Here is a 115343-nt window from a genome sequence, read left to right on the forward strand (position 1 = left end):
ACATTTCAACCAATTCATAAAAACAAATCGGTATCAACAAACTTGGCACACTATTGAGTTCTCAAACAACAGACACACCCGGCACCACCACAACCACAGTCGCGGCTCGCTCCGGAGCAACTTTTCAAACTTACCCGATCCCCCACCCCGACGCAAATCCATATTCCAGGACCCGCACCGGCAGGAAAACCAGCCCCACCCAAAACCGGCACGCTCAAAAGCGAACCATTTTCAGGCCGTTCATCAAGGGGGGTTGGCCGCTATCTTTCCGCATCAGCGGCGGCGACTCAGAAAACAATACACGCCCCACAACCCCACCGCAAATCGCCGCCCCGGGAGCTTAAAACCCGCGGAATGACGTGGCGGAAAGGCTCGCAGGCCCGCCCTGGCGGCCACCCGCCGTCGTTACTAACTTCTGTGTGCTGCAGCACAGCCCACTGACCCGCTGCGCCTACTCCCCCATGCCGGGATGGACGGGCACGAAATCGATCGTGTTGCCCGAGGCTTTCCGGGCAGCCGGCGTCCGGTCATAGCCCTTTGCGTCGAGGTTGTTCCCCGCACGGAATTCCGCGAGCGCGGCGTCGTAGGCCTCGTTGAGGGTCCGGCCGGAGAACTCACCGCTGCTGCCATCGGTGAACTCAATCCTGATGCGGACGCTGGCGGGATAGTGCCGGCTCATCCGGACAAAGCCGTCCGCGTCCTGCTTGAGGGTGATCAATGGGTCCTGCTTTCGTTGGGGCTTCCAGTGTCGCGTACATCGCATTCCCTAAGAACCGGTTGCCGTCCTGCCGCACCGGGAGCATAATCGTTAGCAGAACTAATTAGCAGTGCTAAGCATTATCGCCAGGAGGCGCACCCGCACCCATGACCCCCACCACAACGAAGAACCCTCCAGCAGACCCCGTCACGCCAGACACCCTGGCCATCGACCTCCGCACCGCCGTGATGCGCACATCCCGCAGGCTCCGCGTTGAGGCAACAGGTGAAGTCATCACCCCCGGCCAGTACACCGTGCTGGCCGTCCTGAACAGCGACGGACCCCGAACCCTGCGCGCACTGGCCGAAAGCGAGCACGTGCAGGCCCCGTCCATGACCCGCATCGTCAACGCCCTTGCCGACCAGGGCTTTGTCACCCGGTCCGCGCACCCGGACGACGGCCGCCAGGTCCAGGTGGACATCACTGCCGCCGGCAAGGACGTCCTGGCCGAAGCCCGAAGCCAGCGGACCGCCTGGCTGGCCCAGCGCGTGGCACGCCTCAGCGAGGAAGACCGGGCCATCCTCAGCCGCGCCGCGCACATCATGCAGGAGATGAGCGGCCGATGAGCGCCATGTTCCGCGCCCTCGAAAACCGCAACTACCGGATCTGGGCCGGCGGCGCACTGGTGTCCAACATCGGCACCTGGATGCAGCGGATCGCCCAGGACTGGCTGGTCCTGACCGTCCTCACCAACCATGACGGTGCCGCCGTCGGCATCACCACAGGCCTGCAGTTCCTGCCCATGCTGCTGCTGGGCCCCTACGGCGGCGTGCTGGCCGACCGTTACCGCAAACGCATCATCCTGCTCTGGACCCAGCTGGCCATGGGCGTGACCGGGCTGGCCATCGGACTCCTGGTGGTCACAGGCACCGCCGAGCTGTGGCACGCCTACCTGGCCGCCCTGTGCCTGGGCATCGCCAGCGCCATCGATGCCCCGGCGCGGCAGGCCTTCGTCTCCGAACTGGTGGGACAGGACAACATCTCCAACGCCGTCGCTCTTAACTCCGCGTCCTTCAACACGGCCCGGCTCACCGGCCCCGCCATCGCCGGCGTCCTCATCGCCTGGGTGGGCACCGGCCCGGTCTTCCTGCTCAACGCGGCCAGCTACGCCGCCGTCATCATCTCGCTGTTCCTTATCCGGACCTCCGAACTGGCTCCCGCCGCACAGGCCGGGCGCGGCAAACACCAGGTGGCCGAGGGCATCAACTACGTGCGGGGCCGCCCCGACCTGATGCTGATCATGGTCCTGGTGGGCATCCTGGGCGCCTTCGGCATGAACTTCCCCATCACCAACGCGCTGATGGCCACCACGGAATTTGGCGTCGGGGCGGGCGAATTCGGCCTCCTCGGCTCCATCATGGCCGTCGGCACCCTTGCCGGCGCCCTCCTCGCGGCGCGGCGGGCCGGCCCGCGGCTGCGGTTCCTCCTGGGCGGCGCGCTGGGCCTCGGCGCCTTCACGCTCCTGGGCAGTGTCTCGCCGTCGTTCTGGCTCTACGCCGCCGTGCTGATCCCGGTGGGCCTGGCGTCCATCACGTTCCTCAATAGCTGCAACACCAGCATCCAGCTCTCGGTGGAACCGCAGTTCCGCGGCCGCGTGCTGGCCCTGTACCTGGCCATCCTGCAGGGCGGAACCGCCGTGGGTGCGCCCCTGATGGGCTGGATCGGCAGTGAGTTCGGGGCGCGCTGGGCCGTAGCGTTCGGCGGCGTTGTGGTCCTGCTCACCGGGCTGGCCGCCGTCATCGTGGTCAGCCGGAGGAGCCGGCTGACCATCCGCGGCGCGCTCCGGGTCGCGTTCAAGGGGAAGCGCGAGCCGGCTGTTTAAGGCCCCCCATCCGAGGAACGTACGACGACGACGGCCGGACGTCTGCCTTCCCCGCACCTTAGGCGGGGCTGCTCCGAGTGGCGTGTGCCGCCGTCGAACGTTAACTACTTCCTGATCTCCGCCATCCGCAGCCGGACAATCTCCTCTACGACGTCGTCCGGCAAGGGGTGCTCGGCGGTGAAGCGGATGGTTCCCTTGGACAGGGAGAAGCTTTCGAGCCGGTGTGCAACCGCCTCCACGACGGCGGGCGAGAACGGGAAGATCGAGAGGTGCTTGGCGGCGGCAACCACTCCCACCAGAGGCTTTCCGTCCAGCTTCAGGGCGGGCATGCCGTAACTCATCCCCTCCGTAGTGTCCGGAGCCACCGCCCGGGCGATGCCCACCACGTGCTGCAGGCAGCCGCGGTCCGGCTCGGGCAGGTCTGCCAGCGAATCGTCAACGACGCCCACGGCCAGGCTCAGCTCTTTTTGGCGGCCACTGCGGAGGCCAAGGATTTGAGCCCGCGTTCGAAGTCCGAGCCCACCAGCTTGTCCATGTTCATGAAGAGGGCGAACAGCTTGGCCGCGCCCTTGTTCTCGCCGGTCATCCGCCACGTGACTTCCGTGCCGCCCGGCGCCGGAGTAAAGGTGAACGACGTAGGGTTCAGCGCTTTGAAGGGTTTGGTGAACTGCAGCCGGACCTTGACCTCTCGTGCCGGCACGGACTCCACGATCTCCATGGTTCCGCTTCCGGCCTTGCGGTTGCCGCTCCACTCATAGCCCGCCCCCACGCCCGCGTCGGCGCCGAAGTAGCGCCGGCTCATGCCGGGGTCCACGTTCTCCCAGGGGGACCAGGCCGTCCACTCGTGGAAGCTGTTGACCAGCGGAAAGATCTCTTCGGCAGAGGCAGGAATGACCGCGCTGCGGCGGACTTCATAAGTGGACATGGCCCCAGCTTAGGAGCCGGGGCCACCCCTGAACAGGCAACGCGGGGCCAGTTTTAGCCCAAAAATGCTCAATTATTGGGCAAGGAACGACCCTCCCCGCCCGCACCCTAGCCTCGCCAGCTCGGCCAGGGAACCCTGCGGGCGTGGGCCCAGGGTTCCAGTAAGCCGCAGAAGCTAGGCCCGGGACGAATCCCCGAGCACCACGTTCACCGGCTCCTTGCCCTCAAGCAGCAGCCCGATCTGTTTCCGGATAAGCCGGACCATCCGCGGGAACATGGCGGAGCTGGCGCCGCCCACGTGCGGGGTGATCAGCACGCCGGGGGTGGTCCACAACGGGTGGCCCGCCGGCAGCGGCTCCGGATCCGTGACGTCCAGGGCTGCACGGAGCCGGCCGGTGGAGGTCTCGGCCAGCAGTGCCTCGGTGTCAGCCACCGGCCCGCGGGCCACGTTTACCAGCAGGGCGCCGTCCGGCATTGCGGCCAGGAACTTCGCGTCCACCAGCTGCTGGGTCGCTTCGCTCAAGGGAACGCTGACCACCACAATCTCGTGCAGCGGCAGCTGTTCGTACAGCGCATCGATCCCGTGAATCGTCCCATTGGAGTCTTCGCGCTCCCGGCTGGCCATCCGCGTCACCTCGGCTTCGAAGGGCAGCAGCCGTGCCTCGACGGCCTTGCCCACTCCCCCGTATCCCACGAGCAGCACGCGCCGGTCGGCCAGGCTGGGCCGCTGGGTGTTGTCCCACGTTCCGCTGGCCTGGTTCCGGACGAAGTCCGGGATTCCCCGCTGGCTGGCGATCATCATGCCCAACGCAAGCTCCGCCGTCGATGTCTCGTGGACCCCCGCCGCGTTGGCGAAAACGCAACCGTCCGGCAGGACGTCCGCGACGCCGTCGTACCCGATCGACTGGCTTTGGACCAGCCCGACGTCCACGCCCTCAAGCGCGGCCAGCGTCGCCGTCTTCCCCATATAGCCCGGAACCAGCAGGTCGAGCCGGCCCTCGGGTGCCGGGCCGGTGAGGTCCCAGAGGACAAAGTCGACGCCGTCCATGGGCTCCAGCGCGTCCAGCAGCTTCTGGTCGGGCAGGCACACCCGCAGCTGGCCGGTCACGCCGCCACCATAATCATGTCCAGTGCGGGTCCAAAAACGTCCATGTCGCCTTCCCTTGGCTGCGAAGCCGGGCCTTTTCGCCACCGGCAGTTACTTCCGCTACCAAACCTACTTTGTGCCCTGCGGTGGACGGTTGCTTTGCCCACTCTGCGGACGCGGGGAAGCGCTTGTCATGTGTGTGACAGGCCCTCCGATCCTGTAAATTTAAGGGAGGAATTGTCCGGCCAGCGAGCGGCGTTCCAACCCTCCCCCTTGAATGGATTCCTTCCCCATGTCTTCCGCGATTTCCGCGCCGGCGCCTGCCCGTTTCCCGTACGCCGCGATGGTTGTTTTGGCCACCATCGCGTTCACCGCCATCACCACCGAACTCCTCCCGTCCGGGCTGCTGCCGCAGATCAGCGCGGGCCTGAACGTGTCCGAGCCGGTAGCCGGTTACCTGGCTGCCGCCTACGCAGCCGTCATTGTGGTCACGGTGGTTCCGGCTGCCCGGCTGCTGGCCCGGATCCCCCGGCATGCACTGCTGGTGAGCCTTGTCCTGACGTTCGCGGTCAGCAACGCCTGGGTGGGGCTTGCACCGGACTTTACGACGGCGATGATCGCCCGGCTGGTGGGCGGTCTGGCGCACGGGCTGCTGTGGACCACCATGGCCCCGTTCGTCACCAGGGTGGTCCCGCCGAACAAGGTGGGCAAGGCCCTGGCGATCGTGTTCAGCGGCAACAGCCTGGGCCTGGCCATCGGCGCGCCCGTGGGTACGGCACTGGGCGGGTTGCTCGGCTGGCGCGCGGCGTTCCTGGTGCTGGCCGGTTTCGGGCTGCTCCTGACGGTCCTGGCGTTTTTCCTCCTGCCGCGGGTGCAGCGCATTTCCGACGCCGTCCGCCCGTCGCTTCGCCGGGCGATCGCCGAGCCGGGCGTCAAGTCGGTGGCCATCGCCTGGCCGCTGCTGGTCCTGGCCCACTTCGCACTGTTCACCTACATCGCGCCGTTCATCCGCGAAGCGTCGCTGCCCGACTACGCCATCAGCCTCTCCCTCACCGTGCTGGGCGCCTCTGGCCTGCTGGGCATCTGGGTGGCGGGCCTCACGGTGGATTCGCATCCACGCCGTTCGTTGCTGATCACGACGGCGGCCATCGCCCTGTCGATGTTCCTGTTGCCTCTCGCCGTGGGCAACCTTCCGGTGGCGCTGGCGCTGATGACGGTCTGGGGCGCTGGCCTGGGCGCGATCGGCATCTACAACCAGTCCGCCATCCTGCGCGCGGGCGGGGAATACCGGGAGGCAGCCAACGGCCTCACCGTGCTCACCATCCAGCTGGGCATCACCATCGGTGCACTGTACGGCTCGGCTGCGCTGGTGACCGGCGGCGCGCTGCTGGTTCCCGTTGCTGCTGCCCTGCCGGTTGTGGCCGCGCTGGTGATCACCCTGGCGGGCAAGAAGTACGCGTACCCGCCGGGTCCGCGGGAGCGGGTCTGGCTGGAGCCGCGGCCCGTGAAGGAGCCGGTGAACTAACCCAAGGCACAGCTCCGGGCGGACCGTCTTCATCTCGATCGTCGCGGGCCTGGCCACGCAGACATCCCTGGTGAACGTGTTCGCCGGGATGCAGCTCGCCTTCACGGACGCCATCCGCGTGGACGACGTGGTGGTGGTGCAGAAGGAATGGGGCCGGATCCTGCCCTCGACGTACTTCACCACCACCCCGTTCGAGAACTGGACCCGCCGGATGTCCGAGGTGACGGGCACGGTGGAGTTCGACTGGCGTGCCCCCGTGGAGGACATGCGCGCCGAGTTGCGCCGCGTCCTGGCCGGCACGGAACTGTGGGACCAGCGCGTGGGCGTCCTGCAGATCACCGACGCCACCGGCGGCTTCGTCCGGGTCCGGATCCTGGTCAGCGCCGCGGACAGCGCCGCACTCTTCGACCTGCGGTGCCTCATCCGCGAAGCTATGGTCACTTTCCTGCAGCAGGGCCATCCGCACGCCCTGCCCCACCAGCGCTGGGAACACGCGGCGTCCGACGGCGGCACCCCCACCCAGCGCAAGGGGCCCCTACGCGGGCTGGGTTCGCCCGCCGCCAGCGGTGCCCGGCCGCCCGCCGACCCGCACGAATCCCAGCTCTTCACCGGATCCATCGAGGCCGTGGAGCGTTCACGCGCCTTCACAGGCCCCGGCGACGAGGTGTTTGAAGATCGGGACAAAAACCTGGCATCCAGAAACTAGAACCCTTGATAGGTGACCATATGGTCACCTATCATTGGAAGCATGGACGACGTGTTCAAGGCACTTTCCGACCCCACCCGCCGGGACCTGCTCGATGAGCTGTTCCGTGAGGACGGCCAGACCCTGAGTGCGCTTGAGGCACGCTTCGACATGACCCGGTTCGGTATCGCCAAGCACCTCCGCCTTCTGGAGGATGCAGGCCTGGTGGTGACCCGCCGTCGGGGACGGGAAAAGCTGCACTTCCTGAACCCGGTACCCATTCGGCTGGTCCACGACCGCTGGGTCAGCAAATACGCAGAACCATGGGCCGCTGGCCTCAGCGACCTCAAATCCAGATTGGAAAGTCCCATGGAAAAGATCTTCGAAATCTACATCAAGACCACTCCGGAACGGCTCTGGGAAGCCATTACGGACAGCAACATCCGCAGCAAGTACCAGTTCGGGAACACCATCGAAACGGACTGGACCCCGGGCAGCAGCTTCACCATCAACAACGTCAACGCCGGCGCACCCCTGGGCGAAGGCGAAAACCTGGAAGTGGACCCGCCGCGCCGGCTCGTCCAGACCATGCGCGCCCTGTGGGGCGAGGACGTCAAGGCCGAAGGCACCTCCAAGGTCACCTGGGACATCGAACCCGTGGGTGATTCCTGCCGCCTCACCGTCACGCACAGCGACCTCCGTGAGGGCGCCAACGAGCAGCTCTACGGTGGCTGGCCCATGATCCTCTCCGGCCTCAAGACCTGGCTCGAAACCGGCGAGAAGCTGACCACGCCCGGCTCGCTGATGTACACCTGACTCCCCACGACGGCTGGCTGCAGCCGGACAACGCCGTGTGGCTCCGGCTTTCCTAGCAGCTGGGACGGGGCGGTTGGCTATCCGGCTGATGGCCGGTTCCGGCCGTCCCAACCCCGGTGCCGCAGGTTGCGGGTGGCCACCAGCGAGCCGCCGATGAAGAGCACGCCCAGCACCACCGTGGCGACGCCCACGTAGAACCAGCCGCCCTGGCCAAAGATCATCAGCGCCACGCCCAGCAGGCACAGGCCTTTCGCGGTGATATCCAGGTACAGCTGCACCTTCGGGTTGCCCATACCTCCACGATAAACCCGCCGGCGGCCCTCTGTGCGAGGCTGCCGGGCGATGAAGCTACTGTTCGTGCTGCCGCCACAGCAGGCTCACGCCAAGCGTCACAACGCACAGGACCAGCATGGCCAGGACCATCCGCGCCCAGCTTCCCTGGTCCACGCCGCCGCTGGCAAAGACGCCGATCATCACGGTGGCCGTGATGGCACCGACGTACCGGCAGGTCTGGTAGATACCCGCCGCCACGCCGCGCTCCTGCGGCCGGGTGGAGACGAACATGCCCTGGTTGGAGGCGATGCCCACCGTTCCGTACGGGATCCCCATCAGCGCGGTCAGCACCACCACCAGCGGGATGGCCAGCGACCCGGTCAACAGCCACATCAGGGCGGCGACCAGTGTCAGGAGGACGACGCCGGCGAGCAGCACCCGCCGCACGCCGAACCGTCCCATCGCCCGCACGGCCCACGGCGTCGCCACCACGGACATGGCGGCGAGCGGAAGCATCAGCAGGCCCACCACGCCGGCGTTGTAGCCACCGGCTTCCTGCAGCAGCTGGGGCAGGCCGAAGAACACAAAGTAGTAGACGCTGCTGAATACCGCGAAGCCCAGGTACACCAGCATCAGCGGCCTGTTCCGCCCCAGCAGCCGCAGGTCCAGGAACGGCCGGTTGAACCGCAGCTCCCGCCAGGCGAACAGCGCGGCAATTCCGGTACCTGCGGCCAGCATCCACCAGCGGTAGTCCGGGGCGACGTTGAGCGCGGCCATCATCACCAACAGGAGCGCGGTGACGAAGGCCAGGATCCCGGGAATGTCCGAGTCCCGCAGCAGGTCCGCAACGCTCCCCCGTTCGCGGGCTTCGTCCGGCGGGGCCGCCTGCCGCACGATGAGCAGTGCGGCCAGCGCCAGCGGGACGTTGATGAGGAAGAGCGCCTCCCAGCCCACCAAGCTGACGAGCAGGCCGCCGACGACGGGCCCGACGGCGGCCGCCGACGTGTTGGCCATCTGGAGCCGTCCCAGCGGGCGGGCCGCCTCCACCCCGGCACGGTGGGCAATGGCACCGACCATCACCACGGCACTGGGATAGGCGGTGGCCGTTCCCAGCGCCATCACCGCCCGCGCCACGCAGAGCAGGGCAAAGTTCGGGGCCAGCGGGGCGAGCGCGCAAATGAGGGCCACCAGCGCCATGCCGAGCATAAACATCCGCCGGGGCCCGAACCGGTCGGCCAGCCTGCCCATCACCGGTTGGCCCGCGGCGGAGGCGAGGTAGAAGGAGGTGACCACCCAGGTGACCGCGGCAACGTCGAGCCCGAAATCCGCACGGAGCACCACCAGTGCCACGGCAATCATCGAGGAGTTGAGGGGGTTCAGTGCCGTGCCCAGGCTGAGTCCGGCGACGGCCAGGCCAGTCCGGGGTTTGTTGCTCACGGAAACAGTCTGGTGCACGGCGCTGCCCACCGGCGACTTTGATGACCCGGCGCGGCTACTTTCCGGCCGGCGTCAGGGGGAACAGGGCGTCCTCCACTGCCCGGGTAAGATCGCGGATGGCGTCGGCCTGTTCGGGCTCTTCGGTGCCTTCGGGGTTCTCGGTGTAAATCACCAGCGCAAAGGTGGAGCCGCGGTACGTCAGGAGCGCGGCGTCGTGGAGTTCCCCGCCGATCTCGCCGTACTTGTGGTGCACGTCGATCCCCGCCCGGGACCCGGCGGGGATGAGGTCGTCGTTGTTGGTGTCCTTCATGTAACTGAGCAGCTCGGCGGTGTTGTCCGCGTTGAGCAGGTCCCCGGCGTACAGCTGCTTGAGGACCAGTGCCATGTCGGCCGGGGTCAGGAGATTCTGTTCCGGGTCGTAGGTGACACCGATGGACGCGGCGTAGTCGATGAGGCGCGGGTAGCCCACGGCGTCCATCAGGAGCAGCCATGAGTCGTTGTTGCTCTGGTTCACCATGGCTTCCATCTGGAAGGCGGCGTCGTAGTCGCCCAGGGGTTCGTCGAGGCTTGCTTCCCCCGTTTCCACCAGGTGGTAGTAGGCCGCAGCGGTGATGATCTTCGCGGTGCTGGCAGCCGCGAAAACGTCGCTGTCACCAAACGCCAGGGCGGCATCACCGGAGACGTCGGCCAGTGCCAGCCCGATCCGGTAGTCCCCGGCCTCCTCGAGGATGGACTCGACGTTGTCCCGGAGGGAGTCCGGTGCCTGGGCCACGGGCGACGCCGCGACCGTGGGAACCGGTGCGGAAGTACTCGCAGAGGGTTGCGAGCGGACCACGGCAAGGACCACGGTGGCAACAATAACCAGCGCAACCGCACACAACAGCAGCACAAGCTTCCTGCGCCCGCGGCGGGCGGTACGTATTTCCGGCACAGCCTGGGGCTCCACTGGGTGCACGGGCATGGGTGCTCCTGTCACAACTCAAAATCGGTCAGCTTTCCGCGCGCCCCAGTGCACACAGGTGCTGATTAGATCATCCGAGATTGGGAGGCTCCTGAGAGGCCGCCGTCAGCGGGTGCGCGCCGAGAGCGCCGCGTCCAGGAACTCCAGGTGTGCCGGGGCTACCCGGACGGTGCTGCCGGCATACTCCGGGTGCTTGGTGAGGAACTTCTTGATGAACGGGCAGACGGGGACGATGCCCTCGCCGGCCGCCACGGTGTCATCCAGGGCGACCGTGGCCAGCTGGCCCGCCAGGCCCTGGCCGCCGTACTCCTCGTTGACCACCGTGTGGTAGAAAATCCGCTGGGGTGAAGCGCCGCCGTCGTACTCCTTGTACGCCGCCTTGCCAATCACGTTTCCGGCGTCGAGGATCTCGAAACGCTGGCGCCCGGCGTTGTGGCGGACGGTAATTTCACTCAATGGCTTCTCCTTCGTAGCGGCCCCTGCACAGGATAACCCGGAACAGTTCCGAACTATTTCTGCTGACGTGGGCTCCCAGGCCTTGTAGGGTCGTGGGCACTGGATATCGAATCCCGGTGGGCAAAATGACCCATATGCCGCCGGGCCCGTGACGAAGGAGAGAACATGGCAGTCAACGACGACGAAGCACAGGTCCTGGACCAGTGGAGCAACCGGCTGGCCCAGGCACTGCAGATCCTGGACATGGACGTGGACCACGAACTGCTCCTGGACCTGGCACGGAAGTCCGCGGACTCGGTGATCCACGCCGCGGCTCCCGTCACCACGTTCCTGGTGGGCTACGCCGCCGGGCTAGATGCCGGGACTGGCAGCGCGGGTACCAGGGAAGCCTCATCCGCTGCCGTGGAGAAGGCCGCCCGGGTGGCCTTCCAGCTGTGCGACGACGGCCCCAACGGCGGTCCTGCCAGCCGGGGCTGGGCGGACACGGCGCAGTAGCAGGAATCCCCGCCTTATGGACAAATCCCCGCTGGACGCCACGGGGAAAAGTCCATCAGGCGGGGAGTTATGGCTCCTGCACCAAGGGACGGCAGAGCTTCCGGCTCAGCCCGCCGCCGTCGGCTCCTCTTCCAGGGCAAGCACGCGCTCGAGCCGGACGATGACGGCCTTCGACGCCGGCGTCTGGCTTCCCTCCGCCACGCTTTCCAGCGGCACCAGGACGTTGGCCTCGGGATAGTACGCCGCGGCGCATCCCCTGGCGGACGGGTAGGAGACCACCCGGTAGTTCCGCAGCACCCGGTCCACGCCATCCGAATACACACCATGGATGTCCACGTGCTGCCCGTCCTCGAGGCCCAGCTCGGTGAGGTCTTCGGGGTTCACGAAAACCACCTCACGGCCCTTCTTGATGCCGCGGTACCTGTCGTTGTGCCCGTAAATAGTGGTGTTGAACTGGTCGTGCGAGCGCATGGTCTGCAGGATCAGGGTCCCCGCGGGGCGTTCCACGTGCTCCAGCTCATTAACCGTGAGGATGGCCTTGCCGGTGGGCGTGTTGAACGTGCGGGAATCGCGGGGCCCGTTGGGCAGGATAAACCCGCCCTCCTGCCGGATCTTCCGGTTGTAGTCCTCGCACCCGTTCACCACGTGGGAGATGTGGTCCCGGATCACGTCGTAGTCCTTTTCGAATCCGGCCCAGTCCGCGGAGGTCCGGTCGCCCAGCACGGCGGCGGCGAGCCTGCAGACGATGGCCACCTCGGACAGCAGCCCCGGCGCCACGGGTTCCACGGTGCCGTGCGAGGCGTGCACGGCACAGACGGTATCCTCCACCGAGACGAACTGCGGTCCGGATTCCTGCCGGTCGATTTCCGTCCGGCCCAGCGTGGGCAGGATCAGCGCCTCGGCCCCTGTCACGCCATGTGAGTGGTTGAGCTTCGTGGAGATCTGGACCGACAGCTCGGTCTTTTCCATCGCTGCTTCGGCCGCGTGCGTGTCCGAAATGGCTCCCACAAAATTGCCGCCGAGGGCGATAAAGGCCTTGATGCCGCCGTCGCGCATTGCCCGGACCGTCTGGACGGCGTCCAGCCCGTGGTCCCGCGGCGGCTCAAAATCGAACTCCCGCCCCAGGGCGTCCAGGAAGGCCGGTGGCATCTGTTCCCAGATGCCCATCGTCCTGTCGCCCTGGACGTTGCTGTGACCGCGGATGGGCGAGGCGCCTGCGCCCGGCTTTCCGATGTTGCCGCGGAGCAGCAGGAGGTTGATGATCTCCTTGATGGTGGCCACGCCTTTCTTCTGCTGCGTGATGCCCATGGCCCAGGTGATGATCACCTTGTCAGCAGCGAGGTAACGGGCTGCAAGCTCGTCGATTTCCTCCGTGCGCAGCCCGGTGGCCTCGAGGACAGCGGCTTCGTCCAGCCGGGAGAGGTGGGCCTTGAGCTCCTCCAGCCCGTCACAGTGCTCCGCAAGGAACTGATGGTCCAGCACCGTGCCGGGGTTCGCTGCCTCGGCCTCGAGGACGCGCTTGGAGATGGCTTGCAGCAGCGCCATGTCGCCGCCGATCCGCACCTGCAGGAACTGGTCCGCCAGGTCCGTGCCGCGCCCGATGATGCCCTTCACCTTCTGCGGGTTCTTGTACCGCATCAGGCCGGCCTCCGGCAGCGGATTCACGGCGACGATGTTCGCCCCGGCCTCCTTGGCCTCCTCCAGCGCGGTGAGCATCCGCGGATGGTTGGTGCCCGGGTTCTGCCCCATGATGATGATCAGGTCCGCCTTGGCGAAGTCGTCATAGGAGACCGTGGCCTTGCCCACGCCGATGGTTTGCCCCATGCCCCACCCGGAGGACTCGTGGCACATGTTGGAGCAGTCCGGCAGGTTGTTGGTGCCGTAGGCCCGGATGAACAGCTGATAGAGGAAGGCGGCCTCGTTGGACGTCCTGCCGCTCGTGTAGAACGCGGCCTGGTTGGGGTCAGGAAGGGACTTGAGCTTGTCCGCGATGATGCTGAACGCCTGCTCCCAGCTGACCGGCCGGTAGTGGTCCTCCCCCGCCTTCTTGTACACGGGCTCGGTCAGGCGGCCCTGCATGCCCAGCCAGTACTCGGACCGGTGCCGCAACTCGCTGACGGGGTGCTCGTCCCAGAACTCCCTGCCGATGACCACGGGAGTGGCCTCCCAGGTCACCGCCTTCGCCCCGTTTTCACAGAACTCGAACGTCTTGCGGTGGCCGGGATCAGGCCACGCGCAGCTCATGCAATCAAATCCGTCCTTCTGGTTCAGCGCCAGCAGGGTCTTCCGCGAGCGCTCCACGCCCATGTGCTTGAGCGCCGGCTGCATCGAGTGGTAGACCCCGGGCACACCGGCGGCCCAGGTTTTGGGATGGCCGGTCACTTCCAGTTCGGACTCGTCCGCTTCCTGGACTTTCGGGTTCTTGCGCGTCACGCTGCACACTCCTCGGCTGTTCCTGGTCCCCGCAAGCCACGGCACACGCCGGCGGGCCAACTTCTTCCACAGTTGTTCAGCAGGTCATGGAAGTCAAGGGAATGACGACGGCGGCACCCGCCCGCGTTAGGCTGGTTCCCAAGGCTGAAGCAAGCGGCCGCAGGAACTTCTGTGCGGAGCCCCTCATGCCCGACGATCGTGCCCTCGCCGCCCTCGCGGCGTCTTCCTTCTCCCTGCCGGACCTGCGGGACGGCCAGCTGGCCGGCATCAGCGCCTTGGCCGGCGGCCGCGACGTCCTGGCAGTGATGCCCACCGGCTACGGCAAATCCGCCATCTACCAGGTCGCGGCGCAGCACCTGCACACCGAAACAGGACGTCCCGCCGTCGTGGTTTCACCGCTTATTGCCCTGCAGGAGGACCAGCAGGACGGTCTGGCCGGCGACCTTGGCGACCAGGCGGCCGTCACCATCAATTCCTCGCACAGCGATTCCGAGGTGGACGCCGCGTGGCAGGCCGTCGAATCCGGAGAGGCCACCTTCGTGTTCCTTGCCCCGGAGCAGCTGGCCAAACAGGACACCGTGGACCGCATCGCCGCCCTGGATATCACGCTGTTCGTGGTGGACGAGGCGCACTGCGTCTCCTCCTGGGGCCACGACTTCCGGCCCGACTATCTCAGCCTGGGCAACGTCCGCGAGCGGCTGGGCAGCCCGCCCGTGGCCGCCCTCACCGCCACCGCCTCCCCGCCCGTCCGGGACGAGATCGTGGAGCGGCTGGGCATGAAGGACCCGCTGGTGCTGGTCCGCGGCTTCGACCGGCCCAACATCAGCCTGGACGTGGTCCGCCACCAGGAGGACAGGGGCAAGCGGAAGGCCGTGCTGGCGCAGGTGGCCGGGCTGGCCCGCGACGGGCACGGACTCCTCTATGCAGCCACGCGGAAGGACACCGAAAAGTACGCCGAAAAGCTCGCCGCGGAAGGGCTGCGGACGGAGGCATACCACGCGGGCCGGTCCGCCGGGGACAGGGAGCGGATCCACGAGCAGTTCCTCGACGACGCCCTGGACATTGTTGTGGCCACCACCGCTTTTGGCATGGGGATCGACAAACCCAACGTCCGTTTTGTGGCCCACGCGGACATTCCCGAGTCGCTTGACGCCTACTACCAGGAGATCGGCCGCGCCGGGCGTGACGGCCAGCCGGCGGCCGCGGTGCTGCACTACCGCGCCGAGGACCTGGGGCTGCGGAAGTTCTTCAGCACGAGTTCCCCGGATCCGGAACGGCTGCTGGCTGTGCTGAAGGTCCTCAAGGCCGCAGGTGGTTTCACGCCGAAGTCCTCGCTGGCCGAGCTGGCCGGGTTCCCGGTCCGCCGCGTCACCGGACTGGTCAACCAGCTGGAGGAGGCGGGCGCGGTCACCACAGGCAAGCGCGGCATCCGCCTCGCCTCGAAAGCCAAGCTGCCCGCCCTGGTGGAGCGCGCCGTCGAACTCGCCGAGGCCCGGCAGCGCGTTGAGCAGTCCCGCCTCACCATGATGCGCGCCTACGCGGAGACGGACGGCTGCCGGCGGCAGTTCCTGCTGGGCTACTTCGGCGAGGACCTTCCGGAACCGTGCGGCAACTGCGATGGCTGTGCCGACGCCGCGGCGCGGAATGTGCAGCCGAGTGACAAGGCGCACGACGGCGGCGGTGCAGCTTCCGCCGCTGCGGACGAGCCGTTTCCCCTCCAATCAGCCGTGGTCCACAAGGAGTGGGGACCGGGGCTGGTGATGCGGCATGAGGACGACGTGATCACTGTCCTGTTCGAGCAGGAGGGGTATAAGACGCTGTCCCGGACCGCCGTCGTGGAGCATGAACTCCTCAAGCCGGCTTAGGTAGGCTGGGAGGAGACTCCAACGAAAGGCCCGCCTCGTGGAAGTACCCTCAATTGTCTGGACCCTGACCGTCGCCGGAATTGTTGGCCTGCTGGCTTTCGACTTCTTTTTCCACGTGCGGAAGGCACACACGCCCGCACTCAAGGAATCGGCCATCTGGTCCGCCATCTATGTGGGAATCGCGGTGCTCTTCGGGCTCGGCGTGTTCCTGTTCGGCGGGGCCACCATGGGCACGGAGTACTTTGCCGGGTACATCACGGAGAAGGCGCTGTCCGTGGACAACCTCTTCGTGTTCCTGATCATCATGGCCAGCTTCAAGGTGCCCCGCGCGGACCAGCAGAAGGTGCTGCTGTTCGGCATCGTGTTCTCGCTGATCGCCCGCACTGCCTTCATCTTCCTGGGCGCCGCACTGATCAACAGCTTCGCGTGGGTGTTCTACATCTTCGGGCTGATCCTGCTCATTACCGCCGGCAACCTGCTCCGGCCCAACAGCCACGACGATGAGTCCGAGGGCCTGGTGGTGCGGCTGGCCAAAAAGTACCTCCCGGCGTCGGCCCATTACGACGGCGACAAGCTCTTCACGATGGAGAACGGCAAACGCGTCCTCACCCCGATGCTCCTGGTGATGGTGGCCATCGGCGGCACGGACATCCTGTTCGCCCTGGACTCCATTCCGGCCATCTTCGGCCTGACCCAGAACGTGTTTATCGTGTTCACCGCCACGGCATTCTCCCTGATGGGCCTGCGTCAGCTGTTCTTCTTGATCGACGGGCTGCTGGACCGGCTGATCTTCCTCTCGTACGGGCTCGCGGCGATCCTGGGCTTCATCGGCGTGAAGCTGATCCTGCATGCCCTGCACGAAAACACCCTCCCGTTCATCAACGACGGCCAGCACGTCAACGTGGTGGAAGTGAGCACCCAGGTTTCGCTCAGCGTCATCCTGGGCGTCCTGCTGGTCACGGTCCTGGCGTCCATCTTCAGCCCCAAGGGCAAGGCCAAGAACGCCGTGTCCGGAGCGCGGCGCCACGCCATCGAATACCTGGACCTCAACTACGAGACGGACATGGTGGAGCGGGACAAGATCTTCGCCAAGATGTGCCGCGAAGAGGACCAGATCCGCAAGCTGCCCGAGAAGTACAAGCGCCTCATCCGGAACGAAACCCAGTTCCTGGAGCTGCTGCGGAACGCTCACACGGAGCACGACAAAGCCCAGGTGCGCGCGGACGCCAAGGGCTAGGACGGCCTTTGTCAGACCCTCTTGCTAGGTTTAAATCACGGCCAGGGGAACCGTCCCCAGGCCGCTGATGACGGTCCGGATGTCAATGGGGAGGCCCAGTGTTTCTGCTCGAAGCTGCCGGCGCTGATGCCGGTGCGCCGCCGGACCTGGTGTTTTCTGCCAGTGACCTGGTGGCCGCCAGCGAGTGCGAGTACCGCACGCTCCGGATCCTGGACGAAAAGCTGGGCCGGGCGCCTAAGGCAGAATTTCCGGCGGACGAGATGCAGGCCCGCGCCGGCGTCCTGGGCGACAAGCATGAGGCAACCGTACTGGCCAGCCTGATCGCCAAGTATGGCGAGTGGGATGCCAGCCGTGGTGCGGGCGTCTACTCGCTGGAACGTGGCCCGAACCTCCGTGGCGAACTCCAGGCCAAGCACGCGGAAACCGAGCTGGCGCTGCGGTCCGGGGTGGACGTCGTGTTCCAGGCCACCTTCTTCGATGGCGAATTCCTGGGCTACGCCGACTTCCTGGTAAACGAGGCCGCAGGCACCAAAAATCTGGGCCGTTACGAGGTGTGGGACACCAAGCTCGCCCGGCACGCCAAGGTGGGCGCCCTGCTGCAGCTCGCCGCCTACGGCGACCAACTCCTGGGAATGGGTCTGGAGCCCTCCCCCGTCGCCACCCTGGTGCTGGGCACCAGGGTCGGTGAAGACTGGCTCCGCAGCAGCCATTCCCTTCCGGACCTGCTGCCCGTTTTCTACGAACGACGCCGGCGCTTCCGCCACCTCACTGCGCAACACCGCCAGGCCGATGCACCCGTGGAGTGGCAGCAGCCAGGCATTGTCCACTGCGGCCGCTGCGACTACTGCGGGGAGCAGGTTCAGGTCCACCGCGACCTGCTGATGGTTGCCGGCATGTCCGTGGTGCAGCGCAGGAAGCTGCGCGCCGCCGGCATTACCACCATCGAGCAGCTCGCCGGGATGCCTGCCGGGGAGGCGCACAACTCGGTGGTCCGGCTCCGCGCCCAGGCCCGGATGCAGCTGGGCCTGGATGCGGCCGCAGGGTCCCGGACGTTCAGCAAGGACGGCGAGCCGCACACTGTTTCCTACACGGTTCTGCCGGACAACACCATCGGCTCCCTTCCTCCGCCCAGCCAGGGCGACATCTTTTTCGACTTCGAGGGCGATCCGCTGTGGCAGGACCCCGCCACGGGCGTGTGGGGCATCGAGTACCTGTTCGGTGTGATCGAGGCGCCGGTGCCCGGCGCCGGCGGTGATCCTGTCTTCCGCCCGTTCTGGGCGCACTCACGGCAGGGGGAACGCCGCGCCTTTCTGGACTTCCTGGAGTACGTGGAGGAGCGCCGCGCCCGGTACCCGGACATGCACGTCTACCACTACGCGCCGTACGAGAAAACGGCGCTGCGGAACCTTTCGCTGGCCCATCAGGCAGGTGAGGACACCGTGGACGAGTGGCTGCGGCAGGGCCTGCTGGTGGACCTGTACGCCACGGTGCGGCATTCGCTGCGGATCTCCGAGGCCTCCTACTCCATCAAGAAGCTGGAACCGTTGTACATGGGTGACAACCTGCGTTCCGGGGACGTCAAGGACGCCGGCGCATCGGTGGTGGCCTACGCGGCGTACTGCGCGGCCAGGGACGCCGGCAACCAGGCCGAGGCTGACCGGATCCTCACCTCCATCTCGGACTACAACCGCTACGACTGCCTGTCCACCCTCCGGCTCCGGGGCTGGCTCCTGGACATCGGGGGCGGGCCGGCCATGAACGCTGCCGCTCCGGCTGGGAGCGTCGTGGCAGCCGATACGGCTGGCACGCTGGGCGGGCGGGAACGTTCTGCCGGGCGGGATCGTACCGCGGCACCTGATGAGACACCGGAGGAGGCCAGGCTCCGCAAGTACCTGGCCGGACTGCCGGACACCCGGCCCTGGACGGACGACGAACGGGCCATCGCCATGGTGGCAGCAGCCACCGGCTACCACCGCCGCGAACGGAAGCAGTTCTGGTGGCAGCACTTTGACCGCGTTGAAGCTCCCCTCGAAAGCTGGTCCGACCAGCGGAACGTCTTCGTTGTGCAGTCCGCCGAGGTCGCCTCGGACTGGGCGCTGGCCAAGCCCCGGGAACGGATGCGCACCCGGGTCCTGCGGCTGCGCGGCACCATGACGGAGGGCTCGGATTTCCGGGCTGACTCAAGCTGGTGCCGGCTGTACGACGCACCGGCGCCGGACGGCATGGCTGCCCCCGACGCCGCACCCGGCGCAAGGGCCTACACCTTCGGCACCAAAATCAGCGAGCTCTCACCGGCGCCGGACAATCCCGAGCACACCGAGATCATCATTGCGGAACGTGAGTCGGGCAAGGTGGCTGCCTACCCGCACCTCCCCGTGGCCCTGACGGAGGACCAGCCTTTGGCCACCGCCAGCATCGAAGCCGCCATCGCGGAGGTCGCCGGCGCCGTGGGCGCGTCGGTGCCTGCGCTGCCCGCACATCCCGGCCTGGACATCCTGCGCAAGCAGCCGCCGCGGTTCCGTGCCCTGCCGGGCCCGGTGGCGGTCCGTCACCGTGACGACGGCTCTGCTGATTACGCCGCCGCAATCGCCGGATCCCTGCGGGACCTTGACCGCTCCTACCTCGCCGTCCAGGGACCTCCGGGAACCGGCAAGACGTTCGTCGGCGCCCACGTCATCGGCCAGCTCGTGGCCGAGGGCTGGAAGATCGGCGTCGTAGCCCAGTCCCACAACGTGGTGGAGAACCTGCTGTGCCGGGCGATCGATACTGGCGGCGTGGATCCTGCCATCGTGTGCAAGAAGCTGGCTGCACCCCACGACGTGCCGTGGAGTTTGACGGCCGACGGCGACGTGGCCCGCCTGCTGTCATCCCCCGGCGGGTGCCTGGTGGGCGGGACCGCGTGGACCATGACCGGGAAGGAGGTCCCGGCCGGCTCACTGGATCTGCTGGTGATCGACGAGGCGGGACAGTTTTCGCTGGCCAACACGCTGGCCGTGTCCCGTGCCGCCAAGAGGCTGCTCCTGCTCGGGGACCCCCAGCAACTCCCGCAGGTGACGCAGGGCGCGCACCCCGAGCCGGTGGACGAGTCTGCGCTGGGGTGGCTGGCGGCCGGGCACGCTACCCTCCCCGCACTGCTGGGCTACTTCCTGGCCGACAGCTGGCGGATGCACCCGGAGCTGTGCTCTGCCGTGTCCCGGCTCAGTTACGAAGGGAAGCTCCAGTCGGCACCGGCAGCGTCACTACGCGAGCTGGAGGGGCTGCCGCCCGGGGTCGAAAGCGTATTCGTGGACCACACCGGCAACACCACGGGTTCCAAGGAGGAAGCGGCCGAGGTGGTCCGGCAGGCCAGGCGGCATCTTGGCCTGAAGTGGGTTCCGGGTGCTGGCAGCGACGCGCGGCCGCTGGAGCAGCAGGACCTGCTGGTGGTGGCCGCGTACAACGCCCAGGTGCACCTGATCCGGAAAGCGCTGGAAGAAGCGGGCCTTCCCGATATCCGCGTGGGGACGGTGGACAAGTTCCAGGGCCAGGAGGCGCCGGTGGTGCTGGTCTCCATGGCGTGTTCGGCCGTGGCTGAGGCTCCCCGCGGGGCCGAGTTCCTGTTGAACCGGAACCGGATCAATGTGGCGGTATCGCGGGGGCAGTGGCGGGCGGTCATCATCCGCTCCCCCGAGCTCACCAGCTACATGCCGCACAAACCTGCGGCTTTGGAGGAGCTGGGTGCGTTCATCGGCCTGAGCCCGCGCGAGTAGGGCATCAGCGGGCGTTGAATCCGCGGAAGCGTCCCTCCGCTGCGGACAGCTCGTTGTCCACCCGCTCCACCCTGCCGGGGGTGCGGCCGGAGTTCAACCAGTCCAGGAGGTCCCGGATCTGCGGCTCGGGACCTTCGGCAACCACGGCCACCGAACCGTCGTCGAGGTTTTTCACTTCACCGGTCAGGCCCAGTTCCTCGGCTTTGCCCATGGTCCAGAAGCGGAAGCCGACTCCCTGCACCACGCCGAACACTCGCGCGTCCAGCCGGACCGAATCCGTTGCCGACCCGTCGTGCCCGGCCATAATGCCCTCCTCGATGAACTGCCGTCCAACCCAACCAAGTAGCGGTAACTGTCGTTTTGAGGCATCAGAACGACAGTTGACGCTACCTGGTTGGGCGGGGACGGGCTCTAGTTGATGGTGATGTCGCGGGTGGCGTGGTTGTAGCGGATGGTGACCGTGCCGCCGTTGTGGTGCAGCTCGTGGTTGGGGCCATCGAACGCGCCGTAGGCACCGTAGTTCTCGTCCCAGGAGCGGTTCAGCGCAATCTTGAAAGTGTAGAAGCCGGCGGGCAGTTCGGCGCTCTTCTTCCAAAGCTGGTCCAGGAAGTCGAACTCCATCTGGGCTTCGTCGTACTGCGGGGCCCAGTTCTCCGGCGCACCCAGGATGGTGTTGAAGTCGCCGGCCACAGCCACGGCTTCGGGCTGCGGGTGGGTCTCGACGTCCGGGCCCTCGAACGGCTCGGCGGCGGCATCGGCGGCCGTATCCTTGGCGGGAGCCTTGGTCTTGCGGACGGCCTTGACCACCGGCTCGACGGCGTCCTCGAGTACCTTCGCTGCCTTGCCCACGGCGGCGGCTGCCTTCTTGGCGGGAGTCTTGCGGGCCGTCTTCTTGGCGGTTTCTTCCTTGGCCGGAACCTCCAGCGTGGCCGCGGCAGCGGAGACCGGCCGGACGAACCCTGCGGGAGCGGTGGGGACCGGGGTGTCGGCAGGAACGGGAGTGCCGGCGTCGAGCGCGGTGGCGAAGGACACCGGGTCGGGGTAGGCAACGGTGGCGCGCATGCCGTCCTCGGTGATGGTCCAGCCGGAGCGGCCCTTCACCAGCCAGCCGGCCTTGACCAGTTTCGCGGTTGCGGAGGTGAGCGTCTTGTGTCCGCGGGGAATGCCGCCGCTGAGCAGTTCCGCCTCATGCTCGTTGAACGGCACGCGGGCCGTCGCTTCCGCGAGGACCTGGCCCGCGTTCAGTGCATCGCCTGACCACACGCCTTCGGTCAGGACATCCAAAACGGTCTTGAGACGAAGGAAGGTGTTTTCTGCGGTGGACTTGGCCATGATTCCCCTTTTATGAAAGCGATCGGTCTTAGGCATCTTGCCAACTGCCGATTAAATCGCGCGACTTTAATTGGTTAACTCTGCGTGTCGTGACCGACTATGAAGCGGATATCGCCACAAGTGAGGCGGAGGTCTCGGGTAAGGGCTGACTGCACAACCCTCTCAGCGCTGGTACGGGTGCCGCCCTGCACTCCCCAGACACGCCTGCGGCACCCAGTTTAGCGGGACAATGGCGCACTTGTTGCCTCGGACACAGGACGGTCAGGGCGTGACGTCCTGGCCGTTCAATTCCGCCAGCAGCTCGGCCTTCCGCTCTTCCGACGCAAAGGACGAGTGGATGGAGTTCGCGGCCAGGCGCGCCTTGTCGAATTCTGACAGCTCGAACACCGCCTCGAGCTGGGCAAAGTTGTCGTCCACGTAACCTCCGAAGTAGGCGGGATCGTCGGAGTTGACGGACACATTGAGACCGGCGGCGAGCATTGCCGGCAGCGGGTGGTCCGCCAAAGTATCGACGGCGCGGAGCCTCACGTTGGACAGCGGGCACACGGTGAGCGGGATCCGCGCATCCACCAGGCGCTCCACCAGTTCCGGATCCTCCATGCAGCGGATGCCGTGGTCGATGCGCTCCACGCCAAGGACGTCCAGCGCCTCGGTGATGTACGACGCCGGCCCCTCCTCGCCCGCATGGGCCGTCAGCCGCAGGCCTGCTTCGCGAGCCTTTGCATAGAGGCGTTCAAACTTCGCCGGCGGGTTGCCGACCTCGGCCGAATCAAGGCCGATGGCTCCAATGGGCGCATCCATGGCCAGCAGGCCGTCCAGGACCTCCAGCGCCGAGTCCTCGGGAAGGTCACGCAGGAAGGCGGCGATCAGCATGGTGGACATGCCAAAGTCCTCCTGCGATGTGGCCAGCACCGATGCCACACCGTTGACGCAGGTTTCCAATGGGATTCCGCGCGAAAGGTGCGCCTGCGGGTCCATCATGATTTCTGCGTGGCGCACACCGGCAGCAGCGGCCCGCTCCAGATAGGAGTGCGTCATCGCCGCGAAGTCCTCTTCGGTCTGCAGCACCGCCATATTGGCGTAGTACAGGTCCAGGAAGGACTGCAGGTCGGTGAATTCGTACCTTTCCCGGAGTTCGTCCAGCCCGGAATACGGCAGCTGGATGCCGTTGCGCTCCGCCAGCGCGAAGATCAGCTCCGGCTGCAGGGTCCCTTCAATGTGCAGGTGCAGTTCGGCCACGGGAAGGATCCGGGCCGGGACGGCAGGCCCGGTTTCATCCGCTTCAATGTCAGGCACGGCGCTGCCGGCCGCAAAGTTTTCCATCGGGTCAGGATAATGCCCTGCGGCGGATTCACCACTAGAGTCGAGCGAATGCAGAACGCCACGCACGCTGATGACCTGCAGTACCCGGCTCCCACCTCCGCGGCCGACGGCTTTGTCCGGGTCCGCGGCGCCCGCGAAAACAACCTTCGCAACGTGGACGTGGACGTCCCGCGCGATGCGATCGTGGCGTTCACGGGAGTTTCCGGGTCCGGCAAGTCATCCTTGGCCTTCGGCACGATCTATGCCGAAGCGCAGCGCCGCTACTTCGAGTCCGTGGCCCCGTATGCCCGGCGCCTGATCCAGCAGGGGCACAACCCCAAGGTGGAGCTGATCACGGGGCTGCCTCCCGCCGTCGCACTTCAACAGCGCCGCGGCGCCCCCAGCAGCAGGTCCACCGTCGGCACCGTCACCACGCTCTCAAACTCCCTGCGCATGCTCTTCTCCCGCGCCGGGACCTACCCGTCCGGCAGCACCCAGCTGGACTCGGACGCCTTCTCGCCCAACACCGCAGCAGGTGCATGCCGGGAATGCCACGGCCTGGGCGTCGCACACACCGTCACGGAATCGTCGCTGGTTCCCGACCCGTCGCTGAGCATCCGTGACGGCGCCATCGCGGCCTGGCCCGGCGCGTGGCAGGGCAAAAACCTGCGGGACATCCTCACCCACCTGGGCTACGACGTCGACGTCCCGTGGCACAAGCTGCCCAAGAAGCAACGCGACTGGATCCTCTTTACCGAGGAGCAGCCCGTGGTGGAGGTGACTCCGCAGCGCGACAGGGTGGCCAAACCCTACAAGGGGCGGTTTTGGAGTGCCCGCAGCTATGTCCTGCATACCTTGGCGGATTCCCAGAGCGCGTCCATGCGTGAACGGGTCCTGGCCTACATGGAATCCGGCCCATGCCCGCTCTGCTCAGGCACGGGGCTGACCCCGGAGGCGCTTGCCGTCACATTCGCGGGCAGGACCATTGCGGAGCTCAACCGGCTCCCGATGGCGGAGCTTGCGGACATCGTGCGGCCCACCGCTGAACTGAACGACGCCGGCACGGCCTCCCGCACGCAGCTTTCCGGGGAGTCCAACGAGGTAGCCGTAGCCATCACCCGGGACCTCCTGCGGCGCCTCACGGTCCTCGTGGACCTAGGCCTCGGATACCTCGCGCTGGGCCGTGCCACGCCCACCCTCTCACCGGGCGAGATGCAGCGGCTCCGGATTGCGACGCAGCTTCGCTCCGGTCTGTTCGGGGTGATCTACGTATTGGACGAGCCGTCCGCAGGGCTTCATCCGGCCGACGCCGAACCCCTGTTGGACGTGTTGGAGCAGTTGAAAAAATCGGGCAACTCCGTCTTCGTGGTGGAGCACAACATGGACGTGGTCCGCCGGGCCGACTGGCTGGTGGACGTGGGGCCGCGTGCCGGAGAAGGCGGCGGCGAAGTGCTCTACAGCGGACCCGTGGATGGACTGGCTGGCATCGAGGCGTCGGTCACCCGGCCGTTCCTGTTCGACGACGGCGGATTCGTCTCGGCGGGTAGCGGAAGGCCAACCGGAAGTGCCGATGGCGGTTCCGGCCGTGTTTCCGGCAGCAGTTCCGGAATGGTGCGGGAGCCTAAAGAATGGCTGGAGTTGAAGGACGTCAGCCGGCACAACCTGCGGGGACTGGACGCACGTTTTCCCCTGGGGGTCCTCACGGCGGTCACCGGTGTTTCCGGGTCCGGGAAGTCGACTCTTGTTGGACGGGCGCTTGCCGGGCTGGTGGGCTCCGGCCTCAAGACCCCGCTTGAGCAGGACGCAGCAGCGGAGCCCGCCGCCACGGGAAGCGTTACCGGGGGTGAACGCATTGACCGCCTGGTCACGGTGGACCAGAAGCCGATCGGGCGGACCCCGCGCTCCAACCTGGCAACGTACACCGGGCTTTTTGATGCTGTGCGCAAGGAATTTGCCGCGACCGGCCAGGCCAGGGAACGTGGCTTCGGCGCCGGCAGGTTCTCCTTCAACGTGGCAGGCGGGCGCTGCGAAACCTGCCAGGGCGAAGGGTTTGTCGCCGTCGAACTGCTCTTCCTGCCCGGCAGCTACGGCCCGTGCCCGGAGTGCGGCGGATCCCGCTACAACCCGGAGACGCTGGAGGTGCGGTACCGCGGCAGGAACGTTGCCGACGTGCTGGCCATGACCGTGGACGCCGCTGCGGAGTTCCTGGCTGATGTGCCGGCTGCGGCGCGGAGCCTGAAAAGCCTCCAGGACGTGGGGCTTGGGTACCTGCGGCTGGGGCAGCCTGCCACGGAACTCTCAGGTGGTGAAGCCCAGCGCATCAAACTCGCCACCGAACTGCAGCGGGCCCAGCGCGGGCACACCCTGTACCTGCTGGATGAGCCCACCACCGGCCTGCATCCCGCCGATGTACAGCTGCTGATGGCACAGCTGCACGGCCTGGTGGATGCGGGCAACTCCGTGGTGGTTGTTGAGCACGACATGTCAGTGGTGGCAGGGGCGGATTGGGTCATCGATCTGGGCCCTTCCGGTGGCGACAAGGGCGGGCGCATCGTGGCAACCGGGACCCCCGAACAGGTAGCGCGTTCGGGCGGCAGTCGGACTGCGCCCTACCTCGCGGCAGCCCTCAATCAGGGTTCCACCAGCGAATACTCAGGAAAATCTCGATTTGATAACGCCGCTGTGATGTCCTAGCGTGAAATGTATGCCCGCCAAAGTGGGCGCATGAATGCCCGGTGCTGCCTCCACCAGAACTGCCCAGCGGCAGCCACCGAAGTTGACCTCTATTTGTCAGGGGCGGGCAGTGGCGCGACGATCTCCGGGGACGGAACCAGCGCCGGTGGCCTTCAGGAGCATCACCATAATGAAAAACACAACCTTCCGTACTGCCGCACGCCGTGGAGCTACCGTGGCCGTGATCTCAGCAGCAGGCCTTGCACTCTCCGGCACCGCCGCCAACGCGACCACCAGCACCTCCACATGGGACGCCCTGGCACAGTGTGAAAGCGGCGGCAACTGGGCAACCAACACCGGAAACGGCTACTCCGGCGGCCTGCAGTTCAGTGCCAGCACCTGGTCCGCATACGGCGGCACCGGTTCACCGGCGGACGCGAGCCGTGAGCAGCAGATCGCCGTAGCCGAGCAGGTCCAGGCTTCGCAGGGCTGGGGAGCATGGCCCTCCTGCTCTGCTCAGCTGGGCCTGAGCGGGGGCGCCACCGGGACTGCACCGGTTCAGCAGGCGCCCGTCCAGCAGGCGCCCGTCCAGCAGGCGCCCGTCCAGCAGGTCCAGAGCGCGCCGGTCCTTACAGCTCCTGTTACCCAGGCACCCGCCGCCAAGCATGCCAGGGCAGTTGCCCTGAGCGGGGAAACCTACACGCTGGAGGCCGGCGACACCCTGAGCATGGTGGCCGAAAAGCTGGGCATCCAGGGCGGTTGGCAGCATCTCGCTGATGCCAACCTGGACACCATCTCCGATCCCAACCTCGTCTTCGAGGGACAGGTCATCCAGCTTCCGCTATAAAAGCTGTGCCGCAGCTGCCCGCCAGCTGCAAAAGCCCTCACGGGCCCTATGAACAGGTCGGCGATAGACAAATTCCGTTGACCAAAAACGACGCCGGCACTCCCCCATAAGGGGAGTGCCGGCGTCGTTCTCTAATCCAGCCTGCCGTACGTCAACGCGTGGCGGGCAAGCCAGCTGTCAGCTGGCGGGAATCTCGCGGACGATCCGCACCTTCCAAGCGTGTTCGTCGCTGGTGTCCAGCAGTGCGACGGTGCCGTGGGCCAGGTTCAAGGCGACGCGCTTGGCTGCAAGCAGCTCGAGGTAGAGGTGCTCGTTCATCCTGGCGGGGGTGTCGATCATGTACTTCACGGCGTCACGGACCTTGCGGTAGTTGGCGCTGCGTTCGCGGTGCATGTGCAGTTCAAGGGCGGACTGCTGGCGGAGCCGGGGTTCGTGCCGGTTCAACAGGGTGACGGCGGTGTGCACGCCAACCACGAGGACAAGCGAAACCACGTAGATCCACCATCCGCTGGACAGCAGGAACAGCGGCAGGTTGCCGATGGCCACGAGCGCGATCACCACCCGGAGGGCAGCGATGCGGCGCACAGTCTTGGCGACGGCGGCCACGCCGTCACGGAAGCGGTGCTGCTCCTTGCGCGCGGCGGCAGGATCGATGGTGAACTCATCAAGGACCAGGATGCCCTTTGCTTCCGGACTCAGCATCTGCCCGTAACGGGGAACGCTGGGGGAGGTGATTCCGGTGGTTACTTCGGGTGTTAATGTCATGAGAGGGCTTCCAGAACGCGGGGTGGGTTGCGGACACCTTAGTGGTTTTAACTCCCCTATGTATGCATAGGTCCACTATCTGGACATCCGGAGCGCCCGGGCTGTGGTCCCCGGCACTGCAATTGGAACATCCGCCGGGTGCCGTCAGACTGAATGGATGCAAACCTTCCTCCCGTACCCTGATTTCCGGCAGAGCGCCGAAGCATTGGACACCGCCCGGCTTGGCAAGCAGCGGGTCGAGGCACTCCAGACGCTCCGCGCCCTGGTCATTCCCGGATACGGCTGGCAGACCCACCCGGCAATCCGCATGTGGATGGGCTACGTGCCGGCGCTGACCATGTATGGGCTGGCCATGGTTGACGAATGGACCAAGCGGGGCCACCCGGACAACACCCGAGCTAACATCATGGAGTTCGCCCCGCAGGCGGCCCACCCGGATTACGCCTCAAAGATTCCCATGCCGCCGTGGCTCGGCGACACGGACTTCCACCTCAGCCACCGCTCCAAGCTGGTGCGCAAGGAGCCGAAGTTCTACACCTCCCTCTTTGCGGACGCGATTCCCGAGATGGACTACGTCTGGCCCGAGCCGAAGCACGAGTTCCTGCCGCAGGAGCCGGAGGGTGACATCCTGTGGATCCTGCGCGATCCCCATGACGACGTCGATCCCCAGACGTTGACCACGGTCGCCCTTCCGCCCGTGAGCGGCAGCATCTCCGCCGCGGCGGGCATGGGCGACGACTACTCCCCGGTGTATATCGACGACGGGTCCCGCCGCCCCTCGCGCCAGCCCCGGAAGGCGCCGCCCAAGCAGCAGGTGAAGAAGCCCACCCGCAAGCGCCTGGCGCAGGAGGAGGCCTTCTCCACTCTTCCAGGAAAGACGCCGGTGGCGGTCCCGTTCGAGCATGGAGCGAAGTTTGCCGTAGGCCAGGTGGTGGGCCGTCCCATCACCCTGGAGGACGGCAGGTTCGGCCGCAACTTCACCGTTACGGAGATCATCGACCGGTCCGCTTTTGCCTACCCGGCTCTTCTGCAGGATCCCCGCGTGTTCTTCCCGGTGGAAGCCCCGTAGCCGCATGACCATCCTCCTGGCAGGCTGCGGCGACCTCGGAACAGAAGCAGGTCTGCGGTTCGCCGCCTTGGGCCATGATGTGGTGGGCTGGCGCCGCTCTCCTGCCAAGCTGCCGCCCGCCATCAAAGGTGTGGCGGCTGACTTGAGCGCTCCGGAGCTGCCACCTGTCCCGGCGGACACCTCCGCCGTCGTCATCGCCGTGGCAGCGGACTCGCCGTCCGAGGACGACTACCGTGCGGCGTACCTTGGCGGGGTAATGCACGTCCTGGACGCTTTGGAGCGCGACGGCGTCAAGCCCCAGCGGGTGCTTTTTGTCTCCTCGACGGCCGTATACGGGAACGCCGACGGTGGCTGGGTGGATGAAAATACTGCACCTGCGCCGGCCGGGTTCTCAGGCCGTGTCCTTGTCGAGGCGGAGGAGCTTCTCCGGTCCCGGCTGGCGGGAACTGCCACCGCGGCCGTGTCCCTCCGGCTGGGCGGCATCTATGGTCCCGGCCGGACTCGCCTGATCGACCAGGTGCGCAGCGGGTCGGCCGTTGTTCCCGACGACCTCCGCTACACCAACCGCATCCACCGTGACGACGCTGCGGCCACTATTGTCCATCTGACCACCATGGCCGCTTCTCCGGAGTCTGTTTATGTGGGAGTGGACAATGATCCGGCCGACCTTGGCACCGTGCTGCGCTTCCTGGCCGCTGAGATGGGCCTCGCCGCGCCCACCGTGGGTGATGCGGGACCCGCGCGCGGCGGCAACAAGCGCTGCCGAAACGACCTCCTGCGAAGCACCGGTTTCAGCCTTACGTTCCCGTCTTTCAGGGAAGGCTACCGGGACATCCTTGCGGGAAACGGCGTCCGCCACCCGTAGCCGACATCGCTAACTCGGTTCCAGCGTTTAGGCTGGCTGCTCAGGGGTTCGGTCAGGGTTCGGGTCACACTTCAGAGCAATGTGAGGCAGGAAAACCATGGATTTTCGGCACATCATCGAGACGGTCGGGGAGTTTGTTGATTTCGCCGGAGTCGCTGTCATGGTGATCGGTGCCCTGGTGTCCATTCCGCTCGCATTCCGGGGGTATCAGCCGCGGAAGGTGCGCGCCGGCGGGGAGAAGCTGACCTTCTACCGGCTGTACCGGCAGCTGTTGGGCAGGTCCATCCTGTTGGGGCTCGAACTGCTGGTGGCCGCCGACATCATCCGCACCGTCGCTGTCACGCCCACCTTCGAAAGCGTAGGAGTTCTGGCGATTATTGTGCTGATCCGGACATTCCTGAGCTTTTCGCTCGAGCTTGAGATTACCGGAAAATGGCCGTGGCAGAAGGAGTCCCACGACTCCCACGACTCCCGCGACTCTGCCGAAGCGACGGCGGGATAACAGGGGTAAGCAGGGTCTTTTCTGCTTCAAACTTTCCACTCCTCCCCGTTTTCCACATAGCGGCTTTGGGCTGGATGTTTTGTCCGTGGTAGCTGGCAGAGTTGACCCATGGAGGCCATTGGGGAGCAGCTTGCGGAGTGCGGCGGTCCCGCCGTCGCGCTCCCGCGGGTTCTCCGGCCTGCCGGTGGTTCCCTGCATGACGGGTACGACGGCGACGCCCCGCTGAGGATGCCCGGGCGCCTTCACGCCGTCCCGGCCAAGCCGGCCGCTGACATTCCTGTTCCTGACGCACACCCCTGCCCCTGCGCCGGCCCGACTGCATCCGAACCTGACCCCGGCAACGCTGCAACGGAATCCAAAACCGCCCCTTTTTCGGCATCCGCTGGCACCGGGACATACGGGTCACCGATTGCAGCCGATCCCACCCCTGCGCCCATCGTCGAGGATCCGCTTGTCCTGGGTGGGATCGGAAGGCTGCTGGCCGCGGCTGCTGTTGCCGCCCGCGATGAGCTGGCCAGGGCGGACTATGTTTCAGCGGCCAATTTCGCCGGGCAGGTCGAGGACCTGTCCCGGACCGTAGAGTATCTGCAACTGCTCGCCGCCTCCACCGTGGACCGGACGCGGACACAGGCCATCACCGCCGCGGATGCAGCCCGCACCAGCCAGGCCAGGGCGGGCCGACTTGGGCGGGGTTGGGTGACCGGCTGGGACGCCAATGGTGTCGAGACCCTCAACGAGACCGACGCGAACTGGCCCGCACCTGCCACCAAGGGAGCTATCGAGGAAATTGGCAGGCCGGTGACTTCCCCTGTGGTGACGTCGCCGGCTGATGACGGGTGCAGGAACACCGCCGAGTTCCTCCGGCTCCGGCTCCGGATCCCCCTGCGCGAAGCCCGCCGCCGCCTCACCCTCGCCCACCACACCCTGCCCCGCACCAGCCTCACCGGCGAACCCCTCCCACCGGCACGCGAACACCTCGCCACAGCCCTTACCCCCACCAACATCACCACCGGCGAACCCGCCCACACCACCACTGATCCGGACCTGATCACAGGGCCGGTGCTCTCCTCGCACGCCGCGACCATCATCACCGCCACCCTGGACCGGCTCCAGCACCACACCACCCCCGACACCCTCCACCGGATCGAACAGCACCTCACCACCACCGCCGTCACCGCCGACCCCGACTTCCTCACCCGCCTGGCCCAACGCTGGAACGACACCATCGACGCCGACGGCACCGAACCCACCGAAGAAGCCCTCCGCCACACCCAAGGCGCGTTCATCCGCAAACCCCGCCACGGCCTGCACCGCGTCGAGATCTTCGCCACCACCGACCAATACGAACACCTCCTGACCGTCATGAACACCGCCACCAACCCCCGCACCACCACGCCCAACACCAGCACCACAAACCCCAACCCGCACCAGGACCCCGACCCGGACCCGGACCCGGACCCGGACGAGCGCACCAAGCCGGGCCGGGAGGACAGCGTGGACCTGGAACGCCGCACCCGGGCACAGCAACAACTCGACGGGCTCGTCTCCGCCGTCAAAGCAGCCCTCACCACCAACACCCTGCCCACCACCGGCGGCAACCGCCCCCAAATCATCGCCACCATCAACTACCAAGACCTCCTCCCCCACCCCCACCCCACCAACGGGCCCTGGCCAACCACAGACACAACCACCAGACCCCGCACCACACCAGGCCCCGGGACACCCACAGGTACCAGCGCAAAGGCCGCCAGCACGACGACAGACACCAGCAACACCACCGGCGCCGGCGATGCAACGGGGTTCGGAAAAGAGACAGGTGCCGCCACCGGAGGTAGGGCCGGCAACGAAACCAGTGCCGGAAGGGAAACGGGCACACACACCAGCGCCGGGGCCGGGACTGGGGCGTTCGTGTTCACCGGACCCGTCGCCGCCGCCACCCTGCGCAAAATCGCCTGCGACGCCGACATCATCCCCGCACTCCTGGGCACCAACGGCGAAATCCTCGACCTCGGCCGCAAAACACGCCTCTTCACCCCCGCCCAACGCCTCGCCCTCACCGCCCGCGACCAAGGCTGCACCTTCCCCAACTGCACCATCCCCGCACCCTGGTGCGAAGCCCACCACATCACCTACTGGTCACACGGCGGACCAACCACCACCACCAACGGCGCACTCCTCTGCACACACCACCACCACCTCATCCACAAAGAACAATGGACCATCACCACCACCCACGGCACCCCAACATTCATCCCCCCACCCCACATCGACCCCACCCAAAAACCCCAACAAAACCACTACTTCAAACCCCCACCACCACCCCACCCCAGGGAATAAAGCGGGTGTTTCATGCTGGACGAGCGATTCCAAGGGATCATGAGCAAACGGGTTCGGAGCGGTCTGCCGCAAAGAGCCGCAAAGAAGGGAACCTGCACATGACCGATCCTGTGGACGCAGCAGCCTTGTGGCCTGCCCCTCCTGTGCTGCCCCCGCCCGCCGTCATGGACCAGCGCTGGACTGACGCCATTTTTCTGCACTGGCGGATACGCGAACCGGTGGCTGCCCGTTTTATGCCGGCAGGAGTACAGCCGGACCTCTTTGATGGAACGTCATGGGTGGGCCTTATCGGCTTCCGAATGAAGGAGGCGGGCATCGGCCGCGGCCCCGGAATTCCTTATCTTGGAAGCTTCAATGAGGTCAACGTGCGCCTCTACTCAAGGGAACCGGACGGAACCCGCGGCGTCGTTTTCCTGAGCCTGGACGCGAACCGGCTGCCCGTAGTCCTCGCAGCACGGGCAGCCGAAATACCCTACGTCTGGTCGCGGATAAGCTACCGGAAGCAAACGTCCGGGCGCGCGCCGGAGCGAATCACCGGCTACTCCGTCCGACGATTCAGACAGGGAGCAAACAGCACGTTCAGCGTCATTCCTGACCTCGGGACTCCAGTCGATGACCCGCTGTCCATCCACCTCACTGCAAGGTTCGGCATGCACGGCAGATTCCGAGGCCGGACAATCTACATCCCGAACACCCATGAACCGTGGCCGCTTTACACGGCGCAACTCCATGACCTTCAGGACGACCTGGTGCAGTCGGCAGGCATAAGTGTGAGCGGTCCGCCGGATTCTATCCTCTACTCACCCGGAGTGCGGACCCGGTTCGGCCGGCCCCGCCTGGTAAGACACCGTGGCAAGTAAGACACCGTGGCAAGCTACCCGGGGCTTAGGCGTCCCGCCAGCCGTGTCCTTCGCTGAAGGTCGCCACGAGCGAGCCTACCCCGGGCTGCAACGAGTTGGACGGGTCGAAGTACAGCGACGCCTCGGAAGCGCGGCTGTGGGTGATCAGCTGCTCCGCTTCAAGCTTTGCCTCAAGCACGGTGGCTCCAATGATGCCCGTCCGCGCGGGAAGCTCGGGGGTATGCACCACCTTGGCGTTCGTCTGGGTCAAAGGGATGGTGGTGCCGGAGTTGATCTCATCATGGGGAAACTCAAACTCGGCATCGGGGGACGCGGCAGGAATGGTGTACTCCAGGAAGTAAGTCATGAACCCACCTTTGCAGAAACGCACCATCATCGAAAGTCACCTTTCCCAGCCTGTACCAATTGCGTATTCCCACGTCAGCGCAGCACTCCTATACTGACCGCATGTTGATGTCGCTATGGTTCGGCGTCATAGCATCCAGTGCATTGGTTCTGGGTGCCTTCATTGGTGTCCGGTTTGAACTTCCGAAGCGACTCCTCGCCATGCTTCTGGCGTTCGCCGCCGGAGCGCTGATCACAGCACTGGCCTTCGAACTGTTCGAAGATGCCTATGAACGTGGCGGGATCATCCGGGCAGCCATCGGGCTGATAGGTGGCGCGGTGGTGTTCACGGTCCTCAGCGCCCTGCTGGACCGTTGGGCGCAACCCGGAAAGCAGGAGCAGGCCACGCCTGCGGACGAGTTCCAAGGCAGCGCCAAACTCGATACGGATGCCGCCGCGTCCGATAGAGCTCCCACTTCTGCCTCAACACGGGGAGCGGCAGGGCTGGCTTTGTTGGCCGCGGTGACCCTGGACGGAGTGCCGGAGAACGTTGCCCTGGGTATCGCCCTGGGTGAAGGCACCGGTGGGTTGGCCCTGCTCGCGGCCATCTTTGTCTCCAACTTCCCGGAAGCCCTTGTCGGCTCAGCTTCCATGCGAAGCCAAGGGCGTTCAACCGGCAGTATCCTGGCTCTCTGGCTGGGCTGTGCGGCCTTGCTGGTCGTCGCCGTTGTTGTCGGCGCCGGGCCGCTGTCAGGAACGGACCCGGAGGCCATCTCGATACCGTTGGCATTCGCTGCCGGCGCCGTCATCGCTTCCCTGGCAGACACGCTGATGCCGGAGGCCTACGAACACGGCGGCCCGGCCGTCGCGCTCAGCACCGCCGCAGGGTTCGTGCTCGCATTCGTGTTGTCGCTGGCCTGACCGGCCCCGCCACGGAGAAGCACCGCCACGCCGAAGCACCGCCCACCGAGCAAGCCCGCCACCCAGGAGGGATCACCTCCGCGGCGAGAAGCCGCTACTTACCGAGGCCAGCCTTACGAAGGGCCTCAGCCATTGCCGTATTCACGGGTGCAGGTTTGGGCGACGAGCCCTGTCCCCCAGCGGGGTTACGCGGCTTCTGGCCGCCGGACCGCTGCGGATCCTGTCGGCCGGAACCACCGGACTTCTGTGCACCACCACGCTCCGCGGCTGCCGGCCGTCCGTCCGACCTTCCAGCACCTGACTGTCCGGAACCTGCTCTGCCCGATCCAGGTTGTCCCGAACCCGGCCGTCCGGAGCCGGCCCTTCCCGCACCGCCTCCCCTGGAGCCCTGCCCGCCCGCGGAAGGTTCGTCGTCGAGCCTCAACGTCAGGGAAATCCTCTTGCGCTCCGGGTCCGCCTCCAGAACCTTCACGCGGACCACCTGCCCGGACTTCACTACCTCACGGGGATCGGACACGAAGCGGTTGGCCAGGGCCGAGACGTGGACCAGCCCATCCTGGTGAACGCCCACATCCACAAACGCACCGAAGGCCGCAACGTTGGTCACCGTTCCCTCCAGCACCATCCCCGGCTTCAGGTCGGAAATCTTCTCGATGCCCTCGGAGAACGTCGCCGCAGCAAAGGCAGGGCGCGGGTCGCGTCCCGGTTTGTCCAGCTCGGTGAGGATGTCAGTGACCGTAGGCAGGCCGAATGTGTCATCCACAAAGTTCCGGGGATCCAGTGAAGAAGCCGGCGCTGAGCCGGCCGCAACAAGGATCTTGCGCGCTACAGCGTAAGCTTCCGGGTGCACGCTCGACGCGTCCAGCGGCTCCGCTCCCCCGGTAATCCGCAGGAAGCCGGCGCACTGCTCGAACGCCTTGGCACCCAGCCGCGGCACCTTCTTGAGGTCGGTGCGCTTGGCGAACGGGCCGTTCTGGTTCCGGTAGGCCACGATGTTTTCGCTCAGCAAGGGCCCGACGCCGGCCACCCGGCTCAGGAGCGCGGGCGAGGCGGTGTTGACGTCCACACCCACCGCATTCACGCAGTCCTCCACCACGGCGTCCAGGCTGCGGTCCAGCTTCGATGCCGTCACGTCATGCTGGTACTGGCCCACGCCGATGGATTTGGGGTCGATCTTCACCAGTTCAGCAAGCGGATCCTGCAGGCGCCGGGCGATGGACACCGCCCCGCGCAGGGAAACGTCCATGCCGGGCAATTCGGCGGCCGCGAGCGCGGATGCGGAATACACTGACGCCCCGGCCTCCGACACCACGAGTTTCTGTGGCTTCCGGTCCACGTTGGGCAACCGCTTGATCAGCTCGGCTGCGAGCTTGTCCGTCTCCCTCGACGCCGTACCGTTGCCGATCGCCACAAGTTCGACGGCGTGCTGCCGCGCCAGCCGCTCCAGCGTCGCCAATGCTTCGTCCCACTTCCGGGCCGGGGCATGCGGGTACACCGTATCGGTGGCCACAACCTTGCCGGTGCCGTCCACTACCGCGACCTTTACGCCCGTGCGCAGCCCCGGATCCAAACCAAGCGTGGCGCGGTTTCCCGCAGGGGCGGCCAGCAGGACGTCGCGCAGGTTGGCTGCGAACACCCGGACAGCTTCATCCTCGGCGGCGGTGAACATCCTGCCGCGGAGGTCAGCCGTCAGCCGGGCCAGAACCCGTGACCGCCAGGCCAGCTGCGCGGTCTGCATCAGCCACGCATCGGCGGGACGTCCGCGGTCGGCGACCCCAAGGCACCTTGCCACCGCGGACTCGTACCGCGAGCGCGCGGCGGCCAGGGCGTCGTCGTCCGCGGGATCTGCCTCGGCGAGGTCGAGCTCAAGAACGCCATCCTTTTCCCCGCGCAGCAGAGCGAGGACCCGGTGGGACGGCATGCCGGCGGGTGCCTGGGCGAAGTCGAAGTAGTCGGCGAACTTCTGGCCTTCGGTTTCCTTGCCCTTCTTCACGCGGGACACCATCCGGCCCTGCGTCCACAGCCGCTCGCGGAGGTTGGCGGCGAGGTCCGGGTCCTGCGTCACCCGCTCCACCAAAATGGCTCGGGCACCGGCGAGCGCTGCGGCGGCATCGCCAATGGCGTGTTCGTTGTTCAGGTACTTCGCGGCTTCACGATCGGGGTCGAGGTCCGGCCGCTTCAGCAGGGCATCGGCGAGGGGTTCCAGGCCTGCTTCCCGCGCAATCTGCGCTTTGGTCCGCCGCTTGGATTTGAAGGGCAGGTAGATGTCCTCGAGCCGCGACTTCGTGTCCGCAGCGAGGACCGCCTTCTTCAGCTCGGGGGTCAGCTGGCCTTGCGCTTCGATCGCTTCGAGGACCGAACGACGGCGGTCCGCCAGTTCGCGGAGGTAGCGCAGGCGGTCGTCGAGCTCCCGGAGCTGGGTGTCATCGAGCGTCCCGGTGGCTTCCTTGCGGTACCGGGCGATGAACGGAACCGTTGACCCGCCGTCGAGCAGCTCGACCGCCGCCTTCACCTGCCAGGCCTTCACGCCCAGCTCTTCAGCGATCTGGGCGTAGATGGCGTCGTCCGGCTTTGAGGCAGCAGATGCAAAGGAAGAGGGCGCTTGCGGCAGTTGAGTCACCAGAACATCTTGCCCTACCCGCCTGCCCGGCTCCACTGCCGGTTCCGCCGCGGGGCGCGTTGGCAGCCGTTGCAGGGAGTCCGAATAGTGCCGGGCAAGGGTATTCCGTTCCCGCCCGCAGAGTGCTGTAGTGGAGGTGCCGTCACAGGCACCCACTGCTCAGGGAAGAGGCCGCCATGCGCGAACTGCTTGTTGTGTTTCAGGAGGGGTTCGAGGAAGCCAATGTCACCGTGACGGTCAACGGTAAACAGGCGTGGCGGGAGCTCGGCGTTTCCACCAACCCCATCCTCGGCATAGCGTCCGAGGTTTCCGTGGAGCTGCCGGCGAAGGGCGCCCATGTGGGGGTTGAGGTGACCAACCGCGGCCTAAAGGCGATCACGAAGGTCAGCGGCAAGCCCAAAAGCGTGCTCGTGTCGATCGAAGACGGCAGGCTGGTCATGACAGAAGGGACGGGCCGGGAGGCGGTTTTGTAGCCAGTGTTTCCGCCCTGGAATCTTGTCCCACTTAAGGCCTAGTAAAAGTCCATTCGATGGAGTAGCATCTGATCACCGCCGGCTTCCAGAGGGGCCCGGCGGGCCAAATTAAATAGAAGCCGAAGGTCGTCGGATGGCCTTGGGCTCTCGTTGCCGGTCCCAGCACACCGGCAGCCAACGACGGCGGCACCCAAAGCCGGGTGCCGCCGTTGTCGCGATTTTAGGGCTGCTTAGCCCTGGTAGACAGGGTAGTCCGTGTAGCCTTCGGCGCCCTCGGCGTAGAACGTGGACGGGTCCGGCTGGTTCAGGGGAAGGCTTTCCTTCCAGCGGCGGGCGAGGTCCGGGTTGGCGATGGCGGGACGGCCCACCACCACGGCGTCAGCGTGGCCTTCCGCCACAAGATCGACTGCCTCCTCACGCGTGGTGATGACACCGAATCCGGTGTTGACCAGGAACGTGCCGCCGAAACGGGCGCGGAGGTCCTGGACCAGTTCACCCGTGGGTTCGTGGTGCAGGATGCTCAGGTAGGCAAGGTTGAGCGGGGCGATGCTGTCCACCAGGACTTCGTAGGTGGCGCGGACGTCGGCGGCGTCGGTTTCGGAGATGCCCTGGACGTTGTGCTCCGGGGAAATCCGGATGCCCACCCGGTTTGCACCCAGCGCTGCCACCACCGCGTTGACCGTCTCGATGACAAAGCGCGCCCGGTTTTCCGGGGAGCCGCCGTAGCTGTCGGTACGGACGTTGGAGTTGGGGGCCAGGAACTCATGCAGGAGATAGCCGTTGGCCGAGTGCAGCTCGACGCCGTCAAAGCCGGCTTCCACGGCGTTCAGTGAGGCGTTGACGATTTCCTGGATCAGCAGGGGCAGTTCGTCGGTGGTGAGGGCGTGCGGCACTGGGTAGGGCTGCTTTCCGGAGGGGGTCCGGACTTCACCTTCAATGGCGACGGCGCTCGGCGCCACAAGCGGGTGGCCGCCGGTGATGTCCGGGTGCGAGACCCGGCCGCCGTGCATGATTTGCGCGAACATCCGGCCGCCCTCTGCATGTACGGCGTCGGTGACCTTCTTCCACCCCGCAACCTGTTCCTCGGTGACCATGCCGGGCTGGCCCGGGTAGGAGCGGCCGGCCGGGCTGGGGTAGGTGCCTTCGCTGACGATGAGTCCCAGGGAGGCGCGCTGGTGGTAATGCTCAACGAGGAGGGGGCCGGGGACACCTTCCTCACCCGCGCGGAGCCGGGTCAAGGGCGCCATGACCAAGCGGTTGGGAAGCTCGAGTTCGCCGAGGGCGAGAGGGGAAAACAGCATGCGCAGTTCCTTTCGAAGGCTGAAGTACGTACTGTTCATGCCAACTGGGGCGCGCGTGCAACTATTCCGGGTGCGACCGGAATCACACCTTGTCATCGGGCCGACTAAGGCGGTGCTGCCACTCCCGGGCAGCCCTGGCCCTGCGGGTTGGCGTTGCAGTCGTCAGCGTAGTTGCGGGTCAGGGAACGCCAGACGCTGACCGTCTGCGGCGGAGCGTTGAACTGGCCCTGGCCGGGGATGGGCAGGGGCGGGCCGGCATTGACGGAGTACGTTCCTTGGAAAGACGTGGTCAGCACTACTTGGAAGTCGCCGGTTTCGCTGTAGGCGTGGCTTGTCCGCGTCTTTTCACCCCACCGGTCCTGCGGGAGCGGCCCACCCATGGAGGGCTGGGGGCCGAACACCGTGCCGTCGCCGTAGTTCCAGGTGTATTGGACCGGGGTTGCCACGACGTGCACGGCCTGGCCGAACATCGTGATGTCGAACTGCTGCTCGACGGCTTCCGCGTAGAAGTTTGTTTCAGCACCTCGCAGCGTGTGCGGGCTGGGTTGCGCCACGACCGTCCCGGCACTGATTGGAAGGTTCTGGAACTCCCGTTGGATATCGGCCGCGATTCGGGGCAGCAGGTCCTCAGGCCGCGCGTCATAGAGGCAGGTTGGGCCAGAGTGGATCGCCCAGACTGCGCCAGGAACACCCCGCGGCTTCGAGTACCAAATAACAGGAATGCCTTCTTCACCGTCCGGCCCGTTAGTGCACTCCACCTGGCGCCCAAGGCATTCAGTATCAAAGTCTCCCCCGCCAAGGTGGCATTGAAGCTCGTACTTGTACTCATTGGGGTCGGTGGGTACTGAGCCTGGAGGCGGTGGCACCATTTCGCCGGTTGCTGGATCCCGAACTAATCCAACAACGTCAACACCAATCGCGCCGAAGTTAGCTTCCGTACCATCGTCGGCAAATCCTGGGATCGATGGCGCCAGTACGGAGACGACAACCAATACCAGTAGGCAACAAGCCTTTATCCCCCCTACCCTTTTCATCAGCGCATTGGATGAAGGCCGTTGACGCGCCAGGCGGAGTCAACGAAGTCAGCCAATAGCACATTGCCCGTGTTGGAGGCCTTGCTCGCTGCCCTGAACTCCTCGCCGTTAGCGGCGTGATAGGTGATGGGACTTTGCTGCACTTGAAGAATGACCTGATAGTTTCCGTCAGCAGCCCGTTCGAATGTAGTCGTGGCGGCGGGAACTGTGATCATCCCGCCTGCCAGCCATTGGCCGTCCACGTAATTCGTCGTGAGCGATGCAGCGAGCTTGGAACAGTAGTCGCAATTTGGCGATGTCATGTCTTGGAAAGCTGCAGTATCTCCCGTTTGGTAGGCATAGTTGAGTCGCTCAAACCAATACTTGGCAAATGCCTCCAACCCCTCCTTCGTCTCGGTCCTGGCGACCTCGGGCAGGACCGGAACGGGGACGTTTTGGGCGGGGCCGGACGCGTCGGCGGGTTTGTACACCGCGCTGGGCGTGGGCGTTGGGGAAGGAGATGGGTCGGAGGTGGCAGAAGTTGTAGGCGCTGGGGACGAGGTACCGGGATCTGCAGGTGCTCCGCCCGCGCAACCCGCCAACGCCAGGCAAGTAGCAGCAGCAAGCACAACTGCTCCGGACCCCAAGCCGCGGGACATAAAGACGTTCAGTGATGTCATGGGCCGCTATTCCCCCAGTAGTTTCAAGACGGCTTACTCCGGACAGTGCCTTAAGGGTAGCCCACGTCACAATCGACCGATCAAACTTATCCACAGGGACCCGCTTCCGGTTCTACCACCCGACAAAGCCAAGGAAAAAGGAAAAGCCGGCGCCAAACAGGCGCCGGCTTTCCCTATCCCTAAAAAGGGCTCCCCAGAAGAAGCTACTTTTGCGGTGGCAGCACCAACTCCCCCGTCTTGTCCGTCGACAAGGCGAGCGACGAGACATACTGCGGGCCGCCGTCGGGCCCGTCCTGGGCCGAGCTCACCATGTCCGGACGCTCAAACTCAATCCCCGTAACGTGGCAAAGGAGCTTGGCGTCGCTGGGGTTCCCATCGGCGTCGAACATGGGCAGGTCGATGCCGTCGTCGGTGCGCCGCAGGTAATAGCGCCCCCGGGTCACAACAGCCAGCAGAGGCGGAAGAACCACAGCCAGCCCCACCGCGAAGATCGGCGAATACGGCTGGATTGCGGAACCGAACGCGCCGAAGAACACAGCGATCGAGATGCCCGCGGAAACCAGCATGGACACGAAGCCCACGGGGTTCACGGCGTAGAGCATTCCCCGCCGGAATTCGGGCACCTTGGGTGAGATCTTCAGGAGGTACTTGTTGATGGCGATATCGGACGCCACAGTGACAACCCAGGCCATGGCGCAGTTCGCGTAGAAGCCCAGGATGGTGTTGAGGAAGTCGAACATGTTGGCTTCCATCAGCACCAGCGCAATCGCCAGATTCACCACCACGAACACCATGCGGCCCGGATACGTCTTGGTGATGCGGGTGAAGCTGTTCGTCCACGCCAGCGAGCCGGAGTAGGCATTGGTGACGTTGATCTTGATCTGCGAAATGACCACCAGCACCACCGCGAGCGTCATGGCCAGCCACGCCGGCATCATCTCCCGGTAGACGCCAAGGAACTGGTGCACCGGCTCGTTGGCGGTGGCAGAAGCGGCCGGATCGAGCGTCGCGATCAGGTAGATGGCAATGAACAGGCCGACGATCTGCTTGATGGCACCGAAGATCACCCAGCCCGGCCCCGCCAGGATCACGGCGCGCCACCAGGCCCCGCGGTTGGCGTCCGTGCGCGGCGGCATGAAGCGAAGGTAGTCAATCTGCTCGGCGATCTGCGCCATGAGGGACAGGCACACGCCAGCGGCAAGCATCACCGACGCAAGGTTGGGACCGCCGTCGCCCGCTTCCCCGGTGTAGGCAAAGAACGTGTTAATGCTCTCGGGATGGGACAGCAGCAGGTAGCCCACAGGCACCACCATCAAGAGCAGCCACAGCGGAGTAGTCCACACCTGCAGCTTGGCCAGCGTGTTCATGCCGTAGATCACGAGCGGGATGATGATCACGGTGGAGGCGGCATACCCCAGCCACTGCGGAACCCCCAGGCCAACTTCCAGCCCCTGGGCCATAATGGAGCCCTCCAGCGCAAAGAAGATGAACGTGAAGGTGGCGAAGATGACGTTGGTGACCACTGAGCCGTAGTAGCCAAAGCCGGAGCCGCGCGTGATCAGGTCAAGGTCGATGTTGTAGCGCGCCGCGTAGTACGCGAGCGGAAAGCCGGTGGCAAAGATGATCACCGCTGCCACCAGGATCCCGAAGATCGCGTTGACCGTCCCATACGCAATCCCGATGTTCGCCCCGATGGAGAAGTCGGCCAGGTACGCGATCCCGCCCAAAGCACTGGTTGCCACCACGCCCGCGCTCCACTTCCGGTAGGAGCGGGGAGCGAACCGGAGCGTGTAGTCCTCCAGGCTCTCCTTTGTAGCGTTAAGTGCCGCGGCGTTGCCCGCGGTCGTTGTTGCCGAAGCGCTGCCGACGACGGCGGCACCAGGCGGCGAAGCGGGCTCCAGCAGTTGCGTCGTGTCTGTGTCATTGGTCATTGTGTGCGTCGCTTTCGTCTTTGATTGGTCTGCTGCGACGCTATCCATGCCGGAAAGACGGCCCGGTCACGGAACTGTTTCCAGGGCGTTAAGTGTTGACTGATCCTGTCAACAAAACCATCAACCGCGCGTTGTGGCCGTTCCACAAAAACGGCCACGGAGCGCGGAACTACCGTCAGGAAGAGAACTTCAGCGAAAAGGACCAGCAATGACGATGCACCCGCAACTTGTGGACCACCCGATCCTCGAGACAGCCCGCCGGCAGGTACTCGAAGAGGGCATCGGGCTCTCCGAGTCCCAACTGGTGGACATCCTCCGCCTCCCGGACGTGGCACTCCCGGCTGCGCTGGAGCTGGCACACCAGGTCCGCCTCCGCCACTGCGGAGAGGACGTCGAGGTGGAGGGCATCATCTCCATCAAGACCGGAGGCTGCCCCGAGGACTGCCACTTCTGCAGCCAGTCCGGTGTCTTCGACAGCCCTGTCCGCGGCGTCTGGCTGGACATTCCCGAACTGGTCAGGGCGGCCAAGGAAACTGCCGCCACGGGAGCCACCGAGTTCTGCATCGTTGCCGCCGTCCGAGGTCCCGACATCAAACTCATGAACCAGATCAAGTTCGCCATCGACCGCATCAACGAGGAAGTAGACATCAACATCGCGTGCTCCTTGGGCATGCTCACGCAGCGGCAGGTGGACCAGCTGGCCAGCTGGGGCGTCCACCGCTACAACCACAACCTCGAAACCGCGCGCAGCTACTTTCCCAAGGTGGTCACCACCCACACCTATGAGGAACGGCTGGAAACCTGCGCCATGGTCAAGGACGCCGGCATGGAGCTGTGCTGCGGAGCCCTGATCGGCATGGGCGAGACCCTCGAGCAGCGGGCCGAGCTGGCCGCCCAGCTCGCGGCCCTGGAACCGCACGAGGTTCCGCTGAACTTCCTCAACCCCCGCCCCGGAACCCCGCTGGAAAACCAGGAGATCATGGACGGCAAGGACGCCCTCCGAGCCATCGCCGCCTTCCGGCTGGCCATGCCCCGGACGGTCCTGCGCTACGCCGGCGGCCGCGAGCTGACCCTCGGCGATTTGGGCACGCGCGAAGGGCTCCTGGGCGGCATCAACGCCGTCATCGTAGGCAACTACCTCACCACTCTCGGCCGCCCTGCCACCGCCGACCTCAACCTCCTGGTGGACCTCAACATGCCCATCAAGGAACTCCAGAAGACCTTATGAGCACCGCCCCTCAAACGCTGGACAATGAGGCACAGCATTGCGGCCTCTGCGGCGGGACCCTCGACAGGCAAGCGTCCGACGGCGGGAGCGCCCCGCCGTCGGACCTCCACCTGGAGTGCGCGGCGCGGCTGCACTTGGAACCTCCACGCTTCTGCGTGTGCTGCGGACGGCGGCTCAAGGTGCAGGTCTCCCCGTCGGGCTGGTGGGCGCAGTGCTCCCGGCATGGAGCCACCACCTCCTGACGGGCCCACCCGGCAGCGGAAAAGGCACACCCGAAGAAGCACCAATACATCCAGCACGCGGCATCCAACACCCTATGGCATATTTCTACCTTACGTAGAAGAATGGCGGCATGATGTTTGAACATGCAGACGGCAATCCCGTCCTGGAACTCGATGATGAGCAGTCCTGGCGTCTCCTTGAGGGCACACAGCACGGCAGGCTGGTGGTTTCCGTCGCAGGCGAGCCGGACATTTTCCCGGTGAACTACGTGACGTCGGGCCGGAAGGTGTACCTGCGGACGGCACCGGGCAACAAGCTGGCCCAGCTGACCATCAACGCCACAGTGCTCTTCGAAACGGACGGCATCACGTCTGACGAAGCCTGGTCCGTGGTGCTCCGCGGCAAGGCCCGGGTGCTCAGCAATTCGGCGGAGCTTGCGGCGGTGGAAGATCTGGGGCTGAAGTCCTGGGTTCCGACCCTGAAGGATTTCTACGTGGAAATTGAGGCACTGTCCGTGAGCGGCCGGCACTTCCAGCTCGGCGAGCAGCCGGAGCGCTGACTCCGGCGTCCTGCCCGCCTCCTGGACTGCCCGCCTCCTGGACTGCCCGCTCCGGGGCTTTCCCGCTCCTAGACTTAAGGCATGGCGGACAAGCTCACTCCGGAGCAGCGCAGCTGGAACATGTCCAGGATCCGGGGCAAGAACACCAAGCCGGAACTGCTGGTGCGCCGGCTGCTTCATGCCAAGGGCTACCGCTACCGCCTGCACGGCAGCTCCGGGGCTACCCGGCTGCCCGGCAACCCGGACCTGGTGTTTTCCGGCCGGCGCAAGGTCATCTTCGTGAACGGCTGCTTTTGGCACTTCCACGACTGCCGCGTGGGCCAGCACGCCCCCAAAGCCAACGCGGAATTCTGGGAAGCCAAGCGCTCCCGGACCAGGGACCGTGACGCCGGCCAGCGCCGCCAGCTCGAAGACGCCGGATGGGAAGTCCTGACCGTCTGGGAGTGCGAGCTCAAGGACGGATCGGCGCTGGAAGCCCACTTGGTGGAGTTCCTGGAGGGCCGCCAACCATCTTGAGGCAATCTTTGGCTTTTGCCGCCGGGCTTCTTGATAGTGGAGCGGAAGGATGAACCCGTCGTCCCAAAGGGCGGACCTCCCCACCGACAGTCCGGAGCAGTGCGATCCCTTCCTGCCAGCCAGCTCCCGGGCCAAGACCGCCCCGGACCGTGCCACAAGGTGTCCCGTTCCCAGTTGACGGCCGGTGCCGGCAACCAATTTCAAGGTGCAAAAACCACTGTCTTACGTGCTGGCGGTGAAACACGCAGCCTTATCAAGAAACCCACAATTCTCGCCGGAAAACCAGCCACCGCGAGGCAGCAGACCTAACCTGAAAGAGCACATGCCCCACCCACCCGCACTGTTCCCGGAGTGGCATCCCCCGGCTGAAAGGAGCCTCATGGGCGCTTCAGATGATGCTTCCCGGCCGTTGGTGGACCAGTCCGTCCTCAACCGTCTCCGTGAAGAGCTCGAGGAGGACGAAGGGTACTCCATGGTGTTTGTGGGGAACTTCATCGAGTGCCTGCCGCAACGGATCGGCCGCCTGCGGCTTGCCCTGACCACCGGAGACCTGGAGGGCGCGGTGGACGCGGTGCTTAGCCTGAAGACATCCAGCCAGATGGTGGGCGCCGAGCGGCTTGCGGGCCTGGCCACGGACCTGGAAGGCGAAATCCGCACCGAGGCGCGCGAGGCGGAAGCCGCCGTCATCCTGCCCAGGCTGGCGGCGACGTTCCTGCGGCCCATCAACCAATGCAGCCGGTTGACCATGCACCGGCTGCAGGTTCAGTGCTCTTCGGGTGCCAGGCGGTAACCCACGCCGCGAACCGTCTGCAGCCAGCGCGGCTGCTGCGGCGAATCCCCAAGCTTCTTGCGGAGGTTCCCCATGTGGACCTCGACGGACCGTTCGTCGGCCTCGCTGATGTAACTGCCGACGTCGTAGTCCTCGTCCCGCAGCCGGCGCACCAGGTCCGCCTTGGTACGGACGGTCCGGCCCGCCTCGAGCAGGGCGTGGAGAAGTTCGAACTCGGTGCGGGTCAGGTTCATCTCTTTGCCGTCAACCACCACCGTGCGGGAGGCGTAGCTCAGTTCCAGGCCGTTGTGGCTGAAGTTCCCACGCTCTGGATGTCCGTGGCCCTCGGCTGCTGCCTCGACGGAGAAGGTGTCTGTTGCATCCGGGACGGAGCGGGGGCGGCGCATCATCGCGGCAACGCGGGCGCGAAGTTCCCTGGGGCGGAACGGCTTGGTGAGGTAGTCGTCGGCGCCGGACTCAAGCCCAATCAGGGTATCGAGCTCCTCGGTGCGGGCCGTGAGCATCACGATGTAGGCGTCGGAGAATTCGCGGATTTGCCGCGACACTTCAAAACCGTCGATGTCCGGCAGCCCAAGATCAAGGGTGATGACGTCCGGATTGAGGTGCTTGGCGATCAGCACGCCTTCGGCGCCGGTACTGGCCACGGTTACGTCGAAGCCGGCCTGGGTCAGTACCGTGCGAACCAGTTCCCGGATGTCATGGTCATCCTCGATGACCAGTCCCACACGTGCATCACTCATAGCGTCCCCTCAGCAGCCAACGTCAGAAGTATAGCGGCCTGCGGATATCCTGCTGGTATGGCTCTGCACACCCTGTCCCCGAAGTCGTCACGCCATGACTAGTCCCACTGCATGGTCCTCGGGTAAGTTGCGGTTTTTCCGCCGGCCCTTCCATGAATACCGGCTGACGGACCGGGTGGCGATGAGCCAGATGCCGCTGTTCGTGACCACGCTGCTGACCGCCTTCCTGATGTGGGCGTTCTTCCCGGCCACCATGAACAACCCGTTCTTTCTCACGTTCCTGGTGTCGCAGCTGGTCCTCATGGCCCTGTGCTACCTGGTCCCCTGGGACCGCCTGCCCTACACAAGCTTCCTGGTCATCCCCCTGCTGGACTTCGTCTCCATCGCCTTCGGCCGGGAAGGCGGGCAGGAGAGCCTCACGGGCATCAGCCTCCTGGCAGTATTCCCCGTTATCTGGTGGTGCGCCTCCGGCTACTACCCCCGCCTGGCCCTATGGCTTTCCTTCCTTGCACCGCTTGCCATCATCTGGGTTCCGCTGCTCCTGAAAGGCAGTTTCACCGCGCAGGACTTTGCCCGCTCCCTGCTCCTGCCGGTGATGATGCTGGGCATTGGTGTGTCCGTCAGTGTCCTGACGCTCAGCATGATGCGGCAGCAGCGTGAGCTGGAAGAAAAGGACGCCCAGCTGCAGGCCAACCTGCTCACCAGCCAGCGCCAGGAGTCGCTGCTCAACACGGTTTTGGACACGGTCCACCTGGGCGTGCTCGCAGTGGACGCCGACGGCCATGACATCCTGATGAACCGGAAACAGCGCGCCAACCACGAGCTGGCACGGCCAAAGGACATCGCGGACCCCAACGAGTCACAGCTGCTCGTGTTCGGGCCTGACCGCAAGACGCTGGTTCCCGTCCAGGAGCGCCCGGTCCGCCGCGCGGTCCTGGGCGAAACCTTCACCGACTACCTGGTGTGGCTTGGCGCGGAAAAGGAGCAGCGGGCGTTTGTGACCACTGCCCGTGCGATGAAGGACGCCGACGGCAAGTTCGCCGGATCCGTCATCGCCTTCAGCGACGTGACGGACCTCGTCAACGCGTTGACCGCCAAGGATGACTTTGTCTCCAGCGTGTCCCATGAGTTCCGGACCCCGCTGACGTCCATCCTGGGCTACGTGGAGATCCTGCTCGGCGACGAGCCGGAGGAGTCCCAACGGGACATGCTTGAAATCATCCGCCGAAATTCGGAACGGCTCCTGACCCTGGTTTCCGACCTGCTCGCCAGCCGCAACGGCCAGCTGATCGTCACTCCCCACGCGGTGGATGTGGCGGAACTTGTCCGGGCAAGCGTTTCATCCGCCGCGCCGAAGGCGGTTGCGTCCGGGGTGGTGCTGGCCGCAGAGACGCCTGAGCGGCTGGAAGCCCATGTTGACGGCGCCAGGATTTCGCAGGTCCTGGACAACCTTGTGTCCAACGCGATCAAGTACTCCCCCGACGGCGGAAACGTTGTGGTGTCCCTGGCGCAGGAGAACGGGCACCTGGCATGCCGCGTCACGGACACCGGCATGGGGATGAGCCCCGAAGATGCGTCTGAAGTGTTCGCCAAGTTCTTCCGCACCAGCAGCGTCCGGCGCACCGCCATCCCCGGCGTGGGGCTGGGCCTGCCCATCAGCAAGGCGATCGTCGAAGCGCACGGCGGGACCATCGAGGTGGACAGCGCGCTGGGCCAGGGCACCACGTTCACCTTCCGGGTTCCGGTCTAACGGCCCTGCCGGACCACCTCACCCCAGGACTGCCGGGCCAGGTCCCTGACTGCGGCGAGGATGTCGGCCGGCGCCATGGACAGGTCCAGCGGAAATTCCACGATGTCGATGTCCGTGTTGAGGATGCGGCGGAGCTTCATCTCACCCGATCCGGCGTAGACCAGCCAGGCGGTGGGCACTGCCAGTGCGGTGCTGTGGGCCAGCATCTGGTAGTGGTCAGCCGTCAGGGAAGCCCCGGCATCGGTGGCTGCCTTGTACTTGGCGTTGTACACCACCACCGGACGGCCGCCCAGCAGGTGAACCGCGTCCGGGCGGACCGACAGCCTGTCCGCGTCGCGCACGGCTTCACTGAGCAGCGCGTTGTACCGCAGCCGCAGCTCCCCTGGGTAAGCCGCCATCGCCTCGCGCAGGGCGGTGCCGACGAAGTCCTCGAACACCTGGTTCATGTCCACCACGAACGAGGCTGTCTGCTGCCTGCCCTCCCCCGCTTCCGCCGACGCGTTGCGCAGGATCAGTTCGGCCAGCCGGAGCACCGCGTGGTAGCGGAGGTTCATCCTGGTGGGCTTCCACGGCGGCAGCGGAGCGCCTGCTGGAAGGCGGGTGACGGCGTCGAGCTTTCCCTTGAGCAGGCGCAGCCGGCTCAGCGCCTCGGGGCGCACGCGCGGGATCTGGCCCATCCGTTCCAGCGCCGCGCGGAGGATCCTGTTCTCAGCGACGTCCTCGGTGAACTCGTCATACGAGACTTCCAGCGGCACCAGCATTCCCGGCCGCCGGGAGATCTGGTCCGAAATCCGGATCCGCCCCTTGACGGTCCGCAGCGATTCATCAACCGTGAGGTAGCCCTGCAGCACGCCGCGGCCCAGGGCGCGTTCGGCAAGCTGCGCCAAGGACTCGGCCAGCGCGCTCCACAAATCCCGGTCCTCGACGGCCGCCACGGTATCCGGCCGGAAGCCCTGCTCACCGGCGTAGCTGAGCAGGAACAGGAGCCGGCTCAGGCCCAGCCGGTCCTTGGGACGGACGTCCAGCTGCACGGTGGGCGTTCGGACGGAACCCACCTTGCCCACCGGCTCTATCCGGTACAGCCCCATGCCCATCGGCGAGGCTTTGGCCAGGCCGCTGGAGTTCAGGAGGGAGGCGCTGGCGGGGTCGAGCCGTTCCACCATTCCGCGGGACAGCTCATCAAGGACCAGGTGCCGCAGGGACGGGCCGGGGCTACCCGGCTGCAAGGCGTCCCAGCAACTGGTCCAGCCCAAAGCGTTCCTCCAACTGCGCCCGCGTGAGCTGGCCGTGGTAGTGCTCTTCCAGGAGCGGCATGAGCTCGTACTTCCAGATCCGGCGCAGCCCCGCCGGGGTCTGGGCAGCCGGCTTCATGAAGTAGGACGGACCGATCATCAGGTCGCGGTCCCACTCGTCGATGGCGCTGTTCAAGGCATCCAGCAGCAGCGCCGGGGTGGTGTCCAGCTCCCGGGCCTGCAGGAACCGAAGCAATGAGCCCTTCACCGGTTCGGTCTGCGGGTGCAGTTCGATGAAGGAAAAACGGCGGCGGATGGCGGCGTCCATCATGGCGATGGACCGGTCCGCGGTGTTCATGGTGCCGATGATGTAAAGGTTGTCCGGCAGGGTGAACGGCTCATTCGGGCTGTACTGCAGGTAGATCCGGTCGTCGCGGTACTCCAGCAGGAAGTACAGCTCGCCAAACACCTTGGCCAGGTTGGCGCGGTTCATCTCGTCGATGATGAGGAAGTACGGCTTTTTCTCGTTCCCGGGCTTGGCGGCCTCTTCTGCGAGGCGCCGCAGCGGCCCCGCCACCAGTTTGAAGGACACCTGGCCCTCGTCCGTTTTGTCCGGCCGGTAGCCCTCAAAGAAGTCCTCGTAGGCGTAGGACGGGTGGAACTGGACCAGCTTGACGCGCTCGTCGGTGGTGTCGTCAGCCAGCTCAGCTGCCAGGTGCTTTGCCAGGTAGGTCTTGCCGGTACCGGGAGGGCCGTAGAGGACCAGCTGCCGGTTCTCCTCCAGCAGGTCGGCGATCTCCTGCAGCGGTTCCAGCTCCATATGCAGTGAGTCTGCGAATTCCGGGGTCAGCGGGCGGAAGCCTTCCTGGGCGGGAGGCACGACGGCGGCGGTTTCGGTATCGCCGTCGGGCTCGGCTTCCGCTTCGGGCGGCAAGAGGGCCTGCAGCGCCTGCGCCACGCGGGTTACATCCACCACGATGCCGGCGGTAGCCAGCTGCCGCTGCACGTGCCGGGGCAAGCTTGTGGTGGGATGTCCTTCATCGAACCAGCGGACCTTGCGGCGGAGGCGCCGGTTGTCATCGTTGTAGTCGGGTTCCCCGAGCACGCCGCCCAGCCGCACCGTGCCGGCGTGCTGGTACAGGACCAGGTCCCCGGGCTTCATGACGGTGAGGAAGGCGAAGACGGCGGTTTTGGTGTCCTCGCGTTCCACGTAGCCGAGGTGTTTGTAGTCCTCGTCCACGGCGTGCTGCACCACTCCCGCGGTGACGCCCGGGTTGAGCAGCCGGAGGTGCTCGACGTCGAGGGTCACCTTTTCCTCGCCCTGCCAGGCGGTCAGCAGTTCGGTGTTGTCGCCGTGCGTCCGCAGCAGCCAGGCCCGGTGTCCGGGATCTCCCACCTTGCGCCACTGGCTGACCAGCTGCCGGGCGTACCAGTCGATGCGCTGGCCCGCCTGTTCATCCAGATGCAGCCGGATGCGGTGGATGTCTGCGGTGATGTCGTCTTCGCTGTCCCCTTTGGCCCCGCCCACCAGGGAGGCGAAGGCATCCCGGATTTCCTGCCGCTCAATGTCCGCGACGACCGGTTCAAAGTAGCTGGGCCAGGCCAGGAACTCGATGCTGCGGCGGATGGCCGGCTGGTCACCCGGCGTGGCGGAGGCAAGCCGGTGGAACTTCAGTGGGTCCTGCAGCGCACCGGTGATGAGTGCGGGCGGCTGCTGGTCCACATGCTGCACAAAACGGCACAGCCACTTCAGGTGGTCCCAGATGGTCCAGTTGAACTCTGCAGTGCGGTCCCGGATCACTCCATGGTCCGTCATGCCCTGGTAAAGCTCGTCAGGCAGCTCGAGCGGAGGTTCAAGCCAGGAAGCGGCCTCGGCTACCCGGGCACGCTTGACCTTCAGTGACTTCACTTCGTGTGCCAGCGGCAGTGACTGCAGGAAGAGCAGCTCGACGGCCAGTTGCTTCGCCTCGCGGGATGCGCCGTCCAGGTTCTGCCGGAGGTTGGTCATCATGGGCGCTTTGGGGTCCGGCGTCCCGCGTTCCAGCCGGTCCAGGAGCTCGGCGGCCGCCTCCGACGTCCATGTCAGCGTGCGGCCGTCCAGTGCCGACGGTTTTCCCTGGAGCCCCGGCCCCAGAACGAACCACGCCGCATCTTCGATCTCGCGTGAGATGCCGAGGGCGCGGGTCATGGCAGCAGTGGAGGCGGGGGTCATGGGTTCAAATTTACAGGGTCAAGCTGGGCGGCGGCTCAACGGTCCCGGACCGGGGAGTCCCCCGGGGACCTTTTGGGCTCCGGACGCCCGGCTTAACCTCCGGACGCCCGGCCCGTTTCCTGTTGCTAGACGCCGGGGGTACCCCGTTTACGGCCAAAGATGAAGTAGCCCATGGGGCCGATGAAGTTGATGAAGGATGCGGCCCGCCACGCCGCTTTCGGCCCGTTGATCTGAGCCTCGGGCCGCCGGGAGATGTCCCGTTGCGCAGCCACCAGCAGCGACATCTGGGCGATGCCCACCACAATGGTGCCGGCCTTTGCCGACGGCGACATCTCCTTCCAGGTCTTCTTCTTCCTGGCAGCGCTGGTCTTGTTCTTGGCCATCTGGGATTCCTTTCGTTCGGGTGCTTCCAGTCCAGTCTGTCCGCTGGAGTCTTGTCCAGTGGCTTAGTGCGTGTACGGAGCCAGCCGTTCCTTCTGTTCGGCAGTCAGCCGCTGCACGCGGCCGGTGGCTTCGTCCACGAAGGCCAGGTGGGTGCTGGCCTTGACGCAGTCCTCCCCGGTCACGGGGTCCTTGACGAGGTAGTGGATGTCGAAGCTGGCGCCCTTGACGGCGCCGATCCACACCTGGACCACGGCCGGGACGTTGCGGTACTCAAGGGTCCTGACGTAGCGGATCTTGTGGTCCACCACCAGCGCCATGGTCCCTTCCGGGACGGCGTTGAAGAGTGACACCTGCGGCTCAACGCCGGGAAGTCCCGCTCCCCGTGGAGGCCCGAAGGCCCCGATCCGGGCTTCCTCCAGCATCCGCACGATCTGCACGTTGTTGATGTGGCCGTAGGCGTCCATGTCGCCCCAGCGCATGGGTACCAGGACCTCAATGCGCCGGTGTCCGTGCTTCCCGTGGTCCTGCCGCGCGTGCCTGTCCTGCTCCACTGTGTCTACCTGCTCCATTGTGTCTGCTTGCTCCACGTTGTTTCAGTTCTCCACGTTGCCTCAGTGCTGCACATTGTCCGAGGGCTGTACATTGTCTACCTGGGCGCTCAGCTGTGCACCGCCGTCGCATCATCCACCGGCACGTCCCCGGCGTCGGCTCCGGCGAACTGGGACATGTAGAGCCGGTAGTAGGCGCCGCGGGCGGCGAGGAGGACCTTGTGGTTGCCCTGCTCGACGATCCGGCCGTCCTCCATGACCAGGATGGTGTCGGCATCGCGGATGGTGGAAAGCCTGTGCGCGATCACGAAGCTGGTCCGGTCCGTCCGCAGCGCCGCCATGGCCTTCTGGACCAGGAGTTCGGTGCGGGTGTCAACGGAGCTGGTGGCTTCGTCGAGGATCAGCAGGGACGGGTTGGCCACAAAGGCGCGGGCGATGGTGATGAGCTGCTTTTCGCCGGCGCTGACGTTGTTGCCTTCCTCGTCAATGATGGTGTTGTAGCCCTCTGGCAGGGCCCGGACGAAGCGGTCCACGAAGGTGGCCTTGGCCGCGGCCATGACCTGTTCCTCGGTGGCGTCCAGGTTGCCGTAGCGGATGTTGTCGTAGATGGATCCGCCAAACAGCCAGGCGTCCTGGAGCACCATGCCCACCTTGGAGCGGAGCTCGGACCGGCTGAGGTGGGTGATGTCCACCCCGTCCAGGGTGATGGAGCCGGAGTTGAGCTCGTAGAAGCGCATCACCAGGTTCACCAGGGTGGTCTTTCCGGCGCCGGTGGGCCCCACGATGGCCACAGTGTTTCCTGGTTCGGCTGTGAAGGACAGGTTCTCGATGAGTTTCCGATCCTCGGTGTAGCTGAAGGTGACGTCCTTGAAGTCCACGTGGCCGTCAGTCTTGGGAGGCAGGTGCTCGGTGGCGGTCTCGGGGTCCTGTTCATCGGCATCGAGGAACTCGAAGACCCGTTCAGCGGACGCAACGCCGGACTGGAGCATGTTGGCCATGCCCGCCATCTGGCCCAGGGGCTGGGTGAACTCGCGCGAGTACTGGATGAACGCCGTGGCATCGCCCAGCGACATGGATCCCGACGCCACCCGGAGGCCACCCACCACGGCGATGCCCACGTAGCTGAGGTAGGAGACGAACTGCATCACCGGGAAGATGATGCCGGAGACGAACTGCGCGCCGAAGCTTGCCTTGTAGAGGGCCTCGTTGCGTTCCTCGAACCGTTCCAGCATGTCGGCGTCGCGGCCAAAGACCCGCACCAGGTCGTGGCCCGAGAAGGATTCCTCGATCTGGCCGTTGAGCGCGCCGGTGTTCTTCCACTGTGCGGCGAAGAGCTTCTGGCTCCGCACGCCGATCATGCCTGCCGCCACGCCGGACAGGGGCAGCGCGATCAGTGCGATCAGGGCAAGCTGCCAGGAAACGATGAACATCATGATCACGATGCCCACCACGGTCAGGAGGGAGTTGATCAGCTGCGCGAAGGCCTGCTGGAGTGCTTGCTGGATGTTGTCGACGTCGTTGGTCACCCGGGACAGGACGTCGCCGCGCTGCCGGGTGTCAAAGTAGTTCAGCGGCAGGCGGTTCAGTTTCTTTTCGGTGTCGTCGCGGAGCCGGCGGATCACCTTCATGACAATCCGGTTCAGGACGTAGCCCTGCAGCCACAGGAAAATGTTGGCCACGAAGTACATCAGCAGGACGATGGCGATCAGGAAGGACAGCTTCTGGAAGTCGATGCCCGTGCCGGGTACCAGTTCCATCCGCGAGACCATGTCCGCGAAGTTGTCCTGCCCCTGCTGGCGCAGCCCGTCGACAAACTGGTCCTTGCTGACGCCGGACGGGAGCTGCTTGCCCACCACTCCGGCGAAGATGACATCCATGGCCTGGCCCAGGATCTTCGGCGCAATGACGTTCAGGACGACGGCGACCACGACCATGGCCACCACAACATAGATGCCCAGGGCCTCGGGCTTCAGCAGCCCCATCAGCCGCTTCGCCGAGGGCCAGAAACGCTCGGCCTTCTTTGCGGGCATCCCCCCGAACATGTCCCCGTCCGCCTCGGAGGGCTTGTACTCCTCTTCGAGGAACTCGTCCTCGTCGGCCAACCCCGCCTCGGCCGGGTCCGCGGATCCGGGGGCGGTTTCCGCGGTGGGCGTGGAGTCCTTTTTGCGGGGGCTCATGCCATTTCCTCCACGCTCAGCTGGGATTCAACAATTTCCTGGTAGGTGGGTGAGGTTTCCAGGAGTTCCTCGTGCGTTCCGCGGTCCACGATCCGGCCGTTGTCCAGCACCAGGATCTGGTCCGCCTCGGTGATGGTGGAAACCCGCTGGGCCACGATGATGACGGTGGCGTCGGAAGTGGTTCCCTTGAGCACGGCGCGCAGCCGGGCGTCGGTGGCGACGTCCAGTGCGGAGAAGGAGTCGTCGAACAGGTAGACCCTGGGCTTGGTCACCAGCGCGCGGGCGATGCACACGCGCTGGCGCTGGCCGCCGGAGACGTTGGTTCCGCCCTGCGCGATCCTGGCGTTCAGGCCGTTCTTCTTCTCCCGGACAAACGACTCGCCCTGGGCGACCCGGAGCGCGTCCCAGAGTTCCTGGTCCGTTGCCTCGGTCTTTCCGAAGCGGAGGTTGTGCTCGATGGTGCCGGAGAAGAGGTAGGGCCGTTGCGGTACCAGGGCCACGCGTTTGGTGATCTCGGCGCGGTCCAGCAGGCCCACGGGCACTCCGTCCAGCAGCACTTCGCCCTCGGCGGCGTCGTACAGCCGGGGCAGCAGTGACAGCAGCGAGGTCTTGCCCGCACCGGTGGAGCCGATGATGGCAATGGTCTGGCCGGGCTTGGCAGTGAAACTGATGTTGCTCAATACCGGTGACTCGGCGCCGGGGTAGGCGAAGGTGACGTTGCGGTACTCGACCACGCCCGTGAGTGACGCCGGAGCCTGGGGCTCCTCGGGATCGTGGATGGAGGGTTCGACGTCGAGCACCTCGCCGATGCGGTCGGCACAGACAGAGGCCCTCGGGATCATCATGGCCATAAAGGTGCCCATCATGACCGCCACCAGGATCTGCAGGAGGTACTGCAGGAAGGCCGTCAGCGCGCCCACCTGCATCTCGCCGGAATCCACCCGCTGCCCGCCGAACCACAACACCGCTGCCGTGGACAGGTGCAGGATCATGCTGATGGCCGGGAACATCAGCACGAACAGGGCGCCGATTTTCAGCGACACATCGGTGAGTTCCCCGTTGGCTTCCCCAAACCGCTCCGTTTCGTACGGTTCGCGGACAAAGGCCCGGACCACCCTGATGCCGATAATCTGCTCGCGCAGCACCGCGTTGATGCGGTCGATCTTTTTCTGCATGGACCGGAACAGGGGCATCAGCCGGACCACGAGGTAGCCCACCACAACGGTCAGGAGGGGGACCGAAACCCACACCAGCCACGAGAGGTTCAGGTCCTCCCGCAGCGCCATGATGATGCCGCCGATGCACATGATGGGCGTGGCCACCATGAAGTTCAGGGCCATCAGCATCAGCATCTGGACCTGCTGGACGTCGTTGGTGCCGCGGGTGATCAGCGTTGGAGCACCAAAGGCGTTGACATCCTTGGCCGAGAAGCTGGTGACCTTGCGGAACACCGCACGCCGCAAATCCCGGCCCAGGGCCATGGCCGTTTTTGAACCGAAGTAGACGCCGGCAATGGCCGTTCCCACCTGGACGAACGCCACGAGCAGCATCACGGCCCCGGTCCGCCAGATGAAGTCGGTGTCGCCGCGGGAAACCCCTTCGTCAATGATCTGCGCGTTCAGGCTGGGGAGGTACAGCGCGGCAATGGTGGATGCCAGCTGGAACACGATGACCGCCACCAGATACGGCATATACGGCCTGGAAAACCTCTTGATGAGGGTGAGGAGCATGCCCGCGGATCCTTAGGGATGAGTGAGTGGAGCAGGAAGGTTAAGTAGTAGCAGCCGGGGCTGACATCCCTAGCCTTCCCACTCTACGAAACTCCCTCCGCCGGTCAAACAGCCTGCGGAAAGATCATCCGAGGGGCGTACCCCGGCGGGTCACTTTCCTGCAGAGGCAAGCTCCGGCGTCGTACTTTCTGCTGGCGGCGCAGGCTGGATGTCAACCGTGCGGCGCAACGGCTTTTCCTTGATGAACAGCACGGACACCAGTGCCACCACAGCCACTACCGCGGAAATCAGGAATACTTCGGCCGTGGCGTCGCCGTACGCGGCCCGCATGATCTCACGCACGGGTTCGGGCATGTGGGCCAGGTCCATGCTGCTGCCTGCGCTGCCGCCCTGGACGGGAATCCCGGCGGCGGCCAGTCCCTGCGTGGCAAGGCCGCTCACGCGGTTGGCCAGGACGGCGCCGAGGACGGAAACGCCGATGGCGCCGCCTACTGACCGGAAGAATGCAACCGAGGCGCTGGCCGTGCCGATGTCGGAGGCGCGGACCGTGTTCTGGACCGCCAGGACAAGGTTCTGCATCAGCATGCCCAGGCCAAGGCCCAGGACGGCGGTGAAGATGCCGGTATGCCAGAGTTCGGTGGTATGGTCCATGGTTCCGGCGAGCCCAAGTCCGCCGATCAGCAGGATGGAGCCGCCAATCAGGTAGCCCTTCCACTTGCCGGTCCGGGTGATCAGGAGTCCCGAGGCCACCGAACCGGCCAGGTTGCCGGCGATCATGGGAAGCGTGAGCAGGCCGGCCTCCGTTGGCGTGGCCCCGCGGGCAACCTGGAAGTACTGGCCCAGGAAGGTGGAGGAACCGAACATCGCGACGCCCACCGCCACTGAGGCGAGGATGGCCAGCGCGGTGGTCCGCTCCGAGATGATCTTGAGCGGGATGATGGGCTGTTCCACCTTGGATTCCACCAGCACCAGCAGGGCCAGCAGGAGGACGCCGCCGCCCACCATCAGGGCGGACTGCCAGGAGATCCAGTCGTAGTAGGCGGGGTTGCCGGCGAAGGAGACCCAGATCAGGAGCAGGCTGACGCCGGAGGTCAGCAGGATGGAACCGAGCCAGTCGATCTTGGCCGGGCGCCGCACATGGGTGATCTTGAGCGTGACCTGCAGCAGGACCAGTGCGACGACGGCGAGCGGCACGCAGACGAAGAACGTCCAGCGCCAGCCGAGCGGGCTGTCCACGATGAAGCCGCCCAGCAGCGGGCCGCCGGCGGTTCCCACGGCCATGACGGCGCCCATGTACCCGGAGTATTTGCCGCGGTTCCGCGGCGGGATCATGGTGCCGATGATCGCCTGGGCCAGGGCCGTGAGGCCGCCCATCGCCACGCCCTGGATGACGCGGGCCACCAGCAGCAGCGGGATGGTTTCGGAGAGGCCGGCCATGACGGAACCGGCCACAAAGATGATGATGCTGAGCTGGACCAGGACCTTTTTGTTAAAGAGGTCGGCGAGCTTGCCCCAGATGGGTGTGGTGGCGGCGTTGGCCAGCAGCGCGGCGGTGATGACCCAGGCGAAGTCGGTTTGGGTGCCGTGCAGGTCGGACATGATGGTGGGCAGCGCGTTCGCCACGATGGTGCTGCTGAGGATGGCCGTGAAGAATGCGGCCAGGAGACCGGTGAGGGCCTCCATGATCTGCCGGTGGGACATCTCCGGCGGCCCGGCGGGGTTTGTTGGCCCGGCCTGGGTTGAGATATTCGGCGCGGCGGTTTGGCTTGCCATAAGAATGCTCCTAAACGCTGGTTTTAGTGGATCCGGCCGCCGTTGCCCGGGCTGATGTCTTGAGTGATTCGGTGAGCTTGTGCAGGGTTTTCGCCGTGGCTCCGACGTCTTCCTCGCTCCAGTCGCGCAGGTAGTCCTGCAGGACGGCTGTACGCTGCTCCTCGATGTGCCGGAGCTTCTCCGCGCCCGACGGAGTGAGGGCCACCAGCTGCGCCCGGCCGTCGTCGGGATCCTGCCTCCGGACCACGAAACCCTGCTCCTCCAGGTCCGCGATGTGGCGGCTGAGGACCGGAGCGCTGACGCCCAGCCGCTCCGCAAGTTTGGTGGCCCGGGACTCCCCCTCCCCCACGAACCGCAGGACGCCCTGGAGCGCCACCCCGGTGTCCTGGCCCCGCACGCTGGCTGTGGCGATGCACCGCACCGCGCGCTGGAGGTCGAAGATCTGGTACACGAGATCGGCTGCCGTATCAGGGGCTACTGCCATGACTCCAAGGCCTCCTCAGTTGTTTGCCTGAAGCAACTATATCGCACATTGGTTGCTTTAGGAAACTATCCCCCGCGGGCACGCTTGAAGGGCCGGGTATACGAAAGGACCCCGCCTCCTTGCTGGAGGCGGGGTCCTTTCGTGTGTTTAGTTCTGGTCAGGCTTCCAGATGCGTGGGGGCGAACATCTTCAGGAGCGTTTCAACCACGACGACGTTCGGCCCGTCGGCGGCGAATCCCGCCTTCAGCGCGTCCCCCACGCCCTCGGGCGATACCCGGGTGGCAGGGACGCCGAAGGCTTCTGCAAGCTTCACGAAATCGGGCCTGGCGAGTTCGGTCGCGGTGGCCTTGCCGAAGGCGCCCACCATGTATTCGCGCAGGATTCCGTAGCCGCCGTCGTCAACAATCAGCCAGGTGACCGGCACGTTGTGCTGCTTGGCGGTGGCCAGTTCCGAGATGGAGTACATCGAGGAGCCGTCGCCAGATACTGCCAGCACCCGGCCTGGCTTGCCCACGGTTTCCAGGCCGACGGCGCCGCCGATGGCGGCGGGGAAACCGTAGCCCAGCCCACCTGCGCCCTGGGCAGAGTGGAACTGGCCTTGCCGGGCGTCCCAGCAGGACCAGCCCCAGTAGGCGGCAATAGTCATGTCCCAGAACGTCTGCATGTCCGCCGGGACGGCCTCGCGAATGTCGGCCATGAACTTCAGTTCCTTGCCGAGGTCCTGGGACTCCAGGCGTGCCCTGACCTTCGCCACCGACTCCTTGACCAGCTCTTCCGGAGCAGTGCCGTGCCAGTTGGCTTTGGCTCCCGAAGGGTCAACCTCCAGGGCCTCGTCCAAAGCTGCCAGGGCTTGGCCGGCGTCGGCGCGGATCCCCAGGCCGGGGCGGTTGGACTCCAGGACCCGCGGTTCGGCGTCAATCTGGATGATTTTGCCCCGGGGCTCAAAGGTGAAGTAGTTGGAGGTGACCTCGCCCAGGGACGAGCCGATGACCACCAGGACATCGGCGTCCTCGAGCAGATCGGTCATGTGGCGGTCCTCGATCCAGGACTGCAGAGACAACTCATGGTTCCAGGGGAACGCGCCGTTGCCGCCCGGGGTGCAGATCACCGGGGCGCGCAGCTTCTCCGCGATGGACAGCAGGGACTTCTCCGCCCTCCCCCGCCGCGTGCCGCCGCCGGCGATGATCGCGGGCCGTTCGGCAGCTGCCAGCCACTTCACGGCCTCGCGCACCAGTTCCACCCGGGGCGGGTTGTCCGCGGCTTCGGCCAGGGCGTCCTCCACGGGCGGGACCATGATGGGATCCAGCAGCACGTTTTGCGGAATCTCGATCCACACCGGACCCTGGGGCGAGGAAATGGCCTCAGTCCAGGCATCCTGGATGGCTGACGGGATGCCTGAGGCGTGCTGGATCAGCCGCTGGCTCTTGGTGACATTCGCCGCCGACGCCTTCTGGTCGTCGAGCTGGTGCAGCATGCCCTTGCGCCGGGCGCCCAGGCCCTCCAGCGGAATCTGGCTGGCCACCACCACCACCGGAACACCCGTGGCGTAGGCCTCCTGCAGGCCTGCCAGGGAGGTCAAAGCGCCCGGGCCGGTGGACAGGAACAGGACCCCCACTTCGCCGGTGGCGCGGGAGTACCCGTCCGCCGCGAAGGCACTGTTGTTCTCCACCCGCGAGGACACGAACTGCAGGTTGCCCCGGCCCATCGCATCAAAGAGGCCCAACGCATGCTGGCCGGGGATGCCAAAGACGGTCTTCGCGCCCAGGGCTTCCAGCGTTTCGACGACGAGGTCCCCGCCGTTGCGGACGCCGGTCCCCTTTGTGGGGGCGGCCGTTCCCGGATCGAAATCGATCATTTCACTACTCCTTGCCGGCTGCCGCAAAACCGGCCGGCCGCCGGACCTCCTGGCCAAGGGCCTGCGCAGCGTATCCACTGGCAGCCCCGAAACGGTCGCCCGGCACAGCGTTATCCGCCATCAGGGTCACCAGTTCGTAGGCGACGTGGCTGGCGGCCACACCCGTAATCTCCGCATGGTCGTAGGCCGGAGCGACCTCGACGATGTCTGCGCCCACCAGGTTCATGCCGCGGAAGCCGCGGATGATTTCCAGGAGTTCGCGGCTGGTGATGCCGCCGGCTTCGGGCGTGCCCGTGCCGGGCGCGTGCGCGGGATCCAGCACGTCGATGTCCACCGAGATATACAGCGGGCGGTTGCCGATCCGGTCGCGGACCTTGGCCACGGTCTCAAGGACGCCCTGGTAGTAGACGTCGGCGGAGGTGACGATGCCGAACCCGAAGCGGTGGTCGTCGTCGAGGTCCTTCTTGCCGTAGAGCGGGCCGCGGGTGCCGATGTGGCTGATCGCCTCCGTATCGAGGATGCCCTCCTCGACGGCGCGCCGGAACGGCGTGCCGTGGGTGTATTCGGCGCCGAAGTAGGTGTCCCAGGTGTCCAGGTGGGCGTCGAAGTGCAGCATGGCGACCGGCGCGCCTGCACGCTCGGCGGCGGCACGGAGCAGGGGCAGGGCGATGGTGTGGTCGCCGCCAAGGGTTACCAGCTTGCTGCCGCCGGCGGTGAGGTCGAGGGCGTTCTGCTGGACGGTTTCAATTGCCTCGTTGATGTTGAAGGGGTTGACCGCCATGTCCCCGGCGTCTGCCACCTGGACGTTTTCGAACGGGCTGACGTCCCAGGCCGGGTTGTAGGGGCGCAGAAGGCGACTGGCTTCCCGGACGTGGTTGGCGCCGAAGCGGGCGCCGGGGCGGTAGGAGACGCCGGAGTCGAAGGGAACACCCACCACCGTAATGTCGGCCTTGGCCACCTGGTCCAGCCGCGGGAGGCGGGCGTAGGTGGCAGCACCGGCATAGCGGGGAATACGGGATGAATCGATGGGGCCAAGGTTGCCGTTGGCTTCGATGCGCAGCTCTTCCAATGGAGGCCTCTCCTTCGAGGAGTTGAGTGACTATGTGACTGCCATCATACACCCTGGTTTTCTAATGAGCACCAAGTGTTTACCCTGGGTCCGGTCCATTCCTGCGCGGTTCCTGCCCGGCCTCTCCACCCTCAGCCCTGGCTTTCGCGGAAAACACAGGAATCCCGTACGCTCCTGCCGCTGACGTCCGAAACGAACCGGGAAGGAATGAGCAGCCCTCGCGCAAAAGGGCTGTCCACATACCACCGCTGTCCCATTCCGCAGCCCAATCAGGGCAACCTGCAATTGATGAATGGACATCTTTGAGTACCTCAAGAGCAACGGGGGCGTCGCCCGGGCCGCACATCTTTTGACGCGGGCTACTCCCGGCGGGACATCAGGCGCCTGGCGGAGCGCGTGGGGTGCCTTGCTCCGCCGTCGTCCACGGCTTTGGCGACGTCGGCTATCCGGCTGCACGGCGTCCCCCTTGAGCTGCTCAAAGCCCAACTGCGCGGGGACCGCTCCCGCCCGGTCCTGCGGGCACTGCGGGACCTCGACCTCCGGGCGGAGTCCATCGTGGAGGTGGATGCCCAACATCTGTTCAGAACCAACGGCATCGGATATGAGGCCCAGGTGGTCCTGCCCGGAATTGGGCGCGTGGATTTCCTGCTTGCCGGCTTCCTGATTGTGGAAATTGACGGCTTCGCTTTTCACTCAAAGCGTGCAGACATGCTCAGGGACCGGCAACGCAACAACACCTCCACGGTCACCGGCTACGCCGTCCTCCGCTATATGCCCGAACACATCTGGTTCCACCCGGAGCAAGTCTTGACGGAAATCAGGGCCGTGCTGGACGCCGGACCGGTGCGTTCCTTCCCGGTTTGACCCTGTCCGCCATGTTGGGAGGCCCCACCTTCCGGGGAACTCGGGGAAGGAACACGGGTGTGCCGGCCGCAAACCGGGCAGGAACGTACGGCAACGCGGGAGCGGGCTACCGGCTGGCGGCCGGAACCAGAACCCAGAGCACCTCGACGGGCTTGTCCGTGGGATTGACCCAGGTGTGCGGCTCCCGTCCTGGGAAGGTGACGGTGTCGCCCGCGTCAAGGTCGTACTGCTCGTTGGTGAGGATCAGGCGGACGCTGCCTTTGATCACGTGAAGCACGTCCACGTCGCAGTCCACAGCGTAGAGTTCGGATTCGCCGCGGCCGTGCGGTTCGATGCAGGCCTGGATGATCTGGATGCGCCGTTCCGAGCGGGCCGTGAGCAGCCGCTCCACAATGCCCTGGCCGCCAAGGGAGATCCGCGGCCCGTCGTTGCGCTTGGTCAAGTGTGTTTCCGGGGCCGCGAACAGGTCGCCGATCGAGATGGACAGGACCTGGCACAGCGTCACCAGCGAGGCCACCGACGGGGACGTCAGGTCGCGCTCAACCCGGCTCAGGAAGCCCTTGGTGAGCCCGGTGGCATCGGCAACCTGCTCAATGGTGAGCCGCTGGGACTGCCGGGCGGCCCGGATCCGGGAACCAATGGCAACCGGAACGTTGCTCGGCTCAACTGGCAGTGCCTTCATCTACGAACCTTTCATGGCCGGCAGTCCGGCCCCACTCTGGAGCAATACTAATGGCCAGCCTCTTCTGTGACGCCTCCATGGCGCGCTGTCCGGGGTACCTAATTCCCCCTTGACTGTTACTGCCGTCACAGCCTAACCTTTGGAAAACACATGTTGCCTATAGGGCAATTATCGCGAGCCCCCTCTCACCCCAATTTTCGCAGCGGCATCCGGCCGTCCCCCCGCTCCGGATGCAACCCCCGGCTGCCAAACAGCTCCAAGGAGCCCAACATGGACGCACAAGTCATCAACATCGCCATCGTGGTGGTGTACCTGCTCGCAATGCTGGCCTTCGGCTGGTGGGGCAAGTCCCGCACCAAGAACAACAGCGACTTCCTGGTCGCCGGCCGGCGGCTCGGCCCCTTCCTCTACACCGGCACCATGGCCGCCGTCGTCCTGGGCGGGGCTTCAACCGTCGGCGGCGTGGGCCTGGGTTACAAGTTCGGCATCTCCGGAATGTGGCTGGTGGTGGCCATCGGCGCCGGTGTCCTGCTCCTGAGCCTGCTTTTCGCCGGGACCATCCAGAAACTGAAGATTTACACGGTCTCCCAGATGCTGACCCTGCGCTACGGCAGCCGGGCAACTGAAGCCTCCGGCATTGTGATGCTCGCCTACACGCTGATGCTGTGCGCCACGTCCACGGGCGCCTACGCCACCATCTTCGTGGTGCTGTTCGGCCTTGACCGCGCCCTGGCCATCGCCATTGGCGGCGCCATCGTGCTGGTGTACTCCACGGTTGGCGGCATGTGGTCCATCACCCTGGCAGACCAGGTGCAGTTCGTCATCAAGACCGTCGGCATCTTCTTCCTGATGCTCCCCTTCACCCTCAACGCAGCCGGCGGCCTGGACGGCATCCGCAGCCGCGTCGACGAGAGCTTCTTCCAGATCGACGGCATCGGCCTCCAGACGATCATCACCTACTTCGTCGTCTACACCCTGGGCCTGCTGATCGGCCAGGACATCTGGCAGCGCGTCTTCACGGCCAAGACGCCCGGAGTAGCCCGCTGGGGCGGAGCCACGGCCGGCATCTACTGCATCCTCTACGGTGTTGCCGGCGCCCTGATCGGCATGGCCGCGAGCGTAGCGCTGTCCAACATCGAGATCGCCGCCAAGGATGATGTCTACGCCGAAGTTGCCCAGAACCTGCTGCCCATCGGCATCGGCGGACTGGTCCTGGCCGCCGCCGTCGCGGCCATGATGTCCACTGCGTCCGGCGCCCTCATCGCCGCCGCCACCGTAGCCCGCGCGGACGTCCTGCCGTTCGTGGCCAGCTGGTTCGGCAAGAACATCAGCACCGAGGACACGGACAACCCCGAGCACGACGTCAAGGCCAACCGCATCTGGGTCCTCACCCTGGGCATCATCGCCATCGTCATCGCCATCATCACCAAGGACGTCGTGGCCGCCCTGACCATCGCCTACGACATCCTGGTGGGCGGCCTCCTCGTGGCAATCCTCGGCGGCCTGGTATGGAAGCGCGGCACCGGAATCGCCGCCGCGGCCTCGATGGCGGTGGGTTCGGTGGTCACCCTGGGCACCATGATCGTCCTGGAAATCAACGCCAAGGCGCCGCTGGACGGCATCTATGCCAACGAGCCCATCTACTACGGCCTCCTTGCCTCAGCCGTGGTCTACATTGCCGTTTCCCTCATCACGCCGCCCACCGACCCCCGGGTCATGCGGAACTGGCAGCGACGCGTCGCCGGCCAGGACACCGAGGAAACATCGGCAGAAGCAGTCACCGCCCCCTGACGGCCGCTTCCGCGCCCACACGGGCAGCTCACACCAAGGCCAACGCACGACGACGGCGCCTCCTTTCGCTGAATCGCGGAAGGAGGCGCCGTCGTCGTATGTCCTATGCCTACTCTGTTTCTGTTTCCCGGACCTCGTCCGGGTCCAGCGGGACCGGGCGGTCCTCGGCATCGATGACTATCGGGGCAGGCTGTACCACCGGCTCCTCTTCATCCAGGAATTCATCCTCGGTGTCCCAGTCGTCCTCATCTACCGGTGCATCCTCGGCGTAGTCGTAGGCGGGGTCCGCTTCGACGGCGTCCAGGTGCGGCATGTCCGGGTGCTGTCCGGTGGTGCTCATGATTCAACCTCCGTTTGTTCGCCTGACGTGCTCTTTCAGTGAGGGCGCTGGCTGCGCCACACTTTCATCACAACACCGCACGGCAGGCGGGTCAATAGCAGATACGGGGCCCTGCCGGCCGGGCTGCGGGTCGCCGATTTGAGGCAGGCCGAAACCTTCCAAGGAGGTTTGCCAGCCAAAAAACCCCGGCAGTTCGCAGTAAGCTGGGCACTGCAATGGGGCCGCTACACGCCCTATCCAGCCCAGGAGTTTCCGTGTCACAGCACGCCCAGCCCGACCATGCCCCATCGAATTCGGGCCCATCAAATTCAGGCCAGCCGAACCAGCCGGAGCGTCCCGCACCATCCGCGGCGGATATCAAGCGCTGGCGCCAGTACCTCGCCGACGAGCGTGCCGAAGCCTCGGTCTACCGCGACCTGGCGCAGAACCGGCAGGGCGAGGAACGCGAAATCCTCCTTGCCCTGGCGGAAGCCGAGGGCCGGCACGAAGCGCACTGGCTGGCCCTGCTGGGAGAACAGGCGGGCAAGGCGCGGCAGGCGTCATTCCGCAGCCGGTTCCTCGGTTTCCTGGCACGGCACTTCGGCTCGGTGTTCGTGCTGGCCCTGGCCCAGCGGGCAGAAGGCCGCTCCCCCTATGCCAAGGACCCCAACGCCACCGCTGCGATGGCCGCCGACGAACAGATCCACGAGGAAGTGGTCCGCGGCCTGGCAACACGAGGCCGCAACCGCCTGGCCGGTACGTTCCGCGCGGCCGTCTTCGGCGCCAATGACGGCCTGGTCAGCAACCTGTCCCTGGTGATGGGCATGGCCGCGTCCGGGGTGGCCAGCACCGTGGTCCTGCTCAGCGGCATCGCGGGACTGTTGGCGGGTGCCATGTCCATGGGCGCCGGAGAATTCATTTCCGTCCGGTCCCAGCGGGAACTCCTGGCGGCCACCCGCCCCACGCAAATCACCTTGGCCGCGGCCCCGAAGCTGGACATCGAGCACAACGAACTCCTCCTCGTCTACCTGGCCAGGGGCATGTCCCATGAGGCGGCCGAGCACCGGGTGGCAGAGCGCATGGGCCTGTTGTCCTGCGACTGTGATCCCAGCCTCTCCCTCCAGCCGGAACTGCCGGAGGACGAAGACCAGCATGAAGCTGTCGGCACGGCATGGGGTGCGGCGCTGTCCAGCTTCTGCTTCTTCGCTTCCGGCGCGATTGTCCCCATCCTGCCGTTCGTCTTTGGCATGACCGGCGTGGCTGCCCTGGTGGTGGCCGGCGTCCTGGTGGGCGTTGCCCTGCTGGCCACTGGCGGCATCGTGGGCCTGCTGTCCGGCACCTCGCCCCTGACCCGCGGCCTGCGCCAGCTCGCCATCGGGCTGGGAGCCGCCGCGGTGACCTACCTGCTGGGGCTGGTCTTCGGCACCGTGGTGGGTTAGTGGAAGACCGGCCCCCGCGCCGTGCAGGCTACCGAACCCGCAGGGAGGGCGCAGGCCCACGATTCAGGGTGGTCCTGGTCGGGGCCCTCTGCGTGGCCGGAGTATTGGGCGGCGCGCTGGTGCTGGACGATCCCAGGGTAAAGCAGCTCCTGGATCTTCGAATTGGCCCGGGCAACGCGCAGCAAAGGCAGCCGGGTGCCGGCCAGGACAGGACAACACAGGACAGTACAACACAGGGCGGCGCGGTACAGGAAAGTGCTCCGCCGTCCGGTGAAGCCGGCGCCCGACGCCCGTCCGAGGCCGGCGTGGACACCCCTCCCCCGGGCTTCGAGGAGGAAGACGCTCCCCTCGGCGCGCCTTCCCCGCCTGCCGTGGGCAGCGACTCGTACCGCTTCCTCGCCGTCAACGGCGACGGCAGTCCGGTGGGATATTCGCCCTGCCGGCCCCTCCACTACGTGGTGAACGCTGACCTCGCACCGGCCGGTGCGGAGCGCCTGGTTCCGGCGGCCATCGCCACCATCGCGGCGGCAACCGGGATCACGTTCATTGATGACGGCACCACCACTGAACAGCCCTCGCCGCAGCGGCCGCCCTATCAGCCTGACGCGTACGGCGAGCGCTGGGCACCGCTGCTCATTGCGTGGACCACGCCCGAGGTGGCACCGCAGCTGGAGGGGAAAGTGATCGGCACCGGCGGCAGCACCCATTTCAGTTACGACGACGGGCCCAAGACCTTCGTGACCGGCGGCCTGGACCTGGACGCGCCGCAGATCGCCAACGAGCTGCTGAACCCGGATGGCCATCTTTACGCCACCGCGGTGATCCTGCACGAGCTGAGCCATGTGGTGGGCCTGGACCATGTGGAGGACCCCACCCAGCTGATGTACCCGGAGATCGGCACCCCTGAGGGACTGTCCGCGGGCGACCTCAACGGGTTGTTTGAGCTGAGCAAGGCCCAGTGCCGGAAAGACCTTTAGCCGTACAGACCTTTCGCCTGGCTGGAGGACCGCTGACTACCGGAGCAGGACCTTCACCGCTTCTTCCACGGTGTCCACCAGGAAGATCCGGTCCGCCATGGGCCGGCCCGCCGCCAGGCTGCGGAGCATGGGCCACGCGGGGTATTGGTGCTCCCAGTGGTGCCTGCCCACCAGGACCATGGGCGTGACCTTTTCCGGGGCTCCGTAGTAGTTTTCGCAGGCGTCCTGGAAAATTTCCTGGACAGTTCCGGCGGCTCCGGGCAGGAACACGATCCCTCCCTGGCATAGCTCCAGCAGGATGGCTTCGCGGATGGCGTTCGCGAAGTATTTGGCGATGTGGGTGGCGAAGCAGTTGGGCGGCTCATGGCCGTAGAACCAGGTGGGGATTCCCAGCGACGGCGTCCCGCCGGGAAAGCGTTCGACGACGGCCGCCGCCGCCCGCGCCCACGCCGACACCGAGGGACGGAAGCCGGGAACGGCCGCGAGCATGCCCAACGCAGCCTGCAGGCCGCCGTCGTCCGCCTGGCTCAGGTAGGCACCCAGGTTCGCGGCCTCCATGGCGCCGGGCCCGCCGCCGGTGGCTACGGAATAGCCGTTTCTTGCCAGCAGCCTGCCAAGCATTGCCGCCTGCGCGTAGTCCGCGCTGCCACGCTGGGCGGCGTGCCCGCCCATCACTCCCACCATGGGCTGCCCTGACCAGGGGCGGGAATGGGTCAGCTCGTCCAGCGCGTCGCCGATGGCATGGTCGTGCAGGGCTGAGGCGAGGGTGGCGTCCACCCGGTGCCGCTGGCCCGGCTGGATGCTCCATTGGTAGATCCGCGCGTCGGGCAGCTCCTCGTAGGGGGCGCCGGCGAGTCCGTCATAGAGTTCGCCGGGCGAGTAGAGCGTGGAGCGGTACGGGTTGAAGGGGACTCCCGTCAGCCGTGGAAAGATGAGCGCTCCGCGGCGGCGGAGGGCATCCTCCATACCCTCGTCAAAAGTGCAGCCAAGGAAAATGGCGCCCTCCACATCGAGGCCGGCCAGGGCGGAAGCCCTGCCGCGGAGGTCCAAGGACTGCGCGTGCCAGCCCTGCAGGTGCACGGCACCGGCCGCCAGCATTCGGTCGAAGCTTTCCAGGTCCTCCACTTCCAGGCTGCGCGGGCTGGGGCCCAGGTTTCCTGACAGGTTCATGGCTGTTGCCCCCTTCTGCTGCTCATCCACCCAGCGTAGGCCACCGGCAACAGCAACGCGGGGTCAGATCCGGCCCTCCGGAAGCTCCGGATTGGGCTGGATCCGACCCCGCGTTGCTCTCAGGGGCTGGTGATCAGGCAGGCAGCTTTGCGGGAACGGCGCCTTCCCGGAAGTGCGCTTCCAGGTCTTCAAGTGAGTGGCCCTTGGTTTCGGGAACGAACTTGATGACGAAGGCGAGTGACGCGACGTTGACCAGGACGAACAGGCCGAACGTGCCGGTGGACCCCAGTGCCTCGACGACGATCGGGAACAGGAACGAGATGGCGGCGTTGACGGTCCAGAGGGCGAACACCGCGATTCCCATGGCGAAGCCGCGGATGGCCAGCGGGAACATCTCGGAGAGGAGCAGCCAGACGCAGGTGCCGATGAAGCACTGGACGAAGGCGACGAACAGCATCATGGCGGCGAGGATGGTGTAGCTGGCAAGGTCGGACTGGGGCAGCAGGAATACGATTGCCAGCAGCGCCTGCGAGGCCACGACGCCGGAGAAACCGATGACCAGCATCTTGCGGCGGCCGATGAAGCCCAGCAGCCAGATGCCCAGGATGGTCATCAGCACGGAGGTGACGCCGACGCCGATGGTGGCAACCAGCGATGCGCTCACTCCCAGCCCGCTCTTTTCCAGGATGGTGGGGGCGTAGTAGTTCACCGTGTTGATGCCGGTGGCCTGCTGCACGGTTGCAAGGCCGATGCCGATCCACAGAAGCCGGCGCATCCAGGGGTTGTTGCGGAGGTCACGCCAGGCGTGGCCGCGCTCCTCCTTTGCCGTCCGGGCAGCCTCCGCGATTTCCTCGAATTCAGCGGCTGCCTCCTGCGGGCTGCGGCTGAGGTTCAGGACACGGCGACTGTCTTCCAGCCGGCCGCGGATGGCGTACCAGCGCGGGGACTCAGGCAGCAGCAGCATGCCGGCGAGCAGCGCAAGGGCGGGCAGCGAGGCGATGCCCAGCATGGTGCGCCAGACCTCGGTGTCGTGGATGAGGGCATCCAGCAGGGCATTGATGGCAAAGGCCAGCATCTGGCCGGTCACGATCATGAGCTCATTGATGGTGACCATGCGGCCACGCAGGTGGGCCGGCGCCATTTCCGCGAGGTACAGCGGGCACGTGACGGCGGCAGCCCCCACACCGAGGCCCAGCAGGACGCGGGCCGCGATCATGAACGGAACGTTCGGGGCGATGGCGCAGCCGATGGCGCCGAAGAGGAACAGCAGGGCGCAGACCAGCAGGGATCCGCGGCGGCCCAGCTTGTCCGCCATGCGGCCGCCGGTCAGGGCGCCCACAGCGGCGCCGGGAAAGAGCAGCGCGCTGACGACGGTGGCTTCCTCGACGGCGGTCATGTTCAGGGAGTCGTTCATGTACAGCAGGGCGCCGGAGATGACGCCGGTGTCGTAGCCAAAGAGCAGGCCGCCGAGCGTGGAGATCACGGTCAGGCGGGCCAGGTACCCGCGGCGTTGGCTGCCGGGGGCGTTCAGGGCTTGTTTCTGCAACTGCATTGTTGCCTCTCAGATTCTCTTGGGGACCGGGACGAACCGGCCTGAGATGTGATGCGTGACACTGACTTTAGAGCGCTCTAATCATTCGCGTCAAGGAAACGTCCTAATGTCAGCACAAATAAGTTTTCCGGCCGGTTTATGGCTTAGTGAAAGCAGCAGCCTTGACCCGGCAGCACTGCCTGCTACGATCGAAGGCGAAAGTATGTCCTATCAAGAGAACATATGGTGGCAAAGCGGGCCGCTTACGCCTCATCCGGCGGGCGGGAGCCGCAACCAAGAACAGGAACGAAACGTGGCGAACAACCTGGGTCTCAGCATCGACCGTTCATCCCCCGTGCCCCTTTACCACCAGGTGGTGCAGGGCATCGAAGCCGCGATCTACAGCGGGGTCCTCGAGCCGGGCAGCCGGCTGGACAACGAGATCGACCTCGCGGCCCAGCTGAACCTGTCCCGTCCCACCATGCGCAAAGCCATGGACGAACTGGTCCGGTCCGGCCTACTGGTGCGCAAACGCGGAGTGGGCACCCAGGTGGTCTCCAGCCAGGTGCGCCGTCCGCTGGAGCTGTCCAGCCTGTATGACGACCTCACCAACAACGGCAAGAAGCCCACCACGGACGTCCTGAGCTTCGCCCACCTGGAGGCGGACGAGGCCACCCTCGCCACACTCCAGCTCCCGGCGGGATCGAAGGTCTACCACTTCACCCGGCTGCGGAAGGTGGGCGGCAAGCCGCTGGCACTGATGGAGAACTGGGTGCGGGACGACATCGCGGACATGGACGAAGCCATGCTCGCCGCCGAAGGCCTCTACTCAATCCTCCGCCGCGGCGGCGTCAACTTCCGGCTGGCCAGCCAGCGGATCGGCGCCATGACCGCCAACGAATACCAGGCGTCCATGCTGGAAGCCGCCGAGGGCTCAGCCCTGGTCACCATGGAGCGCACCGCCGTCGACGACACCGGCCGGCGCGTGGAGACGGGCCACCACGTCTACCGCGCCGATTCCTACAGCTTTGAAATGACACTCGTACAGCGCTAACCGCAAGGAGCACACTCCATGACCAACTGGGTCTACCCGCTGGGCACCGCCACTGACGGCAAGTGGGACGTCTCGATCGGAACCTCCGACTCCTCCCTCACCGTGGAGGGGTGGGCACACACGGGACTGAAGGTGGCCACCCTGGCCGCAGGGGCCGACGTCGTACTTCCCGCCTCCGATGAGGAACGCATCGTGGTGCCGCTCAACGGATCCTTCACCGTAACGGTGGACGGGGACTCCTACGGTCTGAACGGCCGCGCCACCGTTTTCTCCGGTCCCAGCGACGTCCTGTACTCGGGCACCGGACGGACGGTCACCATCAGCTCTTCCGACGGTGGCCGGGTTGCCGTCGCCACGGCGCCAGCCAACGCGTCCTACCCCACCCGCCTCATCACCGCAGCGGAGACGCCGGTTGAGCTGCGCGGGGCGGGCAACTGCTCCCGCCAAGTACACAACTTCGGCACTCCCGCTGCCCTGGAAGCCGACCGGTTTATCGTCTGCGAGGTCCTCACCCCCGCCGGGAACTGGTCCTCGTACCCCCCGCACAAGCACGACGAGGAGAAGGACGGCGAGACGCGCCTCGAGGAGATCTACTACTTCGAGACCCAGGTGGCAGCCGGTTCCGCCGCGCCCGCCGACGCTGACGCCATCGGCTACCAGCGCGTCTACGCCTCTGACGAGCGCCCCATCGACGTTTCAGCCGAAGTCCGCACGGGCGACGTGGTCCTGGTCCCCTACGGCTGGCACGGGCCGGCGATGGCAGCCCCCGGTTACGACCTGTACTACCTCAACGTCATGGCAGGCCCCGGCCCGGTCCGCGAGTGGCTGATCAGCGACGACCCGCACCACGGCTGGGTACGCCAGGGCTGGGACGGCCAGGACATCGACCCGAGGCTGCCCTTCGGAGCGTAGCCGCCCTTTCCGCAAATGGCATAGTGGAGTCTTGTGAAGCAGACTTCCCCCGCCCAGCGGTCAGTGACCATGGAGGACGTGGCCCGCGAGGCCGGGGTAAGCCGTGCGCTGGTGTCACTGGTGATGCGCAATTCCCCCAAGGTGTCGCCTGCCAGGCGGACGGCGGTGCTCGAGAGCGCCGCCGCGCTGGGCTACTCCCCCAACAGGCTGGCCAGCCGCCTTGCCAGCCACCGCACCAGGACGCTGGGCGTCCTCTTCCTGGACCTGCACAACTCCGTCTTCGCGGACATCTATGACGGCATCACCGAAGGGACCGCCGGCAGCGGCAACCAGGTGATGGTCGCCGTCGGCTCCGCCGACCCGGGGACGGAGCTGGAGGCGGTCCGCTCGTTTGTGGACCTGCGGGTGGACGGCGTCATCCTGGCCGGCTACACCGGTTCAGCCGAGGAGCTGGCCGCCGCACTGCGCGGGACGCCGGCGGTGGTGATCACCCGGGAGTTGGAGATCAACGGCGTGGATTCCGTCCTGTGCGACGACTTCCGGTCCGGAGCGCTTGCGGTGGAGCACCTCCACGGACTGGGGCACCGGCGGATTGCGCACGTGGACATCTCGGACTGGCTTCCGTACACGGCCCGCAGGGAAGGTTACCTGCATGCCATGGAGAAGCTTGGCCTGGAGCCGATGCTGGTGCACAGCGACATGACCGAGCGCGGCGGCCGGGCTGTGATGGAAAAGTTCCTGGCCTCGGGCGCCGAGGTGCCCACGGCCATCTTTGCGCACAACGACCTGACGGCCATCGGCATCATGGAAGCCCTGGCCTCCCACGGTCTCTCGGTCCCCCATGACGTTGCCGTGGTGGGCTGCGACAACATCGAAGTGGCGGCCTCACCACTGATCGGGCTGACGTCCATCGACCAGCATGCCCGGGAGCTGGGACAGGTGGCGGCGCAGGTGATGCTGGAGCGGATCGCCGGTACGGCCGGCCCGGCGGTGACCCGCAAGCTGGACCCCGTCCTCCTGGTCCGGCGTTCCTCGGACCCGGCCGCCCGGTAGCACTGCCTGCCGCTGCGTTCCTACTTCTGGCCGGTCAGCAGGGTGCCCCGGACCGCGGACAAAGGCACGGCGCCGAAGTCCCTGGAATCGATCGATACTCCCCGGTTGTCCCCGAGCACAAAAACGCTTCCTGCAGGGACTTTTTCGGGGCCGAAGTAGGTGGCGTCGATACGGCTGTGATCGATGAAGGGCTCAGGGACGGCGACGTCGTCCACATACAGTTCCGAGTCGCGGATAGCCACAGTCTGCCCTTCAAGGCCAATGACCCGCTTGATGGCGGTGCGCCCGTCGACGGGACTGGTGAAAGCCACCACCACCCCGTTACGGATCAGGCCCGCACCCGGCTTATACAGGAGCACGACAGACCCCATGGGGATGGTCGGCTCCATGCTGTCCGACGAGACAGTGAACGGTTCCAGCAGCCACGCCCTGACGGCAAGAATCACCAGGGCCGGAATCACAGCCAACGAGATGAGGCGGGGCCAGTGTCTCCCGGCTGGCCCCGGCGTCGTGCCCGTCAGCCGGTGCCGGGGGGCGCGCCGCCGGCCGCTGTCGTCCATGAATACCGTTTTCAATCCTCTTCGTCACCCAGTCGCATCTGGCAGCTACCTCAGGGCGCCGCGTTCGGGCAGGGACCTCAGCGGCACACGCTGTGGCAAGGAGTCCTCGCTTGGGGACGCAGCGGGATGCCGGCTGGCCCAGCGGACGGACGGCGCGGCAACCCCGAACGTTGCGGTGACAGAGGTTCCTGCGCCCGGCGTCGAGAGGACTTCAAGGGTTCCACCGGCCTGGTGGATCGTGTCCCCCAGGATCCGCAGGCCAAAGTGGCCTTCCGGGCAGGGCTGGGTTGTGTTGAAGCCGCGGCCATCATCTGAAACCGTGATCTGGGTGCGCTGGCCGGCATGGCGGATCCGGAGTGCCACCGAGTGGGCCGCGGAATGCTTCGTGGCGTTCACCAGGGCTTCCCGCGCCACTCGGTAGACCAGGACGGCCCGGTCCCGGTCCAGCACGAGCTTGTCCGGGATCTCCATGGTCAAGGCAATGCCGCGCTCCACCAAGGGCGTCTCCAGCCGCAGGAGGGAAGTCTTCAGCCCAAGCTCTTCGAGGTCAGGAGGATAGAGCTCACTGGTCATGGCGCGCAGGCTGCGGATGTTGTTCTGCAGCATCGTCCTGGCCTTGGAGAAAACGCTTTGGAGTTCCGGCGGACCGTAGCGCTCCTCTGATTCCAGAGCGTACGCCAGCCCCGACAAGTCCTGGATTACTTCATCATGGAGTTCACTGGCGATTTGCCGGCGTTCCTGGTCAGACGCTTCGATCGCGCAGCGCAGCAGCGCATTGCGTGTCACCTGGTCGAGCTGGATCCGCCGGGCCAGGCGGACGGCTGGAATCAGTTGCGTCAGCTGCAGGACGGCCAGGGACAGCAGCATCGGTGGAATCATGCCCATCAGCACAGCCCGCTGTTCGCCGCGCACTGCCACACCCGAAGAGTATGTTTCAAAGATCATCGGTGCGCCGCTCGCGGATGAAGAGCGGGCGTAGACCTCCACGAGTTCGCCGGAATCAGCCTCGTACTCGTTCTCTTCCCCGGTCTGGGATTCCAGGGTGGCCGTCGCCGGCCCGCCCTCAAGGAGGCGGCGCGCCCATTCCTCCTGTTCGAAATCCTGTCCGATGAGCGACTTCACGTCCGAATAGACCACCCGGCCGTGCTCGTCCCACACCTTGATCCTGGTCACGCCGCCGTTGGCCAGCCACGGCGCCAACCGCTCGTCGAGTAATTCCAGCGCGCCGGGATCGCGGGCCAGGAGCTGGTTGGTCAGCAGCGGCCCCACCACGTTATCGGCGAGGCGCTGCGTGAAATCCCTTGCATTGGCAAGGGCGTGCCGTTCCGCTTCAGCCCAGATCCAGAACGCGACGGGGGTGGCAACCAGGACCAGGGCCACAAACCCGGCGGTGAGGAACCGCGCAACGGCCGACCGGACCTCACGCCGCTCGTCTACTCCAGGGGCCTTGTTCATGCTGTCGGAGGCAGCCGCTTCCAGGTGATGTATGCGCACGGTAAGTGGCCTGGCTACAGGCCCGCAGGTTCCGGACGGGATGCGGGGCTGCCCAGTCCCGCCACCAGGGCTGGGTGGACGATCATGTTGCCGGGGTGGGCGTGCCGGAGGGTGTCCAGCATGACTCCCAGCGCGCCGTCTTTGGGAAGGAACCCGCAAATACCCATCGAGGCAGCCTCACGCAGCGCGTCCTGCGACGGGTTGCCGGTGAGCATCACGATGCGGGCTTCCGAGGCTTCCGACAGGATGTGTTCGGCGGCCTTGAGGCCGGAGCCGTCCGTCAGGTAAAGGTCCATAATGACGACGTCGGGCTGCAGCTCGCGGAACATGGTCACCGCGGATTCCACCGACTTCGCCGCCCCCACACTTTTCAGGTCCGGCTCCCGGTCCAGCGCCCCGGCCAGCAGGTCCGAAAAGGTGGTGTGGTCATCAACGATCAGGATCCGCAGCCGTTCGGTTTCCTGCTTGGTCAGCTGCGGTGCAACGTCGCGGCTTTCGGCCACCACGCGGATGGAGGGACGGGCTTCTGCTGGCCCCTGGGCGGCTGCGGTGCTGGTCAGGAGCCTGGCGTGTGCCTCCTTCAGCACCGGACTGGGCGCGCAGCCCAGTTCTTCGTCCATTACCCGGCGGCAGCGGTCGTATGCCCGCAGCGCCTCGGTTTTTTCGCCGTTGCGCTCCAGCCCCAGAATCAGGGCCGTCCAGGCCCGTTCATTCAAGGGATCCTCCTTCGCCGCCGCGCCGCCCCACGCAATAGCCTTGCCCACGTCCCCCACAGCCAGGGCGGTCTCGGCCGCCTGGACCCGGACCAGGCTGACCCTGGCTGCATGCAGAGCCCGTTCCTCCTCGGCCCAGGCCGGCAGCAACTCATCCCCCAGCAACGGGGCAGAAGCGATCTCAAGCGCTTCGGTGAGCAATGCCAGCGCGGCCGGCGCATCGGCCTGACTGGCCTGCTTGGCCAGCGTGTCGAACCGGTTCAGGTCCAGGTCCACCAGCGACCGGTCGATCGCGTAGCCGCCGGTGACCGTCCGCAGCGGCCCGCTCCGGCCGGTGCCCGGCTGCAGGTGCCGCCGCAGGACACTGACATAGCTTTCCAGGGTGGGCAACGCCACCGACGGATGATTGTCACCCCACAGCAGGTCCATGATGCGGGTCTTGGACACCGCCGAACCAAAGCTCAACAAAAGGATCTCCAGCACCTGCCGGGGCTTGGGCCCACCAAGGTCGTTCGAGCCCAGCTCCGTATTCCCGCGGCGGATGGTCAACGGACCAAAAACCGAAATCGCCAGCACCGGTGCCTGCGGCAACACTTCGGCAACCAGCCCCGGACCGCCGCTCTTCTTCGCCATCTCCAATGTAGCCACGATGGTGCCCCCCAAGTAGTTGAGTACTGCCTGCGTCCCATTGAACTGACGGGTCAACAGGCGAACAACAGTGCTCATTACTCGCTTCTTCACGCGTGCTTTCCTTCCAGGTACTTAGTACCTAAGGGGAGGTACTCGGAATCCAACCGGCGGAAGCCCGGCAGATGTGCGGGGAAATAAGCGGCCCTTTGACGTATCTGTGCTGGTCAGGACGCGGATTCATTTTCGGGTTCGAATGGTGGAAAAACCTAGGTAGTTCTGCGCGGAGCCAGCCCGCCGCCGCCAAAGAATTCCCCAAGCCGGCAAGCCTACGGTGGCAGAAAACCGCTGCTGGTCGGTTTGCGACAGGCAACTGCCGTGGTGCACCAACAAGAAAGGCGAACCGATGAAAAAGTTTTGGTACCTCCCCATCGCAGCAGTAGCAGGTGCGGCGAGTCTTACGATGTGGGCCCAGGCGAATGCGGGCCCGCCCGCTCCGGTCTCTCCCGGAGTAGTGGTGGCCGACGTGCAGTCCGGCAGCGGCACCGCCAAACCCGGGGAACAGCCGGCCCTGCGTGCCACTCCGACGCCCACGCCCAGCATCACCGCGGTACCTGACCATACGGCCCCGGAGACACAACGCATCCAGGTTGAACTGCAGACGCATCCCCCGCTGCAACCGACCCACAGCCCTACCCGCGGCGTGGGCGACGACAAGGGCGGACTGCGGCCGGACGGGGTTTCCGACGACGGCCCCCTGCACGACCTGGGAGACGACAAGGGCGGGCTCAGGGACGGCAGCGAGTCCGACGACGGCCCGGGCGACGACAGAGGCGGTGACCGGTAGACCTTGGGATGACACCAAGCTTTTCCCTAGAACATCCCTGCACCATGACCTTGTTCAGCCGACTCGACTGGGAAGTCGGCGCTACTGGGGAGCATGTGCAGGATGAAAGCGATACGACGCGGGTCAGCGCATTCAGGACAGCAGAGAACCGGCGGAAGGGGCATTAGGGCCCTGGCAGCATCAGGAGCAGTGGCTTTGGCCGCCTCCATGGGACTGCCGCCGCTCGCGGCCCATGCCGTGCAGGCCCCTGTGGGTGCAGGGTTCACGGTGACACCTTCGGACTTGTCCTTCATCCTGAAGCAGATCAAGATCGCCGAGGCGCACGTGGCCAACACCACGTCCGGGACCGGGCCCTGCGGTGCCCTGGTGGGACCCGGCCCCAACCAGCTTGCCAGCCCGCTGCTGTCCCACGGGCTGCGCACGGTTGATGGAAGCTGCAACAACCTCCAGCAGGGCCAGGAGACCTTCGGCGCGGCGGACCAGGTGTTCCCGCGGCTGGGATCCAAGTCGTTCGGCGACGCTGAGAGGGGCTCCTTTGGCGGTCCCCCCGTCGCCACGAGCTACACGCAGAAGTCCGGCAGTGTCTTCGATTCGCGGCCGCGAACCATCAGCAATTTGATCGCCGACCAGACGTCAACCAACCCGGCCGCTGTGGCCGCCGCCGGGTTCCCGGCGCGGACCCAGGGCAATGAGGGCGTGGTGCCCTGCGCCGTCGACCCGGATCCGGAGGCGGTTCCTCCCGTTGCTGCCGAGCCGGACGGCTGCGTCCCCTCGCACAACACCCTGTTCATTCCCAACGTAACCACCGACGTCGGACTCTCACCGCCCTACAACTCCCTTTTCACCCTCTTCGGCCAGTTCTTTGACCATGGCATCGACCAGACGGTCAAGGGCGGCGGCACCGTCTATGTTCCGCTCAAGGCCGATGACCCGCTGATCGCGGGGCCGGACCACGTGTTCGGCAACGCGGATGACCTCAATCCGCACATGCGCTTTATGGTCCTGACGCGCGGCATGAACCAGCCGGGCGCGGACGGTGTCCTGGGGACGCAGGACGATGTCCAGGATGCCCTGAACACCAACTCGCCCTGGGTAGACCAGAGCCAGACGTACACGTCCCATTCCTCCCACCAGGTGTTCCTGCGCGAGTACGTCAAGAACGCAGCCGGGCAGCCGGTATCGACGGGTGCCTTGCTGGGCGGCCCGGCAGGCACGCCCGAGGCCGGCGGCATGGCCACCTGGGCCACCACCAAGACGCAGGCCCGGGAGCTGCTCGGCATCCAGTTGCTGGACAAGGACGTCCTCAATGTCCCCATGCTCGCCGCCGATGCCTATGGGAAGTTCATCCCGGGCCCGAAGAACGGGCTCCCGCAGTTTGTCACGAGGTCCGGACTGGTCGAGGCAGACCGAGCCGCGAACGGTGGCCTGGGAACTCTGGTACCGCAGGACGTGCTGTATTTCCACACTCCGTTCCTGACGGACATCGCGCACAACGCCGACCCGTCGCCGCAGGACACCGACCACAATCCGGCAACACCGCGTGTCGCGCCGGTGCCGGATGCAGACACCTCCGCGTCTGCAGATTTCATGAGCCAGGCTCCCGGCACGTACGACGACGAAATGCTGAACGCACACTTCATCGCCGGCGACGGCAGGGTCAACGAGAACATCGGGTTGAGCGCCATCCACCAGGTTTTCCACTCCGAGCATGACCGTCTGGTGGAAGATATCAAGAGAGTCCTCAGCACCGACACGTCCACCCGGGGCGTTGCGGCCCTGCCCGAGTGGAAGCTTGCCACCGGGGCAGACGGCTGGAACGGCGAACGGCTTTTCCAGGCCGCGCGGTTCATCGCGGAAATGGAGTACCAGCACCTGGTCTTCGAGGAGTTCGCCCGGAAAATCCAGCCGGCGATCAACCTCTTCGAACCCTTCGCCTTCTCGCAGACGGACATCAATCCCGCGGTCAACGCCGAGTTCGCCCACGCCGTGTACCGGTTCGGCCACTCGATGCTGACGGAGACCATTTCCCGCCGGAACGAGGACGGCCCGGGTGCCGACGGCGTGTGGGGGAATTCCGACGATGTCCGCGGCTCCCAGAACGATATCTCCCTCCTGGAGGGCTTCCTGAATCCGCCCGAATACACCGACGGCGGCCCCGCCGGGCCGCTGACCTCCGAGGAGGCCGCGGGCAGCATCATCATGGGAATGTCGGACCAGGTCGGGAGCGAACTGGACGAGTTCGTCACGGATACGCTGCGGAATAAGCTGCTGGGACTGCCCATGGACCTGGCCGCGATCAACCTGACCCGTGCCCGGTCGGAAGGCTTGCCCACGCTGAATGCGCTGCGCCGGGAACTGCATGGCGCCACGAACGACAGCCAGCTCAAGCCGTACACCAACTGGATCGACTTCGGCGAAAACATCAAGCACCCGGAGTCGCTGGTCAACTTCGTGGCCGCCTACGGCAAGCATCCCTCCATCGTGCAGGCCACCACCCTTGAGGCCAAGCGCACGGCGGCCCGGCTGATCGTCAGCCCGGACACCCTGGCCGGTGAGGTTGCGCCGGAGGACGCCGTGGCGTTCATGAACAGCATCGACGGCTGGGCCAACAACGGCGCCGCCTCGACCACCGGGCTCGATGACATCGACCTGTGGATGGGCGGCCTGGCCGAACGGACCAACCTGTTCGGCGGCCTGCTCGGCAGCACGTTCAACTACGTCTTCGAGAGCCAGATGACCGATCTGCAGAACGGTGACCGGCTTTACTACCTGGCCCGCACCCCCGGGATGAACCTGATGGCGCAGCTCGAAGGAAACTCCTTTGCGGAGATCATCATGCGCAACACCAATGCCCAGGCGCTGAAGGCCGACGCATTTGCCACTGCCGACTGCAAGTTCGAGCTGAAGAACCTGGCCGGAACTCCGGAAGGTTTCGCGGCTTCCGGCAATACCGTGGCGGACGATCCGGTGTCGGAGTGCAACGAGGCAGCATTGCTGATCCGCATGCCCGACGGCACCATCAAGTACCGTGCTTCGAACTCGGTGGACCCGGCCGGCATCAACGGCCAGGCCGTGTACAACGGATCCAGCAATGCCGACCGCATCTACGGCGGAGTGGACAACGACACCATGTGGGGCGGCCTTGGCAACGACGTCATCGAAGGCGGTGACGGCGCCGACACCGTCCTGGGCGGCGACGGAAACGACATCATTACCGACCTCGCCGGGGACGACATGCTGAAGGGCGGGCCGGACAATGACGCGATCGACGGCGGCCCGGGCCTGGACATCCTCATCGGCGGGGACGGCAGGGACTTCATCAACGGCGGTGCGAACTCGAACGAGACGTTCGCCGGTGAAGATGACGACTTCGTGATTGCCGGTGAAGGCCTGGACGCCGTCTTCGGCGGCGGCGGGAATGACTGGGTGGAAGGCGGCGACAGCCCCGACCTCCTGATCGGCGACTCCAGCAACCTGTTCTTCCTGGACGACTCGCAGAAGCCCGGCAATGACATCCTCATCGGGCAGGGCGGCGACGACGACTATGACATGGAGGGCGGCGACGACATCGGCATTGCCGGCCCCGGCGTCGAAAAAGTGGCGGGCGCGTCCGGCTACGACTGGGAGATCGGGCTCTTCGATCCCCAGCCTCAGGACGCCGACCTCGAGCTTCCGATCGAGCCGCTGGACATCCTCCAGGTTGGTGTCCGGGACAGGTACAACGAGGTGGAAGCCCTCTCCGGCGGCCCGCTCAATGACGTGCTCCGGGGGGATGACATCATCCCGAGCACAAGGGGCGGTGGCGGCTTCATCGGCTGCGACGTCCTGGACCAGGCCGGCGTGGACCGCATCGCCGGGCTCAACCAGCTCATCCCGTCCCTTCCGACGCCCCTCGCCGACGTCGTCAACGCATCCGCATCCCAGGAATGCCCCGTGCTGAACGGGCCCCAGGTCTGGGGCGAAGGCAACATCCTTCTCGGCGGCGGCGGCGACGACGTCCTCGAAGGCCGCGGCGGCAACGACATCATCGACGGCGACCGCTACCTGAGCATCCGGCTCAGCATCCGCACCAACGCTGCAGATGCGTCCACGGAGATCGGCAGCGCCACCTCGATGACCGCCCAGTACCAGCGCAACGCCGACGGCGCCCTCACCGGACCCACGCTGCAGCAGGCGGTATTCGCAGGGACCGTGGATCCAGCCAACATCATCGTGGTGCGGGAAATCCTGAGCTCCGCCGAAGGGACGGACAGCGCGGTCTTCTCGGACCTCGAAGCCAACTACACCATCACCACCACCGGCGGCGACGGCACCATGGGCTCCCCTGGCTCTGTCACCACAGTCACCCACAACGGCGGTGAGGACGGCACGGACACCCTTCACAACATCGAAACCCTGGTCTTCGGCGACGGGCTCGACGACGGTGAAGGGGACGGGGTGGAGGATGAGGATCCCGTAGACGTGGACGACGACGTGGACGAAGTCGAAGACGGCGTCGACGGCGGAACCGACGACGGGACTGAGGACGTGACCGAGGACGTGACCGAGGACGAGGTCGACGAAGGGACCGACGACGGGACTGAGGACGTGACCGAGGACGTGACCGAGGACGAGGTCGACGAAGGGACCGACGGCGGAACCGACGACGGTGCCAACGACGGCGTGGACGTCATTCCGGGCGATGGCGAGGTTGTGGTGATCGTTGACCCGGCGCCGGGTACGGATCCAGCTCCCAACCCCGCGCCCGTGGATCCCGCTCCGGCCAACCCGAACCCGGCACCAGTGGATTCGGGACCGGTGGACCCGGCACCCCTCGATCCCGCACCCGTCGATCCCGCACCCGTGGATTCGGGACCAGTGGACCCGGCACCTGTCGATCCCGCACCCGTGGATTCGGGACCAGTGGACCCGGCACCCGTCGATCCCGCACCGGTCAACCCGGCACCTGCGAATCCCGCACCCGCAGGCTTCCTCGTCCGGACCGTCGATTCCAACGGTAACCAGGTGGGTGCCATCCAGGCTGCTGAGAACGGCGCCTCGAGGATGGTGGTCCGTGGCCTGGAGAACGGTGCAGCATACCGGTTCCAGGTTGCCCCCGCCGGGGAAGGCGAACCCGTCTTTTCCGAGCTGAGCAAGCCCGTCACCCCCGGCGCCACAGCCGAGGAACGCACCAGGGCTAACCAGCGCGGCACCGTGGAGCGGGATGCGGAAGCACCCCTGGCAGCCGCCGGACAGGACCAGCCGCCGGCTACGGGCAGTGCACCTTTCGGGGGCACATTCGGCACGGTGGCACCGATTGCCCTCGCGGCCCTGGCCGGGTACGTTTCCACCGGTCCCGGTGCCGTGGTCGCGGCCATCACCACCGGCGGCCTCCTGGCTGCTGCCGCCTTGTTGGCGTACAAGGTGCTCCGGTATCGGGCCTACGCCAGGAAAGCACTTGCCAACTCGGATGCAGGTCCAAAACCTGAGTAAGTCCGCATAGTCCACGGCATCTTCGCCAATGCCAGGTGTGACCTGCCAGCCAACAGGCTGTGCAGGTCACATCTGGTTAACCCCGCTGCGCAACAGTCCCTGCACTCGGGCCCCGCCGGTGTCAGCGGGCGGGAAGTGGGTCACCGGCCCGCTCCGGCACTTCCACCGGACCGGGTGCGTCACTCCGCCTGGCGGCTGCCGCGGCGAAGGCCATCACTGCCAGGCCCAGGAGCGTGATGCCCGCGCCGGCCCAGATCGGCGAAGTGTAGCCGAGCCCCGCGGTGATGGTCACCCCGCCCAGCCACGCACCCAACGCGTTGCCCACGTTGAATGCACCGATATTGGCGCCGGACGCCAGCGTGGGCGCAGTGCTGGCATACTTCATCACCCGCATCTGCAGTCCGGGAACAGTGGCGAAACCGAAGCCGCCCATCAGGACCAGGGAGGCAACCGTCAGCACCTGGTTACCGGCCGTGAGCGCGAAAGCCACCAGAACGGCAACCAGGACGGCGAGCACCACCAGCAGGGTCCGGTCCACATTCCGGTCGGCGGCCTTGCCGCCCAGGGTGTTGCCGGCAAAGAGGCCAACGCCAAACACAATGAGCAGCCACGGCACGGTGGTGGCAGCAAAACCGGACACTTCGGTCAGTGTGTACGCAATGTAGGTGAAGGCCCCGAACATGCCGCCGAATCCCAGGATGGTCACTGCGATGGAGAGCCAGACCTGCCCCGACCGGAAGGCCTGCAGCTCCCGCCGCAGCCCGCCCGCCTGCCCCCTGGTGCCGGCGGTGGCAGGAACAAGTGCCAGGATCCCGGCGAGCGCCACCACGCCAATCACGGTAATTGCCCAAAAGGTGGCACGCCATCCGGCAGCCTGGCCCAGCAGGGTCCCGAACGGAACGCCCAGGACGTTGGCTGCGGTCAGGCCGGTGAACATCAGGGCAATGGCGCCTGCCTTCTTCGCGGGCGCCACCATGTCCGCCGCCACAACGGCACCTATGCCGAAGAAAGCGCCGTGGGCAAGGGCTGCGATAACCCTGCCAAGCATCATGGGCCAATAGTCTGACGCCGTTGCGGACAGCAGGTTCCCCACGATGAACAGGACCAGCAGGGCGGCCAGCACGGGTTTCCGGTCGAAACGGGTCACCGCTGCCGTCAGCCCCAGGGCGCCCACCACCACGGCCAGTGCGTAGCCCGAGATGAACCACCCCGCCGATGCCTCGCTGACACCGAAGTCGGCGGCCACCTCGGGCAGCAGCCCCATGATGACGAATTCCGTGAGTCCGATTCCGAACCCGCCGAGGGCAAGGGCCAGTAAACCAGTAGGCATGCGAATGCTCCTTTGAGCTGTACTCGGTACGGGAAGGCGCCTAAGATAGTTGCAGACGCGGTATTTATTGTTGCATGCGCAAATAACCAGCGCAAGCAACTATCGAACCACAACCGGTGCGCGGCCTTCCGTGGCCGCCCGTTCAAGGAGCATTGTCATGGGCATCAAGGACGACGCCGTCGAGGTCCGCGCGCAGGGATGGCGGACCCTGGCGGCCCTCCACGGACTGATTGAGAACGAACTGGAGCGGTCACTCCAGGCGCACTCGAAGCTGTCCGTTGTGGAGTACACGGTCCTGGACGCACTCAGCCGCCAGGATGGCTGGCACATGCGCATGCAGCAGCTCGCCCGGGCCACCGCCTTGAGCCCCAGCGCCACAACCCGGCTGGTCAACAGGTTGGAGGACAGGGGACTCCTGACGCGGATTCTTTGCGACGACGACCGGCGCGGAATCTACACCGAACTCACCTCGAGCGGCATCAGCCTTCTCGAAAAGGCCAGGCCGGTTCATGACGAAACCCTGGAACGCGCGTTGGCCGGGGCGCTGGACATCCCCGAACTGGCACCCCTCGTGGACGCCCTGCCAAAGCTGCACGTCCGGGCCTGACACACAAACACGAGTGCCCCTTCGAGACTGGCTCAAAGGGGCACTCGTCCGTCCCGTGCTGTGCGGTGGCAGCGGTTAGAAGCTGCGGCCCACTGCGGCTTCAGGCTTCTTTCCCGCCACGTTTTTGAAGTAGTGCTCCAGGTCTTCCAGGCTCTTGTCCTTGGTCTCCGGGACGTACTTCGCGGCGAAGGCGATGGCGCCGACGCCCAGGACGGCAAACACGAAGAACGTGCTGGAGAGTCCGAGGGCGGCCAGGAGCTGCGGGAAGCCAAAGCCCACCAGGAAGTTCACGATCCACAGCACGAACGCGGAAGCACCCATGCCCAGGCCGCGCATCTTGAGCGGAAAAATCTCGGAGAGCATCAGCCAGGTAACCGGAGAGATGGCCCCCTGCTGGAACGCGAGGAAGGTAACCGTCAGCGACAGGATGACGAAGCCGCGGGCGACGCCCTCGGGCAGGATCAACGAGAACAGGCCGATCAGCAGCAGGGCCGACGTCGTTCCCACCTGGCCGGTGATCAGCATGCGGCGGCGGCCCACCTTGCCCAGCAGCCAGATGCCCACGAACGTGGCAAGCACCGAGATCACGCCGTTGGCGATGTTGGCCGTCAGCGCCGCTTCCCGGCCAAAACCTGACTGTGCCAGGATCTGCGTGCCGTAGTACATGATGGAGTTCACGCCGGTAATTTGCTGGATAACGGCCAGTCCCAGGCCCACAAAGAAGATCCGGCGGAGCCACGGGAGGCCGAGGTCCTTCCACGAACCCATCTTGGACTTGTAGTCCTCAACGGCCATCGCCTTGACCTCTTCGAACTCCGTCCGGGCCTCGGCCTGTGAGCGGATGCGTTGCAGCACGCTGAGGGTTTCACCGAAGCTGCCCATCGATGCCAGCCAGCGCGGGCTCTCCGGCATGAAGTTCATACCGATCCACAGTGCGATGGCGGGGAGCGTCGCGATCACCAGCATCCAGCGCCAGATGCCGCCGGATTCCCCGAAGGTATTGCCAAGGTAGGCGTTGAAGATGAAGGCCAGCAGCTGCCCGGTGACGATCATCAGTTCGTTTTGGGTGACGATCCGGCCGCGGCGGGCGCTTGGCGATACTTCGGCGAGGTAGACGGGCACGGTGACGGACGCGCCGCCGACGGCGAGGCCCAGCACGAACCGGGCGGCGATCATCACCTCGGTGTTGGGGGCGAAGGTGCAGGCCAGCGTTCCCACCAGGAAGATGACCGCAAGGACCATGATCATCTTGCGCCGTCCGTTGCGGTCCGCGAGGCGGCCGCCGAAGAGGGCACCGAACGCTGCGCCGAACAGCAGCGAGGACGTCACCAGCCCCTCGGTCAAGGGAGTCAGCCCCAGGTCCTCCTGCATGTAAGGCAGGGCGCCGTTGATCACGCCGGTGTCGTAGCCGAAGAGCAGGCCACCGAACGTGGAGATGATGGTGACGGTCCGGAGCGCTTTTTTGTGGTTGGGGGGCTTCGTTCCAGTTTCCGCAGGCACAGGACCGCTCATTGGCTGACCTTTTGGATGTACTGCTTCATCGCATCCAACTGGTAGCGGGAGACGTCCTCGGCGTTCTCGTCCTCGGCGAAGACGCTGGACACCATCACGGTGTCGTCCCTGTCAAGGAAGCCGATTTCCTTCAGGCCGCCGAAGAACTCGTCCCAGTTCACGTCGCCGTCGCCGATTTTCAGGTGCTGGTGGACGCGCACGGGGTTGCCCGGCGGGTTGGTGATGTAGCGCAGCCCGTGTGAGGCGTGATGGTTCATGGTGTCGGCCACGTGCACCAGGCGCAGCTTATCCCCTGCCGCCCGCATGATGTCCAGTGGCTGGTTCTTCATGTGGAAGCTGTGCGATGCCACATACACCATGCCAACGTTCTTCGAGTTCAGGCCGCGGATCACGCGGATGGCGGCGAGGCCTTCTTCAACAAAATCGTCCGGGTGCGGGTCGATCAGCAGGTCGATGCCCTCCCGCTCGATGATGGGCAGCAGTTCCTCCATGGAGCGGTAGAAGGCCCGCTCGGACTCCTCCGCCTTCTCCGGGCGCCCGCTGAACTCGGTGTTCATGGTGCTGACACCGAGGTCCACGGTGATCTGGATGGCACGCTTCCAATAGCGGACCGCCGCCTCCCGGGCATCCTCATCCGGGCCGGACCAGCGCAGCACAGGCAGGACGGATGCGATTTCGATTCCCGCATCCCTGCAGGCCTTGTTCAGCTGGCCCACCAGTTCATCATCCGCTTTGGGGTGGTTGTAGAAGGGGATGAAGTCCGCGTGCGGGGTCATCTGCATGTACTTGTAGCCGAGGTCCGCAACCACCTTCGGGAACTCGAGCAGGCTGTGCGAGTGGTGGAACGGGGTGGGGTCAAGCGCGATTTTCACGTAAAACACTCCATTGTGGATCAGTTATGGGAGGAGCCGCGAAGGGGACGGACTTTTCCGCCCCCTTCTCCTGCATCTACTTGTACAGGTCGGGCTTGGCGGCCAGCTTCACAGCCACCTTTTCGCCGTTCTTCTGCGCCTCAACGCCGGCTTCACAGCAAGCCGCGGTGGCGTAGCCGTCCCAGGCGGTGGGACCGCCGATTTCGCCGCGAAGTGCGGCATCCACCCATGACTGGATTTCGACGTCGTACGCGGCACCGAAACGTTCTTCGAAGCCGGGGGTGACGTTGCCGCCCCAGCGGCCGGCGCTGCGGGTGTAGGGGCCCTTGTCGCCGCCGATGCTGACGACGCCCTCTTCGAAGGAAGCCTGGGTGGCCACTTCGTAGCCGAACTTGGCATTGACGTAGATCTCGACGTCGGCCAGGACGCCGGACTCTGTCTCAAGCAGGACGTGCTGGGGATCGTGCTGTCCGGAGGGCGCGTTCTTGGTGGCCTTGCCCAGGCGGACCTGGATGCTGGTGATCTCCTCGCCGGTGAAGAAACGGATCGCGTCGAACTCGTGGACAACGGAGTCGTTGATCAGCATCTCGTTCGTGAAGCCCTCGGGCGTGGTGGGGTTGCGGTGCTGGTGGTGCAGCATGAGCAGCTCGCCCAGTTCATGGTCGCGGATGATCTTGCCCAGCGAGGCGTACTCTGCGTCGAAGCGGCGCATGAAGCCCACCTGGATGCGCTTGTGGCCCAGTTCAACCTCGGCCTGGACAATCTTCCAGGAGGACTCGGCATCCGGCGTGAGGGGCTTTTCGCAGAGGATCGGGATGTCCTTCGCGATCGCCTTGAGCAGGATGTCCTCGTGCAGGAAACCGGGCGTGGCGATGAGCACGGCGTTGACGTCGCCGTTGTTGAGCGCTTCCTCGGCGTCGGCCAGGGCCACGGCGCCCGGGATGCCTTTGATGGCCGCTTGGGCACGGGCCAGGTCGACGTCCACGACGGCGGCAACTTCGGCTCCGTGGATGCGTGTGTGGAGCCGCTGGATGTGGTCGGCGCCCATGCGTCCGGCGCCGATGACGGCTACGCGGAGGGTTTCAGTCATTGTTCAGTCCTTTTGAGTGTCTGTGGCGGGGGTTAGCTGACGGCGGTACGGGAGCCGCAGGACAGCAGGTAGTTGCGCGTGCGCTTGGCAATGGGCATGGGAACGTCGAAGGCGACGGGGTACATGTCCTGCTCCACGATGCCGAAGATGGGGCGGTTCAGCGCTTCGACGGCTTCGATGACGGCTCGGAGGTCCGGCAGTCCGTTCGGCGGTTCGGTCATGACGCCGGCCAGGTTGGCGGCCGCCCAGGTCATGTTTTCCTCGTTGACTTTCTTGAGGATCTCCGGGTTGATTTGCTTCAGGTGCAGGTAGCCGATCCGGTCCGGGTAGTTCTTGATGAGTTCGAGGCTTGAGGCGCCGCAGTATTCAGCGTGCCCCGTGTCCAGGCACAGGTTCAGGTACTGCGGGTCCGTTGCGCCGAGCAGCGTTTCGATGTCCTCCTGGGCGCCCACGTGGGAGTCGGCGTGGGAGTGGAACTGCTGCTTCAGGCCGAAGTCCTCCAGCAGGGTCTTGCCCAGGCGGTTGTGTCCGGCGAACAGGTCACTCCAGGCCTTGTCGCTGAGCGTGCCGCTTTCCACGGCTTCGCCGGTAACGTCATCGCGCCACATGGCCGGGATCACCACGATGTGCTCGCCGCCCATGGCTGCCGTCAGTTCAGCCACCTTACGGGCCGGCTCCCAGGCGGTTTCCCACTGGTCCAGGCCACGGTGGAACGCGGTAAACACGGTGCCGGCGGTGACCTTGAGGTCGCGCTGCTTCAGTTCCTCTGCGAGGCGGGTGGGGTCGGTGGGCAGGTAGCCGTACGGGCCAAGCTCGATCCACTTGTAGCCGGACTCAGCCACTTCGTCGAGGAAGCGCTCCCAGGGCGTCTGCTTGGGGTCGTCCGGGAACCACACACCCCAGGAGTCCGGAGCCGTGCCGATGATCAGTTTGTTCTCAGTCATTGGACGTTCCTTAGTTGGACGGGAAGTTGTAGGAGGCGCCGGAGGCGTGGTGGGTTTCGGGCCAGCGGGAGGTGATGACCTTGCCGCGGGTGTAGAAGGAGACGCCTTCGGGGCCGTAGATGTGCTTGTCACCGAAAAGCGAGGCTTTCCAGCCGCCGAAGGAGTGGTAGGCCACCGGCACTGGGAGGGGCACGTTGATGCCGATCATGCCGACGGTGACGGAGCGCTGGAACTTGCGGGCCGCGGCTCCGGAGGAGGTGAAGATGGCGGTGCCGTTGCCGTAGGGGTTGGCGTTGATGAGCGAGATCCCGTCCTCGAGGGTGTCGACCCGGACCACCACGAGGACGGGTCCGAAGATTTCCTCGGTGTAGGCGGTCATTCCGGTCTTGACGTGGTCGATGACGGTGGGGCCCACCCAGAAGCCGTCTTCGTGGCCGGGGATCACCAGATCGCGGCCGTCCACCACCATGGCGGCGCCGGCCTGTTCTGCTTCGGTGACGATCCTGACGATGCGTTCCTTGGAGGCGGGGGTGATGACCGGGCCCATTTCGGCGTCGGGGGCGGTGCCGTTGTTGACCTTGACAGCCAGGGCGCGTTCTTCGACCTTCTTGACGATGAGCTCCGCGGCGTCCCCGACGGCGACGGCGACGGAGATGGCCATGCAGCGTTCGCCGGCGGAGCCGAACGCTGCGGCGGCCAGGTGGTCTGCGGCGTTGTCCAGGTCCGCGTCGGGCATGACAATGGCGTGGTTCTTGGCCCCGCCGAGGGCCTGGACGCGCTTGCCGTGCTTGGTGGCGGTCTCGTGGACGTACTGCGCGATGGGAGTTGAACCGACGAAGGAGATGCCGTCCACGTCCGGGTGGGTCAGCAGCCCGTCCACGGTTTCCTTGTCACCGTGCAGGACCTGGAATACACCGTCGGGCAGTCCTGCCTGCTTCCACAGCTTTGCCAGCAGCATGGACGCGGAGGGGTCGCGTTCGGAGGGCTTGAGGATGAAGGCGTTGCCGGTGGCGATGGCCATCGGCGCCATCCACAGCGGAACCATGACGGGGAAGTTGAACGGCGTGATGCCGGCAACAACGCCGAGGGGTTCGCGGAAATTGAAGACGTCGATCCCGGTGGAAACCTGGTCGGAGTAGTCGCCCTTGAGCAGCGTCGGGATACCGCAGGCATATTCGATGACTTCCAGGCCGCGGCCGATTTCACCCTTGGCGTCGGAAAGGACCTTGCCGTGCTCGGCCGTGACCAGGGCGGCCAGTTCGTCGACGTGGGCAGCGACGAGTTCCCGGAATTTGAAGAGCACGGCGGTGCGCTTGGCCAGGGAGATGTCGCCCCATGTATCGGCGGCCTTGCGGGCGGCGGCAACCGTGGCGTCCAGGTCGGCACGGTTGGCCAGCCGCAGCTCCGCGCTGATCTGCCCGGTGGCAGGGTTGTAGACGGACGTGGTGCGGTCACCCTCCCCGGCAGTTTCGGCGCCGTTGATGAAGTGGTGGATCGTGGTGGTCTCAGTGGTGGTGGCAGTCATGGGGACTCTTCCTTGAGTATGGGGTGTGGGTTAGCCGAGCAGTTTGCGCTGGCGGTTCTTGTGGCCGGTGTAGGTCTGGAAGGCCTGTTTCGTGGAGTCCAGTTCGGAGACCTGGGAGACCGGGACGTCCCACCAGGACTCGGAGCTTGGAGCGTCCAGCAGGGGATCGGATTCGACGTGGATCAGGATGGGGCCGCCGCGCTCCGGCGCTGCCTTGGCATCGCGGATGGCCTGTTCGAGTTCGGCGATGACCTTCTCCCCCGGATCGATCCGGATGACCTTCACGCCCAGGGACTCGGCGTTCAGGGCCAGGTCCACAGGGAGGGTTTCGCCCTCGTCGAAGCTGTGCTGTTCCTCGTTCAGCGCCCGGTACTGGGTACCGAACCGCTGGGAGCCGAGCATCTCCGAGAGTGAGCCGATGGAGGCGTAGCCGTGGTTCTGGATCAGGACCACAATCAGCTTGATGCGTTCGGCGACGGCGGTGACCAGTTCGGTGTGCATCATCAGGTAGGAACCGTCCCCCACCATGACGACGACGTCCCGCACCTCGGCGGTTTCCGTCCCGCCGGTGCCGCCTGCCGCCGTCGTCCTGGCCGCCTCAGCGAGGGCCGCGCGCTTCACGCCGAGGCCGCCCGGGATTTCGTAACCCATGCAGGAGTACGCATACTCCACGTGGTAGCCGAACGGGTCCCGGACCCGCCACATCTTGTGCAGGTCCCCGGGCAGAGACCCGGCCGCGCAGATCACCACGTCCCGGGCGTCCATGGCGCGGGAGGTGGCGCCGATGATCTCGTTCTGCGCCGGCAGCGGGGTGTGGCGGGTGTCGAAGGCCTCGTCCACGGTGGCATCCCAGTGCTTCTTCTCAGAAGCCACCGTCTGTTCCAGGTCGGCGCCCACGCGGTAGCCGCCCAGGGCTGCGTTGAGCTTGACCAGTGCCTTGCGGGCGTCGGCGACGATGGGAAGCGTGGTCCCGTGCTTGTAGGCGTCGATCGGTGCGACGTTGATGTTGATGAAACGCACGTCAGGGTTCTGGAACGCCGTGCGGGACGCGGTGGTGAAGTCCTCGTAGCGCGTGCCGATCCCGATGATCAGGTCCGCCTCGGCAGCGATGGCGTTCGCCGCCGTCGTCCCCGTGGAGCCAATCGCGCCAAGGGAGAACGGGTGGTCCCAGGGCAGGACGCCGACGCCGGCCTGGGTGTTGCCCACCGGGATGCCGGTCAGCTCGACAAACTTCGCGAGTTCCTCGTTGGCGTAGGCGTACAGGACGCCGCCGCCGGCGATGATCAGCGGCCGTTTCGCGGCCCGGATGGCCTCGGCGGCGCGGGCGATGTCGTCGTCGTCCGCGTCCGGGCGGCGGATCCGCCATTCCCGTTCTGCCAGAAACTCCTCCGGGACGTCGAAGGCCTCGGCCTGGACGTCCTGCGGCAGCGAGATGGTTACGGCGCCGGTCTCGGCGGGGTCGGTCAGGACGCGCAGGCCGTGGTGGAACGCGGAGAACAGCTGCTCGGGCCGGTTCACGCGGTCGAAGAACTTGGACAGCGGCCGGAACGCGTCATTCACCGTCAGGTCGTAGGCGTGGGGCTGCTCCAGCTGCTGCAGGACCGGGTCCGCGGCACGGGTGGCGAACGTGTCACTCGGCAGCAGCAGTACCGGGAGGCGGTTGGTGGTGGCCAACGCGGCGCCGGTGAGCAGGTTCGAGGAGCCCGGGCCGATGGAGGTGCTGACCGCGAAGGTCTGGCGGCGGCGGGTGTGCCGGGCGTAGCCCACGGCCTGGTGGACCTGGGCCTGTTCGTTCCGGCCCTGGTAGTACGGCATGATGGCCGGGTCCAGCTGCTGGTACTGCTTCAGGGCCTGGCCCACCCCGGCAACGTTGCCGTGCCCGAAAATGCCGAACGTTCCCGGGATCAGCCGCTCACGGTAGGCAACCCCGTTGATGGCATCGACCGTGTACTGCTTCGAAAGGTACTCGACGACCGCCTGCGCCACCGTCATCCTGCGTGTTCCTGTTGTTGTTCCCATGGGAAGCTACTCCGATACTTCTGCGGTGTGGTGAAGAAGGGAAGCGGCCGTGGCGACAGCGCCGGCCACATCCCCGTCCTGGGGGTAGAGCAGGGTGCGGCCCACGGTCAGGCCCTGCACACCCGGCAACGCCAGGGCCGCCTGCCAGCTGGCAAAAACCTCGTCCTGGGTACCGGCCGGATCCCCGCCCAGCAACACGGTGGGCATGGTGGTGGCGGCCATGACGCGTTCCATCCCGGCAACCACGGGCAGCTTCATCCAGGTGTAGGCGCTGGTGGAACCGAGGCCTTCGGCGATTGCGATCGATTTGATGACCGCGTTGGTGGACAGGTCATTGCGGACCCGCCCGTTTTCGCGGACGGAGAGGAATGGCTCCACCATCGCGATCAACTTGCGCTCCGCCAGGGAATCGATGGCCCTGGCCGTGGCCTCCAGGGTCACCACCGTGTCCGGGTCCCCCAGGCAGATCCGGGTGAGCATCTTGCCGCCATCAGCACCCAGGGCTTCCAGGGCGGCAGCGGTGTGGCCGGTGAACCGGTCATCGAATTCGTTGACCAGTCCGGACAGCCCGCCCCGGTTCATGGAACCAAAGACCAGCTTGCCCTCCAGCGCGCCCAGCAGCAGCAGGTCATCCATGATGTCCGGAGACGCCAGGACACCGTCCACGGCGGGGTTGGCCAGCGCGATCTGCAGCCGGTCCAACAGCTGGCGGCGGTCCGCCATCGCCACCGGGTCCGAACCCACAGAGAGTGCGCCACGGGCGGGGTGGTCAGCTGCCACGATGAAATTCTGCCGGCCGGACTTCACGCCGGGATGGCGGCGGCGGGACGCGGCGGCACGGGCCACTGCGTCCGGGTCCTCCAGCCGGATGACGCTCAGGTGTTCATAGCGGCGGGGATCGTCGTTGACAGCCTGGTTGGCGGCGATAGGGGTGAGGGTCACAGTGCTGCTCCTTCGGTGGCAAGCTGGGCAGCGGCATCAGGAACAGGGGCGCCGGGAACAGTACCCGGAACCGGTCGGCCGCGTTCGGCCAGCAGTGAGGTGACCTCATCCGGCGTCGGCATGGCATCCGCGCAGGACACGCGGGAGGCGACAATCGCGCCGGCGGCGTTGGCGTAGTCCAGGACCTGGGCCAGCGGCCAGCCGGACAGCAGACCATGGCAGAAGGCGCCGCCGAAGGAGTCGCCTGCGCCCAGGCCGTTCACGGTTTCCACCGGGACCGGGGCGGACACCACCCGCTCGGTGCGGGTCTTGGCCATCACGCCGTCAGGGCCGAGCTTGACGACGGCGATCTCGACGCCGGCGGCGAGCAGCCGGTCGGCCTGCTCATCGGGCGTGCCCTCACCGACGGCGACGGCGCATTCCTTGTCGTTGCCGATGGCGACCGTCACGTGCGGCAGGATCCTGGCCACCTCCGCGCGGGCCTCTTCCTCCGACGCCCAGAACATCGGCCGGTAATCCAGGTCCAGGATGGTGAACTGCCCCTCGGCCAGGCGGGTCCGAGGACGTGCCTCATGCGCTGTAATGTGCGCACTGCGGCTGGGCTCCTGGCACAGGCCGGTCACGGTGGACCAGAAGATCCCCGCCTCGCGGATAGCGTCCAGGTCCAGCTCGGAAGCCTGGATCTGCAGGTCCGGCGCTGTGGGAAACCGGCCATAGAAGTAGAGCGGGAACTCGTCCGTCGCCGGCTTGATGGCACAGAAGGTGACCGCCGTAGGGTACTCCTTCACGGGAGCGACGAAGGAATCGTCGACGTTGAACTTGTGCAGTTCCCGGTGCAGGTACTTGCCGAAGGCGTCGTCCCCGGTACGGGTGATCACGCCTGCGCGGCGGCCGTGCCGGGCAGCCGCAACGGCGACGTTGGACGGCGAACCGCCGAGGTATTTCCCGAAGGACGAAACGTCCTCCAGGTCCACCCCAATATCGTTCGGGTAGATATCAACGCTGATGCGCCCGATCGTAAGAAGCTCGTGGGTCACGGTGATCGCGGACCTTTCTGGTGTGGAACTCTGGACCTCTGAAGGGCAGGAGCTCCGGGACTGGCAGGCCGTGGTGGAGGCCACAGGGACTACTTTGCCGCAGATTTCATGTCCTGTCAAAGGTTTGTACTGACATACTTACAGGTGGGTTAGAGCGCGCTACTTCAGCCACGCGGCACGTAGTGCCTACTTGCGCGGCACGGCAAGTTCTCCGGTCACATACTGGGCCCGCCCGAACCCGAAGGACCAGTCACCGGCAGTGTTTTCCACGTACCCGATGAAGACATCCTCGCCGGCAACCCCCACGCCGGAAAGCTTCTCGGCCACAGCCGCGAACAGCCGCTGCTTCGCCTCCTGCGTCCTGCCGCCCTGGGTGAATATCTGGATCATCACCACTCCCCCGGTCCGCTCGAACCCGAGACCGGCATCCTGGGCGAAGATCTGCCCCTGCGGATGTTCGGTGAGGATGTGGAAGTAGTCCCGCTCGGGGATGCCATATTCGGCAAGGATTGCGTCATGGATGCCGCGGCTCAGCCGCTGCAGCTCCTCTGCACTGCGTCCTTCATTCACATCGATACGTACAAGTGGCATTTTTGCTCCTCCGGAAGTTTGTCCTGACATACTAACAATATCTGGAACCGCGCGACAAGGCCGAGAGGTCTTGAAGGACGCTGGATGAAGAAGTATCTTTAAACAACCAATAGGTTGATAAACGATTTAGTTGATTAACAAGAGGCCGCACATGAACTTCGAAAGTACTGCGTTGGACTCGGCCTTTATGGCCCTGGCCGACCCCGTGCGGCGGAGCATCATCGCCCGGCTCAGCCGGGGCCCGGCCACAGTTAATGAGTTGGCGGAACCATTCGAAATTTCCAAGCAGGCAGTTTCGAAGCACATCCAGGTACTCGAGCAGGCGCAACTGGTTACCCGGACCAGGGAGGCCCAGCGCAGGCCCGTCCACCTGAACCCCGCACGGCTGGAGGCACTCACCGCCTGGATCGACCAGTACCGGCTGGTCCGCGAGGAGCAGTTCCGCAGCCTTGATGCCGTGCTTCAATCCAGCGCCGGGCACCACGGCGCCAAGGCAAAGGAAAAGCCATGACCAATCCCCTGAAACTCAGTGTCCCCGAAGGCCTTCCCTTCATCGACTTCGAGCGTGAGTTCGATTTCCCCGTCGCGGACGTATTCCGGGCGCACAAGGAACCGGATCTTATTGCGCAGTGGCTGGGCCCCCGCGGCCTCAAAATGGAGATGGACCACTACGACTTCCGCAGCGGCGGCACCTACCGATACATCCACACCGGGCCCGACGGCGTGGCCTACGAATTCACCGGGGTGTTCCATACGGTCCGTGAAAACGAGTTCGCCCTGCAGACCTTCGAGTTCGGCGGTTATCCGGACGTGGTCAGCCTCGAGTTCATGACGTTCGAGGACCTCGGCGGCGGCCGGTGCAGGCTGCGCGGCCACTCCGTCTACCCCAGTATGGAGGCACGTGACGGCATGGCCCAGTCCGGCATGGAGGGCGGAATGACAGAAGGCTACGAGCGGCTCGACGAGCTGCTCACCGCTGCCAAAGCCTGACACGCAAAAAGGACGACGACGTCAGGTCACCTCCCACGGGGAAGGTGACCTGACGTCGTCGTACTTTAAACAGCAACGCGGGGTCACTCCGCGCCCAATCCAGAGTGTGGACAGGGCGGGAAGTGACCCCGCGTTGTTGGAGAGAACCTAGAGGGCGGCGAAAACCTCGCGCAGCAGCGTGGCGGTCTCGGACGGCGTCTTGCCGACCTTCACGCCTGCAGCTTCGAGGGCTTCCTTCTTGGCCTGGGCGGTTCCGGCGGAACCGGAGACGATGGCGCCGGCGTGGCCCATGGTCTTGCCTTCAGGAGCGGTGAAGCCGGCAACGTAGCCGACAACCGGCTTGGTGACGTTGGCCTTGATGAAGTCGGCAGCACGTTCCTCGGCGTCGCCGCCGATTTCGCCGATCATCACGATCGCCTTGGTCTCGGGGTCGGCTTCGAACGCAGCCAGGGCGTCGATGTGCGTGGTGCCGATGATGGGGTCGCCGCCGATGCCGATGGCTGTGGAGAAGCCGAGGTCGCGCAGTTCGTACATCATCTGGTAGGTCAGGGTGCCCGACTTGGAGACCAGGCCGATGGGGCCCTTGCCGGTGATGTTGGCCGGCGTGATGCCCACCAGTGCTTCACCGGGGGTGATGATGCCGGGGCAGTTCGGTCCGATGATGCGGGTGACCTGGTTGCCGTCAGCGTCGAGCTTGGACTGGGCGAGGGCCCAGAATTCGGCGGAGTCCTGGACCGGGACGCCTTCGGTGATGACAACCACCAGGCCGATGCCGGCCTCGATGGCTTCAACAACGGCGTTCTTGGTGAATGCCGGCGGGACGAAGACGATGGAGACGTCGGCGCCGGTCTCTGCCATGGCTTCCTTGACGGTGCCGTAGACGTTGATCTCGGCGTCGCCGTGCAGGACGGTGGTGCCGGCCTTGCGGGCGTTGACGCCACCCACAATGTTGGTGCCGGCCTTCAGCATCAGGGCGGTGTGCTTGGTGCCTTCACCGCCGGTGATGCCCTGGACGATGACCTTGGAGTCCTTGTTCAGATAGATAGACATGGTGCGTCCCTTTACTTCGCTGCGTTGGCGAGCTCGGCGGCCTTGTCGGCGCCCTCGTCCATGGTGGCGGCCAGGGTAACCAGCGGGTGGTTGGCCTCGTTCAGGATGCGGCGGCCTTCTTCGACGTTGTTGCCGTCGAGGCGGACTACCAGCGGCTTGTTGGCAGTGTGGCCGAGCTCGGCCAGCGCGCCGACGATGCCCTTGGCCACGGCGTCACAGGCGGTGATGCCGCCGAAGACGTTCACGAACACGGACTTGACCTGCTCGTCGCCCAGGATGACGTCCAGGCCGGCGGCCATGACCTCGGCCGAAGCTCCGCCGCCGATGTCCAGGAAGTTGGCGGGCTTGACGTTGCCGTGGTTTTCACCGGCGTAGGCAACGACGTCCAGGGTGGACATGACCAGGCCTGCACCGTTGCCGATGATGCCCACTTCGCCGTCCAGCTTGACGTAGTTGAGGTCCTGCGCCTTTGCCTTGGCCTCCAGCGGGTCAGCGGCGTCCTTGTCTTCAAGGAGGGCGTGCTTGGCGTGGCGGAATTCGGCGTTCTCGTCCAGCGAGACCTTGCCGTCCAGTGCCACGATTTCGCCGGCGCCGGTCTTGACGAGCGGGTTGACCTCCACCAGGGTGGCGTCTTCCTTCTTGAAGACGTCCCAGAGCTTGAGGATGACGTCGGCCACCTTGCCGCGCAGTTCCTCAGCGAAGCCTGCGGCTGCGACGATTTCGTCGGCCTTTGCCTGGTCGATGCCGATGGCGGGATCGATGGCGATCTTGGCCAGCGCTTCCGGGCGTTCGACGGCGAGCTGTTCGATTTCCATGCCGCCCTCAACCGAGCACATGGCCAGGTAGTTGCGGTTGGCCCGGTCCAGCAGGACGGAGAAGTAGTATTCCTCGGCGATGTCCGCACCCTGGGCGATCATCACCTTGTTGACGGTGTGGCCCTTGATGTCCATGCCCAGGATGTTGGTGGAGTGCTCAAGCGCCTCGTCGGCGGACTTTGCGACCTTCACGCCGCCGGCCTTGCCTCGGCCACCAACCTTGACCTGAGCCTTTACGACAGTAACGCCGCCGATCTTCTCGGCAGCTGCCTTTGCTTCTTCTGGGGTGTACGCCACGATGCCGGCAAGCACGGGTACACCGTGCGCCTCGAACATATCGCGCGCCTGGTATTCAAACAGGTCCACGGTTTAGTGTCCTTCTACGTCGAAGTAGTTTCTGTACAGTCGGGCACCATCGAAGACGATGACCGGGCTGCGGAATTGCACGCACCGGAGGCCTGTTGGAAACGAGCCACGCGGCGTGATGCTCCATGGGGAACTCTAGTCCTTTGGAGGGACCGGGCCGTCCCAGACTACCTCTTATGTGAGTAAGGACACTATTCTATGAGGCGTAGAAAAACCGCGTATTTACGGGGTTTTTGAGGCCTCGGCGGGTGGAGGCGGGGCAGCGTTTTCCGGCCCGGAGATCAGTTCGTAACGCTCCGGGGAAACAAAGAATCCCACGCCGGCGGACACGTTTCCGCATGCCACGCCGCCGTTGTAGGCGGAACACCGCAGCCCGTTGCGTTCGAGGTTCCGGCCCTCCGCCAGGACCGGCAGCTGGGCCAGGGCACCTGCCCTGTTGCCGTTGGGGCCGTAGGTTGCCTCCATTTGTGTGACGCCGGAACGGCACTCACCGTACGTTGCGTTGTCAGGGGTCAGGAAGGCAACGCCGCCCAGGTAGCCGAGCGATGTTCCGGCGCAGTCATCCCTGACGTCGCCGTGGGCGGGCTTCGGGTACCTGGCCAGTTCACAGTGGGCCACGGGGACGATGGCCAGCTTGTTGTTCGCTAAGTCGGTGAAGCTGTTCGTTTCGTAGGGGAGGTTCACATGCTCCCCGCGCGCGGAGGTCAGCGAGCACACAATGCTGCGGTCGTCAGTGATGAAGGAGAGGACGCCCTCAGTGCTGGAAAAATCCTCGGGATTGGCCAACGCCGCCTGTTCCAGCTGGTCCATCGGTGCCGGCGGAGGCGGCGGCACGTAGCCGGGGTCCTCGGTGGTCACGGTGCATCCCGTCGCGGCCGCCAGCACAAGGGCGGCGAGCATCCCCCAAACAGTCCGTCGCATGGCCCCCATTATGCTTCATGCCGGGGTTCACCTGGAGGCGAGCACCCTTTCCACAACGTCTGCCGCGGCCTCGGCCGGATCCTGCCGGGCGAAGTCCTGCCGCATCTGCTGCGCCCGTTCTTTCCACCCCGGCTCCGCAAGGATGGAGTGCACGGCCCTCCGGATCTTCTCCGGCGAGGGGGCCTCGGTCCGCAGGTTGATGCCGGCACCGGCATATTCCACGCGGGCGTTGACATCGCTCTTGCCTTCATTGATGCCGGACACCACCAGCGGAACGCCTTTGGACAGGGCTAACTGCACGCCGCCGAACCCGCCGTTGGTGACGAAGACGTCCGTGGACTCAAAGACGGCGGCGAAGTCCACATAGTCGCGGATGAGGATGTTTGGCTGCGGGTAGCGCCGGTTCAGTTCAACGGTTCCCCTGCCGCCTGTTGCCACAATCACCAGCACATCCATGTCCTTAAGCGCCTCCAGCGCGGGAATGATGAGCTTGTCCTGGTCCGCGTTGTCCACGGTGCCCTGGGTGACCACGATGGTTGTGGAGTATCCGGGCGGCAGCCCTTCCGGTACGTCGGCGCCGGGGCGGCGGTATGGCAGGAGCGCCCCGACGTAGTGCACTTTGGGGTTGGTGTTGCGGCGCGGAAAATCAAGGGACTGCGTGCCTGCCTGAATGACGGCGTCCGAGCACCGGTACGCATCGTCGGTGAGCCTGCCCCTTTTGGGCACGTCCTGGCCGTAGAAGGTGTGCTGGCGCCGGTAGCTTTGGTGCGCAGGGCGGAGGATGATTTTGTCCGACAGCTGACCGGCCAGGATCTGCAGGGCCTTCCCGGCCGGGTTCCGCGGCGGCCGGAAGCCGAAGAAGAGCGGGGGCACCAGCGGATCGCTCTCCATGTTGGGAATCACCGCGACATTCACCACCGGCTTGCCCAGCAGGTGCGACACGAGCCGCTGGACGAACATGGAGCTGTCCACCACCAGGGCATCGAAGGGAAACTCCTGCTGCAGGTCACGGATGTCCTCGAAGAAGTTGCTGATGTTGCTGGCGAAGATCTTTTCGCCGTCGAAGCCGATGGCCCGGGGCCCTTTGAGCCTGGCCCGCTCCGGATACAGCTCAAAGAGGTTGTCGGCGCGGTGTTCGATGGCGCGCTTGAAGGGGATCAGGGGAATCCCGAGGCCCTTGAGCTTTCCCGTGAACACCGGGCCGGTGTACCACCGGACGTCGTGGCCCCGCTCCTTGAGCTTCATGGCCACACCGGTCATCGGATTGAAGTGGCCATCAATTGCCTGGCTCGCGAACAGGATGTTCATGGTCCCACTCCGACCTCGGGTCCCGCTGCTGGGGGAAGTTCCTGAACTGTAGCCGCGAATGACGGAAGCGGGCAAGGGCCCGCCCCCGTTCGCCTACGCGTCCAGCTTGGTCAGGGGCGCGTACCGCAGCAGCAGGCGCTTTTCGCCGACGTCGAACTTCACCTTGGCTACCGTTTTGTCCCCTGCGCCTTCCAGCGCCAGGACCGTCCCGTTGCCAAAACTCGTGTGGTTTACCTTGTCCCCCACGCTGACGGCCACGATTTCCTTTTGCGGCTGCACGCGGTTCCGGGCGATGACGGCGGGAACGTCTGCGTTGAAGCCGGCAGAAGAGTCAGCTGCCGCGCCGCGGGCAGTGCCTGCACCCCAGAAGGATCCGCTGTAGCGGCCCGAACCGATGGATCCGCCACCCCAGGCGCCGGCCTGCCGGCTGGTACCTTCACGCTTCCACTCCAGCAGCTCGGCAGGAATCTCCTCCAGGAACTGGCTGGCAGGGTTGTACTGGCTTTGGCCCCACATGCTGCGGACCTCGGAGCGGGTGACGTACAGCCGCTTCCGGGCACGGGTCAGGCCCACGTACGCCAGCCGGCGTTCTTCGGCGAGTTCCTTGGGGTCGGTTGCCGACCGCTGGTGCGGGAACAGGCCGTGCTCCATGCCGGTCAGGAACACCACCGGGAATTCGAGCCCCTTGGCCGTGTGGAGCGTCATCAGGGTGACCACGCCCAGCCGCTTTGCCTCAGCTACCGCGGAATCGATATCGGCTCCCGGGGCATCGGGGATCTGGTCGGCGTCAGCCACCAGGGACACCTGTTCCAGGAACGCTGCGAGCGAGCCTTCCGGGTTGTCGCGTTCGTATTCACGGACGACGGCGACAAGTTCCGCCAGGTTTTCCACCCGGGACTCGTCCTGGGGATCGGTGCTGGAACGCAACGCGGCAAGGTAGCCGGTCTGTTCCAGGACGGCTTCCAGTGCCGCGGCGGCGCCGGAACCGGATGCCACCTCTGCAAGGTCGTCCAGCAGCTTCACGAAGCCAAGGACGGCGTTGACCGAACGGGTTGCCATGCCCGGCGCGTGTTCAGCCCGGCGGGCGGCAGCCATGAATGATGTCCGCTCGCGCTGCGCCAAGGCGGCCACGGCGCCTTCGGCGCGGTCGCCGATCCCGCGCTTGGGTTCGTTGAGGACCCTGCGGAGGTTGACGTCATCGTCGGGGTTGACCAGGACACGGAGGTACGCGAGGGCGTCCTTGATTTCCTTGCGCTCGTAGAAGCGGGTGCCGCCCACCACCTTGTACGGCAGGCCCACGCGGACCAGCACGTCCTCGATGGAGCGGGACTGGGCGTTGGTCCGGTAGAAGATGGCGACGTCGCCGGGACGGAGGTTGTCCTCGTCCTGGAGCCGGTCGATTTCCTTGGCGATGAACTGTGCTTCGTCGTGCTCGTTTTCGCCCACGTAGCCAATGATCTTGTGGCCTTCGCCCTCCGCGGTCCACAGCCGCTTTTCCGGGCGGTTGGGGTTGCGGGAGATCACCGAGTTGGCCGCGCTGAGGATGTTTTGCGTGGAGCGGTAGTTCTGCTCCAGCTTGATGGTGCGGGCCTCCGGATAGTCCTTTTCAAACTCCACGATGTTGCGGATGTCCGCGCCGCGGAAGGCGTAGATGGACTGATCGGAATCGCCAACCACCGTGAGCTCCGATGCGCCGGGCCCCTCCCCCACGATTTCGCGGACCAGGGCGTACTGGGCGTGGTTGGTGTCCTGGTATTCGTCCACGAGGACGTGGCGGAACCGTCGGCGGTAGGACTCGGCGAGCGCCGGAAACGCGCGGAACATAAAGACCGTCTCGGCGATGAGGTCGTCAAAGTCCATGGCGTTGGCCTGGCGCAGCCGCTGGGTGTAGCCCTTGTACACCTCGGCCACGGCCTGTTCGAAGGGATCGTTGTAGTTCGCTGCCGAGGCATAGGAATCGGCGTCGATCAGTTCGTTCTTCAGCGCAGAGATCTTGTGCTGGATGGCTTTGGGCGCGAACTTCTTGGGATCCAGGTCCAGGGCTTTGGACACCTGGGTGACGAGCCGCAGGGAGTCAGCGGAGTCGTAGATGGAGAAGTTCGATTTCAGGCCGACGTTTGCGGCCTCCTGCCGCAGGATCCGCACGCAGGACGAGTGGAACGTGGAGATCCACATGATCTTGGCCCGGCCGCCCACCAGGGCTTCGATGCGTTCCCTCATTTCGGCGGCGGCCTTGTTGGTGAAGGTGATGGCCAGGATTTCGCCGTGGTGGGCACGCCCGGTGGCGATTAGGTAGGCGATCCTGTTGCTGAGCACACGGGTCTTTCCCGAACCGGCACCGGCCACGATCAGCAGCGCGGAGCCGGCATGCTTAACCGCTTCCTCCTGCTGCGGGTTCAGTCCCTCCAGCAGCTGGGCCGCGTCCGGCCGCCGGGCACCCTGCCGGTGGCTCCCCGACTGGTCGTCCCCGTGCTGGCCGCCAGGTTGCCCGCCGCCCCCATGGCGGGTGCCCTCAGGGTTCCAGGAGGGCGCGCTGCCGCCCGGACCGGCCGCGGTGGCCACGCCGTCAGGACGCGTTTTGGTGCGGGTTGCCGCTGCGGGAGCGGCCTTGAACGGTCCGTCAGAGTACGGGTCAAACAACATATCCATGGTGCCTACAAGTCTAGGCGGTGGGACCGACACGCACTTCCAGCCTGTGGATTACGGAAGGACGGGGCAGTAATTCTCAGGCGACCGAGCCGGACTCAAGGGCCGCACGCAACTCCCGTACCGCCGTCGTTCCTCCTGCCATGAACCATTCCAGGCCGTTGACCCGGACCGTGTCCACGGCGCCGCCCGCGGCCCGGACGATGGCCTTGCCGGGCAGCCAGTCCCATTCCGGGCAGCTGTGCTGGAACCAGCAGCCCATCTGTCCGTCCGCCACCCTGCCCAGGTCGCAGGAGCCCGAACCCAGCATGCGGAGCGTCGCGGCGGACGTTGCCGCGGCGTGCCACGGCATGGCGCACAACGGGTCCATGAGCCAGCGGGGATGGATGTATGTGGCGGCACCCAGTTCGGCGACCGCCGTCGCGTTCCGCGCTCCCCTGTTGTCCTGGAAGACGGTGAGCGGCTCCCCGTTCAGGGTGGCCGGATGCGTACGGCCGCCCAGCCAGAGCTTGTCCTCCTCCGGCTGGTAGATGGCGCCGAGCAGCACGTCGGAGGTGTCCTTCAGCGCGATGGCGGAGCACCAGTAGGTGGAGCCGTGCAGGAAGTTGTAGGTGCCGTCCACGGGATCGATCACCCAGGTCCGGCCGCTGCTGCCCTTGACCGAGGCCCCCTCCTCGCCGAGGATGCCGTCCTCCGGACGGCAGCGCTGGAGCTGCTCCAGCACATAGGCTTCTGCGGCATGGTCGGCGGCTGTCACCACATCCGAGATGGAGGTCTTCTGCTGGGACTGCAGCCCGGCCATCCGCATCAGCAGCGCCAGCTGCCCGGCTTCGCGGACCAGTGCCGCCGCAAGCTGGTGGTCGTCCAGGGAGGGGTCAAGTTCTATTGCGCTGTGCCGGCCATTGGTCATGGCTTCAGTTTATGGGGCGGGATAATGATGCCATGGCCAAAACCCCTGCCCAGCGGATCAAGAAGCACGGCTCCAAAGCGGTGGTGCCGCAGCACCACCTGCCGCCGGTGGTCAACCCCACCACGGCCCGCACGCCGGAGAAAGCGGAAAGCAACAGCAACCTGATCCTGGTTGCCGGGGTGGTGGCAAGCCTCTTCCTGTTCTGGTACCTGCACCTGCTGACCCTGGACCAGCTCCGGCAGCTGTCCGGCGGCCTGGCCATGCCGGATTCCCTGGTGGGCGGCTTCGATCCCGGGTATATCGGCCAGCTGCAGGCGGCGATGGACGATGACGCGCGCGGGCAGCTCAACTACGTCCACAAGACCGCCGGAACCCTCTTCCCGCTGATTTTCGGCTTCACGTGGCTGCTGCTGATCGGGACCAACGTGGCCCGCAGGGCGGTGCGCTGGACGCTGTGGGCGCTGCTCCTGCTGTTCGTGGTGGCCCGCCTGTGGGGCAACGTCGCCATCGACGGAATGCTCGCTGCCGGTGCGCCCGATGCCGGCCAGGTGGCCGTGGCGTCCGGCCTCACCGTTGCCGGCTGGGTTCTCCTGGTCCTGTGCCTGCTCACCGGAGCCGCAGCTGTGGTGCTCAAGGCGCGGAAGGCAAAAACCGCTACCTGACGGCCGCTGCGGCGCGTACCTGCTTCCGGTGCCGGTGCACGCGCCGGGCAATGACCAGGCCCGCCGCCGCCATCCCCACCGTCACGGGATAACCCATCAGCCGTTCCAGGGTGCCGGGCTCGGGGACGTCCATCCCGGTCAGGGCTCCGGTGGCCAGCGCAGCCAGGGATACCCCGCCGCACACCAGGATGAACCAGGCCATCCCGGATTTCCGCAACCACAGGGTTCCCAGCACCAGCAGGGCAACGGCGCCGGCCAGGAAGTACATGACCGCTCCGGCAAAGTGCCAGAAGGAACCCACGTCCTCGGGGACCAGTCCCACAATGACGGTTCCTGCCCCTGCCGTCCCGGCCAGCACCCGGACCCAGACGGCCGCCAGCCACGGCTTGCGCTGCCCGGGTTGGACCCGGACGCCGGCGCGGGCTGCCACGCACAGCAGCCCGGAACTGAGCAGCAGGGCGCCCAGCAGCATCCCCAGGCCCTGGACCACGAACGAGGCGTTCATCAGCCAGCTCAGCGGGGAGCAGACCTCCCGGCCGTCATAGATGCCGCAGTTGATTGCACCGAGATCGCTGATGTACCCGGTCCGCAGGTCGTACGGCCGGGGACCCGCCCAAGCCCCGATCACCGCAGCTTCGGCCGCAAAATACTGCAGCACGCTCAGCACGGACCACGCCCCGATGTACTGCCGGGTGGAGGTTGTATCCGGAATAAAGGCCACTGCGGGGGTAGCGGACGCGGCTGAACTCATGCTTTGAGCGTAGTACGGCCCCACACCTTGTATGCTTGTATCCGTGTCCGGCCGGACCGGCCCTGCCGATCTTCGGACGCCCGCCCTCGTAGCTCAGTGGATAGAGCACGGCTCTCCTAAAGCCGGTGTCGTTGGTTCGATTCCAATCGAGGGCACTTGAACCTTCGTCCTCCGGAGTTTGACCTCCGCGCCTACCTGCTGGGCGCTGCCCGGCCTGGCACCGCCGGCGGTCCGGCGGCCGGCCGCTGGACCCTTGAGCGGGACCTGCTGGACCGTGCTGGTGGCACCCGCGGAACCTTTTCCGGCGTCGTACTTTTCACTCCAATGGACGACGGCGGCCTGGCCCTCCGCGAAGAAGGCACCATGCGCTGGCCCTCCTTCACCGGCCCCGCCTCGCGCGAATACCTGCTGAAGCCGGCAGCGGGACGCCCCGACGCCCTGGACGTGTTCTTCCCCGACGGGCGTCCGTTCCACCGGATGTGCTTCACCCCGGAGGCCAACCTGGACAATCACTGGTGCGATCCCGACACCTACCGCGTGGCCTACACGCTAGAGGGGCCGGACGCGTTCAGCTTCAGCTGGGACGTCACCGGGCCGCGCAAGGACCTTCTGCTGACGTCCCGCCTCGTTCGGAGTGCTGCCTGATGAAGGCACGCATCGTGGTGTCCGCCGTCTGCGTGTTCGACCCCGCTGGCCGGCTCCTGACAGTACGGAAGCGCGGCACCGGCATGTTTATGCACCCCGGCGGCAAGCCCGAGGCCGGCGAAACGGCAGTCCAGGCAGCCGCCCGCGAGCTGGCGGAGGAGGTGGGCATCGTCATCGATCCCCGGGATCTGGAGCTGATGGGCGTCTGGATCGCCGATGCCGCCAACGAGGCCGCCACGGACATTGAAGCCACCGTGTTCCGTGCGCCGGGGACGTGGCAGGCCCACCCGTCGGCCGAGATCGCGGAGATCCGCTGGCTGGACCTCGCTGCCCTTGACCGGGGCGCAGCACTGCCGCCGGACCTTGCCCCGCTCCTGACGGACCACATCCTGCCGGAGCTGGGCGCGCAGCCGGACGCCTAAAGCTCCGGGACGGCCTCCTGTGCCACCGCAGTGGCCTCGGCGAACTGCGTCCGGTACAGCTCGGCGTAGCGGCCTTCGGCAGCCAGCAGTTCGGTGTGGGTGCCGCGTTCCACGATCCGGCCGTCCTCCACCACCAGGATGGCGTCCGCCGCACGGATGGTGGACAGGCGGTGGGCGATCACGACGGCGGTCCGCCCCTCGAGTGCGGCGCCCAGGGCGGCCTGCACTGCGGCCTCGTTGGTGGAGTCCAGCGCGGCGGTGGCCTCGTCCAGGATGACCACCCGGGGCTGGGCGATCAGCAGCCGGGCGATGGTGAGGCGCTGGCGCTCACCGCCGGACAGGCGGTAGCCGCGCTCCCCCACCACGGTGTCCAGCCCGTCCGGCAGGGACCGGATCATCGTTTCCAGCCGCGCCTGCCGGATGACCTCCCACATGTCCTCGTCGGTGGCGTCCGGCCGGGCCAGGCGCAGGTTGGAGGCGATGGTTTCGTGGAAGAGGTGGCCGTCCTGCGTAACCATGCCCAGGGTGTCCCGAAGGGAGTCGAAGGTGGCATCCCGGACATCCAGTCCGGTGCCCGGGGTGACGCCGCCCAGCCGGACCGCGCCGGAATCCACGTCGTACAGCCGGGCCAACAGCTGGGCGATGGTCGATTTGCCCGCTCCGGAGGAGCCTACCAGGGCCACGGTCTGGCCCGGCTCCACCCGGAAACTGATGCCGTGCAGCACTTCCTCGCCGCCGCGCGTGTCCAGCGTGGACACTTCCTCCAGCGAGGCCAGCGAGACCTTGTCCGCCGCGGGGTAGGCAAAGCGGACGTCGTCGAACTCCACGGACACCGGGCCCGGCGGGACAGGGACGGCGTCCGGCTTTTGCTGGATCAGGGGTTTGAGGTCCAGGATCTCGAAAACGCGTTCGAAGCTGACCAGGGCGCTCATGATTTCAACCCTGGCGTTGGACAGGGCGGTGAGCGGAGCGTAGAGGCGGGTGAGCAGCAGCGCCAGGACCACCACATCGCCGGGTGCGAGCTGGTTGGTGATCGCCAGCCAGCCGCCAAGCCCGTAGACCAGTGCCAGGGCCAGGGCGGAGACCAGGGTCAGGGCGGTGACGAACGTAAACTGCAGCATCGCGGTGCGGATGCCGATGTCGCGGACCCGCCCCGCGCGCACCGCGAACTCGCGGGATTCCTCTGCGGGCCGGCCGAACAGCTTGACCAGCGTGGCGCCGGGCGCGGAAAAGCGTTCGGTCATCTGCGTGCCCATGGCGGCGTTGTGTTCCGCTGCCTCGCGGCGCAGGTCCGCCAGCCTGGATCCCATCCGCCGGGCCGGGATGAGGAAGACGGGCAGCAGGATCATCGCCAGGACTGTCACCTGCCATGAGGTGCCCAGCATCACGATCAGGGTGAGGATCAGCGCCACCACGTTGCTGACCACTCCGGACAGGGTGCCGGCAAATGCCGACTGCGCGCCGATAACGTCGTTGTTGAGGCGGCTCACCAGGGCACCGGTCCGGGTGCGGGTGAAGAAGGCAATCGGCATTTTCTGCACGTGGTCAAAGACGCGCGTGCGAAGGTCGACGATGACGCCTTCACCGATGGTGGAGGAAAGCCAGCGGTTGACCAGGCCCACCCCCGCCTCGGCGATGGCGACGACGGCGATGAGCAGCGCAAGCCGGAGCACCTCGCCGGCGCCGGCCTTGGCGACGATCGCGTCCACCACCTGTCCCGCAAGGACGGGAGTGGCCACGGCCAGGAAGGCCATCACGATGGAGAGCGCCACGAAAGCCAGCAGCTTGCCGCGGTGCGGGCGGGCGAAGGCCAGGACCCGTTTCAGGGTTTCTTTGGAGAACGGCTTGGAACCGCTCTTTGCCCGGGTGATCTTGTACAGGGAGTTCCAGGCCACGCCTTCCATGCTCATAGCTGCTGCTCCGCGCTCACATTACTGCCCATACCGTCGTTTCCGTTCAAATACTGCTGCCGATCCGCTGCTCGGTGACCGTCCCGCTGTCCACATCCCAACGTACATCCAGGCGCACGTTCTCCAGGAGCCGCCGGTCATGGGTGACCAGGAGCAGTGCGCCGTCGTAGCTGTCCAGTGCCTCTTCCAGCTGCTCGATGGCCGGCAGGTCCAAGTGGTTGGTGGGTTCGTCAAGGACCAGGAGGTTCACGCCGCGCGCCTGGAGCAGTGCCAATGCGGCGCGGGTCCGTTCTCCCGGCGAGAGGGAGTCAACCGCCCTGGCCGTGTGGTCCGCCTTCAGGCCGAATTTCGCCAGGAGGGTACGGACCTCGGCCGGGGTCTGGTCCACCAGGACGGCCTCGACGGCGTCTGCCAGGGCAAGGTGCCCCGCCAGCAGCCCGCGTGCCTGGTCAATCTCGCCAATGGCAACAGAGGCGCCCATCGAGGCGCTGCCCGAATCGGGTTCGGCCGCGCCCAGGAGCAGGCGAAGCAGGGTGGACTTGCCGGCTCCGTTGGGGCCGGTGATGCCGATCCGCTCCCCCGCGTTGAGCTGCAGGTTGACCGGTCCCAGGGTGAAGCTTCCCTGCCGCAGGACGGCGTCGCGGAGGGTTGCCACCACGGCGCTGGAGCGGGGGGCCTTGCCGATGGAGAACTGGAGCTGCCATTCCTTGCGCGGCTCTTCCACCACGTCCAGCCGGGCAATGCGGGATTCCATCTGCCGGACTTTCTGGGCCTGCTTTTCGGAGGACTCGGTGCTGGCTGCCCGGCGGATCTTGTCGTTGTCGGGGCTCTTCTTCATGGCGTTCCGGACGCCCTGCGAGCTCCACTCGCGCTGCGTCCGCGCACGTGAGACAAGGTCTGCCTTGGTGGTGGCAAACTCCTCGTACTTTTCGCGGGCGTGCCGCCGCGCGACGGCCCGCTCTTCCAGGAAGGCGTCGTAGCCGCCGTCGTAAACGGCTACCGCGTTCTGTGCCAGGTCCAGTTCCACCACCGTGGTGACGCAGCGGGCCAGGAACTCGCGGTCGTGGCTGACCAGGACCACGCCGCCGCGGAGGCCTTTGACGAAGTCCTCCAGCTTGGCGAGGCCGGCCAGGTCAAGGTCGTTGGTGGGCTCGTCCAGGAGCACCACGTCGAACCGGCTGAGCAGCAGCGCCGCCAGGGCGACACGCGCGGCCTGGCCGCCGGAAAGTCCGGTCATGGGTGCATCGGGGCCCGCCTCCAGTCCCAGGTCCGCCAGGACGGCGGGGATGCGGTCGTCAAGGTCCGCGGCGCCGGAGGCCATCCACCTGTCGAAAGCGTGGGCGTAGGCGTCATCGGCACCCGGCGCGCCTGCACCCAATGCTTCTGCCGTGGATTCCATCTCCGCGGTGGCCTGTGCGCAGCCCGTGCGCCGGGCGATGTATCCGGCCACCGTCTCGCCGGATACCCGTTCATGTTCCTGGGGAAGCCAGCCAACGAACGCATCGGCGGGAGCAAGGCTGACGGTGCCTTCCTGCGGCTGGTCGACGCCGGCGAGGAGCCGCAGCAGGGTGGATTTGCCCGCACCGTTGGCACCCACCACTCCCACCACGTCACCGGGGGCAACCGTGAGGGAAAGCCGGGAGAAAAGCTGGCGGTGGTCGTGGCCGCCCGCGACGTCCTTGGCAACAAGGGTTGCAGTCATCGATCCGTCCTTTCACCGGCGCATCCGCAGCCGGTTTCCTGCCGGAACCGTGCCGGCATTGCCGTGCGGAACACCAGGGGAAATGCCGCCGGGCCGCAGGACATAAAAGAACCCGCTGGTCCGGACTTGGGGGGTGTACGGACCAACGGGCTCGACCATCAAGCATAGTCGAAACACCACGGGCGGTAAAATCGGCTCCGCACCGGCGCGCTAAAATCGAGTGAACCGTCCGTTCTGCAGAGAGCCCTTCATGACCCTTCCCGCCAAGGCGTTCCAGCGCTGGCTGCAGGGCATCGCCCCCGATGCCAGCACGGCAGATGTCTGCAGGGTCTCCGGGATCAAACGGACCACGCTTGCGCAGCAGCTGGTTCGGGGCAAGGTCTCGGTCAGTACCGTGGTCAGCATCAGCCGCGCCTACAACATCAATCCGGTGGCGGCCCTGGCGGACTTCGAGCCGTACCGGGAACTGGCAGGGCCTCCGCGTCCCCCTACGCGCTGCGAACTGGTCAGCCAGATCTCCACGCCGGACCTTCTCCGGTCACTGCTGGCCAGGCAGGCGATGGACCCTGCGCGGCCATCCCGGGAGAAGCCTCCCGCGCTGAGCCCGGCACCGCACGCCACCTCCGTCAAGAACTGGGTGGATGCCATCGACGACGGCGAGGTGCGGCACCGGGTCTCAGCCGCCACAGGAGTGGCCCCGCAAAACTATTCCGCGCAGTTGACCGCCAACCGGCTGTCCCCCGAACTCGCGGTAGCCACGGCGCTGGTGGCCGGGGTGGGACCGGCGGGCGGCCTGGTTGCCACCGGCCTTATCACCGAGGAAGAGGCCGGGTGGCCTCCGGATGCCCGGCAGGCGGCGCTGGACAGCATGTCCGACGGCGACCTTACTGCCCTTGCGGGTGACAGGCTGCAGGCCCTGGGCAAAGTCCTGCGCCGGCAGGAGCACGACCAAGCGCAGACGGAAAAGATCTGGGAGAACCTGGGATGATTGCAATTCTTCAGTGGACCACGCTGGCCATCTGCGGCCTGATCGCGGTGGCCCGCATACCCAGTGCGGTGCGCGGGAAGAACAGGTCGCTGTTCTACATCTTCGCCCTGATGACCCTGGCCATCCTCCTGAGCATCGAGGCACCCTACGTTGCCATCGACCAGGCCTTGGGCGGCAGCAACATCGCCAACCTGCTGCTGCGCTTCGTCATATTCGCCGCCATCTACTTTGTGGGCGTCCGGGTTACCAAGGGATTTGGTGCCGAGGGCGCCTACCGGCTCATCACCGGAAGGGCGGGAATGGCCGTCCTGCTGCTGATCTCCCTGGCCATGGTGGCGGTGTTCTTCATGATGGACACCGCAGGCTCCTCCGCGGGGCTTGTGGGCCCGGCCAGGAAGGATGCCCGCAACGGCCTGCTGGTGGAGTACTACGGCGCGGCCGGCCGGGCGTATCCCTCCTATGTTTCGCTGGTTCTGCTGCCCGCCATGGTCCGCGCCGTGGGAAGCCGGTTGCCGGTCCTGGTGCGCGTCGCTGCCGGACTGCTGGCAGTGGGCGGGATCGCCATCGCCCTCACCCTGCTTTTCCCGGTCATCCCGCGGGACTGGGCGGCCGTTGAGTTCGTGGTGAACTATACGGCGGTGCTGTGTTTTGTGATTGGTTTGGCGCTGATCTGGGCGGCGAGGGTGAAAAACGGCAGGACTGCCGGCGGCAGGGAGACATATACCGAAAAGTAACTCCCTCAGCGCTTTCACAAAATCATTAGAATGTGAAACAATCATGAATGTGTGAAGGCGGGGCGCAGGGCGTTTGCGAACGGGGATAAATTCTTGGACGCTCCCGCCCCGGGGGCCTTCATACACATTGGGGGGATGAGTGGTGGCGGCCGTTGGGGACCGCCCCCACTCAGCCTATTTAAGCCCGGTATTGCCTGCGTTTCACGCCGGAGCCGCCTTCGCGGCAACTGCGGATCCTCCCGGCGCTGCGGCACCCAGTTCCTTCCTGACCAGCGGCAGCACTTCCGTTCCAAGCAGCTCTATCGACTCCAGCACCAGGCGCTGAGGTACCGACGAAAAGTCCAGCTGGAAAATCTGCCGGTGGTGCTGCATGTGGCCGTGCATCCGGATGATCTTTTCCGCCACCTGCTCAGCGTTGCCCACGAAGAGCGAACCGCCGGTGGCAGTCTCCATGTTGTACGTGAGTCCGCTGGGTGTGGGAAAGCCCCGCTCCGCAGAAATCCGGCGCATGGTGTCGAGCCAGTAGGGCCGGAAAGTTTCCTTGGCCCTGGCCCCGCCGGATGTCCCGTCGCGGAGGACAAGCCCCGGCGTGCTCACGCCAACTTTCAGCCCTGCCGGCGCATGCCCGTGCCGGGCCGCCGTCTCGCGGTACAGTTCCGCGTGGCGTTCAAAATTGCGGATTGAACCACCCAGCAGGGCATACATCACGCTCTTGCCCAGCTGAGCTGCCCGGACGGTGGACTGCGGGGTACCGCCCGTGGCGATCCAGATGTCCAATACCCGCTGCCCGTCCGGGCCGGGATAGGGCCGCGGCAGGATGAGTGCATCGTCCAGGGGCGGCCGGAATCTGCCATTCCACGTAACGCGCCCGGCAGCATTGAGCTTTAGCAGCAGGTCCAGCTTTTCCTCGTACAGCGCGTCATAGTCCTCCAGCTTCGCCCCAAAGAGCGGGTAGGACTCGATGAAGCTGCCGCGGCCCGCGGTGAGTTCCGCCCTGCCCTGGCTGATCAGGTCGAGGGTGGCGAATTGCTGGAACACCCGCACAGGGTCCTCGGTGCTCAGCACCGTCACGGCACTGCCGATCTTGATATCCCGCGTCTGGGCGGCCGCCGCGGCCAGCACAACCGACGGCGCGGAAACCGAGTAGTCCGGGCGGTGGTGCTCCCCCACGCCAAAATAGTGCAGCCCCACCTGGTCCGCCAGCCGTGCGCGCTCGAGCAGGTCAAGCGTATTCTGCTCCGGGGAGACAGCCACCCCGCTGACGGGGTCCGCGTGGATATCGCCGAAGGTAAAGATTCCCAGTTCCATGCCGTCTATAAGCATTACATGCGTATGCATATTCCCGGGGCCGGGACGCCGGGCTACGGACGGACGAACCTCAGGGTGACCAGCTGGAAGGGACGCAGGTGGAGCGTTGCGCCCGTTTCATCCGTCTCCACGTCATCCACCAGCACGCCCGGAGCCGGAACGTCGCGCTCCAGGAGATCCACGGGCTGGATGGCTCCCACCTCGAAGTTGGCAGTGATCCTTCCTGCCGAGCGTTGCCCCAATGACTCGTACAGCCGGACGATCACGTCGCCGGAACCGTCCTCGGCAAGCTTGACGGCTTCGATCACCATCCCGGGATTGGACACGGCAACCAGTGGTTCAACCGGGGAGGCGCCGCGGACCAGGCGTGGAGCCAGGTTGGTGCGGTAGCCCTCCTGCACAGCGTCGGCAATATCGGCGCCGGGACGGATGGTGACGGTCAGTTCGTGATCGCCGCGGTCCGCTTCCGGGTCCGGGAACTTGGGGGCACGCAGCAGCGACAGGCGCACAGTGGTGGTGGTGCCGCCGTCGGAAGCCCTGACGCTCCTGCCCACGTCGTGCCCGTAGGTGGACGCATTGGACACCGCCACCCCGTAGCCGGGTTCACCCACATGGATCCACCGGTGGGCGCAGATCTCGAACTTGGCGGCTTCCCAGGAGGTGTTGGTGTGCGTCGGCCGGAAAACGTGGCCGAACTGGGTTTCGGCGGCGGACCGGTCCGCGCGGACGTCCAGGGCGAAACCGAGCTTCAGCAGCTTCTCGCGTTCCTGCCAGTCAATGGCAGTGGTAATGGTCAGCGAGGGGCTTCCAGGCTCCAGGGTGATGCGCTGTGTGAGCGGTGAGGTACCGGCCAGCCGCTCCACCACCACGACGGCGGCGCCGCCGTGCTCTTCAAGGCTCACGGACAGTGCGGTGGCCAGGGCCGTGACGTTGCGCCGGTAGAACTCATCGATATCCCAGGCGTCCCACTCGTTGGGGGTGTCGCGGTGCAGTTCCAGCAGGTTCCCGCGCCCGCCCGGGGCAATCGCTTCGCGTCCGCTGGCGTAATCCACCAGCGAGGTGAGCAGGCCATCGGCGTCCAGGACGGCGCGGATGACGCCGTTGTCCAGGATGTAGCCACCGGCAACGGCTGTGGCACGCACGGCCTCAGGATGGGTGGCAGGTTCCGCCGCTGCCAGCGCCGGCACTCCGTCCCGCGGGTGGGGTGCTGCGTTCAGCAGGAACTGCCGCTCCCCGGGACCGAGCACAGCGGCCGCGGCCTGGCCGATGAGTGTTTCCAGGGCAGTTTCGATCGCCTGGTAGTTGCGCTCGGCATCCTGGTGGACCCAGGCGATGGAGCTGCCCGGAAGGATGTCGTGGAACTGCTGCAGCAGCACCAGCCGCCACAGGCGCTTGAGTTCTGCCGCCGGGTAGGCGTACGTGCCGTTTGTCCGTACGGTGGCAGTGGCGCACCACAGTTCCGCTTCCCGCAGCAGGTGTTCGCTGCGCCGGTTGCCCTTCTTGGTCCGGGCCTGGCTGGTGTACGTGCCGCGGTGCAGCTCGAGGTACATCTCGCCCACCCACACGGGCAGGGCCGGGTAGTCTTCCTCGGCCTGTTGGAAGAAACTCTCCGCTGATCCAATCCGGACTTTCGGT

General features: G+C 65.9%; 98 protein-coding genes, 1 tRNA gene and 1 pseudogene (1 of these 100 running past the window's edge). 42 read left to right on the top strand and 58 right to left on the bottom strand.

The features are described 5' to 3' along the window. Nucleotides 1-451 precede the first annotated feature (451 nt). The gene (locus ACZ9BC_RS20015; protein ID WP_476247463.1) at nt 452-718 is read right to left on the bottom strand and encodes a hypothetical protein; all 267 of its coding nucleotides are present in this window, start codon (nt 716-718) and stop codon (nt 452-454) included. Nucleotides 719-864: 146 nt separating this feature from the next. Here ACZ9BC_RS20015 and ACZ9BC_RS20020 point away from each other — a divergent pair, with 146 nt between their 5' ends. Beyond that, nucleotides 865-1323, top strand: coding sequence for a MarR family winged helix-turn-helix transcriptional regulator (locus ACZ9BC_RS20020; RefSeq protein ID WP_476247464.1), 459 nt, complete (start codon nt 865-867; stop codon nt 1321-1323). Then, a complete protein-coding gene (locus ACZ9BC_RS20025) occupies nt 1320-2579 on the top strand; it encodes an MFS transporter (protein WP_476247465.1) in 1260 nt (419 codons plus the stop codon). The genes ACZ9BC_RS20020 and ACZ9BC_RS20025 overlap by 4 nt, the downstream gene beginning before the upstream one ends. A gap of 104 nt (nt 2580-2683) precedes the next feature. Here ACZ9BC_RS20025 and ACZ9BC_RS20030 read toward each other — a convergent pair whose 3' ends face one another. From ACZ9BC_RS20030 to ACZ9BC_RS20040, 3 genes are all read right to left on the bottom strand, one after another. After that, on the bottom strand, nt 2684-3028 hold the full coding sequence (locus ACZ9BC_RS20030) for an iron chaperone (RefSeq protein WP_476247466.1): 345 nt from the start codon (nt 3026-3028) through the stop codon (nt 2684-2686). Between the two features lie 8 nt (nt 3029-3036). After that, the gene (locus ACZ9BC_RS20035; RefSeq protein ID WP_476247467.1) at nt 3037-3504 is read right to left on the bottom strand and encodes an SRPBCC family protein; all 468 of its coding nucleotides are present in this window, start codon (nt 3502-3504) and stop codon (nt 3037-3039) included. 174 nt (nt 3505-3678) lie between these two features. After that, a complete protein-coding gene (locus ACZ9BC_RS20040) occupies nt 3679-4611 on the bottom strand; it encodes a 2-hydroxyacid dehydrogenase (RefSeq protein WP_476247468.1) in 933 nt (310 codons plus the stop codon). A gap of 271 nt (nt 4612-4882) precedes the next feature. Between ACZ9BC_RS20040 and ACZ9BC_RS20045 the strand changes: the two genes are divergently transcribed. From ACZ9BC_RS20045 to ACZ9BC_RS20055, 3 genes are all read left to right on the top strand, one after another. After that, nucleotides 4883-6115 carry an MFS transporter gene (locus ACZ9BC_RS20045; RefSeq protein WP_476247469.1) on the top strand — a complete coding sequence of 411 codons (1233 nt, stop codon included), beginning with the start codon at nt 4883-4885 and terminating at the stop codon, nt 6113-6115. A 70-nt stretch (nt 6116-6185) separates the two neighbouring features. Beyond that, nucleotides 6186-6821 carry a mechanosensitive ion channel family protein gene (locus ACZ9BC_RS20050; protein WP_476247470.1) on the top strand — a complete coding sequence of 212 codons (636 nt, stop codon included), beginning with the start codon at nt 6186-6188 and terminating at the stop codon, nt 6819-6821. Nucleotides 6822-6863: 42 nt separating this feature from the next. Continuing rightward, a complete protein-coding gene (locus tag ACZ9BC_RS20055) occupies nt 6864-7616 on the top strand; it encodes an ArsR/SmtB family transcription factor (RefSeq protein WP_476247471.1) in 753 nt (250 codons plus the stop codon). A gap of 77 nt (nt 7617-7693) precedes the next feature. Here ACZ9BC_RS20055 and ACZ9BC_RS20060 read toward each other — a convergent pair whose 3' ends face one another. The 4 genes from ACZ9BC_RS20060 to ACZ9BC_RS20075 form a co-directional block, all read right to left on the bottom strand. Further along, nucleotides 7694-7909 (bottom strand): hypothetical protein, encoded by a 216-nt coding sequence (locus ACZ9BC_RS20060; protein ID WP_079599076.1) that lies wholly within the window; start codon nt 7907-7909, stop codon nt 7694-7696. Nucleotides 7910-7964: 55 nt separating this feature from the next. Continuing rightward, entirely contained in the window at nt 7965-9326 is a 1362-nt protein-coding gene (locus ACZ9BC_RS20065; RefSeq protein ID WP_476247472.1) for an MFS transporter, read from the bottom strand. 55 nt (nt 9327-9381) lie between these two features. After that, complete coding sequence (locus ACZ9BC_RS20070; RefSeq protein WP_476247473.1) at nt 9382-10287, bottom strand: serine hydrolase; 906 nt, start codon at nt 10285-10287, stop codon at nt 9382-9384. A 105-nt stretch (nt 10288-10392) separates the two neighbouring features. Next, nucleotides 10393-10743 (bottom strand): GNAT family N-acetyltransferase, encoded by a 351-nt coding sequence (locus ACZ9BC_RS20075; RefSeq protein WP_476247474.1) that lies wholly within the window; start codon nt 10741-10743, stop codon nt 10393-10395. A 165-nt stretch (nt 10744-10908) separates the two neighbouring features. On the opposite strand from ACZ9BC_RS20075, the gene ACZ9BC_RS20080 reads away from it, so the two are divergent. Further along, a complete protein-coding gene (locus ACZ9BC_RS20080; RefSeq protein ID WP_079599079.1) occupies nt 10909-11238 on the top strand; it encodes a DUF6457 domain-containing protein in 330 nt (109 codons plus the stop codon). Between the two features lie 105 nt (nt 11239-11343). Here the strand turns inward: ACZ9BC_RS20080 and ACZ9BC_RS20085 are convergent, their stop codons facing one another. Then, nucleotides 11344-13671, bottom strand: a complete 2328-nt coding sequence (locus ACZ9BC_RS20085) for an FdhF/YdeP family oxidoreductase (protein WP_476247475.1) — start codon at nt 13669-13671, stop codon at nt 11344-11346. A 185-nt stretch (nt 13672-13856) separates the two neighbouring features. Here ACZ9BC_RS20085 and ACZ9BC_RS20090 point away from each other — a divergent pair, with 185 nt between their 5' ends. From ACZ9BC_RS20090 to ACZ9BC_RS20100, 3 genes are all read left to right on the top strand, one after another. Beyond that, nucleotides 13857-15536 carry a RecQ family ATP-dependent DNA helicase gene (locus ACZ9BC_RS20090; protein WP_476247476.1) on the top strand — a complete coding sequence of 560 codons (1680 nt, stop codon included), beginning with the start codon at nt 13857-13859 and terminating at the stop codon, nt 15534-15536. 37 nt (nt 15537-15573) lie between these two features. After that, nucleotides 15574-16773 carry a TerC family protein gene (locus ACZ9BC_RS20095; RefSeq protein WP_476247477.1) on the top strand — a complete coding sequence of 400 codons (1200 nt, stop codon included), beginning with the start codon at nt 15574-15576 and terminating at the stop codon, nt 16771-16773. Nucleotides 16774-16871: 98 nt separating this feature from the next. Next, nucleotides 16872-20522 (top strand): TM0106 family RecB-like putative nuclease, encoded by a 3651-nt coding sequence (locus tag ACZ9BC_RS20100; RefSeq protein ID WP_476247478.1) that lies wholly within the window; start codon nt 16872-16874, stop codon nt 20520-20522. Nucleotides 20523-20526: 4 nt separating this feature from the next. On the opposite strand, the gene ACZ9BC_RS20105 is transcribed toward ACZ9BC_RS20100, so the two are convergent. From ACZ9BC_RS20105 to ACZ9BC_RS20115, 3 genes are all read right to left on the bottom strand, one after another. Next, nucleotides 20527-20826: an acylphosphatase gene (locus ACZ9BC_RS20105; protein ID WP_476247479.1), complete on the bottom strand. Its 300-nt coding sequence runs from the start codon at nt 20824-20826 to the stop codon at nt 20527-20529. A 107-nt stretch (nt 20827-20933) separates the two neighbouring features. Beyond that, nucleotides 20934-21854, bottom strand: a complete 921-nt coding sequence (locus ACZ9BC_RS20110) for a pullulanase X25 domain-containing protein (RefSeq protein ID WP_476247480.1) — start codon at nt 21852-21854, stop codon at nt 20934-20936. Nucleotides 21855-22115: 261 nt separating this feature from the next. Further along, nucleotides 22116-23177 (bottom strand): adenosine deaminase, encoded by a 1062-nt coding sequence (locus ACZ9BC_RS20115; protein ID WP_476247481.1) that lies wholly within the window; start codon nt 23175-23177, stop codon nt 22116-22118. Between the two features lie 48 nt (nt 23178-23225). Here ACZ9BC_RS20115 and ACZ9BC_RS20120 point away from each other — a divergent pair, with 48 nt between their 5' ends. Together ACZ9BC_RS20120 and ACZ9BC_RS20125 are read left to right on the top strand one after the other, a co-directional pair. Next, the gene (locus ACZ9BC_RS20120) at nt 23226-25850 is read left to right on the top strand and encodes an excinuclease ABC subunit UvrA (protein WP_476247482.1); all 2625 of its coding nucleotides are present in this window, start codon (nt 23226-23228) and stop codon (nt 25848-25850) included. Between the two features lie 169 nt (nt 25851-26019). Continuing rightward, the gene (locus tag ACZ9BC_RS20125) at nt 26020-26676 is read left to right on the top strand and encodes a transglycosylase family protein (RefSeq protein WP_476247483.1); all 657 of its coding nucleotides are present in this window, start codon (nt 26020-26022) and stop codon (nt 26674-26676) included. A gap of 177 nt (nt 26677-26853) precedes the next feature. Here ACZ9BC_RS20125 and ACZ9BC_RS20130 read toward each other — a convergent pair whose 3' ends face one another. Further along, entirely contained in the window at nt 26854-27441 is a 588-nt protein-coding gene (locus ACZ9BC_RS20130) for a hypothetical protein (protein WP_476247484.1), read from the bottom strand. Between the two features lie 157 nt (nt 27442-27598). Between ACZ9BC_RS20130 and ACZ9BC_RS20135 the strand changes: the two genes are divergently transcribed. From ACZ9BC_RS20135 to ACZ9BC_RS20155, 5 genes are all read left to right on the top strand, one after another. After that, on the top strand, nt 27599-28510 hold the full coding sequence (locus ACZ9BC_RS20135) for an MSMEG_6728 family protein (RefSeq protein WP_476247485.1): 912 nt from the start codon (nt 27599-27601) through the stop codon (nt 28508-28510). A gap of 4 nt (nt 28511-28514) precedes the next feature. Further along, entirely contained in the window at nt 28515-29375 is an 861-nt protein-coding gene (locus tag ACZ9BC_RS20140) for an SDR family oxidoreductase (protein WP_476247486.1), read from the top strand. A 97-nt stretch (nt 29376-29472) separates the two neighbouring features. Continuing rightward, on the top strand, nt 29473-29877 hold the full coding sequence (locus ACZ9BC_RS20145; RefSeq protein WP_476247487.1) for a DUF1622 domain-containing protein: 405 nt from the start codon (nt 29473-29475) through the stop codon (nt 29875-29877). A 108-nt stretch (nt 29878-29985) separates the two neighbouring features. Beyond that, nucleotides 29986-32214 (top strand): HNH endonuclease signature motif containing protein, encoded by a 2229-nt coding sequence (locus tag ACZ9BC_RS20150; RefSeq protein ID WP_476247488.1) that lies wholly within the window; start codon nt 29986-29988, stop codon nt 32212-32214. Between the two features lie 98 nt (nt 32215-32312). Continuing rightward, nucleotides 32313-33074, top strand: coding sequence for a YqjF family protein (locus tag ACZ9BC_RS20155; RefSeq protein WP_476247489.1), 762 nt, complete (start codon nt 32313-32315; stop codon nt 33072-33074). A gap of 25 nt (nt 33075-33099) precedes the next feature. On the opposite strand, the gene ACZ9BC_RS20160 is transcribed toward ACZ9BC_RS20155, so the two are convergent. After that, complete coding sequence (locus ACZ9BC_RS20160) at nt 33100-33420, bottom strand: hypothetical protein (RefSeq protein WP_476247490.1); 321 nt, start codon at nt 33418-33420, stop codon at nt 33100-33102. Nucleotides 33421-33521: 101 nt separating this feature from the next. Here ACZ9BC_RS20160 and ACZ9BC_RS20165 point away from each other — a divergent pair, with 101 nt between their 5' ends. Beyond that, complete coding sequence (locus ACZ9BC_RS20165; RefSeq protein ID WP_079597768.1) at nt 33522-34319, top strand: ZIP family metal transporter; 798 nt, start codon at nt 33522-33524, stop codon at nt 34317-34319. Between the two features lie 94 nt (nt 34320-34413). On the opposite strand, the gene ACZ9BC_RS20170 is transcribed toward ACZ9BC_RS20165, so the two are convergent. Continuing rightward, nucleotides 34414-36939 (bottom strand): Tex family protein, encoded by a 2526-nt coding sequence (locus tag ACZ9BC_RS20170; RefSeq protein WP_476247491.1) that lies wholly within the window; start codon nt 36937-36939, stop codon nt 34414-34416. Nucleotides 36940-37115: 176 nt separating this feature from the next. Between ACZ9BC_RS20170 and ACZ9BC_RS20175 the strand changes: the two genes are divergently transcribed. Then, nucleotides 37116-37412: a hypothetical protein gene (locus tag ACZ9BC_RS20175; protein WP_254865580.1), complete on the top strand. Its 297-nt coding sequence runs from the start codon at nt 37116-37118 to the stop codon at nt 37410-37412. Nucleotides 37413-37642: 230 nt separating this feature from the next. On the opposite strand, the gene ACZ9BC_RS20180 is transcribed toward ACZ9BC_RS20175, so the two are convergent. The 4 genes from ACZ9BC_RS20180 to ACZ9BC_RS20195 all read right to left on the bottom strand — a co-directional run bounded on the left by ACZ9BC_RS20180 (nt 37643) and on the right by ACZ9BC_RS20195 (nt 42337). Next, nucleotides 37643-38713 carry an alkene reductase gene (locus ACZ9BC_RS20180; protein WP_476247492.1) on the bottom strand — a complete coding sequence of 357 codons (1071 nt, stop codon included), beginning with the start codon at nt 38711-38713 and terminating at the stop codon, nt 37643-37645. A 104-nt stretch (nt 38714-38817) separates the two neighbouring features. Beyond that, nucleotides 38818-39267: a PKD domain-containing protein gene (locus tag ACZ9BC_RS20185; RefSeq protein WP_476247493.1), complete on the bottom strand. Its 450-nt coding sequence runs from the start codon at nt 39265-39267 to the stop codon at nt 38818-38820. Between the two features lie 479 nt (nt 39268-39746). Next, nucleotides 39747-40406 carry a DUF6318 family protein gene (locus ACZ9BC_RS20190; protein WP_476247494.1) on the bottom strand — a complete coding sequence of 220 codons (660 nt, stop codon included), beginning with the start codon at nt 40404-40406 and terminating at the stop codon, nt 39747-39749. Nucleotides 40407-40609: 203 nt separating this feature from the next. Continuing rightward, on the bottom strand, nt 40610-42337 hold the full coding sequence (locus tag ACZ9BC_RS20195; RefSeq protein ID WP_476247495.1) for a purine-cytosine permease family protein: 1728 nt from the start codon (nt 42335-42337) through the stop codon (nt 40610-40612). 208 nt (nt 42338-42545) lie between these two features. Here ACZ9BC_RS20195 and bioB point away from each other — a divergent pair, with 208 nt between their 5' ends. The 5 genes from bioB to ACZ9BC_RS20220 all read left to right on the top strand — a co-directional run bounded on the left by bioB (nt 42546) and on the right by ACZ9BC_RS20220 (nt 45652). Continuing rightward, the gene (gene bioB / locus ACZ9BC_RS20200) at nt 42546-43565 is read left to right on the top strand and encodes a biotin synthase BioB (protein ID WP_476247496.1); all 1020 of its coding nucleotides are present in this window, start codon (nt 42546-42548) and stop codon (nt 43563-43565) included. Further along, entirely contained in the window at nt 43562-43807 is a 246-nt protein-coding gene (bsaP, locus tag ACZ9BC_RS20205; protein WP_476247497.1) for a biotin synthase auxiliary protein BsaP, read from the top strand. Before bioB ends, bsaP begins: the two co-directional genes overlap by 4 nt. Before the next feature lie 110 nt (nt 43808-43917). Then, a complete protein-coding gene (locus tag ACZ9BC_RS20210) occupies nt 43918-44346 on the top strand; it encodes a pyridoxamine 5'-phosphate oxidase family protein (protein WP_476247498.1) in 429 nt (142 codons plus the stop codon). Between the two features lie 81 nt (nt 44347-44427). Continuing rightward, nucleotides 44428-44862 (top strand): very short patch repair endonuclease, encoded by a 435-nt coding sequence (locus tag ACZ9BC_RS20215; RefSeq protein WP_476247499.1) that lies wholly within the window; start codon nt 44428-44430, stop codon nt 44860-44862. Nucleotides 44863-45241: 379 nt separating this feature from the next. Next, nucleotides 45242-45652 carry an Hpt domain-containing protein gene (locus ACZ9BC_RS20220; protein WP_476247500.1) on the top strand — a complete coding sequence of 137 codons (411 nt, stop codon included), beginning with the start codon at nt 45242-45244 and terminating at the stop codon, nt 45650-45652. On the opposite strand, the gene ACZ9BC_RS20225 is transcribed toward ACZ9BC_RS20220, so the two are convergent. Then, the gene (locus ACZ9BC_RS20225) at nt 45625-46392 is read right to left on the bottom strand and encodes a response regulator transcription factor (RefSeq protein ID WP_476247501.1); all 768 of its coding nucleotides are present in this window, start codon (nt 46390-46392) and stop codon (nt 45625-45627) included. The genes ACZ9BC_RS20220 and ACZ9BC_RS20225 overlap by 28 nt on opposite strands. 94 nt (nt 46393-46486) lie before the next feature. Here ACZ9BC_RS20225 and ACZ9BC_RS20230 point away from each other — a divergent pair, with 94 nt between their 5' ends. Further along, the gene (locus ACZ9BC_RS20230) at nt 46487-48142 is read left to right on the top strand and encodes a sensor histidine kinase (protein WP_476247502.1); all 1656 of its coding nucleotides are present in this window, start codon (nt 46487-46489) and stop codon (nt 48140-48142) included. Here ACZ9BC_RS20230 and ACZ9BC_RS20235 read toward each other — a convergent pair. The 10 genes and pseudogenes from ACZ9BC_RS20235 to speB all read right to left on the bottom strand — a co-directional run bounded on the left by ACZ9BC_RS20235 (nt 48139) and on the right by speB (nt 61606). Then, a complete protein-coding gene (locus tag ACZ9BC_RS20235; protein ID WP_476247565.1) occupies nt 48139-49305 on the bottom strand; it encodes a 5-methylcytosine restriction system specificity protein McrC in 1167 nt (388 codons plus the stop codon). The genes ACZ9BC_RS20230 and ACZ9BC_RS20235 overlap by 4 nt on opposite strands. A gap of 49 nt (nt 49306-49354) precedes the next feature. Further along, entirely contained in the window at nt 49355-51586 is a 2232-nt protein-coding gene (locus tag ACZ9BC_RS20240; protein ID WP_476247503.1) for an McrB family protein, read from the bottom strand. Between the two features lie 125 nt (nt 51587-51711). After that, a complete protein-coding gene (locus ACZ9BC_RS20245) occupies nt 51712-51969 on the bottom strand; it encodes a PLDc N-terminal domain-containing protein (RefSeq protein ID WP_115524252.1) in 258 nt (85 codons plus the stop codon). A gap of 63 nt (nt 51970-52032) precedes the next feature. Further along, nucleotides 52033-52449 carry an acyl-CoA thioesterase gene (locus tag ACZ9BC_RS20250; protein WP_476247566.1) on the bottom strand — a complete coding sequence of 139 codons (417 nt, stop codon included), beginning with the start codon at nt 52447-52449 and terminating at the stop codon, nt 52033-52035. A 179-nt stretch (nt 52450-52628) separates the two neighbouring features. Beyond that, a complete protein-coding gene (locus ACZ9BC_RS20255; RefSeq protein ID WP_476247504.1) occupies nt 52629-54695 on the bottom strand; it encodes an ABC transporter ATP-binding protein in 2067 nt (688 codons plus the stop codon). Next, nucleotides 54692-56425, bottom strand: a complete 1734-nt coding sequence (locus ACZ9BC_RS20260) for an ABC transporter ATP-binding protein (RefSeq protein ID WP_476247505.1) — start codon at nt 56423-56425, stop codon at nt 54692-54694. Before ACZ9BC_RS20260 ends, ACZ9BC_RS20255 begins: the two co-directional genes overlap by 4 nt. A 201-nt stretch (nt 56426-56626) precedes the next feature. Continuing rightward, nucleotides 56627-58126 (bottom strand): annotated as a pseudogene (locus ACZ9BC_RS20265) (MFS transporter); the annotation flags it as partial. 82 nt (nt 58127-58208) lie between these two features. Then, complete coding sequence (locus ACZ9BC_RS20270; protein WP_115524248.1) at nt 58209-58682, bottom strand: MarR family winged helix-turn-helix transcriptional regulator; 474 nt, start codon at nt 58680-58682, stop codon at nt 58209-58211. Nucleotides 58683-58839: 157 nt separating this feature from the next. Continuing rightward, nucleotides 58840-60537: a thiamine pyrophosphate-binding protein gene (locus ACZ9BC_RS20275; protein WP_476247506.1), complete on the bottom strand. Its 1698-nt coding sequence runs from the start codon at nt 60535-60537 to the stop codon at nt 58840-58842. Between the two features lie 4 nt (nt 60538-60541). Next, nucleotides 60542-61606: an agmatinase gene (speB, locus tag ACZ9BC_RS20280; RefSeq protein WP_115524246.1), complete on the bottom strand. Its 1065-nt coding sequence runs from the start codon at nt 61604-61606 to the stop codon at nt 60542-60544. 396 nt (nt 61607-62002) lie between these two features. Between speB and ACZ9BC_RS20285 the strand changes: the two genes are divergently transcribed. Beyond that, on the top strand, nt 62003-62470 hold the full coding sequence (locus tag ACZ9BC_RS20285) for an endonuclease domain-containing protein (protein ID WP_476247507.1): 468 nt from the start codon (nt 62003-62005) through the stop codon (nt 62468-62470). 106 nt (nt 62471-62576) lie between these two features. Here ACZ9BC_RS20285 and ACZ9BC_RS20290 read toward each other — a convergent pair whose 3' ends face one another. After that, a complete protein-coding gene (locus ACZ9BC_RS20290; RefSeq protein ID WP_476247508.1) occupies nt 62577-63152 on the bottom strand; it encodes a helix-turn-helix domain-containing protein in 576 nt (191 codons plus the stop codon). A 270-nt stretch (nt 63153-63422) separates the two neighbouring features. Here ACZ9BC_RS20290 and ACZ9BC_RS20295 point away from each other — a divergent pair, with 270 nt between their 5' ends. Continuing rightward, a complete protein-coding gene (locus ACZ9BC_RS20295; protein ID WP_476247509.1) occupies nt 63423-64943 on the top strand; it encodes a sodium:solute symporter family protein in 1521 nt (506 codons plus the stop codon). Between the two features lie 109 nt (nt 64944-65052). On the opposite strand, the gene ACZ9BC_RS20300 is transcribed toward ACZ9BC_RS20295, so the two are convergent. Continuing rightward, a complete protein-coding gene (locus tag ACZ9BC_RS20300; RefSeq protein ID WP_476247510.1) occupies nt 65053-65283 on the bottom strand; it encodes a hypothetical protein in 231 nt (76 codons plus the stop codon). 254 nt (nt 65284-65537) lie between these two features. On the opposite strand from ACZ9BC_RS20300, the gene ACZ9BC_RS20305 reads away from it, so the two are divergent. Together ACZ9BC_RS20305 and ACZ9BC_RS20310 are read left to right on the top strand one after the other, a co-directional pair. After that, nucleotides 65538-66701, top strand: coding sequence for a VIT1/CCC1 transporter family protein (locus ACZ9BC_RS20305; protein WP_476247511.1), 1164 nt, complete (start codon nt 65538-65540; stop codon nt 66699-66701). Beyond that, on the top strand, nt 66701-67678 hold the full coding sequence (locus ACZ9BC_RS20310) for a matrixin family metalloprotease (protein ID WP_476247512.1): 978 nt from the start codon (nt 66701-66703) through the stop codon (nt 67676-67678). Before ACZ9BC_RS20305 ends, ACZ9BC_RS20310 begins: the two co-directional genes overlap by 1 nt. Nucleotides 67679-67714: 36 nt before the next feature. Here ACZ9BC_RS20310 and ACZ9BC_RS20315 read toward each other — a convergent pair whose 3' ends face one another. After that, nucleotides 67715-68848, bottom strand: coding sequence for an LOG family protein (locus tag ACZ9BC_RS20315; protein ID WP_476247513.1), 1134 nt, complete (start codon nt 68846-68848; stop codon nt 67715-67717). Nucleotides 68849-68981: 133 nt separating this feature from the next. Then, nucleotides 68982-70400: a sugar porter family MFS transporter gene (locus ACZ9BC_RS20320; protein WP_476247514.1), complete on the bottom strand. Its 1419-nt coding sequence runs from the start codon at nt 70398-70400 to the stop codon at nt 68982-68984. Nucleotides 70401-70692: 292 nt separating this feature from the next. Here ACZ9BC_RS20320 and ACZ9BC_RS20325 point away from each other — a divergent pair, with 292 nt between their 5' ends. From ACZ9BC_RS20325 to ACZ9BC_RS20335, 3 genes are read left to right on the top strand one after another with little or no spacing between them, the layout of a single operon-like run. Next, nucleotides 70693-71433, top strand: coding sequence for a GntR family transcriptional regulator (locus ACZ9BC_RS20325; protein ID WP_476247515.1), 741 nt, complete (start codon nt 70693-70695; stop codon nt 71431-71433). A gap of 18 nt (nt 71434-71451) precedes the next feature. Further along, nucleotides 71452-72345 (top strand): 5-deoxy-glucuronate isomerase, encoded by an 894-nt coding sequence (gene iolB / locus ACZ9BC_RS20330; RefSeq protein WP_476247516.1) that lies wholly within the window; start codon nt 71452-71454, stop codon nt 72343-72345. Between the two features lie 33 nt (nt 72346-72378). Beyond that, nucleotides 72379-73398 (top strand): LacI family DNA-binding transcriptional regulator, encoded by a 1020-nt coding sequence (locus ACZ9BC_RS20335; RefSeq protein ID WP_476247517.1) that lies wholly within the window; start codon nt 72379-72381, stop codon nt 73396-73398. A 20-nt stretch (nt 73399-73418) separates the two neighbouring features. Here ACZ9BC_RS20335 and lepB read toward each other — a convergent pair whose 3' ends face one another. The 3 genes from lepB to ACZ9BC_RS20350 are packed head-to-tail and all read right to left on the bottom strand — an operon-like array spanning nt 73419 to nt 76891. Then, nucleotides 73419-73958 carry a signal peptidase I gene (lepB, locus tag ACZ9BC_RS20340; RefSeq protein WP_476247518.1) on the bottom strand — a complete coding sequence of 180 codons (540 nt, stop codon included), beginning with the start codon at nt 73956-73958 and terminating at the stop codon, nt 73419-73421. A gap of 45 nt (nt 73959-74003) precedes the next feature. Then, the gene (locus ACZ9BC_RS20345) at nt 74004-75452 is read right to left on the bottom strand and encodes a sensor histidine kinase (protein ID WP_476247519.1); all 1449 of its coding nucleotides are present in this window, start codon (nt 75450-75452) and stop codon (nt 74004-74006) included. Nucleotides 75453-75466: 14 nt separating this feature from the next. Then, nucleotides 75467-76891: a BTAD domain-containing putative transcriptional regulator gene (locus tag ACZ9BC_RS20350; RefSeq protein WP_476247520.1), complete on the bottom strand. Its 1425-nt coding sequence runs from the start codon at nt 76889-76891 to the stop codon at nt 75467-75469. Nucleotides 76892-77198: 307 nt separating this feature from the next. On the opposite strand from ACZ9BC_RS20350, the gene ACZ9BC_RS20355 reads away from it, so the two are divergent. Together ACZ9BC_RS20355 and ACZ9BC_RS20360 are read left to right on the top strand one after the other, a co-directional pair. Continuing rightward, nucleotides 77199-77639, top strand: a complete 441-nt coding sequence (locus tag ACZ9BC_RS20355; RefSeq protein ID WP_476247521.1) for a hypothetical protein — start codon at nt 77199-77201, stop codon at nt 77637-77639. 189 nt (nt 77640-77828) lie between these two features. Next, entirely contained in the window at nt 77829-83111 is a 5283-nt protein-coding gene (locus tag ACZ9BC_RS20360) for a peroxidase family protein (RefSeq protein ID WP_476247522.1), read from the top strand. Between the two features lie 121 nt (nt 83112-83232). Here ACZ9BC_RS20360 and ACZ9BC_RS20365 read toward each other — a convergent pair whose 3' ends face one another. Then, nucleotides 83233-84441, bottom strand: coding sequence for an MFS transporter (locus tag ACZ9BC_RS20365; protein ID WP_476247523.1), 1209 nt, complete (start codon nt 84439-84441; stop codon nt 83233-83235). A gap of 157 nt (nt 84442-84598) precedes the next feature. Between ACZ9BC_RS20365 and ACZ9BC_RS20370 the strand changes: the two genes are divergently transcribed. Next, the gene (locus ACZ9BC_RS20370) at nt 84599-85048 is read left to right on the top strand and encodes a MarR family winged helix-turn-helix transcriptional regulator (protein ID WP_079597804.1); all 450 of its coding nucleotides are present in this window, start codon (nt 84599-84601) and stop codon (nt 85046-85048) included. 75 nt (nt 85049-85123) lie between these two features. On the opposite strand, the gene ACZ9BC_RS20375 is transcribed toward ACZ9BC_RS20370, so the two are convergent. The 9 genes from ACZ9BC_RS20375 to ACZ9BC_RS20415 form a co-directional block, all read right to left on the bottom strand. Then, a complete protein-coding gene (locus ACZ9BC_RS20375) occupies nt 85124-86560 on the bottom strand; it encodes a sugar porter family MFS transporter (protein ID WP_476247524.1) in 1437 nt (478 codons plus the stop codon). After that, nucleotides 86557-87432: a sugar phosphate isomerase/epimerase family protein gene (locus ACZ9BC_RS20380; protein WP_476247525.1), complete on the bottom strand. Its 876-nt coding sequence runs from the start codon at nt 87430-87432 to the stop codon at nt 86557-86559. Before ACZ9BC_RS20380 ends, ACZ9BC_RS20375 begins: the two co-directional genes overlap by 4 nt. Nucleotides 87433-87508: 76 nt before the next feature. After that, the gene (locus ACZ9BC_RS20385; RefSeq protein ID WP_476247526.1) at nt 87509-88522 is read right to left on the bottom strand and encodes a Gfo/Idh/MocA family protein; all 1014 of its coding nucleotides are present in this window, start codon (nt 88520-88522) and stop codon (nt 87509-87511) included. Nucleotides 88523-88554: 32 nt separating this feature from the next. Continuing rightward, complete coding sequence (locus ACZ9BC_RS20390) at nt 88555-89466, bottom strand: sugar phosphate isomerase/epimerase family protein (RefSeq protein ID WP_476247527.1); 912 nt, start codon at nt 89464-89466, stop codon at nt 88555-88557. Between the two features lie 10 nt (nt 89467-89476). Next, nucleotides 89477-90991, bottom strand: coding sequence for a CoA-acylating methylmalonate-semialdehyde dehydrogenase (locus ACZ9BC_RS20395; protein ID WP_476247528.1), 1515 nt, complete (start codon nt 90989-90991; stop codon nt 89477-89479). Between the two features lie 30 nt (nt 90992-91021). After that, the gene (gene iolD / locus ACZ9BC_RS20400) at nt 91022-92983 is read right to left on the bottom strand and encodes a 3D-(3,5/4)-trihydroxycyclohexane-1,2-dione acylhydrolase (decyclizing) (RefSeq protein WP_476247567.1); all 1962 of its coding nucleotides are present in this window, start codon (nt 92981-92983) and stop codon (nt 91022-91024) included. Between the two features lie 33 nt (nt 92984-93016). After that, the gene (locus ACZ9BC_RS20405; protein ID WP_476247529.1) at nt 93017-93952 is read right to left on the bottom strand and encodes a Cgl0159 family (beta/alpha)8-fold protein; all 936 of its coding nucleotides are present in this window, start codon (nt 93950-93952) and stop codon (nt 93017-93019) included. After that, a complete protein-coding gene (gene iolC / locus ACZ9BC_RS20410; RefSeq protein WP_476247530.1) occupies nt 93949-94989 on the bottom strand; it encodes a 5-dehydro-2-deoxygluconokinase in 1041 nt (346 codons plus the stop codon). Before iolC ends, ACZ9BC_RS20405 begins: the two co-directional genes overlap by 4 nt. A gap of 186 nt (nt 94990-95175) precedes the next feature. Next, on the bottom strand, nt 95176-95580 hold the full coding sequence (locus ACZ9BC_RS20415; RefSeq protein ID WP_476247531.1) for a tautomerase family protein: 405 nt from the start codon (nt 95578-95580) through the stop codon (nt 95176-95178). Nucleotides 95581-95731: 151 nt separating this feature from the next. Between ACZ9BC_RS20415 and ACZ9BC_RS20420 the strand changes: the two genes are divergently transcribed. Both ACZ9BC_RS20420 and ACZ9BC_RS20425 read left to right on the top strand, forming a co-directional pair. Beyond that, complete coding sequence (locus ACZ9BC_RS20420; RefSeq protein WP_275729918.1) at nt 95732-96091, top strand: ArsR/SmtB family transcription factor; 360 nt, start codon at nt 95732-95734, stop codon at nt 96089-96091. Then, a complete protein-coding gene (locus ACZ9BC_RS20425; protein ID WP_079597815.1) occupies nt 96088-96570 on the top strand; it encodes an SRPBCC family protein in 483 nt (160 codons plus the stop codon). Before ACZ9BC_RS20420 ends, ACZ9BC_RS20425 begins: the two co-directional genes overlap by 4 nt. Before the next feature lie 147 nt (nt 96571-96717). Here ACZ9BC_RS20425 and sucD read toward each other — a convergent pair whose 3' ends face one another. From sucD to ACZ9BC_RS20455, 6 genes are all read right to left on the bottom strand, one after another. Beyond that, the gene (gene sucD, locus ACZ9BC_RS20430; protein ID WP_079597816.1) at nt 96718-97620 is read right to left on the bottom strand and encodes a succinate--CoA ligase subunit alpha; all 903 of its coding nucleotides are present in this window, start codon (nt 97618-97620) and stop codon (nt 96718-96720) included. 11 nt (nt 97621-97631) lie between these two features. Then, nucleotides 97632-98801 (bottom strand): ADP-forming succinate--CoA ligase subunit beta, encoded by a 1170-nt coding sequence (gene sucC, locus ACZ9BC_RS20435; RefSeq protein ID WP_079597817.1) that lies wholly within the window; start codon nt 98799-98801, stop codon nt 97632-97634. Between the two features lie 222 nt (nt 98802-99023). Further along, nucleotides 99024-99731 (bottom strand): hypothetical protein, encoded by a 708-nt coding sequence (locus ACZ9BC_RS20440; RefSeq protein ID WP_476247532.1) that lies wholly within the window; start codon nt 99729-99731, stop codon nt 99024-99026. An 18-nt stretch (nt 99732-99749) separates the two neighbouring features. Then, nucleotides 99750-101030, bottom strand: a complete 1281-nt coding sequence (locus ACZ9BC_RS20445) for a glycosyltransferase (RefSeq protein WP_476247533.1) — start codon at nt 101028-101030, stop codon at nt 99750-99752. A 93-nt stretch (nt 101031-101123) separates the two neighbouring features. Then, the gene (pcrA, locus tag ACZ9BC_RS20450) at nt 101124-103673 is read right to left on the bottom strand and encodes a DNA helicase PcrA (protein WP_476247568.1); all 2550 of its coding nucleotides are present in this window, start codon (nt 103671-103673) and stop codon (nt 101124-101126) included. Between the two features lie 82 nt (nt 103674-103755). Further along, the gene (locus tag ACZ9BC_RS20455; RefSeq protein WP_079597821.1) at nt 103756-104586 is read right to left on the bottom strand and encodes an inositol monophosphatase family protein; all 831 of its coding nucleotides are present in this window, start codon (nt 104584-104586) and stop codon (nt 103756-103758) included. 32 nt (nt 104587-104618) lie between these two features. Between ACZ9BC_RS20455 and ACZ9BC_RS20460 the strand changes: the two genes are divergently transcribed. Continuing rightward, a complete protein-coding gene (locus tag ACZ9BC_RS20460) occupies nt 104619-105248 on the top strand; it encodes a hypothetical protein (protein ID WP_476247534.1) in 630 nt (209 codons plus the stop codon). On the opposite strand, the gene ACZ9BC_RS20465 is transcribed toward ACZ9BC_RS20460, so the two are convergent. After that, entirely contained in the window at nt 105241-105999 is a 759-nt protein-coding gene (locus ACZ9BC_RS20465) for a DUF998 domain-containing protein (protein WP_115524221.1), read from the bottom strand. The genes ACZ9BC_RS20460 and ACZ9BC_RS20465 overlap by 8 nt on opposite strands. Before the next feature lie 82 nt (nt 106000-106081). Here ACZ9BC_RS20465 and ACZ9BC_RS20470 point away from each other — a divergent pair. From ACZ9BC_RS20470 to ACZ9BC_RS20480, 3 genes are all read left to right on the top strand, one after another. Then, nucleotides 106082-106154, top strand: a tRNA-Arg gene (locus tag ACZ9BC_RS20470). 1 nt (nt 106155) lies between these two features. Then, a complete protein-coding gene (locus ACZ9BC_RS20475; RefSeq protein ID WP_476247535.1) occupies nt 106156-106644 on the top strand; it encodes a DUF6314 family protein in 489 nt (162 codons plus the stop codon). Next, complete coding sequence (locus ACZ9BC_RS20480; protein ID WP_275727068.1) at nt 106644-107066, top strand: NUDIX hydrolase; 423 nt, start codon at nt 106644-106646, stop codon at nt 107064-107066. The genes ACZ9BC_RS20475 and ACZ9BC_RS20480 overlap by 1 nt, the downstream gene beginning before the upstream one ends. On the opposite strand, the gene ACZ9BC_RS20485 is transcribed toward ACZ9BC_RS20480, so the two are convergent. Then, nucleotides 107063-108976 (bottom strand): ABC transporter ATP-binding protein, encoded by a 1914-nt coding sequence (locus ACZ9BC_RS20485; RefSeq protein ID WP_476247536.1) that lies wholly within the window; start codon nt 108974-108976, stop codon nt 107063-107065. The genes ACZ9BC_RS20480 and ACZ9BC_RS20485 overlap by 4 nt on opposite strands. Before the next feature lie 46 nt (nt 108977-109022). Continuing rightward, nucleotides 109023-110678 (bottom strand): ABC-F family ATP-binding cassette domain-containing protein, encoded by a 1656-nt coding sequence (locus ACZ9BC_RS20490; protein WP_476247537.1) that lies wholly within the window; start codon nt 110676-110678, stop codon nt 109023-109025. A 250-nt stretch (nt 110679-110928) separates the two neighbouring features. Here ACZ9BC_RS20490 and ACZ9BC_RS20495 point away from each other — a divergent pair, with 250 nt between their 5' ends. Then, entirely contained in the window at nt 110929-111666 is a 738-nt protein-coding gene (locus tag ACZ9BC_RS20495; protein WP_476247538.1) for a hypothetical protein, read from the top strand. Then, nucleotides 111663-112400: a hypothetical protein gene (locus tag ACZ9BC_RS20500; protein ID WP_476247539.1), complete on the top strand. Its 738-nt coding sequence runs from the start codon at nt 111663-111665 to the stop codon at nt 112398-112400. The genes ACZ9BC_RS20495 and ACZ9BC_RS20500 overlap by 4 nt, the downstream gene beginning before the upstream one ends. Before the next feature lie 201 nt (nt 112401-112601). On the opposite strand, the gene ACZ9BC_RS20505 is transcribed toward ACZ9BC_RS20500, so the two are convergent. Both ACZ9BC_RS20505 and ACZ9BC_RS20510 read right to left on the bottom strand, forming a co-directional pair. Next, on the bottom strand, nt 112602-113708 hold the full coding sequence (locus ACZ9BC_RS20505) for an LLM class flavin-dependent oxidoreductase (protein ID WP_476247540.1): 1107 nt from the start codon (nt 113706-113708) through the stop codon (nt 112602-112604). 53 nt (nt 113709-113761) lie between these two features. Further along, nucleotides 113762-115343: the 3' portion of an alpha-mannosidase gene (locus tag ACZ9BC_RS20510; RefSeq protein WP_476247541.1), read on the bottom strand. 1466 nt of this gene lie beyond the right edge of the window; only the last 1582 of its 3048 coding nucleotides appear in the window; its start codon lies beyond the right edge, outside the window; it ends in the stop codon at nt 113762-113764.

The sequence above is a fragment of the Pseudarthrobacter sp. TE3704 genome (assembly GCF_056279405.1).

Bases quoted from the DNA above. Each gene is read 5' to 3' on its own strand.
- ACZ9BC_RS20375 (WP_476247524.1), bottom strand. From the start codon at position 86,560: ATGAGCGGTCCTGTGCCTGCGGAAACTGGAACGAAGCCCCCCAACCAC.
- ACZ9BC_RS20150 (WP_476247488.1), top strand. From the start codon at position 29,986: ATGGAGGCCATTGGGGAGCAGCTTGCGGAGTGCGGCGGTCCCGCCGTC.
- ACZ9BC_RS20455 (WP_079597821.1), bottom strand. From the start codon at position 104,586: ATGACCAATGGCCGGCACAGCGCAATAGAACTTGACCCCTCCCTGGAC.
- ACZ9BC_RS20115 (WP_476247481.1), bottom strand. From the start codon at position 23,177: ATGGAAAACTTTGCGGCCGGCAGCGCCGTGCCTGACATTGAAGCGGAT.
- ACZ9BC_RS20130 (WP_476247484.1), bottom strand. From the start codon at position 27,441: ATGACATTAACACCCGAAGTAACCACCGGAATCACCTCCCCCAGCGTT.
- ACZ9BC_RS20250 (WP_476247566.1), bottom strand. From the start codon at position 52,449: ATGCGCTGGGGCGACATGGACGCCTACGGCCACATCAACAACGTGCAG.
- ACZ9BC_RS20235 (WP_476247565.1), bottom strand. From the start codon at position 49,305: ATGGTGGAACGGCTCGACCCCGCCAGCGCCTCCCTCCTGAACTCCAGC.
- ACZ9BC_RS20195 (WP_476247495.1), bottom strand. From the start codon at position 42,337: ATGACCAATGACACAGACACGACGCAACTGCTGGAGCCCGCTTCGCCG.
- ACZ9BC_RS20110 (WP_476247480.1), bottom strand. From the start codon at position 21,854: ATGGCCAAGTCCACCGCAGAAAACACCTTCCTTCGTCTCAAGACCGTT.
- ACZ9BC_RS20255 (WP_476247504.1), bottom strand. From the start codon at position 54,695: ATGAGCCCCCGCAAAAAGGACTCCACGCCCACCGCGGAAACCGCCCCC.
- ACZ9BC_RS20175 (WP_254865580.1), top strand. From the start codon at position 37,116: ATGCGCGAACTGCTTGTTGTGTTTCAGGAGGGGTTCGAGGAAGCCAAT.
- ACZ9BC_RS20290 (WP_476247508.1), bottom strand. From the start codon at position 63,152: ATGAAGGCACTGCCAGTTGAGCCGAGCAACGTTCCGGTTGCCATTGGT.
- ACZ9BC_RS20445 (WP_476247533.1), bottom strand. From the start codon at position 101,030: ATGAACATCCTGTTCGCGAGCCAGGCAATTGATGGCCACTTCAATCCG.
- bsaP (WP_476247497.1), top strand. From the start codon at position 43,562: ATGAGCACCGCCCCTCAAACGCTGGACAATGAGGCACAGCATTGCGGC.
- ACZ9BC_RS20120 (WP_476247482.1), top strand. From the start codon at position 23,226: ATGCAGAACGCCACGCACGCTGATGACCTGCAGTACCCGGCTCCCACC.
- ACZ9BC_RS20480 (WP_275727068.1), top strand. From the start codon at position 106,644: ATGAAGGCACGCATCGTGGTGTCCGCCGTCTGCGTGTTCGACCCCGCT.
- ACZ9BC_RS20320 (WP_476247514.1), bottom strand. From the start codon at position 70,400: ATGCAGTTGCAGAAACAAGCCCTGAACGCCCCCGGCAGCCAACGCCGC.
- ACZ9BC_RS20365 (WP_476247523.1), bottom strand. From the start codon at position 84,441: ATGCCTACTGGTTTACTGGCCCTTGCCCTCGGCGGGTTCGGAATCGGA.
- ACZ9BC_RS20190 (WP_476247494.1), bottom strand. From the start codon at position 40,406: ATGACATCACTGAACGTCTTTATGTCCCGCGGCTTGGGGTCCGGAGCA.
- ACZ9BC_RS20370 (WP_079597804.1), top strand. From the start codon at position 84,599: ATGGGCATCAAGGACGACGCCGTCGAGGTCCGCGCGCAGGGATGGCGG.
- ACZ9BC_RS20440 (WP_476247532.1), bottom strand. From the start codon at position 99,731: ATGGGGGCCATGCGACGGACTGTTTGGGGGATGCTCGCCGCCCTTGTG.
- pcrA (WP_476247568.1), bottom strand. From the start codon at position 103,673: ATGTTGTTTGACCCGTACTCTGACGGACCGTTCAAGGCCGCTCCCGCA.
- ACZ9BC_RS20090 (WP_476247476.1), top strand. From the start codon at position 13,857: ATGCCCGACGATCGTGCCCTCGCCGCCCTCGCGGCGTCTTCCTTCTCC.
- ACZ9BC_RS20060 (WP_079599076.1), bottom strand. From the start codon at position 7,909: ATGGGCAACCCGAAGGTGCAGCTGTACCTGGATATCACCGCGAAAGGC.
- ACZ9BC_RS20300 (WP_476247510.1), bottom strand. From the start codon at position 65,283: ATGAGCACCACCGGACAGCACCCGGACATGCCGCACCTGGACGCCGTC.
- ACZ9BC_RS20245 (WP_115524252.1), bottom strand. From the start codon at position 51,969: ATGGCCAAGAACAAGACCAGCGCTGCCAGGAAGAAGAAGACCTGGAAG.
- ACZ9BC_RS20355 (WP_476247521.1), top strand. From the start codon at position 77,199: ATGAAAAAGTTTTGGTACCTCCCCATCGCAGCAGTAGCAGGTGCGGCG.
- ACZ9BC_RS20225 (WP_476247501.1), bottom strand. From the start codon at position 46,392: ATGAGTGATGCACGTGTGGGACTGGTCATCGAGGATGACCATGACATC.
- ACZ9BC_RS20025 (WP_476247465.1), top strand. From the start codon at position 1,320: ATGAGCGCCATGTTCCGCGCCCTCGAAAACCGCAACTACCGGATCTGG.
- ACZ9BC_RS20415 (WP_476247531.1), bottom strand. From the start codon at position 95,580: ATGCCACTTGTACGTATCGATGTGAATGAAGGACGCAGTGCAGAGGAG.
- ACZ9BC_RS20260 (WP_476247505.1), bottom strand. From the start codon at position 56,425: ATGCTCCTCACCCTCATCAAGAGGTTTTCCAGGCCGTATATGCCGTAT.
- ACZ9BC_RS20505 (WP_476247540.1), bottom strand. From the start codon at position 113,708: ATGGAACTGGGAATCTTTACCTTCGGCGATATCCACGCGGACCCCGTC.
- iolD (WP_476247567.1), bottom strand. From the start codon at position 92,983: ATGACGGTGGCGCAGGCGGTCGTCGAGTACCTTTCGAAGCAGTACACG.
- ACZ9BC_RS20020 (WP_476247464.1), top strand. From the start codon at position 865: ATGACCCCCACCACAACGAAGAACCCTCCAGCAGACCCCGTCACGCCA.
- ACZ9BC_RS20390 (WP_476247527.1), bottom strand. From the start codon at position 89,466: ATGACTGAGAACAAACTGATCATCGGCACGGCTCCGGACTCCTGGGGT.
- ACZ9BC_RS20275 (WP_476247506.1), bottom strand. From the start codon at position 60,537: ATGATCGATTTCGATCCGGGAACGGCCGCCCCCACAAAGGGGACCGGC.
- ACZ9BC_RS20240 (WP_476247503.1), bottom strand. From the start codon at position 51,586: ATGACCCCCGCCTCCACTGCTGCCATGACCCGCGCCCTCGGCATCTCA.
- ACZ9BC_RS20080 (WP_079599079.1), top strand. From the start codon at position 10,909: ATGGCAGTCAACGACGACGAAGCACAGGTCCTGGACCAGTGGAGCAAC.
- ACZ9BC_RS20350 (WP_476247520.1), bottom strand. From the start codon at position 76,891: ATGAGCACTGTTGTTCGCCTGTTGACCCGTCAGTTCAATGGGACGCAG.
- ACZ9BC_RS20485 (WP_476247536.1), bottom strand. From the start codon at position 108,976: ATGAGCATGGAAGGCGTGGCCTGGAACTCCCTGTACAAGATCACCCGG.
- ACZ9BC_RS20215 (WP_476247499.1), top strand. From the start codon at position 44,428: ATGGCGGACAAGCTCACTCCGGAGCAGCGCAGCTGGAACATGTCCAGG.
- ACZ9BC_RS20385 (WP_476247526.1), bottom strand. From the start codon at position 88,522: ATGACTGAAACCCTCCGCGTAGCCGTCATCGGCGCCGGACGCATGGGC.
- ACZ9BC_RS20460 (WP_476247534.1), top strand. From the start codon at position 104,619: ATGGCCAAAACCCCTGCCCAGCGGATCAAGAAGCACGGCTCCAAAGCG.
- ACZ9BC_RS20145 (WP_476247487.1), top strand. From the start codon at position 29,473: ATGGATTTTCGGCACATCATCGAGACGGTCGGGGAGTTTGTTGATTTC.
- ACZ9BC_RS20295 (WP_476247509.1), top strand. From the start codon at position 63,423: ATGGACGCACAAGTCATCAACATCGCCATCGTGGTGGTGTACCTGCTC.
- ACZ9BC_RS20500 (WP_476247539.1), top strand. From the start codon at position 111,663: ATGATTGCAATTCTTCAGTGGACCACGCTGGCCATCTGCGGCCTGATC.
- ACZ9BC_RS20495 (WP_476247538.1), top strand. From the start codon at position 110,929: ATGACCCTTCCCGCCAAGGCGTTCCAGCGCTGGCTGCAGGGCATCGCC.
- ACZ9BC_RS20230 (WP_476247502.1), top strand. From the start codon at position 46,487: ATGACTAGTCCCACTGCATGGTCCTCGGGTAAGTTGCGGTTTTTCCGC.
- iolB (WP_476247516.1), top strand. From the start codon at position 71,452: ATGACCAACTGGGTCTACCCGCTGGGCACCGCCACTGACGGCAAGTGG.
- ACZ9BC_RS20180 (WP_476247492.1), bottom strand. From the start codon at position 38,713: ATGCTGTTTTCCCCTCTCGCCCTCGGCGAACTCGAGCTTCCCAACCGC.
- ACZ9BC_RS20395 (WP_476247528.1), bottom strand. From the start codon at position 90,991: ATGACTGCCACCACCACTGAGACCACCACGATCCACCACTTCATCAAC.
- sucD (WP_079597816.1), bottom strand. From the start codon at position 97,620: ATGTCTATCTATCTGAACAAGGACTCCAAGGTCATCGTCCAGGGCATC.
- ACZ9BC_RS20135 (WP_476247485.1), top strand. From the start codon at position 27,599: ATGCAAACCTTCCTCCCGTACCCTGATTTCCGGCAGAGCGCCGAAGCA.
- ACZ9BC_RS20210 (WP_476247498.1), top strand. From the start codon at position 43,918: ATGATGTTTGAACATGCAGACGGCAATCCCGTCCTGGAACTCGATGAT.
- ACZ9BC_RS20165 (WP_079597768.1), top strand. From the start codon at position 33,522: ATGTTGATGTCGCTATGGTTCGGCGTCATAGCATCCAGTGCATTGGTT.
- ACZ9BC_RS20125 (WP_476247483.1), top strand. From the start codon at position 26,020: ATGAAAAACACAACCTTCCGTACTGCCGCACGCCGTGGAGCTACCGTG.
- bioB (WP_476247496.1), top strand. From the start codon at position 42,546: ATGACGATGCACCCGCAACTTGTGGACCACCCGATCCTCGAGACAGCC.
- ACZ9BC_RS20155 (WP_476247489.1), top strand. From the start codon at position 32,313: ATGACCGATCCTGTGGACGCAGCAGCCTTGTGGCCTGCCCCTCCTGTG.
- ACZ9BC_RS20315 (WP_476247513.1), bottom strand. From the start codon at position 68,848: ATGAACCTGTCAGGAAACCTGGGCCCCAGCCCGCGCAGCCTGGAAGTG.
- ACZ9BC_RS20465 (WP_115524221.1), bottom strand. From the start codon at position 105,999: ATGAGTTCAGCCGCGTCCGCTACCCCCGCAGTGGCCTTTATTCCGGAT.
- ACZ9BC_RS20160 (WP_476247490.1), bottom strand. From the start codon at position 33,420: ATGACTTACTTCCTGGAGTACACCATTCCTGCCGCGTCCCCCGATGCC.
- ACZ9BC_RS20070 (WP_476247473.1), bottom strand. From the start codon at position 10,287: ATGCCCGTGCACCCAGTGGAGCCCCAGGCTGTGCCGGAAATACGTACC.
- ACZ9BC_RS20270 (WP_115524248.1), bottom strand. From the start codon at position 58,682: ATGGCAGTAGCCCCTGATACGGCAGCCGATCTCGTGTACCAGATCTTC.
- ACZ9BC_RS20140 (WP_476247486.1), top strand. From the start codon at position 28,515: ATGACCATCCTCCTGGCAGGCTGCGGCGACCTCGGAACAGAAGCAGGT.
- ACZ9BC_RS20055 (WP_476247471.1), top strand. From the start codon at position 6,864: ATGGACGACGTGTTCAAGGCACTTTCCGACCCCACCCGCCGGGACCTG.
- ACZ9BC_RS20220 (WP_476247500.1), top strand. From the start codon at position 45,242: ATGGGCGCTTCAGATGATGCTTCCCGGCCGTTGGTGGACCAGTCCGTC.
- ACZ9BC_RS20105 (WP_476247479.1), bottom strand. From the start codon at position 20,826: ATGGCCGGGCACGACGGGTCGGCAACGGATTCGGTCCGGCTGGACGCG.
- ACZ9BC_RS20045 (WP_476247469.1), top strand. From the start codon at position 4,883: ATGTCTTCCGCGATTTCCGCGCCGGCGCCTGCCCGTTTCCCGTACGCC.
- ACZ9BC_RS20035 (WP_476247467.1), bottom strand. From the start codon at position 3,504: ATGTCCACTTATGAAGTCCGCCGCAGCGCGGTCATTCCTGCCTCTGCC.
- ACZ9BC_RS20490 (WP_476247537.1), bottom strand. From the start codon at position 110,678: ATGACTGCAACCCTTGTTGCCAAGGACGTCGCGGGCGGCCACGACCAC.
- ACZ9BC_RS20425 (WP_079597815.1), top strand. From the start codon at position 96,088: ATGACCAATCCCCTGAAACTCAGTGTCCCCGAAGGCCTTCCCTTCATC.
- lepB (WP_476247518.1), bottom strand. From the start codon at position 73,958: ATGGACGACAGCGGCCGGCGGCGCGCCCCCCGGCACCGGCTGACGGGC.
- ACZ9BC_RS20420 (WP_275729918.1), top strand. From the start codon at position 95,732: ATGAACTTCGAAAGTACTGCGTTGGACTCGGCCTTTATGGCCCTGGCC.